This window comes from Neobacillus sp. DY30, from assembly GCF_030123065.1.
Classification (GTDB): Bacteria; Bacillota; Bacilli; order Bacillales; family Cytobacillaceae; genus Neobacillus.
On the sequence record NZ_CP126093.1, the window covers coordinates 836,372 to 951,714 of the forward strand.

111 protein-coding genes, 1 riboswitch and 1 other annotated feature (1 of these 113 cut by a window edge) are annotated in these 115,343 nt (G+C 39.0%); of the genes, 81 read left to right on the forward strand and 30 right to left on the reverse strand.

The window, feature by feature from the left end:
• From QNH29_RS03900 to QNH29_RS03950, 11 genes are all read left to right on the forward strand, one after another.
• Nucleotides 1–594 carry the 3' portion of a hydroxymethylglutaryl-CoA lyase gene (locus QNH29_RS03900; protein ID WP_283863541.1) on the forward strand. Its footprint begins 375 nt before the window's first position, so 594 of the gene's 969 nt are visible here — the last part of the coding sequence; its start codon lies off the left edge, out of view; it ends in the stop codon at nucleotides 592–594.
• A gap of 42 nt (nucleotides 595–636) precedes the next feature.
• Entirely contained in the window at nucleotides 637–1,797 is a 1,161-nt protein-coding gene (locus QNH29_RS03905; RefSeq protein ID WP_283863542.1) for an acyl-CoA dehydrogenase family protein, read from the forward strand.
• Nucleotides 1,798–1,826: 29 nt separating this feature from the next.
• A complete protein-coding gene (locus QNH29_RS03910) occupies nucleotides 1,827–2,633 on the forward strand; it encodes an enoyl-CoA hydratase/isomerase family protein (RefSeq protein WP_283863543.1) in 807 nt (268 codons plus the stop codon).
• Between the two features lie 4 nt (nucleotides 2,634–2,637).
• Entirely contained in the window at nucleotides 2,638–4,062 is a 1,425-nt protein-coding gene (locus tag QNH29_RS03915) for an MmgE/PrpD family protein (RefSeq protein ID WP_283863544.1), read from the forward strand.
• Between the two features lie 34 nt (nucleotides 4,063–4,096).
• Nucleotides 4,097–4,930: a fumarylacetoacetate hydrolase family protein gene (locus QNH29_RS03920; RefSeq protein ID WP_283863545.1), complete on the forward strand. Its 834-nt coding sequence runs from the start codon at nucleotides 4,097–4,099 to the stop codon at nucleotides 4,928–4,930.
• Between the two features lie 93 nt (nucleotides 4,931–5,023).
• Nucleotides 5,024–6,163 (forward strand): cupin domain-containing protein, encoded by a 1,140-nt coding sequence (locus QNH29_RS03925; RefSeq protein ID WP_283863546.1) that lies wholly within the window; start codon nucleotides 5,024–5,026, stop codon nucleotides 6,161–6,163.
• Between the two features lie 36 nt (nucleotides 6,164–6,199).
• Nucleotides 6,200–7,384, forward strand: a complete 1,185-nt coding sequence (locus QNH29_RS03930) for an FAD-dependent monooxygenase (RefSeq protein ID WP_283863547.1) — start codon at nucleotides 6,200–6,202, stop codon at nucleotides 7,382–7,384.
• Between the two features lie 126 nt (nucleotides 7,385–7,510).
• Nucleotides 7,511–8,722 carry a CaiB/BaiF CoA transferase family protein gene (locus tag QNH29_RS03935; RefSeq protein WP_283863548.1) on the forward strand — a complete coding sequence of 404 codons (1,212 nt, stop codon included), beginning with the start codon at nucleotides 7,511–7,513 and terminating at the stop codon, nucleotides 8,720–8,722.
• Between the two features lie 14 nt (nucleotides 8,723–8,736).
• A complete protein-coding gene (locus QNH29_RS03940) occupies nucleotides 8,737–9,678 on the forward strand; it encodes a hydroxymethylglutaryl-CoA lyase (RefSeq protein ID WP_283863549.1) in 942 nt (313 codons plus the stop codon).
• Nucleotides 9,627–12,347: an aconitate hydratase AcnA gene (gene acnA / locus QNH29_RS03945; RefSeq protein WP_481858776.1), complete on the forward strand. Its 2,721-nt coding sequence runs from the start codon at nucleotides 9,627–9,629 to the stop codon at nucleotides 12,345–12,347. The genes QNH29_RS03940 and acnA overlap by 52 nt, the downstream gene beginning before the upstream one ends.
• A 180-nt stretch (nucleotides 12,348–12,527) precedes the next feature.
• On the forward strand, nucleotides 12,528–13,160 hold the full coding sequence (locus QNH29_RS03950) for an FMN-dependent NADH-azoreductase (protein ID WP_283863551.1): 633 nt from the start codon (nucleotides 12,528–12,530) through the stop codon (nucleotides 13,158–13,160).
• Between the two features lie 242 nt (nucleotides 13,161–13,402).
• Here QNH29_RS03950 and QNH29_RS03955 read toward each other — a convergent pair whose 3' ends face one another.
• The gene (locus QNH29_RS03955) at nucleotides 13,403–13,801 is read right to left on the reverse strand and encodes a VOC family protein (RefSeq protein WP_283863552.1); all 399 of its coding nucleotides are present in this window, start codon (nucleotides 13,799–13,801) and stop codon (nucleotides 13,403–13,405) included.
• A 250-nt stretch (nucleotides 13,802–14,051) separates the two neighbouring features.
• Here QNH29_RS03955 and QNH29_RS03960 point away from each other — a divergent pair, with 250 nt between their 5' ends.
• The 4 genes from QNH29_RS03960 to QNH29_RS03975 all read left to right on the forward strand — a co-directional run bounded on the left by QNH29_RS03960 (nucleotide 14,052) and on the right by QNH29_RS03975 (nucleotide 16,976).
• Nucleotides 14,052–14,567, forward strand: coding sequence for a YcxB family protein (locus QNH29_RS03960; protein WP_283863553.1), 516 nt, complete (start codon nucleotides 14,052–14,054; stop codon nucleotides 14,565–14,567).
• 195 nt (nucleotides 14,568–14,762) lie between these two features.
• On the forward strand, nucleotides 14,763–15,287 hold the full coding sequence (locus QNH29_RS03965; protein ID WP_283865527.1) for a sigma-70 family RNA polymerase sigma factor: 525 nt from the start codon (nucleotides 14,763–14,765) through the stop codon (nucleotides 15,285–15,287).
• 2 nt (nucleotides 15,288–15,289) lie between these two features.
• Complete coding sequence (locus QNH29_RS03970) at nucleotides 15,290–15,697, forward strand: PadR family transcriptional regulator (RefSeq protein WP_283863554.1); 408 nt, start codon at nucleotides 15,290–15,292, stop codon at nucleotides 15,695–15,697.
• Nucleotides 15,698–15,704: 7 nt separating this feature from the next.
• The gene (locus QNH29_RS03975; RefSeq protein ID WP_283863555.1) at nucleotides 15,705–16,976 is read left to right on the forward strand and encodes an FtsW/RodA/SpoVE family cell cycle protein; all 1,272 of its coding nucleotides are present in this window, start codon (nucleotides 15,705–15,707) and stop codon (nucleotides 16,974–16,976) included.
• 451 nt (nucleotides 16,977–17,427) lie between these two features.
• Here the strand turns inward: QNH29_RS03975 and QNH29_RS03980 are convergent, their stop codons facing one another.
• On the reverse strand, nucleotides 17,428–18,288 hold the full coding sequence (locus QNH29_RS03980; protein WP_283863556.1) for an AraC family transcriptional regulator: 861 nt from the start codon (nucleotides 18,286–18,288) through the stop codon (nucleotides 17,428–17,430).
• A 390-nt stretch (nucleotides 18,289–18,678) separates the two neighbouring features.
• On the opposite strand from QNH29_RS03980, the gene QNH29_RS03985 reads away from it, so the two are divergent.
• The 7 genes from QNH29_RS03985 (at nucleotide 18,679) to QNH29_RS04015 (ending at nucleotide 26,381) form a co-directional block, all read left to right on the forward strand.
• The gene (locus QNH29_RS03985; RefSeq protein ID WP_283865528.1) at nucleotides 18,679–19,383 is read left to right on the forward strand and encodes a CAP domain-containing protein; all 705 of its coding nucleotides are present in this window, start codon (nucleotides 18,679–18,681) and stop codon (nucleotides 19,381–19,383) included.
• A 375-nt stretch (nucleotides 19,384–19,758) separates the two neighbouring features.
• Nucleotides 19,759–20,685 carry an LCP family glycopolymer transferase gene (locus tag QNH29_RS03990; protein WP_283863557.1) on the forward strand — a complete coding sequence of 309 codons (927 nt, stop codon included), beginning with the start codon at nucleotides 19,759–19,761 and terminating at the stop codon, nucleotides 20,683–20,685.
• A gap of 237 nt (nucleotides 20,686–20,922) precedes the next feature.
• A complete protein-coding gene (locus QNH29_RS03995) occupies nucleotides 20,923–21,594 on the forward strand; it encodes a hypothetical protein (protein ID WP_283863558.1) in 672 nt (223 codons plus the stop codon).
• Nucleotides 21,594–23,297: a GMC family oxidoreductase N-terminal domain-containing protein gene (locus tag QNH29_RS04000; protein ID WP_283863559.1), complete on the forward strand. Its 1,704-nt coding sequence runs from the start codon at nucleotides 21,594–21,596 to the stop codon at nucleotides 23,295–23,297. The genes QNH29_RS03995 and QNH29_RS04000 overlap by 1 nt, the downstream gene beginning before the upstream one ends.
• A 66-nt stretch (nucleotides 23,298–23,363) precedes the next feature.
• Complete coding sequence (locus tag QNH29_RS04005; protein ID WP_283863560.1) at nucleotides 23,364–23,891, forward strand: DUF3231 family protein; 528 nt, start codon at nucleotides 23,364–23,366, stop codon at nucleotides 23,889–23,891.
• A 173-nt stretch (nucleotides 23,892–24,064) separates the two neighbouring features.
• Entirely contained in the window at nucleotides 24,065–25,675 is a 1,611-nt protein-coding gene (gene dcuS / locus QNH29_RS04010) for a DcuS/MalK family sensor histidine kinase (RefSeq protein WP_283863561.1), read from the forward strand.
• Nucleotides 25,668–26,381 carry a response regulator gene (locus QNH29_RS04015; protein WP_283863562.1) on the forward strand — a complete coding sequence of 238 codons (714 nt, stop codon included), beginning with the start codon at nucleotides 25,668–25,670 and terminating at the stop codon, nucleotides 26,379–26,381. Before dcuS ends, QNH29_RS04015 begins: the two co-directional genes overlap by 8 nt.
• A 29-nt stretch (nucleotides 26,382–26,410) precedes the next feature.
• On the opposite strand, the gene QNH29_RS04020 is transcribed toward QNH29_RS04015, so the two are convergent.
• The 4 genes from QNH29_RS04020 to QNH29_RS04035 form a co-directional block, all read right to left on the reverse strand.
• On the reverse strand, nucleotides 26,411–26,953 hold the full coding sequence (locus QNH29_RS04020; protein ID WP_283863563.1) for a chromate transporter: 543 nt from the start codon (nucleotides 26,951–26,953) through the stop codon (nucleotides 26,411–26,413).
• An 18-nt stretch (nucleotides 26,954–26,971) separates the two neighbouring features.
• On the reverse strand, nucleotides 26,972–27,595 hold the full coding sequence (locus tag QNH29_RS04025; protein WP_283863564.1) for a chromate transporter: 624 nt from the start codon (nucleotides 27,593–27,595) through the stop codon (nucleotides 26,972–26,974).
• 251 nt (nucleotides 27,596–27,846) lie between these two features.
• A complete protein-coding gene (locus QNH29_RS04030) occupies nucleotides 27,847–29,100 on the reverse strand; it encodes a dicarboxylate/amino acid:cation symporter (protein WP_283863565.1) in 1,254 nt (417 codons plus the stop codon).
• A 216-nt stretch (nucleotides 29,101–29,316) separates the two neighbouring features.
• Nucleotides 29,317–29,466, reverse strand: a complete 150-nt coding sequence (locus QNH29_RS04035; RefSeq protein WP_283863566.1) for a hypothetical protein — start codon at nucleotides 29,464–29,466, stop codon at nucleotides 29,317–29,319.
• A 96-nt stretch (nucleotides 29,467–29,562) separates the two neighbouring features.
• Here QNH29_RS04035 and QNH29_RS04040 point away from each other — a divergent pair, with 96 nt between their 5' ends.
• Complete coding sequence (locus tag QNH29_RS04040; RefSeq protein WP_283863567.1) at nucleotides 29,563–29,970, forward strand: NUDIX hydrolase; 408 nt, start codon at nucleotides 29,563–29,565, stop codon at nucleotides 29,968–29,970.
• A 60-nt stretch (nucleotides 29,971–30,030) separates the two neighbouring features.
• On the opposite strand, the gene QNH29_RS04045 is transcribed toward QNH29_RS04040, so the two are convergent.
• Nucleotides 30,031–30,300 (reverse strand): DUF3949 domain-containing protein, encoded by a 270-nt coding sequence (locus QNH29_RS04045; protein WP_283863568.1) that lies wholly within the window; start codon nucleotides 30,298–30,300, stop codon nucleotides 30,031–30,033.
• A 22-nt stretch (nucleotides 30,301–30,322) separates the two neighbouring features.
• Complete coding sequence (locus QNH29_RS04050; RefSeq protein WP_283863569.1) at nucleotides 30,323–30,529, reverse strand: zinc ribbon domain-containing protein; 207 nt, start codon at nucleotides 30,527–30,529, stop codon at nucleotides 30,323–30,325.
• 137 nt (nucleotides 30,530–30,666) lie between these two features.
• Here QNH29_RS04050 and QNH29_RS04055 point away from each other — a divergent pair, with 137 nt between their 5' ends.
• Entirely contained in the window at nucleotides 30,667–30,855 is a 189-nt protein-coding gene (locus QNH29_RS04055; protein ID WP_283863570.1) for a hypothetical protein, read from the forward strand.
• A gap of 61 nt (nucleotides 30,856–30,916) precedes the next feature.
• Here QNH29_RS04055 and QNH29_RS04060 read toward each other — a convergent pair whose 3' ends face one another.
• Complete coding sequence (locus QNH29_RS04060; RefSeq protein WP_283863571.1) at nucleotides 30,917–32,752, reverse strand: dihydroorotate dehydrogenase; 1,836 nt, start codon at nucleotides 32,750–32,752, stop codon at nucleotides 30,917–30,919.
• A 179-nt stretch (nucleotides 32,753–32,931) separates the two neighbouring features.
• Here QNH29_RS04060 and QNH29_RS04065 point away from each other — a divergent pair, with 179 nt between their 5' ends.
• Together QNH29_RS04065 and QNH29_RS04070 are read left to right on the forward strand one after the other, a co-directional pair.
• On the forward strand, nucleotides 32,932–33,330 hold the full coding sequence (locus QNH29_RS04065; protein WP_283863572.1) for a hypothetical protein: 399 nt from the start codon (nucleotides 32,932–32,934) through the stop codon (nucleotides 33,328–33,330).
• Between the two features lie 101 nt (nucleotides 33,331–33,431).
• Nucleotides 33,432–34,223 carry an HAD family hydrolase gene (locus QNH29_RS04070; RefSeq protein WP_283863573.1) on the forward strand — a complete coding sequence of 264 codons (792 nt, stop codon included), beginning with the start codon at nucleotides 33,432–33,434 and terminating at the stop codon, nucleotides 34,221–34,223.
• On the opposite strand, the gene QNH29_RS04075 is transcribed toward QNH29_RS04070, so the two are convergent.
• The 4 genes from QNH29_RS04075 to QNH29_RS04090 form a co-directional block, all read right to left on the reverse strand.
• On the reverse strand, nucleotides 34,220–34,363 hold the full coding sequence (locus QNH29_RS04075) for a hypothetical protein (RefSeq protein WP_283863574.1): 144 nt from the start codon (nucleotides 34,361–34,363) through the stop codon (nucleotides 34,220–34,222). The genes QNH29_RS04070 and QNH29_RS04075 overlap by 4 nt on opposite strands.
• 61 nt (nucleotides 34,364–34,424) lie before the next feature.
• Nucleotides 34,425–36,299 carry a PTS fructose transporter subunit IIABC gene (locus tag QNH29_RS04080; RefSeq protein WP_283865529.1) on the reverse strand — a complete coding sequence of 625 codons (1,875 nt, stop codon included), beginning with the start codon at nucleotides 36,297–36,299 and terminating at the stop codon, nucleotides 34,425–34,427.
• Between the two features lie 2 nt (nucleotides 36,300–36,301).
• Nucleotides 36,302–37,228, reverse strand: coding sequence for a 1-phosphofructokinase (gene pfkB, locus QNH29_RS04085; RefSeq protein WP_283863575.1), 927 nt, complete (start codon nucleotides 37,226–37,228; stop codon nucleotides 36,302–36,304).
• The gene (locus QNH29_RS04090) at nucleotides 37,225–37,974 is read right to left on the reverse strand and encodes a DeoR/GlpR family DNA-binding transcription regulator (protein WP_283863576.1); all 750 of its coding nucleotides are present in this window, start codon (nucleotides 37,972–37,974) and stop codon (nucleotides 37,225–37,227) included. Before QNH29_RS04090 ends, pfkB begins: the two co-directional genes overlap by 4 nt.
• Before the next feature lie 311 nt (nucleotides 37,975–38,285).
• Between QNH29_RS04090 and QNH29_RS04095 the strand changes: the two genes are divergently transcribed.
• The 10 genes from QNH29_RS04095 to QNH29_RS04140 all read left to right on the forward strand — a co-directional run bounded on the left by QNH29_RS04095 (nucleotide 38,286) and on the right by QNH29_RS04140 (nucleotide 45,401).
• Nucleotides 38,286–38,570 carry a YggT family protein gene (locus tag QNH29_RS04095; RefSeq protein WP_283863577.1) on the forward strand — a complete coding sequence of 95 codons (285 nt, stop codon included), beginning with the start codon at nucleotides 38,286–38,288 and terminating at the stop codon, nucleotides 38,568–38,570.
• A gap of 163 nt (nucleotides 38,571–38,733) precedes the next feature.
• Nucleotides 38,734–39,603, forward strand: a complete 870-nt coding sequence (locus tag QNH29_RS04100; protein ID WP_283863578.1) for an NAD-dependent epimerase/dehydratase family protein — start codon at nucleotides 38,734–38,736, stop codon at nucleotides 39,601–39,603.
• Nucleotides 39,604–39,618: 15 nt separating this feature from the next.
• Nucleotides 39,619–40,056: a GNAT family N-acetyltransferase gene (locus QNH29_RS04105; RefSeq protein WP_283863579.1), complete on the forward strand. Its 438-nt coding sequence runs from the start codon at nucleotides 39,619–39,621 to the stop codon at nucleotides 40,054–40,056.
• Between the two features lie 80 nt (nucleotides 40,057–40,136).
• Nucleotides 40,137–40,283 (forward strand): hypothetical protein, encoded by a 147-nt coding sequence (locus QNH29_RS04110; RefSeq protein WP_283863580.1) that lies wholly within the window; start codon nucleotides 40,137–40,139, stop codon nucleotides 40,281–40,283.
• A 52-nt stretch (nucleotides 40,284–40,335) separates the two neighbouring features.
• Nucleotides 40,336–40,612, forward strand: a binding site (T-box leader).
• A 59-nt stretch (nucleotides 40,613–40,671) separates the two neighbouring features.
• A complete protein-coding gene (metG, locus tag QNH29_RS04115; RefSeq protein ID WP_283863581.1) occupies nucleotides 40,672–42,306 on the forward strand; it encodes a methionine--tRNA ligase in 1,635 nt (544 codons plus the stop codon).
• 83 nt (nucleotides 42,307–42,389) lie between these two features.
• Nucleotides 42,390–42,896 carry a GNAT family N-acetyltransferase gene (locus tag QNH29_RS04120; protein WP_283863582.1) on the forward strand — a complete coding sequence of 169 codons (507 nt, stop codon included), beginning with the start codon at nucleotides 42,390–42,392 and terminating at the stop codon, nucleotides 42,894–42,896.
• Nucleotides 42,893–43,342 (forward strand): GNAT family N-acetyltransferase, encoded by a 450-nt coding sequence (locus tag QNH29_RS04125; RefSeq protein ID WP_283863583.1) that lies wholly within the window; start codon nucleotides 42,893–42,895, stop codon nucleotides 43,340–43,342. The genes QNH29_RS04120 and QNH29_RS04125 overlap by 4 nt, the downstream gene beginning before the upstream one ends.
• 16 nt (nucleotides 43,343–43,358) lie before the next feature.
• Nucleotides 43,359–44,360: a glutathione S-transferase family protein gene (locus QNH29_RS04130; RefSeq protein WP_283863584.1), complete on the forward strand. Its 1,002-nt coding sequence runs from the start codon at nucleotides 43,359–43,361 to the stop codon at nucleotides 44,358–44,360.
• Nucleotides 44,361–44,370: 10 nt separating this feature from the next.
• Entirely contained in the window at nucleotides 44,371–44,880 is a 510-nt protein-coding gene (locus tag QNH29_RS04135) for a GNAT family N-acetyltransferase (protein ID WP_283863585.1), read from the forward strand.
• Between the two features lie 11 nt (nucleotides 44,881–44,891).
• Nucleotides 44,892–45,401 carry a GNAT family N-acetyltransferase gene (locus QNH29_RS04140; RefSeq protein ID WP_283863586.1) on the forward strand — a complete coding sequence of 170 codons (510 nt, stop codon included), beginning with the start codon at nucleotides 44,892–44,894 and terminating at the stop codon, nucleotides 45,399–45,401.
• A gap of 26 nt (nucleotides 45,402–45,427) precedes the next feature.
• On the opposite strand, the gene QNH29_RS04145 is transcribed toward QNH29_RS04140, so the two are convergent.
• On the reverse strand, nucleotides 45,428–45,811 hold the full coding sequence (locus QNH29_RS04145) for a DUF454 family protein (RefSeq protein ID WP_283863587.1): 384 nt from the start codon (nucleotides 45,809–45,811) through the stop codon (nucleotides 45,428–45,430).
• 139 nt (nucleotides 45,812–45,950) lie between these two features.
• Between QNH29_RS04145 and QNH29_RS04150 the strand changes: the two genes are divergently transcribed.
• Complete coding sequence (locus QNH29_RS04150) at nucleotides 45,951–46,403, forward strand: DUF2269 family protein (RefSeq protein ID WP_283863588.1); 453 nt, start codon at nucleotides 45,951–45,953, stop codon at nucleotides 46,401–46,403.
• A gap of 386 nt (nucleotides 46,404–46,789) precedes the next feature.
• Here QNH29_RS04150 and QNH29_RS04155 read toward each other — a convergent pair whose 3' ends face one another.
• Nucleotides 46,790–47,008, reverse strand: coding sequence for a hypothetical protein (locus QNH29_RS04155; protein ID WP_283863589.1), 219 nt, complete (start codon nucleotides 47,006–47,008; stop codon nucleotides 46,790–46,792).
• Between the two features lie 162 nt (nucleotides 47,009–47,170).
• On the opposite strand from QNH29_RS04155, the gene QNH29_RS04160 reads away from it, so the two are divergent.
• Nucleotides 47,171–47,707 carry an HD domain-containing protein gene (locus QNH29_RS04160; protein ID WP_283863590.1) on the forward strand — a complete coding sequence of 179 codons (537 nt, stop codon included), beginning with the start codon at nucleotides 47,171–47,173 and terminating at the stop codon, nucleotides 47,705–47,707.
• Nucleotides 47,708–47,848: 141 nt separating this feature from the next.
• The gene (locus QNH29_RS04165; RefSeq protein ID WP_283863591.1) at nucleotides 47,849–48,145 is read left to right on the forward strand and encodes a phospholipase; all 297 of its coding nucleotides are present in this window, start codon (nucleotides 47,849–47,851) and stop codon (nucleotides 48,143–48,145) included.
• 5 nt (nucleotides 48,146–48,150) lie between these two features.
• Here the strand turns inward: QNH29_RS04165 and QNH29_RS04170 are convergent, their stop codons facing one another.
• Nucleotides 48,151–48,624, reverse strand: a complete 474-nt coding sequence (locus tag QNH29_RS04170) for a hypothetical protein (RefSeq protein WP_283863592.1) — start codon at nucleotides 48,622–48,624, stop codon at nucleotides 48,151–48,153.
• Nucleotides 48,625–49,019: 395 nt separating this feature from the next.
• Here QNH29_RS04170 and QNH29_RS04175 point away from each other — a divergent pair, with 395 nt between their 5' ends.
• On the forward strand, nucleotides 49,020–49,835 hold the full coding sequence (locus QNH29_RS04175; protein ID WP_283863593.1) for a GGDEF domain-containing protein: 816 nt from the start codon (nucleotides 49,020–49,022) through the stop codon (nucleotides 49,833–49,835).
• A gap of 35 nt (nucleotides 49,836–49,870) precedes the next feature.
• Here the strand turns inward: QNH29_RS04175 and QNH29_RS04180 are convergent, their stop codons facing one another.
• On the reverse strand, nucleotides 49,871–51,382 hold the full coding sequence (locus tag QNH29_RS04180) for an ATP-binding protein (protein WP_283863594.1): 1,512 nt from the start codon (nucleotides 51,380–51,382) through the stop codon (nucleotides 49,871–49,873).
• An 85-nt stretch (nucleotides 51,383–51,467) separates the two neighbouring features.
• Nucleotides 51,468–51,851, reverse strand: a complete 384-nt coding sequence (locus QNH29_RS04185; RefSeq protein WP_283863595.1) for a hypothetical protein — start codon at nucleotides 51,849–51,851, stop codon at nucleotides 51,468–51,470.
• A 545-nt stretch (nucleotides 51,852–52,396) separates the two neighbouring features.
• Between QNH29_RS04185 and QNH29_RS04190 the strand changes: the two genes are divergently transcribed.
• A complete protein-coding gene (locus QNH29_RS04190; protein ID WP_283863596.1) occupies nucleotides 52,397–53,044 on the forward strand; it encodes a glycosyltransferase in 648 nt (215 codons plus the stop codon).
• A gap of 38 nt (nucleotides 53,045–53,082) precedes the next feature.
• On the opposite strand, the gene QNH29_RS04195 is transcribed toward QNH29_RS04190, so the two are convergent.
• Nucleotides 53,083–54,384, reverse strand: coding sequence for an NCS2 family permease (locus QNH29_RS04195; RefSeq protein ID WP_283863597.1), 1,302 nt, complete (start codon nucleotides 54,382–54,384; stop codon nucleotides 53,083–53,085).
• Between the two features lie 126 nt (nucleotides 54,385–54,510).
• Nucleotides 54,511–55,305, reverse strand: a complete 795-nt coding sequence (locus QNH29_RS04200; RefSeq protein WP_283863598.1) for a nucleotidyltransferase domain-containing protein — start codon at nucleotides 55,303–55,305, stop codon at nucleotides 54,511–54,513.
• 213 nt (nucleotides 55,306–55,518) lie between these two features.
• Between QNH29_RS04200 and QNH29_RS04205 the strand changes: the two genes are divergently transcribed.
• Both QNH29_RS04205 and QNH29_RS04210 read left to right on the forward strand, forming a co-directional pair.
• Nucleotides 55,519–55,959, forward strand: coding sequence for a hypothetical protein (locus tag QNH29_RS04205; protein WP_283863599.1), 441 nt, complete (start codon nucleotides 55,519–55,521; stop codon nucleotides 55,957–55,959).
• A gap of 192 nt (nucleotides 55,960–56,151) precedes the next feature.
• Nucleotides 56,152–56,382: a hypothetical protein gene (locus tag QNH29_RS04210; protein ID WP_283863600.1), complete on the forward strand. Its 231-nt coding sequence runs from the start codon at nucleotides 56,152–56,154 to the stop codon at nucleotides 56,380–56,382.
• A gap of 164 nt (nucleotides 56,383–56,546) precedes the next feature.
• Here QNH29_RS04210 and QNH29_RS04215 read toward each other — a convergent pair whose 3' ends face one another.
• A complete protein-coding gene (locus QNH29_RS04215; protein WP_283863601.1) occupies nucleotides 56,547–57,056 on the reverse strand; it encodes a DoxX family membrane protein in 510 nt (169 codons plus the stop codon).
• Nucleotides 57,057–57,929: 873 nt separating this feature from the next.
• Here QNH29_RS04215 and QNH29_RS04220 point away from each other — a divergent pair.
• The 3 genes from QNH29_RS04220 (at nucleotide 57,930) to QNH29_RS04230 (ending at nucleotide 60,061) form a co-directional block, all read left to right on the forward strand.
• Nucleotides 57,930–58,637, forward strand: coding sequence for an MBL fold metallo-hydrolase (locus QNH29_RS04220; RefSeq protein WP_283863602.1), 708 nt, complete (start codon nucleotides 57,930–57,932; stop codon nucleotides 58,635–58,637).
• A gap of 14 nt (nucleotides 58,638–58,651) precedes the next feature.
• On the forward strand, nucleotides 58,652–59,221 hold the full coding sequence (locus tag QNH29_RS04225) for a TetR/AcrR family transcriptional regulator (protein WP_283863603.1): 570 nt from the start codon (nucleotides 58,652–58,654) through the stop codon (nucleotides 59,219–59,221).
• A gap of 231 nt (nucleotides 59,222–59,452) precedes the next feature.
• Nucleotides 59,453–60,061 carry an exonuclease domain-containing protein gene (locus tag QNH29_RS04230; protein ID WP_283863604.1) on the forward strand — a complete coding sequence of 203 codons (609 nt, stop codon included), beginning with the start codon at nucleotides 59,453–59,455 and terminating at the stop codon, nucleotides 60,059–60,061.
• A gap of 165 nt (nucleotides 60,062–60,226) precedes the next feature.
• Here the strand turns inward: QNH29_RS04230 and QNH29_RS04235 are convergent, their stop codons facing one another.
• Nucleotides 60,227–60,739, reverse strand: a complete 513-nt coding sequence (locus tag QNH29_RS04235; RefSeq protein ID WP_283863605.1) for a DinB family protein — start codon at nucleotides 60,737–60,739, stop codon at nucleotides 60,227–60,229.
• 363 nt (nucleotides 60,740–61,102) lie between these two features.
• Between QNH29_RS04235 and QNH29_RS04240 the strand changes: the two genes are divergently transcribed.
• Entirely contained in the window at nucleotides 61,103–62,515 is a 1,413-nt protein-coding gene (locus QNH29_RS04240) for an MFS transporter (RefSeq protein ID WP_283863606.1), read from the forward strand.
• Between the two features lie 209 nt (nucleotides 62,516–62,724).
• Nucleotides 62,725–64,128 (forward strand): MFS transporter, encoded by a 1,404-nt coding sequence (locus QNH29_RS04245; protein ID WP_283863607.1) that lies wholly within the window; start codon nucleotides 62,725–62,727, stop codon nucleotides 64,126–64,128.
• Between the two features lie 190 nt (nucleotides 64,129–64,318).
• Here the strand turns inward: QNH29_RS04245 and QNH29_RS04250 are convergent, their stop codons facing one another.
• Nucleotides 64,319–65,515 (reverse strand): ROK family transcriptional regulator, encoded by a 1,197-nt coding sequence (locus QNH29_RS04250; protein ID WP_283863608.1) that lies wholly within the window; start codon nucleotides 65,513–65,515, stop codon nucleotides 64,319–64,321.
• Nucleotides 65,516–65,753: 238 nt separating this feature from the next.
• On the opposite strand from QNH29_RS04250, the gene uxaC reads away from it, so the two are divergent.
• The 8 genes from uxaC to QNH29_RS04290 all read left to right on the forward strand — a co-directional run bounded on the left by uxaC (nucleotide 65,754) and on the right by QNH29_RS04290 (nucleotide 75,957).
• The gene (gene uxaC, locus QNH29_RS04255) at nucleotides 65,754–67,157 is read left to right on the forward strand and encodes a glucuronate isomerase (protein ID WP_283863609.1); all 1,404 of its coding nucleotides are present in this window, start codon (nucleotides 65,754–65,756) and stop codon (nucleotides 67,155–67,157) included.
• 266 nt (nucleotides 67,158–67,423) lie between these two features.
• The gene (gene gndA, locus QNH29_RS04260; RefSeq protein WP_283863610.1) at nucleotides 67,424–68,836 is read left to right on the forward strand and encodes an NADP-dependent phosphogluconate dehydrogenase; all 1,413 of its coding nucleotides are present in this window, start codon (nucleotides 67,424–67,426) and stop codon (nucleotides 68,834–68,836) included.
• 230 nt (nucleotides 68,837–69,066) lie between these two features.
• Nucleotides 69,067–69,969 carry an AraC family transcriptional regulator gene (locus QNH29_RS04265; RefSeq protein ID WP_283863611.1) on the forward strand — a complete coding sequence of 301 codons (903 nt, stop codon included), beginning with the start codon at nucleotides 69,067–69,069 and terminating at the stop codon, nucleotides 69,967–69,969.
• A gap of 32 nt (nucleotides 69,970–70,001) precedes the next feature.
• Nucleotides 70,002–70,889, forward strand: coding sequence for a sugar phosphate isomerase/epimerase family protein (locus QNH29_RS04270; protein WP_283863612.1), 888 nt, complete (start codon nucleotides 70,002–70,004; stop codon nucleotides 70,887–70,889).
• 2 nt (nucleotides 70,890–70,891) lie between these two features.
• Nucleotides 70,892–72,052, forward strand: a complete 1,161-nt coding sequence (locus tag QNH29_RS04275; RefSeq protein ID WP_283863613.1) for a Gfo/Idh/MocA family protein — start codon at nucleotides 70,892–70,894, stop codon at nucleotides 72,050–72,052.
• Nucleotides 72,053–72,121: 69 nt separating this feature from the next.
• Nucleotides 72,122–73,126 carry a Gfo/Idh/MocA family protein gene (locus tag QNH29_RS04280; protein ID WP_283863614.1) on the forward strand — a complete coding sequence of 335 codons (1,005 nt, stop codon included), beginning with the start codon at nucleotides 72,122–72,124 and terminating at the stop codon, nucleotides 73,124–73,126.
• 2 nt (nucleotides 73,127–73,128) lie between these two features.
• Nucleotides 73,129–73,992, forward strand: coding sequence for a sugar phosphate isomerase/epimerase family protein (locus QNH29_RS04285; RefSeq protein ID WP_283863615.1), 864 nt, complete (start codon nucleotides 73,129–73,131; stop codon nucleotides 73,990–73,992).
• Nucleotides 73,993–74,499: 507 nt separating this feature from the next.
• Nucleotides 74,500–75,957 (forward strand): MFS transporter, encoded by a 1,458-nt coding sequence (locus tag QNH29_RS04290; protein WP_283863616.1) that lies wholly within the window; start codon nucleotides 74,500–74,502, stop codon nucleotides 75,955–75,957.
• A 223-nt stretch (nucleotides 75,958–76,180) separates the two neighbouring features.
• On the opposite strand, the gene QNH29_RS04295 is transcribed toward QNH29_RS04290, so the two are convergent.
• A complete protein-coding gene (locus QNH29_RS04295; RefSeq protein ID WP_349654886.1) occupies nucleotides 76,181–77,338 on the reverse strand; it encodes an ROK family transcriptional regulator in 1,158 nt (385 codons plus the stop codon).
• A 291-nt stretch (nucleotides 77,339–77,629) separates the two neighbouring features.
• Here QNH29_RS04295 and QNH29_RS04300 point away from each other — a divergent pair, with 291 nt between their 5' ends.
• From QNH29_RS04300 to QNH29_RS04360, 13 genes are all read left to right on the forward strand, one after another.
• On the forward strand, nucleotides 77,630–78,898 hold the full coding sequence (locus QNH29_RS04300) for a nickel pincer cofactor-dependent isomerase, group 22 (protein WP_283863617.1): 1,269 nt from the start codon (nucleotides 77,630–77,632) through the stop codon (nucleotides 78,896–78,898).
• A gap of 19 nt (nucleotides 78,899–78,917) precedes the next feature.
• Nucleotides 78,918–79,688, forward strand: coding sequence for an SDR family oxidoreductase (locus QNH29_RS04305; protein ID WP_283863618.1), 771 nt, complete (start codon nucleotides 78,918–78,920; stop codon nucleotides 79,686–79,688).
• 78 nt (nucleotides 79,689–79,766) lie between these two features.
• Entirely contained in the window at nucleotides 79,767–80,567 is an 801-nt protein-coding gene (gene larE / locus QNH29_RS04310; protein ID WP_283863619.1) for an ATP-dependent sacrificial sulfur transferase LarE, read from the forward strand.
• An 83-nt stretch (nucleotides 80,568–80,650) separates the two neighbouring features.
• Entirely contained in the window at nucleotides 80,651–82,123 is a 1,473-nt protein-coding gene (locus QNH29_RS04315; RefSeq protein ID WP_283863620.1) for a gluconokinase, read from the forward strand.
• Between the two features lie 533 nt (nucleotides 82,124–82,656).
• A complete protein-coding gene (gene larB, locus QNH29_RS04320; protein ID WP_283863621.1) occupies nucleotides 82,657–83,427 on the forward strand; it encodes a nickel pincer cofactor biosynthesis protein LarB in 771 nt (256 codons plus the stop codon).
• The gene (larC, locus tag QNH29_RS04325) at nucleotides 83,408–84,424 is read left to right on the forward strand and encodes a nickel pincer cofactor biosynthesis protein LarC (protein WP_283863622.1); all 1,017 of its coding nucleotides are present in this window, start codon (nucleotides 83,408–83,410) and stop codon (nucleotides 84,422–84,424) included. The genes larB and larC overlap by 20 nt, the downstream gene beginning before the upstream one ends.
• A 59-nt stretch (nucleotides 84,425–84,483) precedes the next feature.
• Nucleotides 84,484–84,951, forward strand: coding sequence for a nickel pincer cofactor biosynthesis protein LarC2 (larC2, locus tag QNH29_RS04330; RefSeq protein ID WP_283863623.1), 468 nt, complete (start codon nucleotides 84,484–84,486; stop codon nucleotides 84,949–84,951).
• A 294-nt stretch (nucleotides 84,952–85,245) separates the two neighbouring features.
• Nucleotides 85,246–85,743 carry a TRAP transporter small permease gene (locus QNH29_RS04335; RefSeq protein ID WP_283863624.1) on the forward strand — a complete coding sequence of 166 codons (498 nt, stop codon included), beginning with the start codon at nucleotides 85,246–85,248 and terminating at the stop codon, nucleotides 85,741–85,743.
• On the forward strand, nucleotides 85,744–87,039 hold the full coding sequence (locus QNH29_RS04340; RefSeq protein WP_283863625.1) for a TRAP transporter large permease: 1,296 nt from the start codon (nucleotides 85,744–85,746) through the stop codon (nucleotides 87,037–87,039). It abuts the gene before it with no gap.
• A 48-nt stretch (nucleotides 87,040–87,087) separates the two neighbouring features.
• The gene (locus QNH29_RS04345; RefSeq protein ID WP_283863626.1) at nucleotides 87,088–88,113 is read left to right on the forward strand and encodes a TRAP transporter substrate-binding protein; all 1,026 of its coding nucleotides are present in this window, start codon (nucleotides 87,088–87,090) and stop codon (nucleotides 88,111–88,113) included.
• A gap of 106 nt (nucleotides 88,114–88,219) precedes the next feature.
• Entirely contained in the window at nucleotides 88,220–90,049 is a 1,830-nt protein-coding gene (locus QNH29_RS04350) for a sensor histidine kinase (protein ID WP_283863627.1), read from the forward strand.
• Nucleotides 90,046–90,795: a response regulator transcription factor gene (locus QNH29_RS04355; protein ID WP_283863628.1), complete on the forward strand. Its 750-nt coding sequence runs from the start codon at nucleotides 90,046–90,048 to the stop codon at nucleotides 90,793–90,795. Before QNH29_RS04350 ends, QNH29_RS04355 begins: the two co-directional genes overlap by 4 nt.
• 324 nt (nucleotides 90,796–91,119) lie before the next feature.
• Nucleotides 91,120–93,414 (forward strand): glycoside hydrolase family 3 protein, encoded by a 2,295-nt coding sequence (locus QNH29_RS04360; protein ID WP_283863629.1) that lies wholly within the window; start codon nucleotides 91,120–91,122, stop codon nucleotides 93,412–93,414.
• Nucleotides 93,415–93,470: 56 nt separating this feature from the next.
• Here the strand turns inward: QNH29_RS04360 and QNH29_RS04365 are convergent, their stop codons facing one another.
• A complete protein-coding gene (locus QNH29_RS04365; protein WP_283863630.1) occupies nucleotides 93,471–93,956 on the reverse strand; it encodes a QueT transporter family protein in 486 nt (161 codons plus the stop codon).
• A gap of 10 nt (nucleotides 93,957–93,966) precedes the next feature.
• A riboswitch (PreQ1 riboswitch) is annotated at nucleotides 93,967–94,012 on the reverse strand.
• A gap of 263 nt (nucleotides 94,013–94,275) precedes the next feature.
• Between QNH29_RS04365 and QNH29_RS04370 the strand changes: the two genes are divergently transcribed.
• The 6 genes from QNH29_RS04370 (at nucleotide 94,276) to QNH29_RS04395 (ending at nucleotide 98,365) form a co-directional block, all read left to right on the forward strand.
• Nucleotides 94,276–95,136 (forward strand): energy-coupling factor transporter ATPase, encoded by an 861-nt coding sequence (locus QNH29_RS04370; RefSeq protein WP_283863631.1) that lies wholly within the window; start codon nucleotides 94,276–94,278, stop codon nucleotides 95,134–95,136.
• Complete coding sequence (locus tag QNH29_RS04375; protein WP_283863632.1) at nucleotides 95,136–96,023, forward strand: energy-coupling factor transporter ATPase; 888 nt, start codon at nucleotides 95,136–95,138, stop codon at nucleotides 96,021–96,023. The genes QNH29_RS04370 and QNH29_RS04375 overlap by 1 nt, the downstream gene beginning before the upstream one ends.
• Nucleotides 96,013–96,855, forward strand: a complete 843-nt coding sequence (locus QNH29_RS04380; protein ID WP_283863633.1) for an energy-coupling factor transporter transmembrane component T family protein — start codon at nucleotides 96,013–96,015, stop codon at nucleotides 96,853–96,855. The genes QNH29_RS04375 and QNH29_RS04380 overlap by 11 nt, the downstream gene beginning before the upstream one ends.
• Before the next feature lie 18 nt (nucleotides 96,856–96,873).
• On the forward strand, nucleotides 96,874–97,425 hold the full coding sequence (locus QNH29_RS04385) for an ECF transporter S component (RefSeq protein ID WP_283863634.1): 552 nt from the start codon (nucleotides 96,874–96,876) through the stop codon (nucleotides 97,423–97,425).
• A gap of 71 nt (nucleotides 97,426–97,496) precedes the next feature.
• Nucleotides 97,497–97,889 carry a VOC family protein gene (locus QNH29_RS04390; protein WP_283863635.1) on the forward strand — a complete coding sequence of 131 codons (393 nt, stop codon included), beginning with the start codon at nucleotides 97,497–97,499 and terminating at the stop codon, nucleotides 97,887–97,889.
• Between the two features lie 83 nt (nucleotides 97,890–97,972).
• Nucleotides 97,973–98,365, forward strand: a complete 393-nt coding sequence (locus QNH29_RS04395) for a globin domain-containing protein (protein ID WP_283863636.1) — start codon at nucleotides 97,973–97,975, stop codon at nucleotides 98,363–98,365.
• 733 nt (nucleotides 98,366–99,098) lie between these two features.
• Here the strand turns inward: QNH29_RS04395 and QNH29_RS04400 are convergent.
• The 4 genes from QNH29_RS04400 to QNH29_RS04415 all read right to left on the reverse strand — a co-directional run bounded on the left by QNH29_RS04400 (nucleotide 99,099) and on the right by QNH29_RS04415 (nucleotide 103,038).
• A complete protein-coding gene (locus tag QNH29_RS04400; protein WP_283863637.1) occupies nucleotides 99,099–99,893 on the reverse strand; it encodes an SDR family oxidoreductase in 795 nt (264 codons plus the stop codon).
• Between the two features lie 38 nt (nucleotides 99,894–99,931).
• Nucleotides 99,932–101,224 (reverse strand): ABC transporter substrate-binding protein, encoded by a 1,293-nt coding sequence (locus tag QNH29_RS04405; protein WP_283863638.1) that lies wholly within the window; start codon nucleotides 101,222–101,224, stop codon nucleotides 99,932–99,934.
• Nucleotides 101,225–101,302: 78 nt separating this feature from the next.
• Nucleotides 101,303–102,130: a carbohydrate ABC transporter permease gene (locus tag QNH29_RS04410; protein ID WP_283863639.1), complete on the reverse strand. Its 828-nt coding sequence runs from the start codon at nucleotides 102,128–102,130 to the stop codon at nucleotides 101,303–101,305.
• The gene (locus QNH29_RS04415; protein ID WP_481858816.1) at nucleotides 102,130–103,038 is read right to left on the reverse strand and encodes a carbohydrate ABC transporter permease; all 909 of its coding nucleotides are present in this window, start codon (nucleotides 103,036–103,038) and stop codon (nucleotides 102,130–102,132) included. Before QNH29_RS04415 ends, QNH29_RS04410 begins: the two co-directional genes overlap by 1 nt.
• 251 nt (nucleotides 103,039–103,289) lie before the next feature.
• On the opposite strand from QNH29_RS04415, the gene QNH29_RS04420 reads away from it, so the two are divergent.
• The 3 genes from QNH29_RS04420 to QNH29_RS04430 all read left to right on the forward strand — a co-directional run bounded on the left by QNH29_RS04420 (nucleotide 103,290) and on the right by QNH29_RS04430 (nucleotide 107,726).
• Nucleotides 103,290–105,110, forward strand: coding sequence for a sensor histidine kinase (locus QNH29_RS04420; RefSeq protein WP_283863641.1), 1,821 nt, complete (start codon nucleotides 103,290–103,292; stop codon nucleotides 105,108–105,110).
• Nucleotides 105,107–106,693 carry a response regulator gene (locus QNH29_RS04425; RefSeq protein ID WP_283863642.1) on the forward strand — a complete coding sequence of 529 codons (1,587 nt, stop codon included), beginning with the start codon at nucleotides 105,107–105,109 and terminating at the stop codon, nucleotides 106,691–106,693. Before QNH29_RS04420 ends, QNH29_RS04425 begins: the two co-directional genes overlap by 4 nt.
• A 205-nt stretch (nucleotides 106,694–106,898) precedes the next feature.
• Nucleotides 106,899–107,726, forward strand: a complete 828-nt coding sequence (locus tag QNH29_RS04430) for a glycerophosphodiester phosphodiesterase (RefSeq protein WP_283863643.1) — start codon at nucleotides 106,899–106,901, stop codon at nucleotides 107,724–107,726.
• 558 nt (nucleotides 107,727–108,284) lie between these two features.
• On the opposite strand, the gene QNH29_RS04435 is transcribed toward QNH29_RS04430, so the two are convergent.
• Nucleotides 108,285–109,391 carry a GerAB/ArcD/ProY family transporter gene (locus QNH29_RS04435; RefSeq protein WP_283863644.1) on the reverse strand — a complete coding sequence of 369 codons (1,107 nt, stop codon included), beginning with the start codon at nucleotides 109,389–109,391 and terminating at the stop codon, nucleotides 108,285–108,287.
• 120 nt (nucleotides 109,392–109,511) lie between these two features.
• Between QNH29_RS04435 and QNH29_RS04440 the strand changes: the two genes are divergently transcribed.
• The 3 genes from QNH29_RS04440 (at nucleotide 109,512) to QNH29_RS04450 (ending at nucleotide 115,046) form a co-directional block, all read left to right on the forward strand.
• Nucleotides 109,512–111,113 carry a spore germination protein gene (locus QNH29_RS04440; protein ID WP_283863645.1) on the forward strand — a complete coding sequence of 534 codons (1,602 nt, stop codon included), beginning with the start codon at nucleotides 109,512–109,514 and terminating at the stop codon, nucleotides 111,111–111,113.
• A gap of 27 nt (nucleotides 111,114–111,140) precedes the next feature.
• Nucleotides 111,141–112,313, forward strand: coding sequence for a Ger(x)C family spore germination protein (locus QNH29_RS04445; protein ID WP_283863646.1), 1,173 nt, complete (start codon nucleotides 111,141–111,143; stop codon nucleotides 112,311–112,313).
• Nucleotides 112,314–112,646: 333 nt separating this feature from the next.
• Nucleotides 112,647–115,046, forward strand: coding sequence for a glycoside hydrolase family 32 protein (locus QNH29_RS04450; protein WP_283863647.1), 2,400 nt, complete (start codon nucleotides 112,647–112,649; stop codon nucleotides 115,044–115,046).
• Nucleotides 115,047–115,343: the final 297 nt, after the last annotated feature.

A 115,343-nucleotide genomic window follows, 5' to 3' on the forward strand; every position in this document is an offset into this window, starting at 1 on the left:
CCAGAATGGATTGAGGCCTATAAGAATGCAGGCATTCGGGTGAAACAGATGGGATTCATGGCTTCCTTTGGCTGCAACTTTGAAGGCTACATTTACTTAGATCATTTACTGGACATCATGGGAAAGGTTATTTCCTTAGCAGATAGCTATGGAGAAAAGATTCAGAAGGTTAAACTAGCCGATACAATGGGCTGGGCTAACCCGGAACAGATTAAGCGAACCGTTCGTGCCATTCAAGATAAATGGCCGGAACTTAATATACATTTGCATCTGCATGATACACGCGGACTGGGTCTTGCAAACGTTTACGCGGCGCTTTATGAGGGTCTGTGGGAATTCGATACGGCGGTTGCAGGCCTCGGAGGATGTCCATTTGCTGCAGTGAAAGGGGCACCAGGCAATATTTCTACAGAGGATGTCGCGTTTCTATGCGAACAAATGGGTATCGATACAGGACTTAACTTGGAATCTTTGGTCGAATGCGCCAAGATGGCGGAAGAGATTGTTGGGCGAGAGCTCCCTGGGCATCTGTCTAAAGGCGGGGTCCTCTTAGGAATCAGGCCGCATTCGTGGATGCAGGTACAAGGATCATAAATTAATAGATATAAATAATTGTAGAAGATGGAGGTATATAAGATGGATTTTGAATTTACTGACTTTCAGAATGATATTCGTGCTGGCGTGAGAGAGGTTTGTTCACGGTTCGATTTGGATTATTGGAGACAATCCCATGAGGAAGGCACCTATCCGACAGAATTTGTAAAAGCGATGAGTGACGCGGGCTGGTTAGGGGCACTTATTCCGGAAGAGTACGGCGGTTCAGGGTTAGGTTTTACAGAGGGAGCCATTATCTTAGAAGAAGTCAACCGATCTGGCGGAAACTCCAACCAAGTTCATGCCCAAATGTATACGATGGGTGCTCTTCTGAGACACGGCAGTGAGGAGCAAAAGCGAAAATACTTGCCGCAAATTGCAAACGGTTCCTTGAGGCTGCAAACCTTCGCTGTAACGGAACCAGATGCTGGTACGGACACGACAAAAATTAAAACAACTGCTGTGAAAAAGGGCGACCGTTACATTATTAACGGACAAAAAATCTTCATCTCCCGCTTCAACAACACAGATTTGATGCTGCTTCTTGCTCGTACAACACCGCTTGACAAAGTAGAAAAGAGAACACATGGCATCAGCTTATTCCTAATTGACACCCGTGACGTTGGAAAAGGCATTGAATCAACTAAAATCTCGACGATGCTAGGCGGAGATACGAATCAATTGTTCTTTAACGACCTTGAAGTTTCAGAAGATTGTTTGATCGGTGAAGAAGGAAGAGGACTTTACTGCGTGATGGACGGAATGGTTGCTGAAAGGATTCTTGTATCCGGTTCCGCGCTTGGTAATGGTAAGTGGTTTGTTGATCAGGCAGTCAAGTATGCGAACGAGCGGGTTGTATTTAACCGTCCAATCGGTCAAAACCAAGGCATCCAGTTCCCGATTGCGCAGGCGTATATGGAACTTCAAGCTGCAGAGGCGCTTATGTATAAAGCATCAACTAAATTCGATAACAATCTGCCAGCTGGTGCAGAAGCAAATATGGCGAAGTACCTGTGCTCTGAGGCTGCTTATCATGCGGCTGAAGCGTGTATGCAAACGCATGGCGGCTATGCTGCAGCAAATGAGTATCACATTAACCGCAAGTGGATGCAAGCAAGAATGATGAAGATCGCTCCTATCTCTTCAAATCTGATTTTAAGTTATGTAGGCCAGCACGTGTTGAAAATGCCAAGATCCTATTAAAAGAGATTCAAGAAAGGAGGGCGATTTGTGTGACTATAGTGAAAGAATCCTACGAAATGTTGAAGGTTGAATATAAAGGAGAAAACAACGAAATTCTGGTTGTTACGCTCAATCGGCCTGAAGTAATGAATGCGATGAATACTCAAATGCTCGAGGAAAGGCTAAGGCTGTTCCGTGAAGAGGCCTATAACGAAGACTTAAGATGCGTTGTCATCACCGGTGCAGGGGATAGAGCGTTTAGTACCGGAGGCGATTTAAAGGAACGCAACGGAATGAGCGACGGCACTTGGAAACGACAGCATCATATCATTGAGGATTTAGTTCTGTTAACACGGGATTTTCCGGTGCCTGTTATCGCTGCCGTAGAAGGCTACGCCCTTGCCGGCGGCTGTGAATTGGCGCTGTCAACTGATTTTATTATTGCTTCAGAAACCGCTGTTTTCGGCTTGTCAGAAGCATTAAGAGGGATTCTGCCTGGCGGCGGAGGATTGCAAAATTTAGCCAGAGCGATTGGCGTACGACGAGCTAAGGAGCTTATCTATACAGGCCGTAAAATTGATGCAGCATTAGCATACGAATGGGGTTTGGTTAACCTCGTCGTTTCGAAAGGAAAAGCTCTGGAAACGGCACTGGAAATAGCGGAAAAAATAGCAGAAACCGCCCCGATGGCAGTTAGAGCGGCAAAGGTCTCGATTAATAAAGGATCTGACACAGATTACCAAACTGCTTACGCTTTGGATATTGCCGCATACAACCAGTTGGTAACATCACAAGACCGGTTAGAGGGAGTGGCAGCTTTCAATGAAAAGCGTAAACCAAGATGGAAAAATCAATAACTTGATGTCAAGGCTCACCGCCTTTATTACAGATATATCCTATGAAAAGCTTCCAGAGGAAATGGTGGAATTGGCCAAGCAGGCAATCATTGATACCCTTGGGGTGGCAATAGCCGGGTGGAATGAACCTGCCGTAGAAAAGGCTAAAAAGGTATATGTCTCTCAGGAAAGCGGGCTGGGTGGTGTCGCCTCTCTTTGGGGAGAGCCAGTGAAGGCGGATTTTGATAAAGCAGCCATCATTAATGGAACCGCTTCCCATGTGTTGGATTATGACGATGCTTCTGTTGGTGTCGTCATCCATCCAAGCGCTCCGATTCTGTCTGCGATAGCGCCTCTGGCCGAAAAGCTGAAAAGCTCGGGTAAGGAAGTCATTACAGCCTATAGTATCGGAACGGAGGTCATGATCCGAATTGGGCAAGTGATGGGAATACGGCATTATAATCTCGGCTGGCATGCAACCGATACGTTGGGCACGATTGGAGCGGCGGCCGCTGCCTCCTATCTGCTTCATCTCACTGAAGATCAATGCTCCCATGCCATTGCCATTGCTGTATCGATGACCGGAGGGCTGCAGAAGAATTTCGGCTCTATGACCAAATCGCTGCATGTTGGATTGGCAGCATCACACGGCATTCAGGCAGCCATCTTAGCTGATGAAGGCTTCACAGGGAATAAGGATATCTTTGGAAAACGCGGTTTTTTCATGGCATTTAGCGGCGGGGCCGACGAAGGTGAGCTGCAGAAGGGGATGGATTCCATCACCTTCGGGGAGCCATTCGATATGCTAGAAGGATTATCCGTCAAAAAGTTCCCTTGCTGCTTTGGTACACACCGCTTTATCCAAGGAGCATTAGAGCTTAAAGACGAGCATCAGCTGAGCTTAGATGATATAGATGAAATTGTGCTGCAAGCGCAGCCGAGAAGTCTCTTGCCATTAGTTCATTCTCGACCTGTAACTGGATTACAAGGAAAGTTCAGTGCGGAATATACCGTACTGGCGGCCATAGCCGACGGACATGTGAGGCTGAGCAGCTTTGAAGACAATCAAGTGCTCCGTAGAGACATTCAGAAGCTATTTCCTGCGGTCAAGGTGTTGGAATTGCAGGAATCTGAGGAAGACAAGCGGCTTAACCGAAGATTAGCGGTAGAAATAAGAATAAAAACAACGAATGGACAAGTGTATGAAAAAAAGGTACAACACGCACCAGGCTCCAAAGAAAAACCACTGAGTGAAGCAGAGCATCGAGAGAAGTGGATCAGCTGCCTGAGCCACTATGCCCAGTCTTCACTTCAACATAGCAGTGTAAAGAACATCGCTCAAGAGCTGTATGATCAAGGTTTGCGAATTGATACATTCACATACTTTAGTGATTGGATAAACGAGATACACAACCAATTGAATGATTTTAATCAAAAACAGATGGTTTGATTCCACTAAAGAATCAAATGGAAGGAGTATCATAATGAAAATTGCATTGTTCAATGAAAATCGCTTAGGTGTTGTTGATGGCAGCAGCGTGACCGATATTACTGAATTAACATATTGGAACAACGAGGAGCCGCAAGCTTCCCTAGTCAAGCTGATGGAAGAATTTGAGGCTTTGAAACCAAAAATTGAAGATGGCCTAGGGTCTTGTCCTGTTTATCAAATATCGAATGTGTCGCTTCGTGCCCCTGTGCCAAATCCGAGTAAAATCGTAGCAGCTCCTATTAATTATATCCTGCACAAACAAGAGATGAACACCGCTTTAACGGTGGACGGTCTCGGCTTTTTCCTCAAATCGCCTTCTTCCATTATTGGACCTGATCAAACGGTCCTGCTTCCGTTCAGAGACCGGAGAGTAGATCATGAAGCGGAAATTGCCTTCGTAGTGGGTAAGGAGGCCAAGGATGTAAAGGCGGAGGATGCGTCTAAGTACATTTTCGGATATCTTGCCTTAATGGACATTACGGTACGTGGTAAGGAAGATCGACCATGGCGTAAATCCTTCGATACCTTTACTCCAATCGGTCCATGGATTGTCACTGGTGACGAAGTGGGAAACCCAAATCAACTGCAGATGAATTTGTGGGTAAACGATGAAATCCGACAATCAGCCAACACAAGTGATCTCATTTACGATTGCTATAAATTTTTTGAGGCGGCATCCAGTGTAATGACGCTGCTTCCGGGGGATATTGTCACGACTGGAACACCAGAAGGAGTGGCTCCAATAACAAAAGGTGATACCGTACGAATTCACATTGAAAGAATCGGTGAATTTTCTGTAGCGGTTGACTATAAACCGGGAATTTGACCAGTTTATTTTGAGAACGATATTCTACGAGTTTGATACTGCCTAAATAACTTTATTGTTACTGTACGTTAATTACGAAAGTGGGGATGTAATATGTCGGAACATAAATCAAATCAACAATGGACACCAGAATTGCTGGATTTCTATCAGGAGCTGAAGGATCAGAATATGGGTCCCTTATGGGCATCCGTATTCAGCTCCCCACAGCCAAAGCCCCGAGCAGTTCCCTATATGTGGAAAAAGAATCAGATTCTCAAAGCGCTGGACAAAGCAAAGGAGCTGCTCCAGGTAGGTACGGGATCCATTGATCGGCGAGCGGTATATTTAATCAATCCTGGTATGAAGAATTTGGAGCCACACGGTTGGGGCGGGGCAACGCAAACACTGTATGCTGCCGTTCAAGCTCTTAATCCAGGGGAAATTGCCCCATCTCACAGGCATATGACTTCAGCGCTGCGGTTTATTATGGAAGGTCAGGGCGCATCGGGAATTGTGAACGGTGTGAAATATCATTTCGAACCGGGGGACTACGTCATTACGCCGGAGTGGTGCTGGCACGATCATGTAAATGAAGGAAATGAAACGGTGTTGTGGATGGACTGTTTAGATATCCCTTTCACTTCGGCATTGACAAGTTCCTTCTTCGAACTGTATCCAGAGGAGCAGCAGCCGGTTGAGTTTCCTGATGATTACGGCACAAAGCGTTATGCAGGCGGGATGGTACGGCCGATTTCGGATCGCAAGCCAACACCTGCACCGCTCGGACGATACACATGGGATTTGACGAAACAAGCACTGGATGGACAAAGTGAATTTGTTCCTGATAAATTCGACGGGTTCGCAGTGGAATATTTCAATCCTTCCACCGGCAAAGACGCAAATGGAAGGATTGGCGCCAGAATGCAGAAACTGCCGCTTCAATATAAGGGAAAAGCGCATCGTCATATGCACAGCTCGGTATATCATGTACACAAGGGACGCGGGTACACGGTGATGAACGGTATTCGTTTTGACTGGGAAGCGGGCGACTTCTTCGCACTCCCGGCCTGGACATGGCATGAGCACGTGAATACATCGGAAACAGAAGAGGCATTTTTGTTCTCTACGAATGATCTGCCGATTTTGGAGCCTTTTGGCTTTGAAAGAGAAGAAGCATATACAGAAAATGGCGGTTATCAGGAGATCCTATCCGTTTTTGAGACTGAACACTCAGATGTTATAGCAATAGATTAATAGAATAATGAACCAATATACTAAAGGGGTGATCACGTGGGAGAAGTTAAAGAAGTGATCGTTGTAGGCGGGGGAATTGGCGGTTTAGCTGCTGCTTACGGTATAGCTAAATTAGGAAAAAAGGTAACACTGCTTGAGCAGGCGCCACAGTTTGGTGAGGTGGGCGCAGGATTACAGGTAGGTCCCAATGGCTTGCGGGCGTTGGATGCTTTGGGAGTCCTGGAAGAAGTCTATAAGTTGGCGGTGTTTCCTCGCCGTCATGTGTTCATGGACGCGTTAAGCGGCAAGGAGCTGTCGGCTGTTCAATTTGGAGAATCATTCCGCGGGCGCTTCGGGTATCCATACATTGTTATTCATCGTTCTGATTTGCATAGTGTCTTACTGAAGGCTTGTCAATCTCTAGATAATGTTTCATTCTTAACCAATCATAAATTGGAATCCGTTAAAGAATTCGCTGATTATGTAGAATTACGTTGTGAAAACGGAGCGGTACTACTGGCGGAAACAGTAATCGGTGCTGACGGTATCCGTTCAATGACTCGTAAAATAGTAAGTCAAGCAGAACCAATTATCTCTCAGTATGTGGCATATCGCTTTACCGTTCCAATGACAGAAATGACGATTGATATCGACTGGGACGAGAAATTAACGTGGATCGGACCTGGTATTCATCTAGTACAATATCCGGTACGTCATAAGAGTGTAATTAATCAGGTAGCTGTGTTCAAAAGCTATAAATATAATAAGGACTCCGATGATTGGGGAACAGCGGAAGAACTGCATCAAATGTTTGCCGATAGCTGTTCGACCATTAAAGAATCCCTGAAGTTTGCAAATCGCGGTTTAATCACAAAGCTGTTTGATATCGAACCGTTGGAAAAGTGGTCAACCAATCGCGTTACACTGCTGGGAGATAGTGCTCATGCGATGCTGCAATATCTTGCACAAGGGGCTTGTCAGGCACTTGAAGATGCAGTTTGTTTAACGGAAAAAATACGTGCCAACGGCTCAAATACAGCAAAAGCGTTGGACGAATATCAACAAGAACGTATTCCTAGAACGGCAGAGGTACAGCGTGGGGCAAGGACTTGGGGAGAAATCAAGCATGCAGAAGATTCGGTTACAAGACTCCTTCGTAATACAATCATGCTGAATCGTTCAGCAGACGATTACAAATATTTAGATTGGTTATACAAAGAGAGAGTTCTTACCACTGTTTAAAATTAAGCAGGCAGGTTCTACACAAGTAGTTCAAAGGCTATATTCCTTTATACATTTTAGGATATAGCCTTTAAGTATCCTTCTTAATAGAATGATTTAATTATATAAATTCAAGGGCGTGATTACATGAAATCTATTAAATCGAGAGGTCCTTTAGAGGGTATCCGCATTCTTGATTTGTCAACGGTTATTGCTGCCCCCTATGGTGCCGCACTTCTTGGTGATTTTGGGGCAGAAGTTATAAAAATTGAGATGCCAAAGGTCGGCGATCCATTGCGGAATCTTGGTCCCTATTATAAAGGGGAAGGATTAAGATGGCCGGGGATGTCTAGGAACAAGAAATCCATTACGTTGGATTTGCGTCAGGAAGAGGGGAAGGAAATTCTCCGGAAGCTGGTTAGCAAATCGGATATGGTCATTGAAAACTTCCGAACCGGTACACTGGAAAAATGGGGGATTGGCTATGAAGAGCTAAAGAAATACAAGGCTGATTTAGTGATGATCAGGGTAACTGGCTATGGACAGACCGGTCCTTATTCACACAAAGCAGGGTTCGGTACACCCGCCACAGCCTTCAGCGGTTTTACATATCTGCATGGATACCCTGATCGTCCGCCGATTAGCCCTTCTTTTTCCTTAGCCGATTATGTAACAGGAATTTATGTCGCTTTTGCAGCGGTTACAGCCTTGTATCACAGGGACTGTCAAGATGAAGGAACAGGTCAGTACGTGGATGTCAGTTTATATGAATCAATGTTCAGAATGATGGAATTTTTGGTTACAGATTATGACCAGACTGGCAACATTAAGGAAAGGTCACCAGGTTTGAGCGGTCACTCAGCACCTGCAGGAAATTTCCTGACTAAGGACGGACAGTGGATTATTTTGGTTACGAGCTCCGACAAGACCTTTGAACGTTTGGCAAAAGCCATGAATCGAGAAGATATGCTGACGGATGAACGCTATCATACCAATTCAGTCCGATTGACCCGATTTGATGAAGTCAATGGGATCGTCTCTGATTGGGTGAAAACGAAAACAAAGGATGAACTGCAGCATCTCCTAGACGAATGCGGTGTACCGATGAGTCAAATCTACAGCATCAAGGATATTTATGAAGATCCTCAGTATCAGGCGAGAGAAAATATTGTTGAAGTTGAACATCCACGTCTAGGTAAAGTGAAAATCCCTGGGATTGTTCCTAAATTTTCTGAAACACCAGGTTCCATCAGGCAAATTGCTCCGGATTTAGGCGAGCATAATGATGAAATCCTAAAAGATCTGTTGGAGCTGGACGGTGAAACCATTGATAGTTTAAAAGAGAAAAAAGTGATATAAAGGAGTGTTCGAACTTGGCGAGTAATAGAAAGGTTATCATTACTGAGGTTTGTCCAAGGGACGGATTTCAAAGCGTTAGTGAATGGATTCCAACGGAAGAAAAAGTCAGAATTATTAATCAACTGATAGATTGTGGCTATAAACAGATTGAGGTTACTTCTTTTGTACATCCTAAAGCAATTCCGCAATTGAAGGATGCAGATGAAGTGTTGAAAAGAATTAAACGCTCGGAACATGTGAAGCTGCGGGCATTAGTTCCAAATACCCGCGGTTTAGAAAGAGCCATAGCATCTGGCGTAGACAAGGTAAAGCTGATGTTGTCTGCTTCCGATTCTCATAGCATAAGCAATGCAAACTGCAAGACGGAAGAGGCTTTTCAGAAGTTTGTACCGTTAGTCGAACTCGGAGAAAAAAGTGGCATGAAGGTGTCGGGATCAATATCTGTTGCGTTTGGATGTCCTTATGAAGGTGAAATACCGGTTGAACGTCTCTTGATGATCTGTGAACGATATCGTTCCTTAGGAATTAAGGAAGTTTCACTGGCAGATACAACAGGTATGGCAAATCCACTGCGAATTAAAAACAATGTTCGGAAATTAATGAGGAATTTTCCAGACTTTACTTTTTCCCTTCATCTTCATAATACAAGAGGTATGGCATTTGCCAATGCCGTGGCCGGCTGGGAGGAAGGCATTGTACATTTTGACAGTTCTGCTGGCGGATTGGGAGGCTGTCCTTATGCACCCGGAGCGAGCGGCAATATAGCGTCTGAGGATTTGATTCATGGATTTGAGGAAATGGGGATTCATACGGGAGTTTCATTAAAAAGCGTATTGGAGGCTGCAAAGGATATTCAGCAAAGTCTTCCACACTATGTAGACAGTTTTTTACTGAAAGCAGGCAAATGTTCGGACTTATCCGTAAGTCCAATGACGCAGCAAAAAGTGGAGTTATAGTTAGGAGAAACGGAGGATTACGAGTGTATCAGCAAAAGTTAAGTACTGCCAACGGATCGGTTGCCATATACAGTCTGCAGTTGTTGGGACAAAGTGGCTTTGTGAATGTGGATAACTTGCCATACACAACGAAGATTCTGCTTGAATCGCTCATGCGAAATCAAAGCAGAATCGGGTTTACAGAACAGGATTTGATCCGGATGGCTTCCAGAAGCTCTAATGAATCAGTTGAAATCCCGCTTATGCCCACACGAGTCATTATGCAGGATGCATCGGGTGTGCCGGCTTTAGTTGACTTGGTGTCGCTTCGTCAACGATTGATGGAGGAAGGAATCGATCCAAATCAGGTAAATCCCGTTATTCCCGTTGATTTGGTTATCGACCATTCGGTTAAAGTTGATTACTTTGGAACGGCATCTGCGTTCTCAAAAAATCTTCAACTAGAATATGAACGAAATCAGGAAAGATACAAGTTTTTAAAATGGGCGCAGCAATCCTTTAATGACATTCGCGTCGTACCGCCAGCGAACGGAATTATTCATCAAGTAAACATGGAATGTTTGACTAAAATTGTACAATTATCAAATCAGAATCATGAGAGAATAGCCCATCTCGAAATGGTTATTGGGACGGATTCTCATACCACAATGGTGAATGCATTAGGTGTGCTGGGCTGGGGGGTGGGAGGAATCGAAGCGGAATCAGCCATGCTTGGTATCCCTGTCAGTATACCAATACCTGAAGTGGTGGGAGTCGAAATTACTGGGCAATTAAATGAGGGAGTTACAGCGACGGATGTTGCCTTAACGATCACTCAGCTTCTAAGAAAGCACAATGTCGTGGGTAAATTTGTTGAATTCTTTGGTCCCAGCTTAAAGTATCTTTCCCTTCCCGATCGGGCGACCATATCAAATATGGCACCAGAATATGGGGCAACCTGCGGCTTCTTTCCGGTTGATGATGAGACGTTGAAATTTTTGCGTATGACGGGCAAACAGGATGAGGAAGTCGATCTTGTAGAGCGATATTGTAAAGAACAAGGACTGTTCCATATATCCGATTCCAGCAGAAAAAGAAAAGCTTATTCCGACTTTTTGGTGTTTGATTTACAGTCGGTGGAAGCGAGTGTTTCTGGCCCAAGGCGTCCGCAAGACAGAATGCCGCTTCGCGCGGTGAGACAATCGTTTCCCAAATCCCTGTCTCCCATTGAGGAAAACAATATAAATATCAAGAGCACACCATTAAATGATGGATCCATCGTGATTGCAGCCATCACAAGCTGTACGAATACATCAAACCCCTTCAATATGATAGGTGCAGGTCTTTTGGCCAAGAAGGCGGTGGAGAAAGGCTTAACCGTACCCAAAACCATTCAGACTTCTTTGGCACCTGGTTCGAAGGCTGTTACAGCATATTTGCAAAAAGCAGGATTGCTGCCATATTTAGAAAAGCTGGGATTTTATCATGCTGGTTACGGATGTGCAGTATGTGTGGGCAACAGCGGCAAATTGGATGAAAAAGTAGAACATGCGATTCAGGAGCATGATTTGACGGTAGCGGCCGTATTAAGCGGAAACCGTAATTTTGAAGGACGCATTCACGCCTTAGTAAAAGCTAACTATTTGGCCTCCCCTCCTTTGGTCATCGCCTTTGCTATCGCAGGCACCATAAATATTGATTTGGAATCCGAACCGCTGGGTCGATCTGCATCGGGCAAAGAGGTCTATTTGAAGGATATTTGGCCAAGTTCCGAGGAAATTGCTAGCTTGATAGATTCCACGATTTCATCCGATGTATTCCGCGAATCCTATGAAAATGTGTTTGAAGGCGACGATAGATGGCAGGCTCTAGAATATGATGAACATCCGATTTTTAGGTGGGATGATCGGTCCACGTACTTTAAAGCCTCTCCTTTCTTCAAGGCAGAGATTACAGAATACCAGCCAGGAGATATTCACCAAGCAAGAGTTTTGTTAATGCTTGGTGATTCCGTTACAACAGACCATATTTCGCCGGTCGGCCATATTCCTTATGATAGTACTGCCGGACAATACCTTCTTCAGCATGACGTCAAATCCGTCGACTTTAATTCTTACGGATCGCGCCGAGGAAATCACGAGGTACTTGTCAGGGGGACTTTTGCCCATCCGAGGCTAAAGAATAAACTAGTAGAGAAAACAGGCGGTTTAACCCGTTATGTACCGAGCGGGGAAGAAATGGATGTCTATTCTGCCTCCATGATTTACCAACAGGAAAATACGCCGCTGATCATCTTAGCCGGTAAAGACTATGGGATGGGGAGTGCAAGAGATTGGGCTGCTAAAGGCACTTATCTCCTCGGCGTTAGGGCAGTCATAGCGGAAAGTTTTGAACGCATCCACCGCAGTAACCTGGCCATGATGGGGATTGTGCCCCTTCAATTTATGCCTGGCGAAAACTATGAATCGATGAATCTGAACGGCATAGAGACCTATTCTATCATAGGGTTGAATGAGCCGCTCAGCCCGTTTCAAAAGATGAGGGTTGAAGCTATTAAACCGGATGGCTCAAGGACCGCGTTCCAGACGGTGTTGCGTTTGGATACCCGCATGGAGATTCATCTATATTTGAAAAAAGGTGTTTTTCAGAATATCCTAGACCAATGGGTAGAGAGAATAGAAGTATTATGATAAATGACTACAAAAAAGTCTGATGGACGGATAATTCCATCAGACTTTTTTATTACAATTATATAAAAATAAATCCTAACCTTATTTCGTTGACAAAAATATTAGGTTAATATATTATCAATTCGAGATATATGATTTAAAAATAACAAAATACAGGATAAAAAAAGGAGAATTATATAAATGAATGTTTTAGTAGTTAAAGCAAACAATCGCCCAGCTTCAGAAGCTGTATCAAGCAAAATGTATGAAACTTTTATGGAGAACCTAGAAGGTGTGAATGTCACAACTTTCGACGTTTTCGCTGAGGATATGCCTTACTTCGGTCAAGATTTATTTAACGCATTCGGCAAACTTGAATCAGGCGAAGAAATGACAGACCTAGAAAAACGTCTTCTTGCTGCAAAACAAAAAGCAATGGACGCTCTTACAGCAGCTGACTTAGTTGTATTTGCCTTCCCATTATGGAACTTAACAATCCCAGCACCATTACAAACGTTCATTGATTATGTATACCAAGCTGGTTTCACTTTCAAGTACAATGAAAATGGTCAAGCTGTCCAATTAATGACACACAAAAAAGCGATTATCCTAAGTGCACGCGGCGGAGTTTACTCAACACCGGAAGCAGCACCAATGGAAATGTCTGCAAATTATATTAAAAACGTAGTTGGCGGCGTATTCGGCATGGAAATCGTAGATGAAGTTATTATCGAAGGTCACGCTGCAATGCCAGCTCAAGCAGAAACGATTATTGCTGAAGGTTTAGACAAGGTAAAAGCAGCTGCAAAGAAATTATCAGCAGTAGCTGTATAATATAGAAAGTTTTCATTAAAAAATGAAATTGTTCCCTTGGACAGCAAAAAGGAGTGTCCAAGGGAACAATATTTGAAGAATCGTTCCTTGCAATGAAGAAAATATAGGTTACAGGGAGCGATACTTGGATAATCATCCCCTTGAAAGACAAAAGCTTGGGTACAAGGGAACAATACTTGAAGAACTTCGTTAATACAAACAATCTATCTTAATGGCAACGAGACCACCCTATCTCGTGTCCTTTAATTGTTTTTATTCGTTCCCCCGAACGCGATTGAATAGTTATCAGGATCAGCAATGATAAATTCCTTCCAAGGACCAGCATTTTCGTCAATCCAAGGTTCGATGACAAACCTAGCCCCCTTTTCTTTAAATTCCGTATATAGTTCATCTAGTGCTGCACAGTTTTCTACATAACAATATACATCTGGAGCAGGATGGGTATATCCTTGTGCAGGTCTGTTTGGCTGAACATCAATAGGAGAATTAGCCTGAAGTAATTTGATACCTAAACCAGTGAAACCATCCCGAATAACCCACCAATCCGTAACTTCACATCCTAAGATGTCCCGATAATAGGCTTTTGATTTCTCCAGGTTTGAAACAAGTAAAACTGTTAATGAACTATGTATTTGCCTCATAATCTTCTACCTTCTCTCTTTTAAAAACTTCTAATATTTATTCAAGAATAGAGGCAAAATTACCTTCTATTCTAATCGTTGTTAATGAAATCATATGATATATTAAGAAAGCTATAATGAATAGAATTCTGGAATATATCAATAATAATTAAAACTATTTATTTAGAATGGACGGCGTCTCTTAAAAGGTATAATATGGGAGCGGTAACCCAATTTGCATTTTTTATTCAATGTCGAATGGAGATTAGAAATGGAGATTAAGTATAACTTAACTGAAAAGGATTATTTAAACTTTAATCTTTTTCATGTGAAAAATTCTGCATCCGCAACAAGATCCTTAAATTTGCAAAGATATGTTACACCACTGGTTTATTTAATTTTTGCCTACATATTTTCTTCAATTGCAGACATCCCATTCTTGTATGCGGCCATCCCATTTTTGATTGTAGGTATATTATGGGCTGTTTTTTATTCGAAGTATTTTTATTATACGATTTCCCGGCAAACCAAAAAGATGATTAGGGAAGGCAAGAATGAGGGAATAATTGGTGAACATACGATGAATATGACAGAGGAAGGTATCGTTGATACGAATCCGAACGGTGAAACGAAGGTAAATTGGTCAGGGTTCATAAAGCTTGTGGAAGATGAATCTAGTCTCTATCTATACAATAGTGCGGTTAGTGCTTACATCATCCCAAAAAGAGACTTAGCGAATGTGGAGGAAATTAGACAATTTATAAAAAGTAAATTGCCTAATGAATAGAACAAACTGGATCTAATCCACTCAAACATCGGTAATCAAAAATATTAGAAGTCAAAGAAGCTTTAGGGTAAGGTTAACTTATCCTAGGCTTTTTTTATTGTATATACTTTTTAAAAATAATTGTTCAAACTTTAAAAACTTCCTATTAAGGCAAATCGTCTAAGTATAGGAAGGGGGAAAGAAGTTGTGGAAGAAATGATTATTGAGGGACTTGCAACAGAGAATAAGGACCTCCTGATTGATGAAATCATGAATCAATATGGACAGGAGATCCTACAACTTACATATTCCTATGTAAATAATAAAGCTGTTGCGGAGGATTTGACGCAGGACATATTTGTTAAGTGTTACAATGCTCTCCATACATATAGTGGTAAATCAAAACTTCGAACTTGGTTATGGCGGATTACGATGAACCATTGTAAGGATTTTTTAAGGAGTTGGTATACCAGGAATGTGGTTGCAACTGGTGAAGAACTGACTCACAATGGTACAAAAAAAGAACTGGTTGAGCAGGCCGTCATCCAAAGGGAAGAGGATGATGAGTTAATTTCTGCGATTATGACGCTGCCGATTAAATATCGTGAAGTGATCTACCTCTTTTATTATCAGGAATTGCCAATCAAAGAAATTGCAGAGCTCACGGACACTGGTATTAATACGGTTAAAACAAGACTAAGGCGTGCCAAAGAACTTCTGAAACAACGATTGGAGGAATAACTGTGGAGGATCGCTTAAAGAATTTGAAGAAAGTAATGAATAAAAGGACATTTGCAGACTTGAACTTTTCGGATCAGCACCAAAAGGCAATTCGCCAAAAAATAAACCAGCAGGAAGAAAGCGATGAGGAAATTCTACTAGCAGTCATGCAGCTTCTTGTTCATGAAAAAACAGGTCATGAATTAACCGGGCTACTCCGGGGGCGGGGAATTCAGAAATTCGAAAATAACGAAGGTCTTTTGTATACCCTGCTGCATCGCTTAGAACAGTCTGGCTGCCTCCAAACCAACTGGAATGATTCGGGGGCCAAATATTATTGGTTAAAGGATAAAGGCAGGAAATTGTTAAAAAAGGCAGAGCAAAAGCAAACAAAAAGACGATTAGTATTTAAGGAATTGTTAGAGGGGTGACTAGTTAATGGCGAATAATAAAAAACAAATCTTCTTAACTGAGGTCACTGACCAAATCCGATCAAAGGAAGCTAAGGCGTATGTAGCAAATGAATTAAACTTTCATCTAAAGGAAGCGAAAAGGATCTGGATGGAGAAAGGATTATCAGAAAGTGAAGCAGAAGAAAAAGCTGTTGAGCAGATGGGAAGTCCGACTAAATTAGGAATCCAGATGAATAAGCTGCACCGTCCTAAGGTGGATTGGTGGCTAATTCTTCTTTTAGTCGTGTCCATGGGTTTAAGCTTCCTGCCGATGTTCTCTCTCGGGTATATGAAAGACACATACTACTTTATCATTTCTAAGTTTCTCATTGCCTTTATTGGATTAGCTGCAACGATAGGCGTCATGCTGGTGGATTACCGAAAGTGGAAAAAGCACGGCTGGCTTTTTTACACAATCGGAATGATGCTTCTATTCATCCTGGCCTTTTTCTCGAACACTATGATAAATGGGCTGAAGCTAATAAAGTTTGGACCTGTTACGATTGAGAGTTTGATGGCTTTGCCTTTTTTCTATCTTGCTTGGGCTTCATTTTTCAATAATGGAAAATTGAGAGTTTTGCAGTTTATATTTTTGTTCATCAGCCCGATTTTACTATTTCTTGCCTTACCGAGTATTTCAACCATCTACCTCTATTCCGTGATGGTATTCGTTATGCTTTGGTGGAGTAAATTCAGTAGAAAGATTAAATGGATGATTTTTAGTGGTACACTTGGAACCATTTTGTTGACGTCCTTAGTGGTTTGGCCATTTATTAAGCCTTACCAGATTGTAAGACTGCTGGCATTTATTAATCCAGAGAAGTATGCCGATACGGAAGGGTTCATTATCCTTCGGATTCAGGAGATTATGTCAAAAGCTGGATGGTTTGGGCAACCAGGTGCAAGAGAGTTCGTACCAGAAGCACATACGAATTTTGTTTTTGTGAGTTTTACATATTACTACGGCTGGATTTTTAGCGTTTTATTAGTCATGATTCTCCTGTTGTTTGCTGCTAGGATGATAGTGATCCAACCAAAGATTAAAGATTCTTATGGACAACAGCTTCTTATTGGCGGGGTTGCCCTGTATGGTATCCAACTCGTTAGTAATATCGGTATGGCCTTGGGGTTCTTCCCTATGACTTCGATGTCATTGCCGTTTATCAGTTATGGATTAATGCCAACATTGCTTAATGCAATCTTAATTGGAGCGGTGTTAAGTGTATACCGCCGTAAGGATTTGGTATGGAGTAGTTAATCAAAGAAGAACTCTGAGTATCCAGGGTTCTTCTTTGCCATTTGAGGACAAATCGTGCACCATCATCAAGAAGATTAGTCCTTAATCCGGGGTCTTGAGGACAAATCACCATGGACAGCCAAAGAGAATAGTCCTTAATCCAGGGTCTTGAGGACAAATCGCCATGCGCAGCCAAAAGATTAGTCCTTAATCCGGGGTCTTGAGGACAAATCGCCATGGGTAGCCGAAGAGATTAGTCCTTAATCCTGGGTCTTGAGGACAAATCGCCATGCACCGCCAAAGAGATTAGTCCTTAATCCGGGGTCTTGAGGACAAATCGCCATGCGCAGCCAAAGAGATTAGTCCTTAATCTAGGGTCTTGAGGACAGATCACCATGCACAGCCAAAAAGATTAGTCCTTAATCCAGGGCCTTGAGGACAAATCACCAGCTACCCGAGACCCAGAGTGCCCTTATTTTAGCGGAATCCAAATCTCTGAATAATAATCAGGGCTGGAGGGATTTCCATTTGAATAAACTTCTAGGTCTGGCGTACCTGCATGCTTATAATGACTGGATGGGAACCATTCCGAGATGATTTGTTTCCATGTATTCTGCATAGCTTCTGGCATAGCACCGTGTACTTCAAATACCCCCCACTTTGAAGCAGGAATCTCAAGTTTCAATAGACCTTCAGGGGCGTCGCCCTTATGGTCTGTACCAATCCAGTAATCCATTAATAGAGAGCCAGAACTTCTTTTATCCACACATACCCCAAGGACACCTTTAATTTGCCCGTTATTTAACTCAAACAATAAATCATTTGTTCCATCAACATGGACATCATCCCACATCTTCGGAATTTCAGCTAAATTCTCTCCATTTTCGCAGGAAAATTCCCGCTTCACGCCGACAACTTTAAAACTCTCTTTTTCTACAATTTTGTAATTCATAGGTTCTGCTCCTTTCAAGTTCACCTGTATCGTCAGGCGGTTATAAGATTTTAGCTTTCCTGTATAAGTGCGTGCTTGACTAGGGGTTATTCCATGCTGCTTGCGGAAAGCTTTTGAAAAAGATTCGGGAGTGTCGTAGCCATATTTTAGAGCGACATCAATAATTTTGCTATCTGTTGAAGAAAGTTCCTGAGCTGCGAGTGTCAGTCGTCTGCGTCGCAGATATTCACCAACCGTTATGTCTGTTAATACTGAAAAAATACGTTGAAAGTGAAATACCGATACATTCGCTTGTTTTGCTATACTTTCGATCGTAATATTATCGAGTAAATGCTCTTCCATATAGTCTATCGCTTTTTGTAATGATTCTACCCATCCCATATGTGCTCACTCCTTATGTACATAGTAACAACTGCTGCAATCTTAATCCTGTCATTTTCTGCTCTATTTTAACAGATTACATTTTTTACTGATTAATATTTCTGATAGTAATGATATTTTTCTGAAATATTTGTTAAAAACTTTCTTGTTCTAAAAACTTGTCAACCCTATTTATTTATATAAATAATGGAAATCGCTACTAAAAATAGTATCTAAGAGCTCTAAATAGTAATTACCTCCAAAGGTTAGTATTTGTTAGACAAATAGGAACTTGAGACTGTAATTTAATTTAGCAGTTTTAGTAACTGTAAAATCCTTCCTTAAATATGACAAAAATCGTATGTTACGATGAACTTGTTAAAAACAGCAAATGTAGGAGGTTTTATAATGATTAAGAAAAAGGCTCTTTTAACCATAGCGGCTGCGGCGGCAATCGTAATGGCCAATCCAGCATTAAATAAAGCAGAGGCTGCCACTCCTGTAGTACAGGAAAAGATCTATGTATATCAAGGCTCAAATATAAATGAGATTAATAGCATAATTGAAAAATACCTTGCTAGTTTTGGTTTCACAATACCTGTAAAGCAGCCAGTCCAGACACCAACAAATCAACCAGCACCAACAAAGCAGCCTGCTCAAACAACGACTGCACAACCTGAGCAGCAACAGCCTGTGACAGAAACACAACCAACTGCAACAACACAATCAACAAGTGCCTTAAGTGTTTATGAGCAAAAGGTGGTGGATCTGACCAATCAGGAGCGTGCAAAAAATGGTCTGCCTGCACTTAAAGTTGATTTAACACTTAGCAAAATGGCACGTGAAAAATCCCGAGATATGTCTGCCAATGGATATTTTAGCCATACAAGCCCGACATACGGTTCTCCATTTGATATGATGAAAAAATACGGAATTTCGTATCGTTATGCCGGTGAGAATATTGCCATGGGGCAGCGAACACCTGAAGAAGTCGTTAAAGCATGGATGAATAGTGAAGGTCACCGCAAGAACATCCTTAGCCCGAACTTCAACTATATTGGTGTTGGATACGTCTCAGAAGGTAATTATTGGACACAGGAATTTATCGGAAGATAAGTCGATTGATTGTAAATCTATATAATTTTAATGGCTTGGGGATAATCTTCCCGCAAGCCATTTTCTTTTATTGACAGACAGACAGTGAAGAACATCTTTCGATCTCTGGCTATTTCCTAGGGAATATTTTGTCGATTAGGAGTTTCATAATCAACTATTAATCTACAATCATGGCCATAAAATGTGATTTTTCCAATATTCGACCATAGATTATTATGGAATAATCCTATTAGAAGACATATCCTTTCTTACAAAAAAATAATTGTCGAGATACGTAAAGTAAATAACAATAAATCGACATGTGCTTGTAATTTCTTTGAAACAACCCTTTGGTAACCTATTTTTAAATGCTGATTTTAGTTAGGGGACCAGGAAATGAGAAGGAAAAAAAGGCGAAGGCTTAACTGGCGAAATATAATTCGTTTATTTTTGTTTATTATACTTATCGCTGGCGGCTTTTATGGATTTACAGTCTATAATTCTTTTAATAAGGCAGTTGCCACTATGCATGAACCGCTTGATGACAAGCAGAGTAAGGAAAAGCAGCCGGAAGCTTTAAAAAAGAAGGAACCTTTTTCTGTTTTAATGCTTGGTGTGGATGAGCGAGAAGGAGACAGCGGCCGCTCTGACACGATGATTGTGTTAACAGTAAATCCTAACAATCAGTCTGTAAAAATGCTGAGTATTCCAAGGGATACCATGACAGAGATTATCGGTAAGGGGAAAGAAGATAAAATCAACCATGCTTACGCATTTGGCGGTGTGCAGATGGCGGTAGATACGGTGGAGAATTTCCTTGATATCCCCATTGATTATTATGTGAAAATGAATATGGAAGGCTTTAAGGATATTATTGATACAGTGGGTGGGATTAATGTCGAGAATAATCTTGCTTTTAAAGCAGAAGAATATAATTTTCCTGCAGGTCAGATTCATCTGAATGGCGAGGAGGCATTAATTTTTATCAGAATGAGATATGATGATCCAAATGGAGACTTCGGCCGTCAAGAACGTCAAAGGCAAGTAATCCAGGCAGTGATCAAAAAGGGGGCAAGCATCTCAAGCTTATCAAAAGCCCCAGATATCTTTGAAGCGATTGGGAGCAATATTAAAACGAATCTTACCTTTCAGGAAATGGTTAGCATTCAAAAGAATTATAAAGATGCCGGAAAAAACATCGAGCAGCTGACTATTCAATCGGAAGGAAAAATGATTGATAATATCTATTATGGAATCGTCACTATAGCAGAACAACAGCGTATTCAGGATGAATTGAAATCTCAATTGGAATTGAATAAATGAAAGTTAAAAGATTGAAGGCTGGAGATAAACTTCTCCAGCCTTGTTTTATTCCACACTATTTAAGAAAGTTATACCACACAGTAAATAAAACATAGGGCGAACAGCAGCATTCACTGTTCGCCGTATTTATTATGTGGTAATGATGAGGCCTCCTTTTTACTAATTAATTTCCATACATATAAGGATAAAAACATAAATATTTATAGGAAGGGACTAGAAGCATTTTTTACTAAGGAGGTGGGTGAAATTTCGGAAGCAAGTGAAAGTAAACGAAACTTAAATCGTTATGTCAGGTCCACTTTTAAGTCACTAGTTCATGCCATCATTCCACCTCACCTAAAACATAAAAATTATATAGGAACTGTTCAAGTGGCCGGAGCACAAGATTTACATGTTTATGAGTATGTAATTTGGATATTAGATCATTCGATTGCTCTTTCTGTAAAAGAACAGCTTCATTTAGTTAATAGTTCCATATCGAAATCCACTGCTGAATTGCTGGACATAGGTGCTGTCCAATTAATCCAGAAAGGGCAGATATATTACCCATTAAATGTAACAGCATATCCTGGTGGAGGTCCTTTCTCTTCACTATCTCCAATCGATAGGTTAAGGGCGATTACCTTAATAGAACAACTAGACATTAATCTTGAAAGCTTAAGCACTCCATACAAAAATAACCCGGGACTTGTTCGAAATATGATGGATGTATTAAATGAACTTTCTATGTTTGGCCACTATTCGGAATGGGCAGCGTACGGAACAACACGACTATTTTCTCCTGAATATAGAAGAGTCGAATTTTTTCCGCCTGGGTGGGAACAGACCCAGTATCCAGGTCCATCGTTTGGATACCGGGATTTCCGCGGGTTCTTAGCAATCATTCAGCACAAGAAGGTGAAGGACTAATGGCCAATAATGATGTGATCATAATCGGTGCTGGCGGCGGTGGAGCTGTAATTGCAAAAGAACTGGGAGAATTGGGATTAAAGGTTTTGGTTTTAGAGGCTGGCCCTTGGTATGGGAATAAAAAGTGGTCAAATCCTAATTTACAGCCGGGGGGAGTATCAAGCTCCACAACAGATGATTTGGATGTCATGCTCTATAAACAATTGTTGAACAAGTTTGAAATGAATATGAATGATTTAGTCTCAGGAAGGTTTCGCTGGGGCCCGGCAGATCGTAGTCGTTCCCAATGGTTTCGAAACGCTAATCAAAAAGGCGTAATTTGGCAATGCTCCGGTGTGGGAGGAACCACTCAAACTTATACCGCTAATTGTCCCCGGGCATATCCAGCAGCAATAGATAATGTCTGGCCGCTTTCTTATCGAGAACTTGTACCATATTATGAAAAGGTAGAAGCAACATTACCGGTGAACTTCGCTGCCACGACGGCAAAGGAAGAATTATTTTATTATGGTGCAAAGAAGGCAGGCTGGAATTTGATTCCTACACTAGATGTAACAGGCCCGGGGTATAGGCCACAGCCGAATGCCATTTTGCCTCCCAATGTAAATATCACAAATCCAAACATCACTGACGAACAATTGTCCTGGATGGAAGGCTGTACACTTGCGGGGCATTGCATCAACGGTTGTCCTCATGGCCCATCGATCGATAAAATGGCGAAGCGTTCCACAAATGTCAGCTATGTGCCACTTGCCTTAAAGACAGGAAATGTCTGTATAAGACCAAATGCCTTTGTTATAAAAATAGTAACAGAAAACACCCCGTACAAAGGGCTGCATGCCATTGGAGTGAATATTAAGGATACTTGGACGGGGAAGGTGGAAGAGCTAAGGGCAAAAATTATCGTGATGGCCGCGGGAAGCATCGAAAGTCCACGGCTTTGGTTAAATTCAGGGCTGCCTGATAATACATGGGTAGGAAGAGGATTGGTTAATCATTATATGGATTGGGTATCCGGGATATTTGATGAAAAGGATTTAATCCCACTATTGGGAACATCAGATATAAATCCGTTTGTGGGGAATACATGCGGGGCAAGGATGGATTATCCTGGACTTGGAGCGCTGCAGTCTGTAGGAATGAGTCCGGGCTTAACAGCTTCTTTTTATGCGGTGAGTGAGGCTGGATACTTTTACCTAAACACCCCTGGCAGGAATGATCTATGGGATATCAAGGGGCGTCTATACGGTAATGAACTAAAAGAAACAATGGATTCTTACCGTAGAACTTTAAATGTTTTAGTCAGTACTGATGATGATGTGAATCAGCGGAACGGGATTACTCTCGATCCGTTAATTCGTGATGAAAATGGATTTGTCCCTGTTGTGAGCTATCAGCCAACCCAAGAATCAAGGAGGAAACGAGGTCAACTTGTAAAAATAGCGGCAGACCTGTTAAAAAAGGCAGGGGCCAAAAAAATAATATGGACAAATTGGCCAGCCGGAATGATGATTCATATAGAAAGTACTATGCGTATGGGCTTTGTCGTTGATCAGGATTGCGAATCCTATCAAGTAAAACGGTTATATATCGCTGACAACAGTGTTCATTATAATAGTTTGGGCGGAGTCAATCCTACCCTCACGACACAGGCATTGGCTACCCGTACAGCGGAAAAAATATGTCAAAAGTATTTTAATTAGCATCATTCAGCTAATATATAGAAAAACTACCATCATAATAAATAAAGTTTGGTGGGATTTACTAATATGAAAGTATTTAACCTAATCCAAGATATATTTGAACCATTTATGGATGGAGAGAAAAGACCGTTAAATGTGATGGAGGTTTCAAATCTATGGTTTTTTCTACTAGGTACTGAAACAACCATGCGTAATGAAGAAATCGGCTACAATATGGCTCAAGATCCGGAATTAAAACAAATTTTAAAGGATATAAGGGAAACCGTTCATATTCCTATTAGAGACGAACTTAAGGAGTTTCTCATGAAGGAAGGGGTCCCCTTTCCCAAAACGACGCCGGAAAAACCTTCTGGCGATTTTAAAGATATTCCAGAGGGTGCTAAGCTAAATGATGAAGAACTGGCTAATTTAATGTCCTTTAATCTTGCAATGGGAGTTAATTATGCTTCTAGAGGAATTACTGAATCTATTCGAGCTGATGTTGGATTAATGTTCTCGAAGATTATGTTAAGGAAAATAACGGCTGGCTTAATAATGAAAAAGTATTTGGATCGGCATAAATGGCTTCGAATTCCTCCTTATTACAAACCATAGTTTTTTTAACATCGGTTTAAGCCGCAGAAGATATCTGTGGCTTTTTTTATTGTGATAAAAATAATTTGCCTTTATGACAAAGATTGTCAGGTAATAGCATAATAATTTAACTTTTCCCTCCTAGTGCAAATATTGCTAAAATAATAGATAGAGTTGAAAGTGGGGGGATCTATGTGCAAACTCAACGATATAAGTTTAAATTAAGCACGGTCATCATTTTCTTCGTTTGTTTAGTGGTACTTGTATCTTTAATGATTACAGATTTATTGATAAGTAATACGGTTAGTGAGAATATCCGAAAACATTCAGAGGAAAAAGCAAGGCTTGTTTCGCGTTCAGTTGCAACCTCCCATATTATTATCGAGGCATTAGAGGATAACCAAAAATCTTTAGAAATTCAAGAGTATACGCAAAGTATCCAAGCAGCCACAGACATGATGTTTATAGTAGTAATGGATATGAACGGAATACGGAAATCGCACCCGAATCCAGAACAGATCGGGAAACACTTTGTGGGCGGAGATGAAAAAGAGGCACTTAAAGGGAAAGAGTATGTATCAAGCTCCAACGGGACATTAGGCGAATCCTTACGTGCCTTTACACCCATTTACAATGTGAGCGGTACTCAAATTGGTGTGGCTGCAGTCGGCATATCATTAGAAAGTGTAGAAGCAGCACTAGGTAAAAGCCATCGAAGTATTCTTACGGTTACCGTATTAGGTTTACTAGTGGGGATTATTGGTGCAGTTTTACTAGCGAGGTATATCAAGAGAATCCTATTTGGACTTGAACCGTTCGCAATCGCCAAGATTTTTGTGGAACGAAGTACTATGCTTCAGTCTGTACATGAGGGAATCATTGCGGTTGATAAAGAACAAACCATTACGCTGGTGAATCGATCAGCAAGACAAATTTTAAAAAAGGCGGGACTTTCAAAGGACCCGGTTGGAATGAAAATTCATGAGTATCTGCCGTCAACTAGACTAAATCAGGTTTTGGAGATGGGAAAACCTGAACTGGATGATGAACAAATGATTAATGGGGTGTCCATCCTGGTCAATCGAGTTCCGCTTATTGTAAATGGTGAGGTGGTGGGGGCGATTTCAACCTTCAGGGACAAGACAGATGTTAAACAATTAGCAGAGCAATTAACTGGTGTCAAAACATATGCGGAAGCGCTCCGTGCACAGTCACATGAATTTATGAATCGCCTGCATGTAATCCTTGGAATGGTCCAAATGAAGTGTTTCGATGAATTATCTGATTATATCCGAGCATTGGTCGGCCACCACAACCAAGAGCTGGGAAACATAGCACAACAGATTAAAGATCCTGCACTAGCTGGTTTTCTTATGGGAAAATTAAGTTATGCAAGGGAAGAACAAGTTGAGTTTAATATTAACGTTCATACGGTCATTCCTGAGCCGGCGAATCCTAAAATTACCCATGAGTTAATCACTATTCTTGGGAATTTAATCGATAATGCCATTGAGGCAATGGAGGTTTCTATCGATAAAACACTAGATGTTACTCTTCATTATTCAGAAAAACGATTAACGATAGAGGTGTTGGATTCAGGACACGGGATTCCTAATGAGATTCAAAAAAACGTGCTTGAAAGGGGTTATTCAACAAAAGGAGAAAACCGTGGTTATGGTCTTTATCTCGTTACAAAAAGTATTGAAAACTTAGGCGGTAAAATGTCTATTGATTCAAAATCACTGCTTGGAACAGAGATCTATATAACAGTTCCATATGAGGTTGAGGGGGGAAACCATGATTAAAGTTCTGATAGTCGAAGATGACCCGATGGTAGCCGAATTCAACAAACGTTATCTTAATGAAGTAAAAGGATATAGTTTAGCTGGGATTGTTCATAACGTGGGGGATGCCAAAGAGTACCTTGAAAAGGAACAGGTTGACCTCCTTTTGCTTGATGTCTATATGCCAGGCATGAATGGACTTGAACTGCTTCATTTTATTCGAGAACGAAAGCTGGCAGTCGATGTCATTCTCATAACGGCTGCAGCTGACACAGAAAAAATTCAAACAGCCATTAGACTTGGGGTGGCAGATTATTTAATCAAACCTTTTGAGTTTGAGAGATTTAGTCAGGCATTGGAGAAATATAAAGATAAATCTGTCTTATTTGAAAAAAAGCAAGTACTTAATCAGAAAGATTTAGATGATGGAATTCTTTATGGTGACCAGAGGCTCTCTAAGGAAAAAACACAGACTTTGCCTAAAGGGTTAACCAATAGTACACTTCAGATTATTATTAATGAAATTAAATCAAAGGAAGGAAGCCTCTTTTCAACCGATGATATTGCAGAAAGTACTTATATTTCTAGAGTGTCTGTGCGAAAATATTTGAAGTATCTGACCCAAGTCGGAGTCCTTGAAGAGTCACTAACTTACGGAATTGGAAGACCGGTTTACTTTTACACATTGAAGAGGGACAAGCTTAATCAACTTTCTATGTATCTATGAAAAAGTGGCGATTGCCACTTTTTTGATTTCTAAGAATAAAGGGCCACACCTACCAAGCCGGAAAGTAGAATAACATATACTGGATTCCAACGAAGTTTTAATAATGCAAAGAGGGATAGTCCAAAAATGATGACTAAGCTTATCGAACGGAAGGATAGATCCATGGCAACTAGGTTATTGGCTAATGCAAATTTGATGGCCGCAAAGAGAATTAAGCTAGTAACTAAAGGTTTTAAGCCATAAAACATTTTCTCAACCACAGGATTATGGTGCAATTTTATAAAAAAGGCTGCAACACCGATCACTAAGATTAATGAAGGAAGTAAAATTGCAATGACAGATACAATAGCACCGCTAATCCCAGCTGCTGTATATCCAATTAAAATCGCACTGTTAGTAGCAACGGGTCCGGGTGACATACCAGCAATTGCAATCATATTCGTCAATTGTTCTGAAGACATCCAACCGTATTCTGTTACTGCTGATTCAATAATAGGGATCATTGCATAACCACCGCCAAATGAGACAAACCCCATGATGAAAAAGGTTTGAAAAAGCTCAATCAACACCATTCCGTTCACCTCTTTGTTCTAAATACCAGCACCCATGTAATATTCTGGGTCATTAGCTGGGTTTTCCTCTTTACTATTCTGCAATTCGATAATATAGCCTAATTTCGTCTTAATGGAAACGACGATTAATCCGGTTATTGCCCCAAGAATGATGGCTACAATTGGATGGATAAAAAATAGTGCCGGTACCCCTGCGGCCATAATGAAAAATGTTGTCTTATCAAATATGGCTGTTTTAGCTATTTTAATTGCGGCATATACAATGATAGCAACTATCGTAACGCGTATAGATACAAAGGCTGCTTCTAGTTTGGGATTATCATCTATATAAAAATAGGAAACTCCTAAGGATAAAACGATTAAAAAGGTTGGTATGGAAACACCGATCATAGCGGCTAAAGCTCCTCTAATACCGCCAATTTTATGCCCGATAAAGGTGGCTGAATTCACCGCCACCGCCCCTGGCACTGTTTGAGATAAGGCGATGACATCAGTAATTTCTTCACTTGTTAACCATTTTCTCTTTTCTACTATCTCTTTTATGATTAAAGGGATCATCGCAAATCCCCCGCCAAACGTCACAGGGCTAATCTTAAAAAATGTCCAAAAAATTTCAAATGCCAACTTCCACTTAACAGTCATAAAAATCCTTCTCTCCAAAAAAACTAAAGAAAATGTGCATTCTAGGAAACTTGCACCATATATAAAGGTACCAAAAGAAACAAAAAGGGTAAATGGCAACAAATGTAATTTAGAGCTCGTGTTAACATCATTTGGTGCAATTTTTGGTGACAGGCACCGCTCGTGGACAGTGTCCACCTCAGGCGGACAGTCTGTGAATCGATGAGGGCAATAAATAAAGGTGAGCCGGAGGGGCTCACCTTTTTGAAGGTTTAGGCGATTATTTGTTTTTTGTTTGAAACCTCTTGGAGTGGCTTGAATTCGCCTTCTGTTTTGGAGATGACGACGGTGGCTACTCCGTTTCCGATAAGGTTTGTGATGGCGCGTGCTTCTGACATGAACCGGTCGACCCCAAGGATCAGCGCCATCCCTTCTACAGGTATGGATGGGAATACAGCTAGAGTGGCTGCAAGTGTAACGAAACCTGATCCTGTGACGCCTGCTGCTCCTTTTGACGTTAACATCAATACCCCAAGCAGGGTGATTTGCTGCCAAATACTGAGGTCAACACCGTATGCTTGAGCGATGAACAAAGCGGCCATCGAAAGATAAATGGAAGTTCCATCAAGATTAAAGGAATATCCTGTTGGAAGTACTAGTCCGACAACGGGCTTTGAACAGCCGTATTTTTCGAGTTTTTCCATCATTTTTGGAAGTGCAGCCTCAGAGGAGGAAGTTCCAATTACCAAAAGGATTTCTTCTTTAATAAACGCAATGAACTTGAAAATACTGAATCCATATAATTTAGCAATTCCGCCAAGAACGATGACAATGAATAAAGCCATTGTAATATAAACAGATCCCATTAGTTTTCCAAGATAGACTAATGATCCAATTCCAAATTCCCCAATTGTGTAAGCCATTGCTCCAAATGCTGCAAAAGGAGAAACCTTCATTATGATATTAACGATTCCGAAGAACACCTCGGTTGTTTTTTCAAAAAACTCGATAATTGGTTTTCCTTTATTACCTAAGTGAGCCAAGGAAATTCCGAATAGTATAGCTAAGAGAAGTACGGGTAATAATTCACCATTTGAAAAAGCGCCTATAAAGCTATCAGGAATGATTGATAAGACAAAATCCATAAATCCGTGACTAGTTTCAGCGGCTTTTTCAGTATATTGGGAGATGTCGCCTTTTCCTGCCTCTGCGTCAATCCCTTTTCCGGCCTTAATAACATTGGCGACAATAATCCCGATAGTGAGAGCGATGGTAGATACAATTTCAAAATAAAGCAATGCCTTCCCGCCGATTTTACCAACTTTCTTTAAATCCCCCATACCAGCGATTCCAATTACGATAGTCAGGAAAATAATTGGAGCAATCACCATTTTTACTAGTTTAATAAAAATATCTGCAATAACCTTTAGTTGTGAGCCAATCTCAGGAAAAATAAAACCGACTGCAATACCAAGAAGAATTCCCAGAATTACCTGGGTAGTGAGACTCTTAAAATTAATTTTCATACGTTAATGCCTCCTATTCTTTTTTTGAAAACGATAACAATTTCTTGAATTATCAATATATTACGATTTTGTGAACAACTAAAATAGTTTATATTATTTAATAAATCGTTTTGTAATTAAAATAAGTAACAAGGGTATTGTGTTTGCAGAGGGAATGGAGAGATAGGGAGGATTTGCCATAGAGAAAAGCTGCCTTGTCGGCAGCTCGTCTGGATATTATTGGTCCTTTTTACTTTCCGAGTCTTGGATAGAAACATTCTTAGGTCGTTCCGGATAGCCTCGCTTGCCCGAATCATCTGGACCAGTGAGCTGGTTCCTTTGATTAAGAACCTTTCCTGTAAATTCAATTGGATTATTTTTTGGCATTATTTACACCTCCATGTAATAGTATGGTTGAAAGTTAAATGACAAATTCAACGATATTGAGTAGATTATATTTAAGAGGTCAAAGGGGGAGAACAGATGTCAGCACCAAAACATATCGTTTCTGCAGCAGCCATTGTTTTAAATGAAAAGAATCAGTTATTGCTAGTGAAAGGTCCGCGAAGAGGCTGGGAAATGCCTGGCGGTCAGGTGGAAGAGGGCGAATCTTTAACGGACGCTGTGATTAGGGAAACAAAAGAAGAGTCTGGGATTGACATTGAGGTCATTAAGTTTTGTGGAATCTTTCAAAATATAGAGGGATCCATTTGTAACACATTATTTTTAGGGAAACCTATCGGCGGGCAATTAACAACCAGCCCAGAGAGTCTAGAAGTAGGTTTTTTTCCATTAGGAGAGGCATTGGAAATGGTCACCTGGAATAATTTTAGGCAAAGAATTGAGTATTGTTTAGATGATAGCATACACCCTTTTTATATTGGTTTTTAAAAATACATTTGAAAAATTAAAGCGGCACCTTCTGCAGGTACCGCTTATTTTATAAGGTTGTTATCTTGCTGATTTTTGGCGATTCCTTATTTTATAGATAATTGTTGCTAAAATATTTGGAAGGATGAAAATTATACTCCCCTGCACATTTGCATGTAATACTTGGTCTTCAAATTTCATACCTTCCATCATTTCGCCTTGACTAATACCCTTCTCCTCATTCTCTTTCCGCAGCTTCTCCATTTGCTCAACATATCGAGATTGAAAAGGTATTAAAATCAAAGATAGAAGAATATATCCACCAACAACTATGATTAAAACTTCACTCATCTAAATTTCCCCCTTTTTATTTTTATCCCCCGAAGAATAAATCTAGAATATTGGAAGAAGTAGATGATTTCTTATTATAGAATTCGGAGTACCCGCATTTTTTACAGAAGACAACGATAAACGTATTGTGTTGAACATCGAAGATTTTTGATAATCCCGTACCAGTCATAGCAACTTCCTTTTGACCCGTATCTCTGGAACCACACTTTATACATCCTTTTTCGCTCATTGCCATTCCTCCTGTTAAAACATTTCCATATATTTACGTAAATTGCATTCGAAAGGTTTCATAATAGTCTAAACTTAAGCTTGTGCCCTCCGTTGAAAAAAGGTAAAATGCAATAAAACTAGAAAAGAGGGATGAACGTGGCATTTGATGTTTCAATGTTAGGTATGGGGTATTTTAGCCTCGACGCAGCAGCAGTCGATAAAAGCCCAAGTGAAATGGTAATCACAAACGATAAAGAGGAAACATTTTATATTGTATCTCGAGAAGTTTTCGAAGATGGACCCAAGCAAGAAGGATATAAAATCGTTGTTAATGAAGGAGAATAATAGCACTTTTGTTAAAATACTTCAACGATTTCAAAGCCGTATCATAGTTGATACGGCTACTTTATTTCTTTTTTAAAAAAGGATAAGAAAACACTAAGCCGAACAGATATAAAATCATTAAAAAGTAAACGGGAAGCAAATGGATAAAGGTTGTATAACCAATATAAATATGCGTTCCTATCCCCGAAATGAACGCTGGCAAAGCGCCTATTGCAAGAGTATTCCAAATCCAACTTTCTCCTTTTCTGAACCCCCACAATGCTAGCATTAGAACCATTAAACCGACACTTACGAGAGCACTGCCAAAACCTGCTCGGTCATGAGCGATTACTGGAATCAAATTGGTACTAATACGGTCTAACATTTGAGGTGACATACACAAGAAGCTTAAATCCGTTGATACAAAAACTTTGGATATACCTATTGTGGAAATAACAATACCGCCTGCTGTAATCAGAAATCCTACTATAACAAACATTAGCTGTCCATAAAGCCCAAAAAGCCAAGCTTTATCATTCTTTCCGTGTCTGGAATAGGGAGCACCTAGGATTGTTTTTCCTTCCCTAAAGCTTAAAAAGTATATGGGTAATAAAATAAGCCAAAATAAACCGTGCAGCCAATCAAAGTACCCATAACCGATAGATAGAAGAATACCAATAAATCCAACGATGGCTGCACTGTGAAAAGCAACCCTCGCCCAATGCATGTCATTTTTAATTCCATGGCGGGCAAGTTGGATATACAAAATTCCTCCTGATATCATGGTTCCAGCCAGCGCCATCCTATCATGGGACATAAAAGATAAAATGAGTGGATTTACTAGCAAAATATCATCTCTTGTCAAACCGATAAAGGATTCATCATAAGGAAGGATAATACTCGTAAAGGCAAAATATAAGGCAATCATTCCTCCAATTAGAATCGATAGACCGAACAGAAATGACCAGTACCAGTTTTGCTTTTTAATAGGCAGGAATTCTTCATATAACAAACGTTCATAAATCCGTTTTGGTAGCCCTGGCCCAGATTTTACATAGCCTTCTGTTAATATCAAAAAATCTGCACCAGCACGAACTAATGCACACGCATCATCTGGAGTCTCCACCCCGCCAGAGGTTATGACGGTTAGCTCAGGATGCAGGCTTTTAACCTGTTTAACGGTCTCAGTCAGATATTCATTTGCATTTGAAACTTCATTCCAATAGCCGCCCACATTTTGATGAGGAGCATTTACAACTATACCGCCAATACATGGATGCTGTAATAATTCTCCCATTTCGATTTCATCAGATGAACATGATATATATATAGGTCGCTCCAAAGAAACCTTATGTTCTAAAAAGGAGTTAAATTGTTGACTAGATCCGATAAAAGCATCCACAAAAGGAGTTAAATGCTGCACAATGATGTCCCATTCCGTTTCCTTTACTTGTGCATCTATCCTTGCAAATACCGGAATTTGAATGTCTAGGCTTGTTAATTTTTTTATCACTCGTTTGAGAGGGGCCTTCTCCTGCTGGTCAGAAAACAGAATATGACTGTTTTCCCTTCTAGGTTCTCTTTGTACTTTAGGTTCTTTCAGTACAATTGGTCCAATTTCTATAAATCCGAAGCCTAACTCTTGGAAGGCGTTAATGCCTGATAAATGAGGATCTATATGGCCGCTTAAACCAATGGGAGACGGAAATGTAGTTTGATTCATTTCCTTTTTAAATTCCTGCGGAGGTTTCATATGTCCTAAGAAACCAATAAGTCCCCGGCCGCCAGGAATGGACGCAATGGTGCTCATGGATTTATGTATAAACTCGCGGCTCGTTTTCGGACTTAGTTTATCTAGCATCAGTTTTTTTAACGGATGATAAGACCAATCCGGCATAAACAACACCTTCACTTTCATTAAGAAAATGGTTCAAAATAAGCATAACAACAAACCCATTAAATTGTAAATTCTGAAAATATATAGTACCATTAAGAACTTTAATAAAAGAACAGTCCACTAGGAAACCCTAGGAATAGGGAGGGGATGCACTGGTGTTGTTTTCTACAAAAGGAGATGCCCACAAAGTCTTTCTGCGATTGAAAAAAACCATCGATAATGGCGGTATCATCAAGGAAACAAAGGAATTTAAAGAAATTAAGGAGATTCAAACTCTTTATCAGTCTCTCGATAGTAGTACATTGCAATTAATCCATTACCGTATGATAAAAGAACAGAATGGTTCAGGCATGATTCCCATCCTGGTATCCTCTGCTCCCTGGTTATTACTACTGTTTTCAAAACAACTAGCATCCTACCTATTCCATGATGGATCCTGGCTTTGGGCTGGTTTTTGTATCGTTTATCTGCTTATATTAGGTTTAAGTGTATTGATTCATTTTCGTGAAAAGGCATGGGCAGCTTTTCATATGGAAATTATCCAAGATATATTAAAAGAAAGAGAAAATGAAAATGCCCAGGGACATTCCAAAAACTAATGTTCCTAGTCTTTTTGTGCCTTCTGAAATTAAACTGTTTTAACAGCTCTAATATCTGATATAGTATTCTTTGAAGAAGATAGGGAGAGGAAGAATATACGATGAAGTGTTTCTCAATCGATTTAGACGGTACTTTGTTAAATTCTGAACATAATATATCCGCAGCCAACATGCAAACCATTGATGAATTACTGCAAGAGGGTCATGCTGTTATATTAAATACAGGCCGTGCTTATGGAGATGTCATCAAATTAAAAGCATTAGAACATTTACAGATTCCTATATTTTGTGTTAATGGAGCTGTATTATTTTCGCAGGCAGGAGAGCTGCTTTATGAGGCAACGATATCAATAGAAATGTATAAAGAAATCTTTCCAATTTTAAAGAGCTTAGGTGTCGGCATTTTAGTCTATACCAATTACGGCGGATTTCCTTCCACTTTACCCTCGCTGCATAAAAAAAGTAAACAAGAGCTAAACGTTCTATTTGAAGAATTCAATTACGATGAAATTCTTGAAAAAGATCAGTTGAAAATCTATAAATTAATTGCGTTGACGCACCATGATGAACTTGAAAAAGTGGAAGCAGTTAAAATGGCTCTCGGTGATAAGTTCCCTATTTCAATGGCATCTTCATATCCCAATAATGTTGAAATTACTTCAAACGAAGCACATAAAGGAAAGGCATTATTGCGCTATCAGAAAATGATGAATCTAGAGTTTGATGAAATTATTGCCTTTGGAGACGGTGGTAATGATCTTGCAATGTTCGAGGTAGCAACCACTTCTGTTGCAATGGCGAATGCCCCGCTTCATGTACAGCAAAAAGCGGACATTGTAACAAAATCAAACGACGAAGATGGCTTTGCCTACGCAGTTCGCCATTTACTTTAAAGGCAGGCGGCGTTATAGCCGAGATAGTGCCGATAAATCAAGGCTTCCCCAATTATCGTAACAATCAGACCGGGATAGTGCCGATAAACCAAGGGTCCTCCAATTATCGTAACAATCAGACGGAGGAAATCAACAGACATATATAAACACAGCCTAAAAAAGCCCAATTCCCCTTAAAAAGGAAATTGGGCTTTAATTTTTTTAGCTAGAAACTGGCTTCTTCAAGAATCCCATCAATAATGCAGCTACCAAAGAGCCAATTACAACAGCAAGTAAATACATAATCCAGCTGCCATCAACAAGCGGGATAACGAACAATCCGCCATGCGGAGCACGAAGTCCAATACTAAACATCATTGATAAAGCTCCGGCTACTGCTGAACCCGCCATAACAGAAGGGATAACTCGAAGGGGATCAGCTGCAGCAAATGGAATCGCGCCTTCCGTAATAAAAGATAATCCCATAATATAATTTACCTTACCCGCTTCTTGATCCTGTTTGTTAAACTTCTTTTTAAATAAAGTTGTAGCAATGGCAATGGCTAATGGAGGAACCATACCTGCCGCCATAATCGCCGCCATTGGTTCGTAGACACCATTTGCTAGTAACCCAGTACCAAATACATAAGCTGCTTTGTTAACCGGTCCACCCATATCAAACGCCATCATTAATCCTAAAATAATTCCAAGTAAAACAGCATTTCCTGTACCTAGACCAGATAACCACTCAGAAATCGCAGTATTTAAGGCTCCAACAGGCTTATTGACCACAAATAACATAATAAATCCGGTTAAAGCGATACCTAATAATGGATATAAAAGAATCGTTTTAATTCCTTCTAAGGAAGAAGGCATACCAGCTAATAGCTTTTTCAAACCAACCACTAAATAACCTGCTAAGAAACCTGCAACCAGTCCGCCTAAGAAACCAGCGCCGCCGCTTGTAGCCAGCATACCGCCAACCATACCAGCAGCAAAACCTGGGCGGTCTGCAATGCTCATGGCAATAAATCCTGCTAAAATAGGAACCATTAAGGCGAAGGCATTTCCGCCGCCAATCGTCATCAATGCTTCAGCGATTGGATGATAGGTTGGATCATCAGGATTGAATGCATTAATCCCGAACATAAAACTAATTGCGATTAAAATACCGCCGCCGACAACGAATGGAAGCATATTAGAAACACCGTTCATTAAGTGCTTATAAATGGTTGATCCGAATCCTCTTCCACCAGTTTGTTCGCTTTCCTGACCGGATTTTCCACTGCCGCTATAAATAGGTGCGTCTTGCTTTAGAGCTCTTTCGATTAGTTCCTTTGGTTTACGAATACCATCGGCAACCGCCGTTTCAATGACATGCTTGCCATTAAATCGATTCATTTCTACTTTTGTATCAGCCGCTACAATAACCGCAACCGCATTTTCAATTTCTTCAGGTGTTAAAACGTTTTTAGCCCCGCCAGAACCATTTGTTTCAACTTTAATATCCACACCCATTTCAGCTGCTTTTGCTTTTAGTGAATCCGCAGACATATACGTGTGGGCAATACCAGTAGGACATGCTGTTACAGCAACGATAAATTGTTTCTTGCCAGCCATAGATTGTTCTTCTTCTTTGTCCTCTTTGTCATGAGAGTTAATAATCGTTAAGACCTCATCAGCACTATTAGCCTTTAAAAGCTGGTGGCGCACTTCTTCTTTTAATAGAATTGTGGAAAGTCGAGAAAGTGCTTCTAAATGTGTATTGTTTGCTCCTTCTGTCGCTGCAATCATAAAGAACAGGTGAGCAGGCTGACCATCAAGAGATTCATAGTTTACACCAGCTTTTGATCTTCCGAATGCAATCGCAGCATGCTTAACAGCGTTTGTTTTTGCATGGGGGATGGCAATACCTTCACCAATTCCTGTTGTACTTTGTTCTTCTCTTTTAATAATGGCCTTTTTATATTCCGTACGGTCACTTAACTTGCCTGCATTGTCTAAAACACTTACTAACTCTTCAATGGCACCGGATTTTGTTGAACTTGTTAATGAAAGGTTAATCGTTTCTTTTGTTAATAGTTCTGTAATTCTCATCATCATTCTCCTCTTAGATTTGACTTTTCTACGATTACTTGAGGGAGCAAGCCTTCCATTTTATCACGTGTGCATAATCCGATTGAAAACGCAGTCGCACTGCCTGCAGCAACGCTAAAACGAAAAGCCTCTTCTATCGATTTTGTTTTTTCATAGGTTGCAATAAATCCAGCTACCATGGAATCTCCTGCACCGACCGAGCTTTTTACATCACCTATCGGGCTGGTGGCAATTAAGGCGATGTCCTTATTAATCAAGACAGCTCCTTTATCGGCAAGTGATACAATTACGTTTTGAGCACCTTGTTTGACAAGTTCTCTTCCATATGGAATGACTTCTTCACACGAGTTGATTACCGTATTAAATAAGTCGCCTAGTTCATGGTGATTCGGCTTAATTAGGAAGGGGTTTAGTGGGAGTACCTTCTTAAGCAATTCACCTTCTGCGTCGACAACAAACTTTGTGCCATTTTCATTACATAGTTTCACAAGCTCTTCATACGTACTCGCAGGCATGGTAGATGGAATGCTGCCAGCTAGTACAAGGAAGTCTTCGTTTGTCAGTTCACGTATTTTTGCCTTTAATGCTTCAAAGTTTTCTGCTGTAATGTTTGGACCTTTAGCATTGATTTCTGTTTCTGTGTCAGACTTAAGTTTTACATTTATTCTTGTATCTTCATCGACTTTCACAAAGTCAGTGTTTATTCCTTTAGAAGTTAGGAATTTTTCAATATATTCTCCGGTAAAACCGCCTAAAAATCCAAGAGCATGACTGTCAACATCTAATCTTTTTAATACTTGAGAAACATTAATTCCTTTTCCGCCTGGAAACTTGGATTCATTTATTGTTCGGTTTAACCCACCGAGCGTGACCTTTTCTACTTCTACGATATAATCAAGCGATGGGTTTAACGTAACGGTATATATCATGATGTAACCACCTTAATTTTTGTTTTACTGTGATATTGTTCCTGCGTATCAGGGTCTAACTCATTTGTGATAATGGTAGCCAAATGTAAGTCCGCAATTTTCGCAAAAGCAATCTCTGAGAACTTTGATTCATCCGAAACCACAAATGCTTCACGTGATAGAGATATGGCTAATTTTTTGACCATTGCCTCTTCAGGGTCAGGGGTGGTATAGCCAAATTGTGAGTGAATTCCATTGACTCCCATAAAGCACTTGTCGAATCGATAATGTTCTAGACTATCTAATGCCCCGCGTCCAATTAAGGCTTTTGTTGATGGCTTCGCATATCCGCCTATTAAAAAAGTTTTGATATTTTTTTCTAGAAGTTCATTTACGTGTGTCAATCCGTTTGTTACGACCACGATGTTTTCTGGAAGGAAAGGAATCATTTCGAAAATGGTGGAACCTGCGTCTAGATAAATGCAGTCTCCGTCTTCTACTAAGCTTCCAGCATATTGTGCAATTTGACGTTTTGGTTGAAGGTTTTTGGAGGATTTCTCAATCATGCTTGGTTCCTGGAGCTTTCCTTGGAGCCTGGCAGCTCCCCCATGAACCCTTTTGAGATATTTACCTTGCTCCAACTGTATAAGATCTCTCCGAATTGTCGACTCAGAGGAATTGGTTAATTCCACAAGTTCTTGAAGTTTTACAGTATTTTTCACTTTTAATGCTTCTAATATAATTTGATGGCGTTCTGTTTCTAACATCTTCGCCGCCTCCTAAAACGCTTTCATGTGTTTCTACCCTCATTGTACAATTGAAAACAACAAAAATCAATCATAAAAATTCAAAAACATTTATTTCCGTTCAAAAGTAATCAAATAAAAAAGGATGCGTCTTTCGCATCCTTGTAATAGATAGTATTTCCAAAATGTTTTTGATAATTTAATAAAATTGCACTTTTGAGAACTAATACATATTTAGTTAAAAAATATAGATATAATTGAAACCTTATTGAGTATAATACGTATATGTACAGTAGCGGTATCGAAAAAATTTATAGATAGGAAGAATAAATTTGGGCACAAATATTTTGGTAGTAGCAGATTATATCTATGATATTTATTATTGGTTAATTTTGATTAATATTTTTGGTTCCTGGTTTCCGCAATTCCAAACTTCCAAAATTGGGTCGATGGTTGGCAGACTGGTTAACCCTTACTTATCTATCTTTAGGAAGTTTATCCCGCCGCTAGGTATGATTGATTTTTCACCAATTGTTGCGATTTTTGCTTATAGCTTCATAGGAAGATTTGCTTTAGAGGGTCTTCGCCAGCTATTGATCATGCTTGGTGCATTTTAATTCAGAACGTTTTACATATAGGGCTTTACTTACACTCTTGTAAGTAAAGCCCTATTGCTGTTTTTAAAAAATTTTTTCTTTTATATAAGACATGTTGAGAGTATCAATTAAATGGTAAATTGAGGTATTCTAGGGTTAGGCTGGAACAAAAGGGGGAGAGTAGATGAATTCAGCGTTAATACTTGGGGGAACGCAATTTGTTGGGAAAAGGCTTGTTCAATTATTAATGGATGAGGGGGTCGAGGTTACGATTGCAACAAGAGGTCTGACGGCCGATGTCTTTGGTAATCAGATTTCTCGATTGATAATAAACCGTGAGGATGCCGGGTCTCTAGAAAAGGCTTTTGTGGATAAGCAATGGGATGTTGTATTTGATCAAACCTGCTATTCCTCACAAGAAGCAATTGATACATTGAAAGCATTAAAAGGAAAGGTTCAAAAGTATATTTTTACATCGAGTCAGGCCGTCTATGATTTTGGAACCAATCATCTGGAAGAAAGTTTTAACCCACTTGATTACCGACCACTAGTAAAATCAAGAAAAGATTACATAGGGTATGTTGGATATCAGGAAGCAAAACGAGCCGCCGAAGCCATCCTTTTTCAGAATGCTGACTTCCCAGTTGTTGCCGTAAGGTTCCCAATTATTATTGGAAAAGATGATTATACGAATCGTTTACAATTCCATGTTGAGCATATAAAAGAAGGAAAATCGATGTTCATTGAACATCCTGCCTTTAGATATAGTTTTATTGACTCAGGTGAAGCGGCATCCTTTTTATTAAACATAGCGAAGTCTGACTACAATGGTCCTGTTAATCCAGGCTCTAAGGAAGATATCAGTTTGGGTGAATTAATACAACTTATTGAGAATCTAATTGGCACGAAGTCCATTTTAAGTAAGGATGGCAGTCCTTCACCGTATAATTTTCCAGGATCATGGTCAGTCAATACCAATCTTGTTGAATCAATGGGATACCGTTTTACATCATTAGATAGTCTTTTAAAATCTTTAATAGGTCACTATTCATAGTTAAGGGGGAATACCATGAATGTTCAGAAGGCTACAATAAATGAACTTAATGTTTTAACAGAGTTATTTGATTCTTATCGGGTGTTTTATAAGCAGGATTCTGATCTTGAAGGTGCCAGAACTTTCTTAAAAGAGAGATTACGAAACGAGGATTCAGTCGTTTTTATTGCCTATGATGAGCGTAATCCAGTTGGCTTTGTCCAGTTATATCCGACCTTTTCTTCGGTTAGTATGAAACGTTCATGGGTCCTAAACGATTTATATGTCAATTCGTCTGCCCGCAAGAAAGGTTTTGGGGAGAAGTTAATTAAAAAGGCCATTGAATTTGCTAAGGAAACAGATGCAAAAGGCGTGTCGTTAGAGACAGGTCATGATAATGTAACCGCACAGAGTTTGTATGAAAAAATCGGTTTTAAAAAGGAATCAAATTATTTTTATTATTTATCAATATAAAGGATAGGTAGTAAATTTTAGGAAGTAACGCAAACTACTCCTAGAGGGAAATAAATCCATCAAAATAGGAGGCAGTTTCAATGAATAGTAATGAAGAGAATACAACGATTATTTCTAATGATGCATTGCGCGGCAAACCTTACCTGGATATTGACCGTGTGATTACAGAAGGGAACCCGCATAGTTCCACTCATCATAAAAATGATCAGGGAAGTGCGGAAGAATAATTTAATTGACTTTTAGGAATTATTGGAATAATATATTGTTAAATTATAACAAATAAAGGCAAAGAAGAGAAAAAGTAGAATGACATGGTTTTTCCACAGAGAGCTTCGGCAGCTGAAAAGAAGCAAAAACACTCATTTGAACAATGGTCTCTGAGCTTCGTACTGAACATACTTTATTGTATTAGTAGGCTGCGACGAGTTTTGGCACTCGTTATCCATGTCACAGTATAAGAGTAGGTTTTGGCTGCTCCGTACTTGCTAAGGCAAATAGTGTGAGCTATTTGCGAAATAAGGTGGTATCACGTGGATTTTCAAACCTCGTCCTTAACTTTTACAGTTATGGGCGGGGTTTTTTTGTTTTTCAATAGAAAATAGGAGGTTTTGTCGGATGGGTATTTTTATTGGAGGCGCTTGGGCTTATGCGAATGGTTCTTTGCATCTTGGTCATATTTCAAGTTTGCTGCCAGGGGATATATTGGCAAGATATTATCGGTTGAAAGGGGATAAAGTACTTTATGTTTCGGGAAGTGATTGTAATGGAACACCTATAACAATTCGTGCCAGACAGGAAGGAGTAGCACCTCAAGTTATCACAGACCGATATCACGAAGAATTCCTGGATTGTTTCTTAAAATTAGGATTTTCATACGATTGCTATACCCGAACGGATACCGAACATCACCACAAAGTGGTTCAGGAGATTTTTTTAGAGCTGCTTGATAAAGGTCATATTTATAAAAAGGAAATTGAACAAACCTATTGTGAGGAATGCGCACAATTTTTGCCGGAACGATATGTAGAAGGAATTTGTCCAGTATGCAAAGAACCGTCTCGAGGGGATCAATGCGATCATTGTTCGACGATTTTAGAACCTCTAGAATTGTTGAATAGCAGGTGTAAACTATGCGGCAATCCGCCGACTGCTAGATTCACGGAGCACTTCTATTTTGCCTTAAGCTCATTCCAAGGTCAGTTGGAGAACTATGTCCAATCAGCGGAAACGAACAAGCTTTGGCGGGAGAATGCTGTTTCGCTGACGAAGAGGTATTTAAAGGAAGGTTTGCAGGATCGAGCGGTTTCACGGGATTTGCCTATTGGAGTGAGCGTGCCTGTCGCTGGCTATCAAGAAAAGAAAATCTATGTTTGGATTGAAGCTGTTTCGGGATATTATACTGCCAGCAAGCTTTGGGCGAAAGAAACTGGCAAGGATGACTCAGCGTTTTGGAATGGTTCCGCAGTATCTTACTACGTTCACGGGAAGGATAATATTCCATTCCACTCTCTTATTTGGCCGGGGATATTAGCTGGACTTGAAAAGAATCCATTGCCTACACACATCGTTTCCAATGAGTATCTGACCTTGGAAAAAAATAAATTATCTACCAGTAAGAACTGGGCAGTATGGGTTCCAGATATTTTAGAAAGGTATGACCCTGATTCCATTCGGTACTTTCTAACGATTAACGCACCAGAGAGCCGGGATGCTGATTTTTCCTGGAAGGAATTCATTTACAGCCATAACAGTGAGTTATTAGGGGCATATGGTAACTTTGTCAATCGAACGTTGAAATTTATTGAAAAGTCGTTTGATGGGTTTTTACCAGAAAAGACGATATCTTCTGCAATTCAGGATAAAGTAAAGGCTCTGTATGAGGAGACTGGACGCCTAATTGAAGAAGCATCCTTCAAACAGGGACTGGAAAAAGTATTTGAACAGGTTCGATTTTCTAATAAATACTTTGATGAAAAACAGCCATGGAAGCAAATCCGCGATAATGAAGATATTTGCAAGCAAACCCTAGCTGATTGCGTATATTTAATTGCTAATTTATCGCAAATTCTAACACCGTTTCTGCCATTTTCAAGCGAGAAAGTTAAGCAGATGCTCCATATTTCAGAGACAAACTGGACACCATTTTTCGTTAAACCAATCGTTCTTACAAACGTTGAAACGTTATTTGAAAAAATCGACCCATCTCGAATTGAAGAAGAGCTCGAAAGGTTAAACCAACAAACTCATTAAAATAGCTTAAATATTACCTATTTTAAAAAATTTAAGTAATATAGTAGGTATAGACTTATTGTAAAAGGAGGAGGGCGCACCCTATGAAAATTAGACAGCTAAACTCATCGGATGCAGAAAAGTACTGGGATCTTAGATTAGAAGCGTTACAGAAAGCTCCGGAAGCTTTCCTCACTAGTTATGAGGATGCGATAAAGAGAGAAAACCCGATGGCTCAGGTTAGAAGTAACTTTGCAACGGACGGAAATTACACTTTTGGGGCATTTGAAGGTGATGAGCTTATTGGGGTCGTAACACTCCTCCAAGAAAAAGCCGAGAAAATTCAGCACAGAGCAAACATCTTTGCGATGTACGTGACACCAACGAAACAAGGAGCAGGAGTTGGTAAAGCTTTGCTGACGGAGGCGATCAATAAAGCTAAAACAATAGAAATTATTGAAAAAATTAATTTGTCAGTCGTTGCAAGTAATGAACCGGCAAAGAAATTGTATACAAAACTCGGCTTTAAAGTATATGGACTTGAAGAAAAAGCCATGAAAGTGAATGGAGTGTATTTGGACGATGAACATATGGTGCTGCATTTAAAATGAGCGAAATTACAATAAGCCAAGCAGCCATACAGGATTTATCAAAACTAGTGCCTATTTTTGACGACTACCGTGAGTATTTTAAACAGCAAAAAGACCCGGCACAGGTGGAACAGTTTCTATTTGAAAAATTTGAGCACTTAGAATCGGTGATTTTTATTGCGCAGGTTCAGGAGGAAGTGGTTGGATTTGCGCAGCTCTATCCTGTGTTTTCTTCCTTAACCCTTCAGCGTGTTTGGCTCTTAAACGATTTTTTCATTACAGAGAGAAATAGGGGCAGCGGCGTTGGAACACAGCTTTTTGAGAAGGTGAAGGAATTTACTCAGTTAACAAAGTCGAAAGGTATAGAACTTTCGGTCGAACATACCAATAAGAAGGCATGGGCTTTTTGGGAGAAACAAGGATTTAAAATGGATGAAGATTTTCGTTACTATTTTTATAAGTTATAAAAGAGGTGCATTTTAAATGGTACAAAAAGAGCAGGGCAGTCTAGCCGCTGAAATAAGTGGGGACGGGTCGTTTAAACGGCAAAAAAATAGATTTAATACACCATTTGGATTCGGTGAAGGCGAGCTTCCTGTAGAGGCAGGACGATATCGTCTATTGTGGTCAGCAGTCTGCCCGTGGGCACATCGCTCTGTGATTGTAAGAAGAATTCTTGGCTTAGAAGAAGTGATTAGTTTAGGTACGGCAAGCCCGATGCGTCCGAAACTTCCGCATGTAGACTGGGAATTTTCTTTAGATGAAGACGGGGTAGACCCCGTTTTAGGTATTCGCTATATGAGTGAAATTTATCAGAATACTGACCCTGATTACACTGGCAGGCCAACGGTACCTGTGATGGTGGATGTGAAAGAACAAAAGGTTGTGAACAATGATTATTTTAAACTAACAAACTATCTAGAAACTGTATGGTCGGCCTTTCATAAGGAAAATGCCCCCGATTTATATCCGGAATCTTTACGGAGTGAGATGGATGCCTTAAACGAAGTTATTTTTCATGAAGTGAACAATGGGGTATATAAGTGTGGCTTTGCGCAGTCTCAGGAAGCTTATGAACAAGCATATGAAACGTTATTTGCAAGATTAGATGAATTAGAGGAACGTTTATCGAATCAGCGATTCTTATTTGGAGATTATATTACTGACTCAGATGTACGGCTTTATGCTACATTAATTCGCTTCGATGCAGCTTATTATTCAGCATTTAAAACCAATCGTAACCGGATCGTTGATTTCCCAAATCTTTGGGGCTATGTAAGAGATTTGTATCAAACACCTGGTTTTGGTGATACGACTGACTTTGACGCTATTAAGAGACACTATCATCTCTCGAATCACATAGCAAGCAATGATCAAAAAGGTCATAATGGTATTTTGCCTAAAGGACCGGATTTATCAGGTCTTTATTCGGAACACAATCGTCAACATTTAAGCAAAAAGATAGAAAAATTCTTAATTGATTAGGAGCGCAGCTATGATTATTCGAGAAGCTTTGGAAAATGAATTATCTTTTATACGAGAGCAAAGAGTCAACGCTTATGTAGAACATTCAGCAAAAATTCCTGAAGGTCATTGGATGGCTCTTAAACAGGCAATTTTATCGGAGGGTGATACACTTCCAGGTGTTGAGAGAATAATAGCTGAGATTGATGGCAAGATTGCAGGAAGTGTGGTTCTGTTTCCGGCTAGAATCGATGCCTATGAAGGAAATGTGGAAATCCTCGATTATCCGGAGATTAGAATGCTGGCGGTATCACCAGATATGAGAGGTAGAGGTGTTGCATCTGCTTTAGTTACTGAATGTATTCAGCGGGCTAAAGCAAAGGGCTATCAGGCGATTGGACTGCATACCGGGGATTTCATGGAAACGGCAATGAAATTATATGAAACAATGGGATTTGAACGATTACCGCAATATGACTTTGAACCTGCTAACGATGGAATCATTGTAAAAGCCTATCGACTTTCTCTTACTAAAGATTAAGGAGTTATACCATGATTAACATTTGCCAGGCCAGCCCAATTCATGTTCAAGGTATAGCAAAAGTGTGTTCGGATGGATACCGTGCTACCTATGGTGAAATACATTCCAAAGAATATATTGAGAGAATCATAAGCGAGTTCTACAACATCGACAGAATAGTAGATGAAGTAACCAAAACCAGCTCGTATTGGGGAGGCTACTTTGTAGCTGTCGAAAACGGTGAAGTAGTTGGTGCGGGAGGGGGAGGAATGATTAATGATACAGCTGGCGAAGTCTTTGTGTTGTATCTGGACCCTCACCGGCGCAACGAAGGTATTGGAACCAAGCTGCTTGATGCGATTACGAAACAGCAGAAAGAGGAATTTAATGCCAGTGAGCAGTGGGTTTCCGTACAAAAAGGGAATGAAAAAGGGATCCCTTTTTATGAAGCAAGAGGATTTATTTTTCAGCATGAGCAAAAGGGTTATGGAAATGCTGAGGGGGAAGAGTATATATCACTGAGGTATTGCCGTAAAATATAAATAACCGAGAGCTGCCTGGCTCTCGGTTATTTCTTTGGTGCTGGAACCGTTTTTATTTTATAGATAAAGTAATAATATTTATAAAAAACAATTAATACCAGCAAGAGCCGGACGAAAAAGATTTCGAGGAAATAGAAGGGAATGGCAATCATCACATCAGCAAATAGCAAAATCGTAAGTTTTTGTTTTAATGTCATGGCCCGCTCTTTTACAAAAGTCTCTAAATGGCGTTTATAAAGAGTTGTTCCTTTAAACCAGCGTTCGAATCGTTCAGATCCCTTCACAAAGCAGTAGGAGGCTAAAAGAAGCAAAGGAGTTGTCGGTAACACAGGTAAAACAAGACCCAATACGCCTAAGCCAAGGGCAATCAAACCGATGAAGATGTATAGAAATTTAATCATTTTTCTCATGATAGCTGCCCCTTCTGCCTTGTTTACCTATATTATAACATTTAATAATAGAAAGTTTTTTGACAGAATACGTACATAAAAACCGTTTTAACCACCATTATGTTAAAATAGTAACGTCTAGATAATGGAGGTTGGTTCAATGACTTTCTATCAAATAATAGTTGTTTTACATATTTTTTCGGCAATTATAGGAATGGGTCCTGGTTTTATTTTAACGACTGTCGTAAAGTCGGGAAACACCATGACAGAGTTAAGGCATTCTTATGCCATTCGACATAAACTGCATATTTTTGTCATGGTGGGCGGTACGCTTTTACTCATCACAGGTTTAATCATGGGCTTCATGAATCCCAGCTTGTTTCGCATGGGCTGGTATGTAACTAGTCTTGTTCTCTTTTTAGCAGCACTGGCAATTGGCCCGCTGGTACTATCACCTAGGTCTAAACCAGTTAAGGCTTTGTTAGCTTCACATAAGGGCGACGAAATCCCGGAAGAGTATTATCGTTTATCAAGAATACTGTTCCGCTATGAACATTTAGAAAATGCTATTTTTATAGTCATTATTGGTTTAATGATACTCAAACCATTTTAGTTTGCGTAAAGGTGTCCATCTCGCAGATTGCCGGGATAACACATGCGGGATAGTGCCGATAAATGCGAAGGGAAGGATTTATCGTAACTATCAAAGGCTGTTAGTGCCGATAAATGCGAAGAGCAGGATTTATCGTAACTATCAAAGGTTCATAGTGCCGATAAGTGCGAAGAGCAGAATTTATCGTAACTATCAGAGGCCCATAGTGCTGATTAATAAACAGTGCAAGTTTTTGGTAATATCAGAGGATTTATAGCCAAGCTATTCTATATTTTCTATTTCATTAACTTACCATAATCATCCACGTTAGGGCGCAATAAAAACAGGCTGGTGAGATTTATTTGTCTCACCAGCCTGAGGAATCAATTATTCCCTATACAAACTGATTAAAACCAGAATGGGCGTCTTCTGTCGTCTCTTCTTCTATCGTCTCTTCTTCTGTTATCCTCGTCAACAATGATAACTCTATCAGCGCGGATAATTACTTCGTCAGCATTAATGACAACTCTTCTGTCTCGTCTGTCGTCTCGTCTGTCGTCTCTTCTGTCATCTCTGCGATCTCTAGCCCCAGCTACATCATCACGACGGTTTCTTCTATTACACATACCATATCCCCCCTTTCACACTCGTACTATAAAATATGCTTGTACAAAAATATGTGATTGGACAAATTACATATATAACGGCAGAAAAAAAGAAATATGTATTATTATGTTGAAATAAGGTGAAAATAGAGGATTGTCAGGATGGAAGAGAGGAGGGCAAAAATGGATATAGTAGAAAGGGCACTACAAATTGCCAGTAAAAGTCATGAAGGACAATATCGGAAAAAAACAGATATTCCCTATATTACACACCCAGTTGCCGTTGGAATGATGTTGTTAAAGAGCGGGTACAGCGAGGAAATTGTTGCAGCTGGAATCTTGCATGACACCGTCGAGGATACGCCGCTAACACTTGATGAAATCAAAAGGGAATTTGGATCAAACATTGCGGAGATAGTTGAAGGAAGTTCAGAACCTGATAAGTCACTGCCATGGAAGGATAGGAAGCAACATACCATTGAATTTTTAATAACTGCTTCTGAGGATATTCGGGTTGTGGTTTGTGCAGATAAACTTCATAATATCCGTTCCATTATAAGAGATTATGAACAAGTTGGAGATGAGGTTTGGAGCAGATTTAACGCTGGTAAAGAGCAGCAAAAGTGGTATTACACCAATGTCGTTGATAGTTTGGGAGCCCAATCTTCTTTTGAATTACTAATTCAATTACGAGCAGAAGTAGATAAACTTTTTCAATAAGTCGGCATCTAATAATATTCGGGTTTTTAAAGGAAATCACACTGATTTCCTTTTTTTTCGTATCCATAAGAGCAGCCGTGATACTAGCATGTCCATGACAGCCGCTAACTTCATATTATAGTAAAAAGGAGTTGAATAAATATGAGTTGTAGAAGAAACCCGTTTCCGTTTTGCATTTTTCCAGGCTATCGGTGGTGTGGACCCGGCTGCAGCGGCCCAGGAGCACCTATTAATGATATAGATTCCTGCTGTTATAAACATGACCTTTGTCTGAAACGTGGATACGCCTCTTGTGTCTGCGATAAAAGGTTTATGGATTGCCTTCATTCCAAAAGAAATCCCTATACAAAAAAGGGAAGACAAGCAAATATTATGTATAATTTCATGAAATTAAAAACCAGTTTCTCATGTGGTCTTCAACATCAAAACAGATTTTAGACCAATCAATATTTGGAACACGCTTTTTTTTCTAATATACAAATCCACTTATAGAAACCTAATAAAATCAGTAACAGAATAGGGTCAAGGATAGCCGCATGCCATAGTTTCCACCAGCCATAATGAAAGAATCCCCAAGGGGCAGGCAGCAGGGTAATGATTTCGTAGATTAAAATTGCAATGACAAAACCAGTTAAATAAATGACTTGTTTCATCCATCCCTTTCTATGAGGAAACCAATTTAGAAAAAACATATTTACTGGAGGGATGAGAAACATATGAGGGAGAATTCCCCGCCAGTCTAATTCTTTGTCAAAGTACCAGTAAGCATGATATTTGAATTCAATAAAAAGATCGAATAGTACTTGAAAGGCAATCGTAAATAACCAAATCTGAAGAATTTGGTTCCCGCTAAGTAATTTATTTGTCTTAAAACCCAATAGATTAAAGGCGGCAAGTGCAATTAAAAGTCCTATCATGAAGTTTCCCTTTTTATTTTTTAATATGCCCACTGATGTATATGGTATGCAAGGATTTTCATGACTCTTATAGGTAAGCTAAAAGCTTTTAACAATTTTTAGAATATAGTTTTCCTAATAAAATGTTTGATATAATAGTTGATAGGAGTGTAGTTGGGAGATGATACAATCGAATGTTACAGAGATTTGAATCACTTAATGAACTTAAGATACGCATATATTTATGGGTTGTACCTTGTATTGTTATATCTCTCATCTCTAATACACTTTTACAAAATATGAATGATGTATACCAATTCAATTTTACGATTAATAATACTCTCTCAATTTGGTTTATTATTAGTTGGGTTTTCTTATTCAAAAGAATTTTTGTTCAGTTTACGGAGTATTCCAACTTGGCGTTAGTCAGTTTTTATCATGTTACGACCTTTTTTGATGCGGTCCGTAACTATATGGTTGTAGATGGAGGGGCTCTTGGAGATTTTATCATCTGGATGCCGATTATCACGTTGTTCTTTTTCTTAACTCTGGGTACAAAACGAGGGTTATACTACTCCATTGTCATATTTCTTGCCACCTTTGTTATGGGAATTATGTATTTACCTGTTCTTTCCTCAGAATCGATTGATTCGCTGGGTCAGTATTACTTTGCGAACCTAGTTTACATTATTGTTCTCTATTATGCACAGCATGTATTTAAGACGTATGCAGATCTTGAAATGTTTAAAAAGCACGCATATTACGATTCACTAACGAGGATCGCCAATCGTTTACGGATTGATGAATGGCTGCAAAAGAAACTCAAAGCTTTCGAAGACAAGAGAGAAGTCTTTTCAATCATTTTCTTTGATATCGATCATTTTAAGTCAGTGAATGATAACTACGGGCATAAAATTGGTGATGAAGTCCTCGTAGAGTTAGCGCAGCTCATCCAATTGCGCCTTACTAATCGAGAGCTTTTTGGACGATGGGGTGGTGAAGAGTTCATTATCATCACGAGTAAAGAAGGGGATGAAACGGTTAAGCTCGCAGAGAAACTTAGGAAAATAGTAGCTGACCATCATTTTAAAGGGGCAGGAAACCTTACAGCAAGTTTTGGGGTTACCTATTCAAAACCAGGAGATAGCATTGATTCTTTATTAAATCGGGCAGATAAAGGCTTATATCAATGTAAAAATGTCGGAAGAAACCAAGTTAGCTATATTAAGTAAAGGGTAGTGCCAGGCACTAACCCTTTTTTGTCAGTTTATTCATCTTTTAGTGGAAGTGTAATTTCCACTTGTGTACCAATATGTGGTTTGCTATCAATAACTATTTGTCCACCAAAAGATTCGATAATTCGTTTGCATACGGTTAATCCAAGTCCGGAACCTTCTTTTTTCATCGTGAAAAATGGACTAAATGCCTTCAATAGCTGCTCCTTTGGCATGCCAATACCCGTATCCTCCACTCTAATCACACAAGTTTGAGCGTGTTTCTCTAGTAAAATCGTCAAAATCCCACCACCATTCGGCATAGCCTGCAGGGAGTTTTTTGAAAGATTAAGAATAACTTGTTTCAAATGATCCTTTACACAGGAGATGGGCAGCTCAACGTTTGCGTATCGAATGATTAGCTCAACATTCATTAAATTGGCTTCTGATTGGATAATGGGCTCAATTTCCTTCATTATTGTTTTTGCATCATATGTACTTAACGTATAAGAGGTAGGTTTACCCAGTACAAGTAATTCACTGACAATCCCATTAATACGGTCAATTTCTTGTCCAATGACCCCAAAATAATACTGAGACTTTTTATCCTGATGTTCCTCGCTTAAGAGGGTGACTAGCCCTTTAATGCCGGTTAAGGGATTTCTAATTTCATGTGCAGTACTGGCAGCAAGATTACCGATTAACTCAAGCTTTTGTATTTCGGTTTGTTTTTGATCATGTTCTACCTTTTTTCTTAAAAGTATATATTTGAAAAGCAAATATGTAATATTGGTAATAGTAAGCAAGAGCATAAGATACTCTAAAAATACATTTCCAAAAGTAAAATCACGTTCAGGAATGACAAAGGCTGAGATTGTCCAAGGAACTTGGGAAATCGGTATACTAGATTTTACAGAATGATTAATATCTGCTAATTGCCCAGCCTTTATTACGATTTGTTCGTTAGGGTCAGAAACAATGATTAATTCATTGTGAATAAACCCTTTTATTGACTTTTCAATTTCATCTAATCGCAAGCTCGCAAGCAAAACACTTTGAGTGACTCCATGTTCGACAATTGGAGTAGCGATTGTTATGATATAACGCCCTGTTACCCTGCCAATATGGGCCTCGGAAATACTAGTTTGTCCCGTATTAATAGCATGCTGGAAATAGGGGCGATCACCGACATTGATAACTGATGTTGTCGGATTTGTACTTATTAATAAATCACCTGACGGACCAGCCAAATAAAACCCGGAAAAACGAGAGTCCTTAGCTTGTGTTTCCTTAAGAATGGTTTCAATAGAAGTAAGATTACTGTTCTGAATTTTGACAGAGGAAGCGAGCATTTCTAATCTGCCTACTGTTTCTCCTAAAAAATTCTCAATGTTGATTGCATGTTGATTGGCATATTTCTGTGCTTTGCTTTTATTTGCGATCACATTATCTTTAACCTGGTGATCAGCAAAGTAGTAACTGATTAATAACGATGGAACGATAGTAAGGAGTATGTATAAGATTAACTTTTTGGAAATCGACTTGATTTTATGATTGATAGCCACAAAGACTCTGCCCCTTTATATCTATATACCACCATTCTACTCTTATTTTTGAAATTTAAAAGAAAATTCAAATAACGATTTTTCATTAATCCCAATTATTAAAAATAACTTCTCCCACTGTACTCGGTTTCCAATATGAAATTTGCTCTATTTCAGCTTGTGATAATGCCGACAGATGTTCTGAGGCTAATGGTGTCTCCAAAAACTCCTTTGTTAAAACTTTATAGTATGATTGGTATTTTGCAGTCATGACAGGAACATCGATAAAAGTGATATCTTCCATTGTGGAGGAGAAGGCCAAAAATGGATAATGGTGATTGAGAAGAACGAAGTATGATTCCCCGCGGAGCGTGTATTCTACGGAGTAGTAGTTTCGTTGTGAGTAACCTTCACGGAAAACTACAAACTCTCCGTCCAACTCTCTTACAAATGTGTGACTCAATTGTTTAAATTGAATGGTATCCATCATAGGCAGTATGTTATCGTTTGATGAGTGAAAACCCGTTATTCCTTTAGGGAGATTCAAATTGCTGCACCTCTTATTCTCGTTATAAATTTCTTTTGTTATATATTCTCTCCAATTCTAATTTATTTTTAAATGGGCAAAAAAAGAGCTTGGTACATAGGTACCAAGCAAAATTATGGGAAGTTTTAAGAATCAGGTTCCTTAAACCTTAAGACTCAATTAAGTTACCTTTATAATAGATAAAACATTTGTAGAAGTTATAGAGAAGTTGTGTGGAATTTGTGGAGATTCAAAATAATAGACAAAAAAAAGGATTGGTACCCGGGTACCAATCAAATTATGGGAAGTTTTTAAGAATAAGGTTCCTAAAACCTAAGTCTCAAATAAGTTATCTTTATAATAAGATAAACATTTGTAGAAGTTATAGAGAAGTTGTGTGGAAATTATGAAGATGCTAATACCCAAAATTTTTTTCCGTATGAGTGAAAATGGATAAATTATCTAATAATAAATTGATCGGTTAAATTTATGATTAGGAGATGAATTGAATGAAACATTTATCAAAAATCTTGGTTTTGTTTCTCTCATTGGTATTATTCTTCCCAACATTCACAAATGCGGAAGAGAACAAACAGGACGAGCGGCAAACACAGCAGCTAAGTCAGAAAACGGTCCAACTTAGGGTTGCCATGAGGGAGCTTTGGAACGAACACGCTTTTTGGACAGAAAAATTTGTAACAAGTTACATTGCAGGTTTAGAGGACCAAGAGCCAGTGCTAACAAGATTATTAAAAAACCAGGACGATCTTGGGAATGCTATTAAACCTTATTATGGAGAGGAAGCAGGTAACAAGCTTGCACAGCTGTTAAGAGAACATATTCAAATTGCCGGTAAGGTAGTGGCAGCAGCGAAAAGTGGAAATCAGCCTGATTTCAAAAAATACAGCGATAAATGGTTTAAAAACGCAGATGATATTACCAACTTTTTAAGTGCTGCAAATCCCAATTATAATAAAAAAGAATTAAGTGAGATGATGTATTTGCATTTAAGATTCATTACAGAAGGTGTAGCGGCCAAACTTAATAAAGCTTGGAATCAGAACATTACTGCATTAGACAAAAATCAAAGTCATCTAATGCATATGGCCGATTTCCTTACAAACGGAATTATCAAGCAATTTCCAAATAAGTTTTAAAAAAATGGAGCCCAACTGAGTAGTTGGGACTCCATTTTTTAGTGCGGTAAAAATGCCAGTTGATAAAAGAATAGGACAGAGAAAACATAGAGAAGCGGATGGACTTCGCGCCATTTTCCTTTCGCTATTTTCAGAAGTGGGTAGCTGATGAATCCAAGCGCAATTCCAGTAGCAATACTAGATGTAAGCGGCATGCTCAGAATAACAAGGAATGCCGGAAAAGCTTCATCTAATTCGTTCCATTTAATTTTTGCAATGCTTCCCATCATCATACTTCCAACAATGATAAGGGCAGGAGCTGTAATCGCTGAGATTCCTGATACTGCACTGACGAGAGGGCCAAAGAATGCCGAAAGAATAAACAAAATTGCAACCGTGAGGGAAGTTAATCCTGTACGTCCGCCAGCTGCAACCCCTGAAGTGGACTCTATATATGCCGTTGTTGGACTCGTGCCAAACATGGCACCGATTGATGTTGCAACGGAGTCGGAAAGAAGGGCTTGACGGGCACGTGGTAATTTTCCATTTTTCATTAAACCTGCTTGGTTTGCTACACCAATCATGGTCCCGGTGGTGTCAAAGATTGTTACTAGAATGAATGAAAAGACCACTGCATAAAGGCTGTGCTGAATGACATCCGTTAAGGCTGTCAGCGGATTGCCTACTATCAAACCTTCGGGAAGAGATGGTAACGAAACGAAGCCTTGATCAAATGAAAGCTGGTTCGTCAAAAAGGCGATAATTCCGGTAATAATCATTCCAAAAAATAAAGCACCATTAATTCGCAGCGCCATTAAAATTAATGTAACCGCTAATCCTACTATTGCCAGCAGGGCTGACGGAGCTCTCAGGTCGCCCAATCCAACTAGATTAGTAGGATGCGCAGTAATAATATGTGTAAGTCTTAACCCAATAAAGGCAATGAATAAGCCAATACCTGCAGTAATTCCATGTTTAAGGTTATCTGGAATCGCATCAATTAATTTTTCTCTAAAAGGTGTTAATGATAAAATGACAAAAATAATACCTGCAATAAAAACAGCAGCAAAGGCTGTTTCGTAGTTAATATTTTGCCCGCCGCCAACGACAGAATAGGCGAAGTATGCGTTGAGCCCCATACCAGGCGCTATGGCGATTGGATAATTTGCAAACAGTGCCATCCAAAGTGTCCCGACAACGGCTGAAATAATCGTTGCGGTAAAGACTTGTTCAAACGGAACACCTGCATCAGCGAGAATCACGGGGTTTACAACCACAATGTAGACCATTGTAAAGAAGGTTGTAATTCCAGCGAGTAGTTCTGTTTTTGTACTGGTTTGGTTTTCTTTTAGTTTAAACATAAGATTCCTCCAAAACACGAACATTTAATAACAACCTTTATATAATATTCGTTTTTAGGGAAATTTTCAAGCCTTCATTTAAAAAATAAAAACCGCCACAATCTTTATAGTGGCAGTTTTATATGGTTAACCCCAAACTTCATTAAGTGTTTCTCGAAACAATTGATTCAACTGTTCGGTGGGATCGGATTTATTGACTGATACGTCTCTAACGTATGTCTCTAATTGTGCTAGTTCAGTTTCAATGAAGAAATCGATGACTTCGGTTCTAGGCTTAGGGTCAATAGCTACCCCAGCCATTTTTAGCTTGATAATTTCCTCTAGTACGATTTTAATTTCGCTGGCCGGAAGGATATCGTCAACGAGTTTAGCAAATTCGTTGGGTGGAAATGCTTCGTGTTGTTCAATCCATTTGGCAGCTAGCAGCGGTCGGAATATGTTAAAATATCTTTTTATTTTAACCTCCTCTCGATTTAAATACTGCCTGTAATTCCGTTTTGCCATTTTTAAATAATGGTGAACACCAGACTTAGGAGAAAAAACTTCCCTTTCTAATTCTTTCATTTTATTGATTGCAGAGTACCTCTGGCGGTATACGATTGTTGAATGGAGCCATTCGAGCAGCGGCGGATTCGATCTTCGAAATAACCGTAATGCTTTGGTCAGTTCCCAGCCATTTAAGTCCAGCAATTTGTCTACTTGGATTGAAAGTTTATCATGCTTTGGGACTTCTAGGACATCGCGCCTTTGATCGATGGAGAGATACCATTCTTTCTTATGAACATAAATAAATCGAACATCATAATCGCTATCATCAGAGGGGAAGCCCCATGCTCTGCTGCCTGATTCACAAGCATAAAGGATTTTTACATCATACTCTTTTTCAATTTGTTTGAGTACCTTTAAGATATGTTCGAACAATTATAAAACCTCATTTACCGTTTGTTAGGTGGTTGCTTTCCATAGCATCTCCATTGTTAAAATAAAACCAATCCCAAAAATAATAATTATCATGGCACGTAGGAACCTTTCCACTGACCTCTATTGATGCCATGGGAATAACGACCTTTTTATTGAATATATAAACAATGAGGCATTATTCCTTTTTACGTTATTTTAATAGGAGGAGATGTGATGTTATCAAGGCAATTAATGATCTATTTCCTGCTTTGTATCATGGCAATTGTTATGGTAAGGGAATTTTCTGTTAGTCCTCAGTCCTTTTCTGGTAATCCTGTGATTCTAATTTTTCCATTCGTTGTGTTGACTTTTGGACTATTTGGATATGAACTTTTTTTAAAACTTAAGGAAGCTTCATTTGAAATTTCTACTTGGCGGAATATTGTGGTTTGTTCATGTATCGTCCTAGTGGCCGCCAGTGTTTCAGAAATTGTCTATTATTCTGAGTTAATTAGAGAATTAGGCGGCTCGCCATCAACAAAAGGATCGCGAATTTTCAGCTTACCATGGTTAAATCAATACACAAATACAATTTTTGTTAACTTTTACACATTCCTCATTTATACCTCTTTCTTAATGTTCTGCACCTCATTATATCGATGGATTAAAAAGTAATCGACTCTTACCTGACTTTTTTCAATTTTTCAGTCAAAAAAATATTTCTCAATATCACAAATATTTTTAGTTGTTGTACTTATGAAATTTGCCATATAATAGGGATATAAAAGTTCATATAATTGTCAAATTTACTTTATTAATATAATCGAAATGTGTAAAACCTAATCGGTAGAGATGGAGGGAACGGGAATGATAAGAATGGCTGTTGCTGGTGTCCTGGGTTTTGTTTTAATTTTTATAGAATCGCTGATTGTGATGAAAATTAAAGGGTATCATGGAATTGAATTTGGCGGCTTAGCACCATTTATTAATGTATGGGCGATGAATTTCTTTTTAGTATTTGCTATTCTGACTCAAATCACGAATTGGTATCAAGATCGTGCAGGTTTTGAAAATGCAGAAGAAGATAATAGTTATTAATAAATAAAGTGCCTCAATCAACGTAGATTGAGGCACTTTTTGTTATGCGTGTTGTTTTGCCGTATCTTTACCTTTTAAAACAGTTTTTCGGATAAATGGAACCACCCAGCGGTCAAGACCAATACGGCCTGCATCATGACCAACTTGTTTGAAGATCATAGCTGTTAGGCTGCTGCTTTGTTTTTGCCTTCTGTTTTCATTGTTTTACGAATGAAAGGAATTACCCAGCGATCTAAACCGATGCGACCAGCGTTATAACCTGCTGTTAATATAATGAAACCTAAGAAAATATCAGTTGGATTATGTGAAACCGTTCCTGCTAAGAAGAAAGAGAAGTTCATTACAAGTCCAAAGAACATTGCTGCAGTAGTTAAACAACCTAATAAAAGTCCTAAACCAATTAATGTTTCGCCCCAAGGAACAATGAAGTTAAATACATCGATGTTTGGTAGTGCAAAGCTTTCTAAAAAGTTTACATACCAGCTGTAAACCATATTGCCATCTGGACCTTTAACTGGATTAGCCACAGCATTTTGAAGGAAACCTGAAGCGTCAAATGCACCGCTCTGTAATTTTCCAAGTCCTGCAGTGAACCAAGAATATCCTAGATATAAGCGTAAGACCGTTAAGATTCCAGCCGCTATTTTATTTTCTCTTAAGAAATTCATAAACATTTTAATGCCATCTCCTTGATAAAAAGTTTTAAATATTTATTACACTGCTAATATAACAAATTAATCTTGAATTGAGAGTAAATTGTTCACTATTTCACATATCTGTAAAAAAGATTTGAACAAATTGTAAACGAGGCTTTATTTGTAGTTGGGGGAGCCTTGATTTATCGGCACTATCCCTGACGGATAGTTCCCGTAATTGGGTGAACCTTGATTTATCGGCACTATCCCGGACGGATAGTTCCCGTAATTGGGTGAGCCTTGATTTATCGGAACTATCCCTGACGGATAGTTACGGTAATTGGGTGAACCTTGATTTATCGGCACTATCCCGGACGGTTAGTTCCCGTAATTGGGTGAGCCTTGATTTATCGGAACTATCCCTGACGGATAGTTACGGTAGTTGTGGCAGCCTTGATTTATCGTAACTATCCCTGACGGATAGTTACGGTAGTTGTGGCAGCCTTGATTTATCGGAACTATCCCGGACGGATAGTTCCCGTAATTGGGTGAGCCTTGATTTATGGGCACTATTTCAGACGGATAGTTCCCGTAATTGGGTGAGCCTTGATTTATCGGAACTATCCCTGACGGATAGTTCCCGTAATTTGATTAGCAAAGTTTTATCGGCACTATGCCGAACGGATTGTTACGGTAATTGTGGCAGCCTTGTTATATCGGTACAATCCTAAGTCTGATTGATTACCGTATGTGTGGCCTTGAGAAATCTCCATGCCTTTTTTGCTCAACGCACAGAGTATAAAAACAACAAATTCCTTAAATACAGCCAAATTTTCAAATAAAAATTCTTGATAAAAATAATGTTATTAGTTAAAATAAAACTAACGATATTAGTTAAAAGGAGTTGGTTTTATGAGATTGCTCAATAACGGATTTTTATATCAGGTAACGTTTATGGCAAGTGTTTTTCCGGTTAATTGTTATTTGGTTGCGGAAGAAGATGGATTGACCTTAATTGACGCAGCTCTTCCATATAGTATGAAGGGAATAGTCAAGGCGGCAGAAACGATTGGAAAACCAATTACAAAGATAATCTTGACACATGCACATGAGGACCATGTTGGGGCCCTTGATAGAATAAAGAAAGAACTTCCGGATGTACCTGTTTATATTTCTGTAAGGGATAACAGAATAATGAATGGTGACACTTCGCTTGATGGGCATGAACACCAAACTCCGATTAAGGGCGGGGTTCCAAAAAAGTTGAAGACCAGAGCGAATATACTATTGAAAGAAGGAGACGTTATCGGATCATTGGCAGCTATTGAAACCCCTGGACATACGCCGGGGTCGATGTCATTTATTGATACGCGTACAAGAGCCATGATTGCAGGGGATGCCTATCAAACAAGAGGCGGGACGGCAGTAGCAGGTGATATGAAGCCATGGTTTCCTTTTCCGGCCTTTGGTACTTGGAGCAGGGAAACCTCATTAGCTAGTGCAAAGAAATTAGTGAGTTATCAGCCAAAGCTGCTTGCAGTCGGACATGGTGAAATGCTGGAAAATCCGATTGGCGAAATGGAAAGGGCCATTAAACGTTTTGAACAGAAATTAAACTAAGGAGTTAGAGATGGATGTCACCAAGACCAAAGGTTGGACTAGAAGTAATAGAGATTTTGGAAGCAGCAGCGGAGTTAGCGGACCAATTGGGAATACAAGAAGTTACCCTCGCAAATCTAGCCAAGAAATTAGGAATTCGTCCTCCTTCTTTATATAACCATTTTGATGGGCTGGGCGGATTAAGAAAAAAAATGGCGATTTATGGGATAAACCGGCTATATGAAGTATTAGCCCATGCAGCTATTGGAGTCGCTGGAGACGAAGCAGTGATGACAATAAGTAAAGCCTATATCAACTTTGTACGGACGCATCCTGGGATTTATGAGGCAACATTGATGGCTCCGGATATGGAAGATGAGGATGTACAGCTTGCAGGTTCTAAGATCGTTGAACTAACGGTTCGCGTTTTACAGGCTTATAGATTAGAAGGGGACACAGCCTTACATGCAGTAAGAGGTCTCCGAAGCATTTTACACGGTTTTTCTTCATTAGAAAAGAATGGCGGCTTTAAGATGGCATTAGATTTGGATGAGAGTTTGGAAATTATCATAAAAGCATTTATACAGGGGATTCAAGAGAACTAGTTTTTTGGGGAAAATCAGTGTCGCGGATATATTGTGGTTAACGCAGATATATTTAAATCATCGCAGATAACCTCGATCGATAAAACTACTCTAAAATTTACCAAACACCGACAAAACAATAGAGGATATTAAGATTTCAGCTAAACTTAGAAGACTTACTAATTGGCAAGTCTTCTTCTTATTATTAGATGTTATAATATTAGTAATATCATGATTAAAGGACTGAAATCTATGAGTAAATTTGAAAAGTTAGGTTTAGTATTGGACGTCGAGACCACAGGATTAGGACCGACTACCGACGAAGTAATAGAACTGGCATTGAAATTGTTTTCTTATAGAACAGATACTGGGGAGATCCAAGAAATTATTGAGGAAGATTCCTTCTTGCGCGAACCGCTTACTAGTTCTGCTAGAAGGAACTATGACCGGGCGTATCAAATTCATGGTATTCCCTATGAAATGGTGGCAGGGAAGAGTTTCACAGATGGTAAGATAAAAACTTATTTCCATCGTGCAGATTCCGTTTTTGCGCACAATGCCTCCTTTGACCGGAGCTTTCTCTATCATATGTACCCGGAAGTGAATGATTTAAAATGGTACTGTACTATGCGGGGGGTAAAATGGAAAAACTATGGCTTTCCAAACGGTAAACTCCTAACCCTGCTTCAGGCACACCGAATATCCAACCACCAAACACATAGAGCACTTGATGATATTACATATCTCATGGACCTACTCAGAAAAACAAGTCCTAATGGAAATCTCTATCTCCGGGAAGTACTCGAAAATGGACCAATGAGAAAATATCAGCCAGCTGCCGCCCGTACCAAAATGGGATAACGGCACACAGCACAAAAAAGCAACAGACCAAACCCTCAGCGATTTGGTCTGTTTTTATTTTTCAACTGTCCGCCTGGGGTGGACAGTGTCCACGAGCGGTGACAGGCACCACTCTATTGGCACAATATTAACGGCACCACACTATTGCACCACACTATTTCTCTATTATAAGTATCTGTCCTCAACGATTTTGCAATGGTGCATTTGGTGGCCGGCGATGATAAAGGCGATGGCTCTGGTTGTGATTTCCATTCTGTTTGCGTTGCCTTTGTTTTCCCATGCTTCATGTGGAAGGTTTTGGATTAGGCTGATGGTTGCGTTTCTGACTGCTTTGAAGTCTTCTAGGATGGTTTTCAGTGATAGGTTGTTTGTTTGTGCAGCCTGAACGTAGTCGTTTTCGTTAAATCCTGCTAAAGGTGTTTGATCGCCGCGTCCTACGCGCAACAGGCGGTAGCTCATGATTCTTTCAGTGTCGGTTATGTGACCAAGTACTTCTTTGATACTCCATTTTTCTGGTGCATAGCGATGTAAGCTGACTTCTTCAGAAATTCCCTCGAAAAGAGAAACTGTCTTTTGAAGATTTTCATTCAACACTTGTACGATGTCACCTTCAGGAACCAGGTCCACATACGGTACATAATAATCTGGGTACTCATCTTTTGCTGGACGTTGAAACATTTGATTCTCTCCTCCCTCGTTATAATCTACAAAGCAAGCCTACCATAATATTTACAATAGTTAAATAATTAATGAGCAAAGTCAATTTCGAAAGTTCTCCTGATAGAAAAAATTTTTAAAATGCGCTTACAAAATATTATTGACGAAAAATGTCGAAGGTGATATTCTATGTATACAATTAATTGTTAGTTCACTAAACAAATTAATTAAAACTATTTAAACACTCTCGAGAAGTTAAATAAAGAATAATGAGTACTTTTGAAAAGGGATTCATTCATAAAAAATAAGTTTCAAAGTCTTTTAGCAATTATTTAAGGGCTTACATTTACTTTATTTTATAATGATTTATTAGGAGGGTTAATCATGGCAAGAGCAGTACAACAGAAAGTTGAGACCCCGCACATTCAGGGAAAATCAGTACGCCCATTTGGGATGAAAGATAAATTAGGTTATTTATTTGGTGATTTTGGAAACGATTTCTTCTTTATTCTAGTAGCAGCGTTTCTAATGGTATTCTATACGGATATTTTCGGTATCAATCCAGCTCAAGTAGGTCTATTATTTATGATTGCCCGCCTTTGGGATGCTTTTGCTGACATAACATGGGGCCGTTTTATTGATACTAGAAAGGCTACACCTCAAGGGAAGTTTAGACCATGGATTTTTAGAATGTCATTCCCGCTTGTCATCACAGGTATCTTGATGTTCGTAACAATTCCTGGCATGTCCGATGGATTTTACCTTGCTTATGCATATGTAACATATATTATCTGGGGAACATTATATTCAACTGTTAATATCCCTTATGGATCAATGGCTTCTGTTATGACAGCTGATCCTGTTGAACGTACAGCTTTATCAAGCTGGAGAACACTAGGTGCGAACTTAGCAGGTTTAATCATAAACGTAGCTGGACCAATGATTCTATTTGTAAACAATAGACCAGATGCGAATCGTTTCCTTTTTGCAGCATTACTTTTCGGCGGTTTGGCAATTGCTTGTTACATGGCTTGCTATAAATTAACGGTTGAACGTATTACATTGGAAGAAAATAAACAAAAGGTTAACTTAGGCAAAACGATGAAGGGTCTTGTTAAAAACAAACCATTAATGGTATTCCTTGTAGCCGCATTAACATTCATGATTGTCTTTATGTTAATTGGTACTGTAAACGTATATCTATTTAAAGATTACTTCGAAAATGCTAAAGCGTTAAGCATGGTTGGCTTACTTCAATCAGTTGCAGTATTTGTGGCAATGCCATTCATACAGCCATTAGTTAAGAAATTTGGTAAAAAAGAAGTAGCTTCAGGAGGTTTATTGGTAGCAGTTCTTGTATATACGGTTCTATATCTCCTTCCAAATTTATCAGCAATGCAATTTATCACTGTTTTAACCGTTGGTATGTTTGGATACGGAATTTTCAACCTTGTTGTTTGGGCATTTGTTACAGATGTTATTGATTATCATGAGTATTTAACTGGTTTACGTGAAGATGGAACTGTTTACTCTATCTATTCAATGGCTCGTAAAATCGGACAAGCCGTTGCTGGTGGTGTCGGGGGTGCTGTTATTGCAGCAGTAGGTTACCAAGCAGGAGCTGAATCACAAACTGCTGAAACTCTACAAGGAATTCATACCCTCGGGACTTTAGTGCCAGCAGTTGTACTTGGTATCGTATTCCTAATGTTCGTATTCTTATATCCATTAAACAAAAAGCGTACAGAACAACTTGCTATTGATTTAGCAGAAAAGAGAAAATCATATAAAAACTAATTATTACTGAAGAAAAAGGTAGCATAATGCTGCCTTTTTATGTTCGAAAAAAACCACTTTTTTTAAAAGGGTAAATAGGCGAAAAACGCAAAAAGAAAAGGCAGCCATTTTAGTGAAAGAAGGTCTTTGTTGTGAGTAATTTCTTATGAGGTAACACAAAATAGCTTCAAAGCAAAATCGCGTTCATAGGAATATTTGGGAGGGAAAATATGGCTCAAGCATTGCAAAAGATAGAAACCCCGCAGTCAGCTGGGAAAACAGTACGTCCATTTGGGGTGAAAGATAAATTAGGTTACTTGTTTGGAGACTTTGGAAACGATTTCTTCTTTATCTTAGCCGCCTCATTCCTGATGGTATTTTATACGGATATTTTTCATATTAATCCTGCTCATGTCGGACTATTATTCACGGTCGCCCGTCTTTGGGATGCTTTTGCCGACGTAACTTGGGGGCGTTTCATTGATACGAGAAAGGCAACTGCTCAAGGAAAATTCAGACCATGGATTTTAAGAATGTCATTTCCACTTGTCATCATGGGTATCTTGATGTTCGTAAAAATCCCTGGTATGTCTCAAGGGTTTTACCTTGCTTATGCATATGTCACATATATTGTGTGGGGTACTTTATATTCTACTGTTAATATTCCGTATGGCTCAATGGCTTCAGTCATTACAGCTGATCCAATAGAACGTACTGCGCTATCAAGCTGGAGAACGTTAGGTGGTCAAATGGCAGGTTTAATTATCAACGTAGTTGGACCCATTATTTTATTCGTCAATAATAAACCAGACGCAAATCGCTTCATTCTCGCAGCATTAATTTTCGGTGGACTTGCACTGGCTTGTTATCTTGCTTGTTATAAATTATCTGTAGAACGTATCGTCGTGGATGAATCAAATAAAGAAAAAGTCAATTTTGCCCAAACCATGAAGGGGCTAACGAAAAATAAACCATTAATGGTGTTCCTTGTGGCTGCATTGACATTCATGATTGTCTTTATGTTAATTGGTACGGTTAACGTTTATCTATTTAAGGATTATTTCACTAATGCAAAAGCATTAAGTATAGTAGGTCTTCTTCAAGCAGTTGCTGTTTTTATCGCCATGCCTTTTATTCAACCATTGGTTAAGAAATATGGTAAAAAGGAAGTGGCTTCCGGTGGATTATTAGTCGCGGCGCTTGTATACGGAGCTCTATATTTCCTTCCAAATTTAACAGCAACACAATTTATCAGTATATTAACAGTGGCTATGTTTGGTTATGGGGTGTTTAACCTTGTAGTGTGGGCGTTTGTTACAGACGTAATTGATTATCATGAGTATTTAACAGGTCTCAGAGAAGACGGTACCGTTTATTCCATCTACTCAATGGCACGTAAAATCGGACAAGCAGTTGCTGGTGGTGTTGGCGGTGCAGCGATTGCAGCAGTTGGTTACCATGCGGGTGCCGAAACACAATCTGCTGATACATTGCAAGGAATTCATACACTTGCAACTTTAGTACCTGCGCTTACACTCGGTGTTGTGTTCCTAATAATTGTATTCTTATATCCATTAAACAAAAAGCGTACTACACAACTTGCAATGGACTTAGCCGTAAGAAGAAAGGCTTAATATTTCATTAGAGGTAAGGTTGTTACGACTGTTCATTAACAATCTTATCTTTTTATTTGCACATTATTGTTTTAATGCTATTTGCAGGCAGCGAAGAGTTCCGTTCGGATAAATAATAGATAAGTAATAATAAAAAAATCCTCTTTCATAAAACTGAAAGGGGATTTTTTCATACGTAATGAGCTAAATGCTATATGTTAACGCTTGCATTTTTATTATTTGGCTGAAAATCATATTTTAAATTCAACATAGGCACCTCTAAGAAATTTTTTATAGCAAGTGCACATGCCCCAAGAACAGCAGAGTTCCTGCCAATGGAAGAAATATATAATGCACGATAATGGCTAATGGATGATACTAAGTTCTCTCTAATTTTACTTAGTGAATCCGGGTACATTCTCAGGAGCTCACTATCAAGCACAAGCACATCAGGATTATACATGTTAATCATATTATTTAAACCAATAGAGAGGTAGTAAATAAATTGTTCCATCATTTGATGTACCTCTTCATCACCTTGATCAAGCCATTTTTGGAAATCTTCGTACGTGATAGACTTCATTTGCCGAGATTCCGATAAGTGCTTGAATATTGCATTTTCGGAGGCGTATCTTTCCCAGCAGCCTTTATTTCCGCAATTACATTGAATACCATTTGGAACCACAATCATATGACCGGCCTCTCCAGCGAAACCATCATGACCCCGAAAGAAATCGTTGTTCATCATCATGCCTAAACCAATACCAGAATAAAGAGTTGCTGCTAATAAGTTATCTGTTTCATGGTGAACATAAACCCGTTCTGCAAAAGCACTTAGATTCGCATTATTCTCTAGATACACGTTGATGTCAATTTGTTTTTCAAGATCACTCTTAAGGGAAATGTTCTTCCAACGTAAGCGTGGTACATAATGAATGGTTTCATCTTTACCAACTAGACCATGGATAGCGATAACAATTCCGATAATCCCATATTGACTGTAAGCGTATTCAGATTTATAGACTTTTATATGCTCAACTAAAAGATTCAGTAACTCATTGTAGTCTGTCGTATTCGTATCAATCCTTTTAGAGTTTATCGGAGTTCCCGTAAGATCAGAAACTGTAAACGAAATATGGTCATAATCAAGGTCAATGCCAAGAGCGTAGCCAGCCTCACTGTTTATAGAAAGCATAATAGGTTTTCTTCCAACAGCATAATGTTCGAGTTGGGTTTCTACAATAAGACCTTCATCTATTAAATCTGCAACCTGTGCAGAAATGGTCGCACGTGTAAGTGCTGTAACTTTTGATAAATCTGCCCTCGAAATTAATCCTTCTTTGACAATCTCTCTTAAAATAATTGAGCGATTGATTTTCTTTATATATGACGCATCACCGGTAATCATTTATATCCTCCATTTCGGCAGCTTTTCTACTATAACAATAGTATAACAGGTTATCTTATATAGGTCTCATTCTTATAAAAAAAAATAACAAACTGTCAATTGACTTAACAAATTAAACGTGATAAGTTAGTAGTGTAATTAATTTGTTTACTAAACAAATTAAGGAAATCTTTTTCTTGAAATTATCTAATAAATTTGTAAGGGTTTACAGAAAATAGTAGTAATTGGAGGGTATCGAATGAAAAACTTTTTAGACAAAGACTTCTTGCTAGATACAGAAACATCCCTTAAATTATATGAAAATGCAGCACAAGATTTGCCGATCTTTGACTTCCACTGCCACCTGGATCCGCAAGAGGTATGGGAAGATAAGTCATATGAAAATATCACTCAATTATGGCTGGGCGGAGACCATTATAAATGGCGTACGATGCGTATCCACGGTATTGGCGAGAAATATATTACTGGTGATGCCTCAGATTGGGAGAAATTTGCTGCATGGGCAGAAACCGTACCGCATTTGATTGGTAACCCGCTTTATCATTGGACGCATATGGAGTTAAAAATGTTCTTTGGTATTGAAAAATTGCTAAGCCCGTCAACTGCACGTGAAATTTACGATGAATGTAATGAGAAACTAAAAACTTCTGGCTACACAGCTAGAGCTTTTATTGCGAAATCAAATGTAAAGTTTATTGGGACAACGGATGATCCTAATTCAACCTTAGAATACCATCGTTTATTAAAGAATGACGAAACCTTTACTCCTATAATCGCACCAACATTCCGTCCAGATGGAGCACTTTTCATCGAACGTCCTACATTTGGCAGCTGGATCAAAAAATTAGAAGAGGTTTCTGGAGTTAATTCAGATACTCTAGATGGTTTCTTACATGCACTTCAGCAGCGTGTTGATTTCTTCCATGAAAATGGCGGCCGTGCTTCTGACCATGATATTCAAAAAATGGAATACGTAGAAAAAACAAAAGAAGAAATTGAAGTTATTTTCAAAAAAGGTTTGAACGGTGAACAGCTCTCAAATGAAGAACTGATTGCTTACCGCTGGTTCTTATTAACAGAGCTTGGAAAAATGTATGCTGGAAAACAGTGGGTCATGCAGCTTCATATGGGGGCTTTAAGAAATAACAATACCAAAATGAAAGAGCTTATTGGTCCTGACACAGGCTTTGATTCTGTAGGTGAATCAAATTTTGCTGAAGGTGTATCTCGATTCCTCGATACGCTTGAGCAGCAAAACGCCTTGCCAAGAACGGTATTATTTAACCTCAACTCTAAAGACAATCCTGTTCTTGCTGGTATGATGGGGAATTTCTATGAAGAAGGCGTTCCTGGAAAAATTCAGTTTGGTTCAGGCTGGTGGTTTAATGACCATATCGATGGAATGGAAAGACAAATGAAAGATCTTGCAAACGTAGGACTCTTGAGCCATTTTATTGGTATGCTGACAGATTCGCGCAGCTTTCTATCTTATGCACGTCATGAATACTTCCGTCGTATTCTTTGCAACCTGCTTGGTGAATGGGTTGAAAGAGGGCTGGCACCAAATGATATGGAATTCCTTGAGCAAATGGTTAAAAATATCGGTTACAATAACGCAGAAAAATACTTTTTACAACGCTAGAATGTAGAGGAAATGGATTGAGGGTGCCTTCAAACGGGCCTCCCCCTTAATACATAAATAAAGTGTTAAATCTATTTATTTGAGCAAGCTAACGTTGGAAATAAATGATGGTTCTCATTAGGGACCTGAGACAAAATAGCCGAAATGATTGATGTTCTAATCGTTAATCGTTATTATGAATGGTATGAGTGAAGGAAGGGCTCTGGCGGCAATTCCAAACTTCAATAAAAATTATCTAACAAGATAAAGGAGAAAGAGGGATAAGAATGTCTAAACAACAAATTGGTGTCGTAGGTTTAGCAGTTATGGGTAAGAACCTTGCTTTAAATATTGAAAGCCGTGGTTATTCTGTAGCTGTTTTCAACCGTTCTTATGACAAAACAGAAGAATTTTTAAAGAACGAAGGGGAAGGCAAGAACTTTGTTGGTGCTAAAACTGTTGAAGAATTCGTTAATTCTTTAGAAAAACCTCGCAAAATTTTGCTAATGGTTAAAGCAGGTACTGCAACTGACGCGACGATCGACTCTTTAAAGCCATTTCTTGAAGAAGGCGATATCCTAATTGATGGAGGAAATACATTCTTCCAAGATACAATCAGACGTAACAAAGAACTAGAAACAGCAGGATTCCATTTCATCGGTACGGGAGTTTCAGGTGGTGAGGAAGGCGCACTAAAAGGTCCTTCTATCATGCCTGGAGGTAAGGAAGAAGCTTATAATCTTGTAAGACCAATTTTAGAAGCAATTTCAGCAAAAGTTGAAGGCGACCCATGCTGTACATATATTGGTCCAAACGGTGCAGGTCACTATGTGAAAATGGTTCATAACGGAATTGAGTATGGAGATATGCAGTTAATCTGTGAAGCCTACTTTATTTTGAAAAATGTCCTTGGTTTAGACGCGAAGGAGCTTCATGAGGTTTTTGCTGAATGGAACAAAGGCGAATTAGACAGTTATTTAATTGAAATTACTGCAGATATCTTTACAAAAGTAGACGAAGAAACAGGTAAGCCAATGGTTGACTTAATCCTCGATACTGCTGGTCAAAAAGGTACTGGAAAATGGACAAGCCAAAATGCACTTGATTTAGGTGTTCCACTTCCAATTATCACTGAGTCCGTATTTGCCCGCTTTATTTCTGCTATGAAGGATGAGCGTATTAAGGCAAGCCAGGTTCTAAATGGACCTGAAGTTAAAGCTTTTGAAGGAAATAAAGAAGAATTAATCGAGGCAGTTCGTAAAGCCTTATATATGAGTAAAATTGTTTCTTATGCACAAGGTTTTGCACAAATGCGTGCAGCGTCAGAAGAGTACGATTGGAATCTTCGTTACGGCGATATCGCGATGATTTTCCGCGGCGGATGTATCATTCGTGCACAATTCTTACAAAAAATTAAGGACGCATATGATCGCGATCCTGAATTAAGAAACTTATTATTAGATCCATACTTCAAGGAAATCGTTGAGAACTATCAGCAGCCATTACGTCAAGTTCTTGCTGTAGCCATTGAACGTGGAATTCCGGTACCATCATTTGCAAGCGCCATTGCTTACTATGACAGCTACCGTACTGAAACACTTCCAGCGAACCTTCTGCAAGCACAACGTGACTATTTTGGAGCACATACGTACCAACGTATTGATAAAGAAGGAGTATTCCACACAAATTGGATGGAATAATGCTTCCATAAAAACACCTGCAAAAGGAGACAATCTCCAGTGGATATCGCTGGATTTGTCTCCTTTTTTGTTTTCCTTAAAATCGGTGATTAGAAAGCAATATTAGTCAAATAATAACGGTTATTGAGCAGTTTTAGAGAATGTTTTTTACAATTAGCTGCAATATAATATAAATATAGTCAGTTAACAAACTACTTTGTTAACGCTTACTTCTAAGGGTGTGTGAATCAATGGGAAAGTTAACAGGCTCTTCATTCAAAAAAAGAATAATGGATGAGTGGATATCTGGTTTTTACCGAATACAAGGTGTTGACTTTTACAACTTTAATTATCACTCACATCAAGAATATGAAATTTACTTTTTTCACTCAGGCGATTGTAAGTATTTAATAAACAATCGGATATACGAGCTGCAGCCTGGTGATATCATCCTTTTGGACGGTATGACTCTGCATAAAGCGAATCCAGGAACAGACAGTACGTATACGAGAAGTATGCTTCATTTTTCACCTTTATGGCTGCAGGATTCATTGATTGGACTTGGAATTCCTAATTTGTTGGATCCATTCAAAAAACTTCATAATTGCTTCCTTCGTACAGGCTACGATGAATTTGGACAATTTGTTGACAGCAGGATTAAGGAAATCGCCAGTTCGCTAACTCATATTGATGAAGAAATGCAGCGGACAAGTAAGAAAAATGATTTTCTTGAGGCTGAAATTAAACTTGAGTTGATTCAATTATTGATGGGGATATATAAAAGAAGTCAAAAGGAATTGTCTCTGGTGACTAGTAAAAGGTCAGAAAAGGAGCTCCATGCCGAGTCCATTGCCTCATGGATTAACGACCATTATGCAGAAAAGGTCAGTTTGGACAGAATTGCAGCAGAACTAAGTTTGAGTAAGTATTATGCTTCACATGTTTTCAAAGAAGTTACTGGCTTTACAGTAATGGAATATGTAATGGCTTGCCGGCTTAACCAGGTAAAGTATTTGCTTGAGATGGAGCCTGATCAATCGCTAACAGATGTGGCTCGTTCTACAGGATTCGAGAGTGTTGCCCATTTCAGCCGCTTTTTTAAAGAGAAGGTCGGCACCACTCCTTCACAATATCGAAAAACGAAACGCAGGTAGCCACATTCCTGGGATAAGGAGGATAAGAATAGATGAATCAAGATTTAATGATTTCAGGATTTTCAGATGAAATCTCATCGGATTTTGATACACAGCTGGAGGTCGTGTCAAATCTGGGAATGAAATATATATCACTTCGTGGTATTGATGGAAAAAATATTGGTGACTTTACTGTTGATGAAATGAAAGAAAAGGTACAGCCAAGGCTGCAAAAAGCTGGTATTGGTGTTTCTTCCATCGGCTCACCTATCGGTAAAGTATTCATCAACGATGAAGAAGGCTTTGATAAGCAGAAGCTGATGTTGGACACGCTTTGCCAAATCAGCAACTTGCTCGATTGCAAATATATGCGAATCTTCAGCTTCTATATTCCTAAGGGTGAGGATGCAGATCAATATCGCAGTCAAGTTGTCAGCAAGTTAAAGGAATTTGCTGCGATTGCAGAAAAATACAATGTGATTTTGCTGCATGAAAATGAAAAGGATATTTTTGGTGATATAGGAAGACGCTGTCATGAAATTTTAACAGAAGTAGGTTCTCCGTACTTTAAAGGAATTTTCGACTTCGCGAATTTCGTTCAGTGCGGTGAGGATACACAGGAGTGTTACAATCTCTTAAAAGATGAGATTGTTTATATACACATAAAGGATGCTGTAACATCTGATAGTCAAAACGTTGTCTGTGGAACAGGCGAAGGGAAAATTCCTGAATTGTTAGCTCAATTTATTAAGAGCGGCTATAAAGGCTTTTTAACTCTTGAGCCGCATCTCGTTCTTTTTGATTCTTTAAAGGACTTAGAACTTGAGGATGCAACAGAAATCATTAAGGACAACAAAGGGTTGGATGGTGCCGGCGGCTACAAGCTTCAATATGAAGCACTTTTAGACATTCTTAAAAAAATTGAAAGCGAGGGAATTTAATTATGGCAGATGTAAGATTAGGGATTATTGGATTAGGTGCAGAAGGTGGTATGTACGCTAACTTTATCGCTGAAGGAAAAGTTAAAAATATGGTGATTGGTGCAATCTGTGATAATGATCCTTCGAAAAAACAAGTAGCAGAAGAGAAGTATCCGGGTGTTCCCTTCTACGATAATTATATCGATATGCTTGAAAGCGGGGATGTTGATGCAGTCGTTACAACTGTTCCTCATTACCTGCATCCTGAAATGGGAATCGAATCACTAAAAAGAAACATTCATGCATTAGTGGAAAAACCAGCTGGTGTTTATACAAAACAAGTGAAAGAGTTAAACGACTTTGCAGCATCTAAGCATGAAGTTAAGTTTGCAATCTTCTTTAACCAGCGTACAAATCCACTTTATAAAAAAGTAAAAGAAATTATTGATAATGGTGAGATTGGCAGCATCCGCAGTACCAACTGGATTATAACTACTTGGTGGAGACCACAAGGGTACTACAATCAAAGTGAATGGAGAGCAACTTGGGGCGGAGAAGGCGGCGGTGTCCTTGTAAACCAAGCACCGCACCAAATTGACTTGCTTCAATGGATTTGCGGCATGCCGAAAAAGGTTTATGCAAAAGTAAACTATGGCTATCAAAGAGATATTGTTGTTGAAGACGATGTAACAGCCGTATTTGACTATGGAAATGGTGCTACTGGTGTATTTGTAACGAAGACACATGATGTAATGGGGACAGACCGTTTAGAAATCCATGGTGATAAAGGTAAAATCGTTGTTGACGATAGTAAGAAAGTTACCATCAAGCGCCTGAAACAATCTGAGAGGGAAATGAGCGATTCAATGGATATGTCAGATGTTATGAAGCTGTTTATGGGCGGCGGCGCAGGTGATATTTTCACTGAGGAAGTACTTGATTTTGGCAATGTTTGGGGCGAACAGCACATTGCAGTATTGGAAGACTTTGCTTCAGCGATCGTTGAAGGTACACCTTTATTAGCTCCTGGCAGTGACGGTATTAATGGTGTTAGACTTGCAAATGCTATGCACTTATCAAGCTGGTTAGGCAAGGAAATCGAAGTACCATTTGATGAGGATTTATTCTTAGAAGAATTAAATAAACGAATTGCTGAAGAAGGTAAATATCCTGTTAGAAAATAATCAACCACATGAAACGAACTCGGGGTGCTGTTGTGCTCCCGAGTTCGTTTTAAAAAAGGGGAGTAGCAAATGCTAAAAGTAGCAGTAATAGGGCTGGGTACGATTTCACATATTCATATTCCAGCAATAAAAGCGAACCCAAATGCTGAGTTGGCAGCTGTCTGTGATAATGACGAAACATTATCGAATTCAGTACCAGGAGCAAACTTTTACAGTAATTATGAAGAAATGCTTGAGAAAGAAGATTTGGATTGTGTTCATATCTGTCTTCCTCATTATCTTCACTACCCTGTTACGAAGGCTTGTGTCGAAAAAGGTGTTCATGTATTCCTAGAAAAACCATTGGGCTTGAATGCGGAAGAAGGACGTGCTCTGGTTAATGTAGAGGAAGAAAACAAGGACATTAAAATCGGTGTCTGTCTGCAAAATCGCAACAATGAATCCTTTGAAAAGCTGCAAGAAATTGTACTCTCTGGTGAATTTGGTCCTATTAAAGGGGTCAAGGGCTTAGTGGCTTGGTTTAGACCAAAGGAGTACTATGACATTCAGCCATGGCGCGGGAAATGGAAATATGCCGGCGGTGGAGTGATGATTAATCAAGCGCTGCATACGTTAGACCTCATGCAGCTGGTTGGCGGTGAGATTGAATCCATCCGGGGTACAGTTGATCAACTGCTGGATTATAACATTGAAGTGGAAGATACAGTTTCCGCGCGCATCCAGTTTAAAAATGGTGCTACGGGGCTATTCTTTGCTACAAATGCAAATGCAGATAATTCTAGTGTTGAACTTGAAGTTCTTTTTGAAAAAGAAAGGTTCATCATCAAAGACAGCATCCTTACAAGAGTGAATGAAGCTGGGGAAAAAGAAGAATTGATGGAGGATGCGAAGCTGCCAGGTTCGAAGCATTATTACGGAGCCAGCCATGCAAAAACGATCAATCAATTCTATTCCGCTATTAGCGAAAACACAGATGACTATATTCATGCAAAAGATGCACTTGCATCCATTGCGATTATTGATGCTATTCACCTGTCATCTGAGAAAAAACAATCAATACAAATGGAGGGGTAATAATGAATAAAGGTAAAATCGGCGTTCAAATGATGATGTTAAAGAACAAGGTTGAAGAGCTGGGCGCCTATGAAACAATGAGAAAAATTAGTGAGCTTGGCTATCACGCTGTTGAAGTTTCTCAAATCCCTATGACAGCTGAGAACGTAGCGGAAATAAAAAGAGCGAGTGAAGATTTTGATATTAAGATTGCGGCACTTTCTGCTGCAGTAGAGCCAATGCTTCCTGGTATGCCTGGTGAGACATTAACAAGTGACTTTGAAAAAATCGTAAACGATTGCAAAACACTTGATTGTAACTATTTACGAATTGGCATGATGCCCCTAATGGCTATGGGGAATAAAGATACTATTATAGAGTTTATTTCTAAAGCCGAAGAGATGGCTCACAGATTAGCTGAGCATGGAATTGAATTGTATTACCATACACACCACTTAGAATTCCAAAAATTTGATGGTGAATACTTATTGGATATTATTAAAAACAACACGACAAAGCTTGGATTTGAATTAGATGTTCACTGGATTCACAGAGCAGGTGTCAATCCTGCAGAATTTGTTAAAGGCTATGCCGGCCGTATTTCACTTTTACACTTAAAGGATTATCGAATTGGACAAATGGATTTAACCGATATTGACTTCCAGAAGGATATGGCTAAATTCTTTGACAGATTTACGAATACGATTCAATTTGCAGAGCTTGGTGAAGGAAACCTTGATCTTAAAGCAATCATTGAAGCAGGACTTGAGAGTGGAGCACAGTACTTCTTGGTAGAACAAGACGATACCTATGGACGCGATCCATTCGAATGTCTGGAAGTTTCCGCTAATCACTTGAGAAAACTAGGGTATGCTGACTGGTTTTAATATATTGGAATAAATAAATTCCAAAAAGGCAGTAGTTTTTTGCTGCCTTTTTGTGTTGGAAATATATAGCCGCGGGATTTTTGTTTTCCAGAGAAGTGTGGATTTTGACCACAAAATCTTTAGAATATTAAAAACCTATTGACGATAAATGTGAGAGATGATATTCTACTATTAATTAATTAGTTTAATAAACTAATTAAAAAACAGGATAATATTTTTATAGCCATTATTTTTTGAAAGAAAATGAAAGGGATTTCAAGGCAGGGAGTGGTGAAGTAACAGGAGTATTCATAATTAGAAATTTAGTATTGGCCGAAACGGTGAGTTTCTAAATTCACCAAAAAAATTCATTAAAAAAGTATTGCAAATGAAAACGGATTCATTTATGATTAGCTTGTGAATGTTAGTTAGTTTAATAAACAAATTAAAGGGTATAATTTCCACAAAGGAAAACATTAAATATTAACTTTAATGAAAGCGGTTAACCGCATAAGGGAGGAACTGCAGATGACATCTACAGCAGTTAATAATCAGCAATACAATAAAGCAAAACTTTGGGAAATTGGGTTCTTTGCTTTAAATAACACTGCAACTAATCTTTACATGTTTATTTTGGCTTTTGTGTCTTACTACGCAGCGGGAGTTGCAGGTATTGCAGTAGTTGTGGTAAGTACCATCTTAATGAGTATGAGAATTTGGGATGGAGTTACAGATCCAATCATTGGTTTCTTGGTAGATAAAACAGAGGGTAAGTTCGGAAAGTTCCGTCCTTTTATGGTCATTGGAAATATCATCTTAGCCGCTACTATTCTCGTATTATATAATGTTACACACTTATTACCGGAATCATCCAGACTGATATTCTTTATCGCAATCTATGCCATTCATATTATCGGATATACATGTCAGACTTCTGTTACAAAGGCAGCGCAAACGGTTTTAACAAATGACCCAAAACAACGTCCTTTATTCGCAGTATTTGATGGAATTTACAACACATTGCTATTCACTGGCGGACAGGTTTATGTAGCTTCCTATTTAGTTAAAAAACATGGCGATTTTAATATGGACTTATTCACTGAACTAAACACTCTTGCTCTCATTCTTTCAGGTGTATTTACCGTATTAGCTGTAATTGGTATCTCAAGCAAAGATAAAAAAGAATTTTATGGCTTGGCGGAGGAAACCGTTAAAACGAAATTCCGCGACTTCTGGCCGCTGCTAAAAGGTAATAAAGCGTTACTAAAACTAATTTTTGCTGTAACAGTTGACAAATTAGCATTCTCACTTTTACGCCATTCAGTAGTAATGGTTATGTTGTTCGCGATCTTAATCGGTGATTATGCGTTGAGCGGTACAGTATCAATGATTACCATTGTACCAACCTTATTAATTACATTCTGGGCAGTGGCAAAAGCAAGAAAAACAGGTATGAAAAAAGCTTTCCTTTTCTCCACTTGGATTGCATTAGGTTCTTTCGTTTCATTAATTGCAATGTTTACTTTAATTGATGGTACAAGCATTTCAATGTCTAACATTGGAATCACAACAATCTTGTTCCTTGTTTTATACACAATGGCAATGGGCTTTGGCGGCGTTCCATCAACACTAGTTAACCCAATGATTGCGGATGTATCCGATTATGAAACAGATAAATCAGGTAGATATGTACCAGGTATGATCGGAACATTGTTCTCTTTCATTGATAAATTAATTACATCTTTAGCACCAGCCATTGTTGGTTTTGCAGTAGCATTAATCGGGTTTAAAGATGCATTCCCAACAGTAACGGATACGTTAACACCAGAATTAAAACTAGTAACAATTATTTTAGCATTTGCTATCCCAGCTGTTGCATTACTTATTTCCGGTTTAACTATGTCTCGCTATGAGCTTGATGAAAAGAAAATGGCAGAAATACAAGAAAGTATTGCTGCAAAAAAATCAAAGAGTAAAGTTGCATAATATGAAAGCGATGTCAATGAAGTTATGTAAATAGTAAGTAATTTGTTTAAGGAAAATCCCCTTTGTTAGAAGTAGCAATACGACTTCAAAGGGGATTTTTTTGCATAAAAAAACCAATTCACATTTTATTTTCGTGAATTGGTTATGATTGGTTCGTGTGTATCGAATGGTAAGTAATCTGGTTCCATGTTTAGAGAGTAATTACAGGAGAATTTGCCATCAGTTACTGAGGAACACTCTTTTTCGTTTTGAATTCAATAGAAAAACATAACTCTTTCACTTCTAGAAAATTCTTAATCGCAAGGGCACAGGCGCCCATACTACAAGCATTTTTACCAAATTCTGAAATCTGTAGTTTGTGATATTGACCGACAGTAGAAGTTAGATGTGCTTTAATTTCTTCTAGTGCATTTGGATACAACCGCAGCAATTCACTATTAATCACTAAGATCTCTGGATTGTAGAGGTTGATAATGTTGTTAAGTCCATATGAAAGAAACTTAATAAAATCTTTCATTAACTTACATGTAACGGGATCTTGCTCTACGAACCATTGATTAATTTCATTATAGGTGACATATTCTATATTATGGATTTTTGACAATTGCTTCATAAAGCTAGATTCCGATGCGTATTGTTCCCAACAGCCGTGATTTCCACATCTGCAAGGAAGACCATCAGGGACAATAATCATATGACCGATTTCACCTGCATAACCATCGCAGCCTTTTAGTAATTTACTATTTACCATAATTCCCAGCCCGATACCTGAATACAAACTGACAGATAATAAGTTTTCACTTTGATAATGCTTGTAGACGATTTCCGCAAATGAACATAAATTCGCATTATTTTCTATATAGACATTGATACCGGTTTCATTTTGCAAATCTGCCTTTAAATTTTTGTTATGCCATTGATGGCGCGGGACAAAATAAATCGTTTCATCATTATTAACGATTCCATGAATTCCAATGACCACTCCAATGAGTCCATAGGGGGATTGAGAACATCTCTGTTTATAATGGGTAATCTGTTCGGCTAACAATTTTACCATTAGATTGTAATCAAACGCTTTAATTTCGATAATATGTGTGTCCAATGGCGAGCCGCTTAAATCTGATAAGGTGAAGGTGATGACACTTTTATCTAGATCTATTCCTAAAGAGTATCCAGCTTGATGGTTGAGCGATAGCATAATAGGTCGTCTTCCGAGATTTTTATGTTCTTGCTTGGTTTCTATAATTAATTCTTCTGCTAATAATTCCGCTGCCTGCACAGAAATAGTAGCTTTGTTTAGTCCGGTAATCTTCGCTAAATCCGCCCTGGATATCATGCCATGTTCAATTATTTTACTAATAATCAATGATCGATTTATCATTTTAATATACGATGCGTCTCCCGTGACCAAATCATCACTTCCTTTTATATTTCTAAAAAAAAAAAGATAAATATAGTTTTGCATATTCATTGACGTAAACAATCCAATAATGATATTATACAGGTAATTAGTTTGTTTGGTAAACAAATTAAATTGATTTGCATAATATTTTTTTACATATGTGAGTTTGAAAGGGATTACAAGTGGTGTTCAAACTTGATTTGGTTTATTTCCATACATGGAATATAATTCCTTGTGAAATACTTAGTATATAAAAGGAGTGAGAATTAAATGGGCATTCTTCAAGACTTATTGAAAGACATTCCAGTACCAAAGATGGCGAAAGTTAAAGTAAAGTTTGATGATAAAAAGATTGATGATTTAGAACCAGTTTTGATGGATAGATTACAGCAAGAACATATAAAATCAAAAATCAAGCCTGGGATGGAAATTGCGGTGGCAGTTGGCAGCCGCGGCCTTGACCGCCTTGTCGAATTAACAGCAGTTACCGTGAAATTTTTAAAAGATTTAGGGGCAAGGCCATTTATTGTACCAAGCATGGGCAGCCATGGGGGCGCAACTGCCGAAGGTCAGCGAGAGGTCCTAGCACATCTTGGCGTAACTGAAGAGAGTGCTGGCTGTGAAATTCGCTCTTCCATGGAAGTAGTGAAGATTGGCGAACTGCCAAACGGCCTGCCTGTTTATGTGGATAAGTATGCTTATGAAGCAGACGGCATCGTTGTCATCAATCGTGTAAAGCCTCATACAGCTTTTAGAGGTCCGGTTGAAAGCGGCATTATGAAAATGATCAGCATTGGGTTAGGAAAGCAGAGAGGTGCTGAAGCTTGTCACCAACTAGGCTTTAAGTACATGGCTGAGAACGTACCAGCAATGGCAAAAATGATTATGGAGAAAAAACCATTCCTTTTTGGTGTGGCAACGATTGAAAATGCCTTTGATAAAATTGCTGTGGTCGATGTTCTTTCACCTGAAGAAATTATTGAGAGAGAAGCAGACTTGCAGGCTAAGGCGAAAGAATTATTACCAAAGCTGTTCTTTGAACAATTAGAAGTTCTTGTCATTGATCAAATTGGTAAAAATATCTCTGGTGATGGGATGGATCCAAATATTACGGGCCGATATCCAACTCCATATGCCCACGGAGGACCGGACGTTAACAAAATGGTTGTCCTCGGTTTAACACCGCAAACAGAGGGAAATGCCAATGGTGTCGGAACAGCTGATTTTACAACACAGCGTTTAGTGGATCGAATGGACCTCGAAGTTACCTATGCAAACGGGTTAACTTCAACTGTTGTGGCACCAACAAAGATTGCTACGACATTGCCAAATGACCGTGAAGCAATACAAGCGGCTGTAAAAACAAGTAATATCTTAGATTTTACAAAGGTAAAAATGGTTCGCATTAAAAATACGTTAGAGTTAAGTGAAATTGAAGTTTCAGAAGCTTTAATTGAGCATGTAAAGCAGCATCCAAATATGGAGCTGATTTCAGAGCTTTATGAACTTCCATTTGATGAAAAAGGAAACTTATTTTAAAACTAGGGAGAGTTGAAACATGACTAATTTATTTGACTTAACAGGAAAAACCGCGGTTGCAATTGGAGGAAATGGTGTATTAGGTTCAGCAATGGCAAAAGGCTTGGCTGAACATGGGGCTAAAGTTGCCATCGTTGGCCGTAACTTAGAAACGGCTGAACAGGTTGTTAAGGAAATCGTGGAAAATGGCGGAGAAGCAAAAGCATTCTCAGCAGATGTAAGCTCAAAGGATTCATTAGTACAAGTTGCAAATGAAATTGAACAATGGTCTGGCGGCTGGGATATTCTATTGAATGCACCAGGCACAAACAGCCCAACTCCGTTTTTTGAATTAGATATGGATGAGTACGATAAAATCATGGACATTAACTTAAAAGGTATTGTTATGACTTGTCAAATCTTTGCGAAACGCATGATTGAACAAGAAAGACAAGGAAGTATTATTAATATTTCATCTGTTTCCTCTACAACACCTTTATCTAGAGTATTTACGTATTCTGTTTCAAAAGCGGGTCTTAATAGTGTAACTCAATTCTTAGCTCGTGAATTCGCTACTAGTGGAATTCGTGTCAATGCGATTATTCCAGGATTTTTCCCAGCGGAACAAAATCGTAAAATTTTAGACAAAGAAAGAATTGAATCTATCATGGGCCATACACCTATGAAACGTTTTGGAGAAGCAGAAGAACTTCAAGGTGCTACGGTTTTCCTTGCGTCAGATAAAGCTTCAAGTTTTGTAACAGGGGCATTAATTCGTGTAGACGGCGGATTTGGAGCGATGACAATTTAATTCTTGGACATAAGGTTCACGTCTATATAATATGTTAAATAGTGGATAGATATAGAAAGTACGTGGGGAGATGAGACCTTGCTAAACGAGAAATATACTAAATTACAGTCTATTCTCCGTGACATGGAATCAGTCGTTGTAGCATTCTCAGGTGGTGTAGATAGTACCTTTTTATTAAAAGCAGCTGTTGACACATTAGGGGAAGATCATGTCTTAGCGGTCACAGCGGATTCGGAAACCTACCCTTCGAGCGAGCTTGAAGAGGCTAGGGAACTGGCAAAAAAAATTGGTGTTAAACACCAAGTCATAGAAACATCGGAATTAGCCATTCCTGGTTATGCAGAAAATAACAAAAATCGTTGTTACTTTTGTAAAAGTAGTTTATTCGATCATCTCATTCCAGTAATGGAAGAAAAGGGATTCCAAAATGTGATTTATGGGGTCATTGCTGATGATATGAATGAACATCGACCAGGAATGCAAGCAGCCAAGGAAAAGGGGATACGCGGCCCGCTTCTTGAGGCAAATTTGTTTAAACAGGAAATCAGAGAGCTTTCACAGCAGTTTGATTTACCTACATGGGATAAACCGTCCTTTGCCTGTTTATCTTCTAGGATTGCTTACGGTGAATATATAACAAAAGAAAAGCTGACAAAAGTTGAGCGGGCAGAAGGCTTTTTAAAAAGTCTTCGAATTCGCCAGGTACGAGTTCGGACTCATGATGAGATCGCTAGAATTGAAGTAGAGCCAAATGATATGAAAATCGTTCTAGAAAATCATGATTCCATTGTTCGGGAGCTCCAAGAGTATGGATATAAATATATTACTTTGGATTTGCTAGGATATCAGAGCGGAAGTATGAACAAGGTATTATCGTAATAATAGAAGAAGGCTTTGGAAATTTCCAAAGCCTTTTCTAACATAAATGACAACATTGATCGTTGAAAAGGAAGATGAAACATATGTCAAGAGAGTTCGTAATGGGACTAGATATTGGGACTACCAGTGTAAAAGCGTGTATATTTGATATAACCGGAAAACTTATAGCGGAAACGGAGAAAATGAACAGCTTTCATTATCCAGAGCCAGGCTGGTCTGAACAAGACCCAGTTGAAATCGAACGGTCTGCAGTGGCAGCAATTAAGGAAGTCATTGAAAAAGCTGCCATTGGTAAAGATGAGTTAATAGCACTTGGGTTTTCCGCTGCCATGCATTCACTTCTTTGTGTGGATGAAAAGGGCAGCCCGATTTCTCCAGCGCTAATTTGGGCAGACGGGAGAAGCTTTCCTCAGGCTGAAGCTATTAAAGGGACGATTGGAAGCAGCGTTTACGCAAAAACAGGAACACCTATACACCCTATGACTCCATTTAATAAGCTTTTATGGATGAAAGAAACTAACTATCAGCCTTATAAGGAAGCAGCGTACTTTATGTCCATTAAGGAATATTTACTGCAATGCTGGTTTGGTCAAAGAGTGATTGATTATTCAATGGCTTCTGCTACAGGCTTATTTAATCCTGCTTCGTTGGATTGGGAGCCTGAATTACTAGAATTGACTGGGATTACTAGGGATCAGCTTTCTGAAATAGTGCCGCCTACTTGCGTGTTGTCCGGTATTAATAGAGAAATTGCCGATGAAATGGGAATTAGTCCGGAAATGCCATTTGTTATGGGTGCGGCGGACGGCCAATTGGCAAACTTAGGAATTGGCGCGATTTTGCCCGGTGAAGTGGCCGTTTCCGTTGGGACAAGCGGCGCAATCAGGCAAATCAATAAAGGGGTAAAAATTGATGAAAATCAAGAAACTTTTTGTTACTCCTTTACAGCAGATTCAACGATTGTAGGCGGCCCGACGAATAATGGCGGTATCGTCTTACAATGGTTAAAAGATCTACTAAACGACCAAAGGGACTTTTCTGATTTCTTAGGGGATGCAGAAAAGGTTGCTCCTGGTGCAGAAGGAATTCTATTCCTGCCTTATTTAAATGGGGAAAGAGCACCGGTATGGAACCAGAAGGCTAGAGGTAATTTTTATGGGGTTTCGATTACCCATAAAAAAGAACATTTTATCCGGGCTGTCCTTGAAGGGATTACCTTTAATCTCTATCAAATCGGCAAAGCGCTGGAAAGGTTAGCGGGCGAGCCGGAAAAAATCTATGTAAACGGCGGGTTGGCGAGATCTCCACTTTGGCTGCAAATGATGGCTGACATCTTTGAAGCAGAGATTTACGTATCGGAAAGCCATCACAGTGCTGCATGGGGAGCAGCTTGGACCGCTTTAGTAGGCGTTGGTAAAGTAGATTCTTTTGAAGATATTAAAAAGAATATCCCGATGGGTGAACCAGTTCTGCCAAATAAAGAAAACAGTATCGTGTATAAGGCGCTTTATGAAAACTATGAGAAGCTGGCTAGGGATATGGTGAAGTATTTCTAAATGAACGTTACTGTTAAAAACTTTTAAGGACAAATCTCTTATCTCGTGGTAGAGATTAGTCCTTAATAAGGGGTCTTGAGGACAAAACGTGTTGTGCGGTCCTGGAGATTAGTCCTTAATAAGGGGTCTTGAGGACAAAACGTGTTACGAGAGACTAGAGATTAGTCCTTAATGAGGCGTCTTGAGGACAGATCGTGTTTTGAGGGACTAGGGATTAGTCCTTAATAAGGGGTCTTGAGGACTAATCTCGCTGCCGCCCCAAAAGATTTGTCCTTCATTCAAGCGATGAAAGACAAATTTCATCAGGGGACCAAAAGATTTGTCCTTCATCAAGGCGATGAAAGACAAAACGCATCAAGGCCCCAAAAGATTTGTCCTTCACCCAGGCGATGAAAGACAAAACGCAGCAAAGAAGCAAAAGATTTGTCCTTCGTCTAGGCAATGAAAGACAAAACTCATCAAGACCCCAAAAGATTTGTCCTTCATCAAGGCTAATGTATAGAATCACACTAGAGTTAAAAGGGGGGAATCATGTGCTTGAGGATATTCTAAAACAAGTTCAAAAAGGAACCCTCAGTATTGCGGAAGCGAAAGATCAATTGGCTACGTTTGAGAATTTGGGATTTGCAAAGGTTGACCACCATCGAAAGAAACGACAGGGCTTTCCAGAAGTCGTCTATGGCGAAGGGAAAACTGCTGAACAAATTATCTCCATTATCACAGCATTAAGAGCAAGAAACAATCAGGTTATGGTAACAAGAATTTCAGAAGAGAAAGCTGCAATCGTACAACAGGCTTGTCCTGAGTTCACTTATCATGAAATCGCTCGGATTCTTTATTGGAAAGACCAAAATAATCCACTAGAGAACAAACAGGGATATATTGCCGTTGTTGCTGCAGGTACCTCTGATTTACGGATTGCTGAAGAAGCGGCGGTTACTGCAGAAGTTATGGGAAGTAAGGTCCATCGTATTTATGATGTTGGCGTAGCTGGAATCCATCGTCTATTAAATCATGCAGAAGAAATTCAAAAGGCGACAGTGTCTGTAGTGGTAGCTGGGATGGAAGGAGCACTGCCGAGTGTGGTTGGCGGACTTGTTTCTCATCCTGTCATAGCGGTCCCAACAAGTGTCGGCTATGGGGCTAACTTTAATGGGTTATCAGCTTTACTGACGATGCTGAATTCATGCGCGTCTGGAATTAGTGTTGTTAATATTGATAATGGTTTTGGCGGAGGATATAACGCCGTATTAATTCATCAACTTGCACAAAAAGGGGAAAGAAATGAAGACACTTTACTTTGATTGTTTTTCAGGAGTAAGCGGGGATATGGTGATTGGAGCGCTTATAGACGCAGGTGCTGACCCAGTCAAACTGGTAGAAGAATTAAAAAAGCTAAATATTGAAGATGAATATGAATTGACATGGAAAAAGGTCGTAAAGAATGGGATTACGAGTACAAAGTTTGATGTGGTGCTAAAAAACCAACACCATCATCATCATGACCATGACCATGGACACGCGCATACGCACGATCATGACCACGACCATGACCATGGACACGCACATACGCACGATCACACTCACGGCCATGATCACGGACACGCACATACACACGATCACACTCATGATGATGACCATGGACAAGTGCATACACACGATCACACTCATGATCATGATAACGGACACACGCATACGCATGATCACACCCACACCCATGATCACCATCATGAGCATGAACACGTACATACACATCATCATCATGATCATGACCATGATCACCACCATCATGACCATCGATCATATAAAGATATTGTACTTTTAATTGAAGAAGCTGATTTTTCTCAACAAGTAAAAGATATTGCTTTAAGGATTTTTAAAAAAATTGCTGAAGCAGAAGGGCTTATTCATGGAGTTCCTTTGGAGAAGGTTCATTTTCACGAGGTGGGTGCGGTAGATTCAATCATTGATATTATTGGGACTGCCATTCTAATTGATCAATTAGGAGTATCGATGATTAAATCATCGCCAATTCCTGTGGGTACTGGGAAAATTCGTATCGATCACGGAATCTATCCAGTCCCAGCACCGGCAACACTCGAGATTTTAAAAGGAGTCCCGATTGAACATTCAGAGGTGAGATTTGAGCTTACCACGCCAACTGGTGCAGCTATCGTGGCTGTATTGGCAGAGGAATTTACCTCTATTCCATCCATGAAAGTAATTTCGATTGGATATGGAGCAGGGACGAAAACGTTCAAAGATCATCCAAATGTTGTTCGTGTCATTATTGGTGAATAACTGCTTTATGAAAAAATAACTAGAGATCTAATCTCTGCCATATTGAGAGGAGTATACCAATGAGTCCTCATCCTCCTAATTTTGAACACATAGATGATCAGATGATTAAAATGGAAGTTAACCTGGACAATATTCCTGGAGAATGGCTGGGGTATGTAATGGATTTGCTCTTTGAAGCGGGGGCAAATGATGTTTTTTATACCCCGATATATATGAAGAAAAACAGACCAGGTATCTTACTTCAGCTGCTATGCTCTGTTGAAAAAGTTAATATAATGAAGGAAATACTTTTTAAAGAAACAACCACACTGGGTGTGCGTTATTATCCTTTAACTGTTCACCGGTTAGAAAGAGTATTCAAGAAAGTTGAAACTGAGTGGGGACCTGTGACTGTAAAAGAAGGAATCCTGAATGGGGAAGTCGTGCAGCGGGCACCAGAGTATGAAGAGTGTAAAAGCCTTGCGCAACTCCACGATATCCCTCTAAAAAAGGTCTATGAGCAAGTTTGGAAAAAAACCGACACTTAACAATGAACAAAAGGCTGTCCCAATATATCGGGACAGCCTTTTAGCGTCAGTTTTGCTTATCAATTCTAAAGGATATCCTCCTATCAGCTCATATTGACGCTACTAAAGGTGGATGTTAAACTTTAATTAATAATTAATTAGTTTATTGAACTAACAAAAAATGAAAAGGCTTTCTGAAATATTCTAAACCTAAAAAAATCACAAATTTTTCTAAAAAAACAATATTTAAAAACATTCTCCCGATTCGTAAAATGATAGGTAAGTAAACGGTTTCAATAAAAAGGGGGGATTTACTTGGAGTATATAAAAAAGGTGTTCAAAGCTATAGACTCTATTTTCGAAAAATTCACTTTACTATTTTTAACAGCGTTAATATTTGTTGTGACAACACAGGTAATGACGCGGAAATTATTTAACTTTGTATTCTTTTGGTCCGAAGAAATTACACTGTTACTGCTGGCTTGGTTTGCATTTATGGCCATTGCGATAGGGTTTAGGGAGTATATTCATTTAGGTATCGATTCTTTTACCAACCTGTTTCCAAAATCTTCTAATAAAGTCCTGGATAAAATCATTAGTGCTTCTATTTTTGCTTTTGGATTATACCTTGTAGTTCAGGGATGGGAGTTTACATTGTTGACGGCGGAATCGACACTTCCAGCAACAAAACTTCCCAGCAGTATCACATATTTGGCTATGCCAGTCACCGGTGTTATGATTTGCGGTTACTCACTCCTGCAATTCTTTAATATTAACACAACTAGACATAAGGATTTGGAGGAGGGTATGTAAATGGATACAAATACAATCGGAATTATTATCTTACTTTCAAGCTTTGTTATTCTCGTCCTGCTTCGTTTTCCGATTGCTCTTACGCTTGTGGCCTCGTCCTTGCTAACAGTAATCTATATGAAAATTCCGCTGCCGGTGATAGGTCAGCAAATGGTTCAAGGAATGAACTCCTTTTCCTTGCTTGCTATCCCATTCTTCATCCTAACGGGACAAATAATGAGCGAGGGTGGATTAGCTCTGAGAATTGTAAATTTTGCGAGTTTACTAGTAGGTAGAATACGAGGCGGACTTGCAATGGTAAATAGTGTGGCTGCCTTGTTTTTTGGAAACATCTCAGGTTCTGCAGTCGCAGACGTTTCGTCTGTCGGATCTGTTATGATTCCAATGATGAAAAAGAAGGGTTACGAAGCAGATTATGCTGTTGGTGTAACCATTGCTTCTGCTATCCAAGGTGTAGTAGTACCTCCGAGTCATAATCTTGTTCTCTACTCTTTAGCAGCCGGGGGCGTATCAATCGCAAGTCTTTTTATGGCAGGTATCGTACCTGGGATCATTATGTTAATTTCGCTTATGATTACAGGCTATATTATTGCTAGAAAACGAGGATATCAGAAAGCAGATCCAGTGCCAAAATCACAGATCGGCGGTATTCTCTTACACGGTCTTTTATCATTAAGTCCTGCTGTTATTATCTTAGGTGGTATCATGAGCGGCTGGTTTACGGCCACCGAGTCAGGTGCGTTAGCGTGCTTATATTCTTTTATTCTAGCATTCATCGTTTATAGAGAAGCACCTGTATCAAGTATTTGGAAAATACTCACAAGAACAATGAGAACGGTTTCGATGGTATTTTTCTTAATTGCAGCATCGGCATCCTTTGGATGGATACTTGCTTATTTGCAGATTCCTGCTATGGTAACCGACTTGTTCTTAAGTATTTCAGATAATCCGCTTATCATTTTATTAATTATCAATATCTTACTGCTGCTTCTTGGTGCACCAATGGACATGGCACCAATGATATTAATTATGACACCGATTCTTCTGCCAGTAGTAACGAGTTTTGGTATGGATCCTGTCCATTTCGGGATTGTCTTAATCCTAAATGCAGGAATTGGTTTATTAACGCCGCCTGTTGGAACCGTTTTATTTGTCGGATGTGCGATAGGAAAGGTCTCGATTCAGCAGGGTACAAAAGCCATGATGCCATTTTTCTATGCATTATTAATTGTTCTGTTAATTATCACCTATATACCAGAGGTAGTTATGTGGCTGCCGAATATGTTAGCTAAGTAATCTGGTTTAAGGTGAAGATTATATAAAAAAATTTAAGGGGTGTTGATTTTGTTAAAGAATAAATTCACAGGCATTTTAGCTGCATCGTTATTAATGGGTACAATCCTTGCAGCGTGTGGGAAAGAGGAAGCAAAGCCGAGCAACGGCAATACCAAGGAAGAAGAGAAACCATCATACACTTTCCGTTTAGCAGACAATCAGCCGCCTGATTATCCGACTGTCCTTGGTGACAAGAAGTTTGCTGAATTAGTAGAGGAAAGAACAGAAGGACGAATTAAAATAGAAGTCTATCCATCAGCGCAATTAGGTGATGAAAAATCGGTTCTTGAACAGGTTCAGCTGGGAGCGATTGAATTTACACGAATCAACTCCAGCCCGCTTGCCGAGTTCAATAATCAATTTACTCCAATCGGACTTCCTTATGTTTTTGAAAGTGAAGATCACCTTTGGAATTTCTTAAATGGGGATATGGGAACAAAATTACTAGATGGTCTTGAGCAATCAAAGATGAAGGGATTAGCTTTTTACGACTCTGGGTCCCGTAGTTTTTATGCTACCAAACCACTTAAAGATGTAAAGGATCTAAAAGGACTAAAGATTCGTGTTCAGCAAAGTAAAATCAATATTGATTTCATGGATGCCTTAGGAGCTAGTGCTACTCCAATGCCATATGGAGAAGTATTTAGTGCCCTTCAAACAGGTATCATTGATGGAGCAGAAAATAACCTGCCAAGTTTAGATTCATCTAACCATTATCAGGAAGCTAAGAACTTGATCCTAGATCATCACCAACGCATCCCTGAAGTTCTTCTCATTAGTAAAGTTGCTTGGGATAAGCTTGATGCTGAAGATCAAAAAATCATTAAACAAGCAGCGCTTGATTCTGTAGAAACACAAAGAGCAGAATGGGATAAATATGAAGAGAAATCTGAAAAAAAATTAAAAGACGCTGGTGTTACATTTACTGAAGTTAAGGATCTTAAACCTTGGAAAGATGCTGTAAAACCTATGATTGATGAATACTCAAAAGAGTATAAAGAGGTAATGGATGCGATTGAAGCAGCACGTCCGTAATCTGTAACAAAAAAATACCTAGCTGGTATGTTCCACCATCTACCAGCTGGGTCTTTTCTGTTTTGTTTATAGGTAAGACTTAGACCATTTATTAGGAAGTGGAAGAATGCAGCAGCATGGGAGAAAAATAGCACAATTTATTAAAGAGTACATTCTCTTAAGAAATCAAACATTAATGTTGAAGCTATGCATTTTTTCTAGCTTCCTCGTTATATTGCCTGTTCTATCAGTAGGGATTATCTCCTATCATCGATCTTCAGCTGAATTGGAGAATGAGCTCCGGCAGTATAGCAGTCAAATAATAGGTCAGGTAGAATCACATATTGAATATTATTTTCAAGAATTTGAGATTACAAGTTTAAAAATTATCAACTCTCCGGAATTATCCAGCCTGCTGAAACATGAGAAAAGTGATCAATTAGTGGTGTCAGCCAAGAACACACTTAAATATGCGGCGTATTCTCGAGCAGATATATCTAATATCACGGTTCTAGTGGATAACGATATTGTGATCGATACGCTTGGAGTAAATAATTTCTATCCCTCTACCAAAATGAAGGAAGAATATTGGTACTCATCTGTTCCTATGAACGGAATGACGATGTTAGTAACAAGAACCCTTAAACTAAAAAATAAAGAGCAGCCAGTTATTTCTCTAGTTAGGAGATTATATAACCCTGATACGCTTCTACCGGTCGGAATGCTCGTTATTGATATCAATTTTAGAAGAATTGAGGAAATCTCAAACAAAGTAACAATTAGTAAAAACGGATATTTTTTTATTTTGGATTCAAAAGGGCATTATGTCTACCATCCTGATTATTTAAAACTTGGAAAAAAAATAGAGTTTCCCCAGCTCACACAACTCAAAAATAACGAAAGCCGCACACAGATTCTACAGAACGAGAGGGAGGATTTTGTCACTTATACGTATTCCTCCAATATAGGCTGGAGTTTTTTTACGGCTGTACCGTATAAAGATCTAACGGGAGGAATTATTCAAATCGGAAGAACCATTGTTTTGACCATTATTATCTCGTTAATAATTGCCTACACGATAGGGTTTGGGTTTGCAGCAAGTTTAGTCCGCCCAATTCGGCGCCTGAAACGGTTTATGAAAGAAGTTGAAACCGGCAATCTTAGTGGACGAGTACCGGTGGAATCAAATGATGAAATTGGACAGTTATCTGCTGGATTTAATCATACGGTTGAAAAACTATCAGATTTACTTGAAGAAGTTTATGTCTCCAAATTAAGAGAAACAGAAATGTCACTCAAGAAAAAAGAAATAGAAATCAAAATGCTTCAGTCTCAAATGAACCCTCATTTTTTATACAACTCCCTTGAAACGATTAGAGGGATGGCATTAGAAGAAGGTCAGGAAAATATTGCAATCATGTCGTTTTCTCTTGCAAAGCTGCTTCGATATAATCTTAAAAACGATTCTTCCACTGTTAGTCTCGGGGAGGAAATCAGGTTTTGCAAGACGTATCTTCAAATTCAAAAGTTTCGTTTTGAAGACCGCTTTGATTATGAGTTGGATATTCCTGAATGGGCAATGGGGCTTCAAGTAGTAAAATTTTCACTGCAGCCATTAGTTGAAAATTGCTTTGTTCATGCTTACGGCAGAAGACTTCAAAAGCTTAGAATAACCATATCAGTTGTTCCAAAGTCAGAATCTTCTTTTATCATTCGAATTGAAGATTCAGGCGCAGGAATTCCAAATCAGACTTTAAACGAACTTACAAGTAAGCTTGAACAGAAAACATCAAACGCAGACGGGAAACATATTGGATTATTAAATGTCCAGCAACGGATTCATTATGTGTTTGGCGCTGATTACGGACTGGGTGTTAGCAGTCAGCTGGGAGTTGGTACTGTGGTAGAAATGAAGCTTCCAATGAAGGAAATTACAGAGGGAAGGGAAACTGGATGAAGAAAATCTTGTTAGTGGACGATGAGAGATGGGTCAGAACCGCTCTTAAGTGGACGATAAAAAATCTGGATCTTCCCTTGCAGGTTGTGCATGAAGCACAAAATGGATTAGAAGCACTTGACTGGATTAGGCAAAATGAAGTTGACCTCGTTTTAACGGATATCCGAATGCCTATTATGGATGGTTTAACGTTTGTGAAAGAACTCACTGGATTAAACAAAGAGCAGGATGTAATGGTCATTAGTGTGCATGATGAGTTTCAATTTGTTCAGCAAGCTCTTCGCAGCGGGGTGACAGATTACCTTCTCAAGCCCATTGAAGAGGATGATTTACGTAAGTGTTTAGAAAAATGGCTAAAGACTAAGGAAGAGGTCAAGGGAAAGGTAGTTCAGGATGCAGATGATAAATTTCCTTCCTCCACGATTGATCAGGTGTTGAATTATATTAAGAAGACACCTTTAAGCGAAGTAACTCTTCACGCTGCGGCAGAAAATGTCCACGTGAATTCTAGTTACCTAAGTCAATTATTCAAACAACAGCTTAATAAAAAGTTTGTTGATTATTTAACAGAACTAAGAATTGAAGAGGGTAAACGCTTATTATTAAACACGACATTAAGGATGTCAGAGATTGCTGAAAGAGTTGGCTACTCCGATTTAGCCTATTTTAGTAATAACTTTAAGAAAATCACCGGGAGCACGCCATCAGAATTTCGTAAATCATTAGTAGAAAAAGATAATGGTTAAAAGCTGTAGGAGGACATCACATTGATGTCCTCCTACTTTATTTTTAAAATTACCTGAATAACTAAAATAATTACAAATTTCCCTAAAAAAACTCCCTAATTGATGAATTATTCTGAATTGTATAATTGTAAATAGAAATGCTTTCCGAGAAAGAAGGGAAACTGGCTGGTGTGACACCTTTTAAAAAATCTTTAGGAGGTTGATAAAATAATCGTTTTGAAATGTATTTAGCTTTCGGTATTAACCATTTTTTTATTATAAAGTGAAAACGCATTCAAAAATCTTATTGATGACCTAACATTATTTAAAAAAGGGGAGAGAGAAATGGCTTCATTATCAAAACAGATTAAAAAATCTTCAAAACTAAGAAAAAAGCTTCTCGCAACCGCACTAACTCTATCATTAGTTGCTCCGGTAATTGGACCACAGGCAATTTTTGCAGATGACCAAGGGTATACAGGTGAAGAAGGGGCAGCGACGCCATATTCTGGACGTGGTGCAATTACAACTTATAAGATTGCAAAAACTGAAGGACAGCCAGAAATTGAAGTAGCAACTCAAGATCGAATTCTTGAAATTAACGGCAAATATTTTAGAGACGCCAATGGAAGTAAAAGCTTAGATGTTTACGAAGACTGGACAAAGCCAGTTTCAATACGTGTAGCGGATTTGATTAGTAAGATGAGTCTTAAACAAAAAGCTGGATTGATGTACATAACTACACACACACCAGTGGCAGATCCAGCGGATGGGAAATTTGTAACCGATGCAAATGCTACTAATGTTATAAACAAGCAAATGCGGTACGTTATTTACCGTCTAACCCAAAACTTAGGCGATATTGCCAATTATAATAACCAAATGCAGCAATTAGCTGAGGGTCTAGAGTTAGGTATTCCGGTTGTCATTACTTCAAATCCAAGAAATTCTGCCTCAACGGATTATACCAATATTACCAATGTTCAAGATCAACATACCTTCTGGCCAGGAACATTAGGTTTAGCAGCTGCACGAGATGTAGAAGCTGTTGCTGAATTTGCCGATATTGCCCGCCAAGAATGGAGAGCGGCTGGTATTCGAAAAGTTTATGGATATATGGCTGACGTTGCAACAGATCCACTTTGGGCAAGAATCGAGGAGACATTCGGCGAAGATCCAAAATTAGTTGGAGACATGAATTATGAAATCGTTAAAGGGTTCCAAACTGAAACTCTTGGCAAGGACAGTGTAGCCATTACAGTTAAACATTTCCCTGGCGGCGGGGCTCGTGATGATGGACAAGATCCTCACTTTGCAAATGGTAGTTTTAACATTTACCCTACGGAAGGAAGTATGGAAAAATATCATATTCCTCCTTTCCAAAGAGCAATTGAAGCTGGCGTAGCATCCGTAATGCCATATTACGCATATCCAAGTAATAATAGTGCTAATCAAGGATTAGAACCGTATAGTGAAACTCAGCAATTTGAAGAGGTTGGTATGACTTTAAATAAAGGAATCATAGATTACTTGCGAGAAGGTCTTGGTTTCAAAGGATATATTAACTCTGACTCAGGTGCAGTTGCGGGCAGCGCATGGGGTTATCTAGTGGATGAAGATGGAAATCCAATTCCAAATGCACAAAAAGTGGCCAAAGCCATCAATGCAGGAACAAATATTATTTCAGGTGGAGCAAATCCAGAGTATGTAATTGAGGCCGTTCATAGTGACTTATTAGAAGAATCGAAGCTGGATGAATCTATTACTTATACCCTATCAGAAATGATGACATTAGGTCTATTTGAAGACCCATATGTAAATCCTGCAGAGGCTATTGCTGCGGCAAACAATGAAGAACACAGAGCATTAGCTTATGAAGCACATCAAAAGTCAGTCGTTTTAATGCGTAATGATAAAACCAAAGGTGAAAAACTATTACCGTTAACAGAAGAAAAGTTAGAAAATGTTAAGCTTTATGTTGAAGGATTTATTGGGGTTGCTCCAGGAAGAAATAATCCAAATCCTCAAAAAACTATTAATGAAGAATCAGCAAAACAAACCGCTGCATTTAATGCAGACTTAAAGAAAATGCTCAAAGAAAAATTCCCTAACATTACGTTAGTAGATAGTGTTGATCAAGCAACTCATGCATATTTATATGTTAAACCAACTCAATCTAACTGGGATAATAACCCACGTATTGCTGTTAATGAAACAACAGGTATTCTTGAATTAGATCGAATCATTGAAATTCAAAAAGCTGTGCCAACCATTACTGCGGTAAACTTTACGAATCAATGGCTAATAAACAAGCTTGAACCAAATGCTGCAGCATTAATCGGTACTTTCGGTACGCTTCAAGAGGCAGTATTCGATGTAATCACTGGAGAATTCAATCCCGTTGGTAAGCTTCCATTCGCTATTCCAGCCAGTGCGGAAGCTGTAGAAAGAGAAATCGGGGATGTTCCAAGCTTTGCACCTGAAGAATATAAACATTTCACTTATAAAAATAAAAATGGTGACAAGTACGGATACGGATTTGGTCTGTCTTACAAAGATAACAATGGAAAAGCGGTTGGAAAACCTGACCATGCAAATGAAACAGGTAAACCTGATCATGCAGGTAAAACTGGAAAATAATCAGCTATAATAGATAAAAAATGCTGCTTCATTCTCTGAAGCAGCATTTTTTTGATCTATATCATTTTTTCAAAGTTAATGCGTTTGTTAATTAAATAAATGATCGGCATACCTACTGCCATCACAACAAATTCTCCAATGGCCACTGTTAACCAAGTAAATAAAAATGGCAATTCGAATGCTAGGTTTAATTCCCAAGCAATCAAGAACATCGTGAAGGTGAAGACAACGGTATTCACAATCATACGAGCCCAGATTCCCTTAATGAAACGTGCTGACAAAATTGTAATCGATAGAGCTAATAGTGATTGACCGACACCGAATACGAGGTCATAAGCAACAATCGGTGAAAAGAAAAGGTTGGCGAAGAATACCCCTGTGATGATTCCAAAAATGTATTTCTTATTAAAAACAATAAGATGATTAAACATTTCTGAAACACGGAATTGAATATTTGTAAACCCGAATGGAGCGATTAACCCTGAAACAGCAATGTATAATGCGGCTAATATCGCATTTACGACAAGTGTTTTTATTTTCATATATAAAGTTGTCTCCTTAGTTTTTTTTACGTGGGAGGTTCTCGAACCACGTTTTTCTGACAAGCTAATATATTAGTATAAATGTATTTACTCGTCAATATAAAGTTTGAGTTAAACTATCGGTAAGAGTTAAGATATATTTAGATACTGGATAATATTACCCATTTTGTACATTCTATTTATTAAAAATGGTTGTTAAAGAAATGGTCCTTGAGGATATCCCCTTTTCTGACTTCGTGCTATTATATTTCTTGTAAATCATTTACTATGATTGAATAGTATTCAGAATATTAATAAAATAGAAGAAAGGGGGATTTAGTTGGAACCGATTATTGCTTTAGAAAATGTGTCATTTTCATATAAAATCAATGAGACCACTTCTGTGTCTGTTCTAAAGGATGTCTCTTTTTCCATTTTTCCTGGTGAATATGTTGCCATTATCGGACATAACGGTTCAGGGAAATCCACATTATCCAAGCATTTAAATGGGCTTTTAACTCCAGGTTCAGGGGATGTTTGGGTCCGTGGTCACAATACGAAGAACGTCAGCAGGAAGCTTGACATCCGCAAAAGTGTCGGCATGGTTTTTCAGCATCCTGATAATCAAATTGTGGCGACGATTGTCGAGGAAGACGTTGCATTTGGATTAGAAAATATTGGCGTCCCAAGGGAAGAAATGAAGCAAAGAATCGATGAGGCTTTAGAAGTCGTGAAAATGACTGATTTCCGAAAAAGACCGCCACACCATTTATCTGGAGGACAAAAGCAAAGAGTGGCGATTGCCGGGGTGCTGGCCATGCAGCCAGAATGTATCGTATTCGATGAGTCTACCAGCATGCTTGATACCTTTGGCAGAAACGAAGTTCTTCAAGTTATGAGGAAAATGAATAGGATGGGAATGACCATCATTACTGTAACGCATCGCATGTCGGAAGCAGCTGAAGCGGACCGGATTATTGTCATTGAAGACGGGAAAATTGTTATGGATGGAAAACCCCGTGATATTTTTAAACATAAAGAGGTTTTAATGAACCTCCAATTAGATATTCCGGCTGTTAGTCAGATAGCTCAAATGGTTCATAACAAAATTCCAACGTTTTCTAAGGAGATTATCCAAGAAGAAGAACTAATAAATGAAGTAAAGAGAGTTTCAAAAGCCAGGAGCGGGGAAGTAGTCTAATGAGTGGAAAACCAATCATCGAAATAGAAAACTTATTTCATACATATATGAAAGGTACCCCTATGGAACATAAAGCTTTAAAGGGGACAAGCATGGTGGTCAATGAGGGGGAGTGCATTGCCATTATTGGGCATACAGGCTCAGGTAAGTCTACCCTCATCCAGCATTTTAATGGGCTTATCCGGCCTGATTCAGGGAAAGTGATCATCGATGGAGTAGATTTATCCAAAAAACGAATTGATATGAAAGCATTGAGGAGAAATGTAGGACTCGTTTTTCAAAACCCAGAGGATCAGATCTTCGAAAAATTAATTGGCGATGATATCGCTTATGGACCCTTTAAACTTGGTCTGCCCCTAAAGGAAGTCAGGGATCGGGTTAAATGGGCAATGGATATGGTAGGCCTGAACTTTGAAGAAATGAAGGATCGCCAGACGTTTGCATTGAGCGGCGGGCAGAAGCGTAAAGTGGCGCTTGCTGGTATTCTAGCGTTAAAGCCTAAGATATTGGTGCTTGACGAACCTACAGCCGGACTTGATCCTAAGTCTCGAAATGAGTTGCTGGATAAGATAAAATCCTTAAATAAAATTGAAAATTTAACGGTCATCTTTGTATCGCACAATATGGAAGAGGTCGCTTATTTAGCAGATCGAGTTTATGTCATGGCAAATGGCGCTGACGTGTTATCAGGTACTCCAGAAGATATATTTACTGATAAGGAAAAATTGCAGCGTTACCAAATTGGAACACCTGAAACGGTACAAGCTCTGTATCGGCTGAAGGACCTTGGGTACAATGTAAATACTTCCGCTTTTACGATTTCGGAGGCAGCTGACGAAATCATAAAGGTTCTTACCGATGGGGAGGTGGAGAATCATGGCAAGTGAATTTGAACTGTCTAGGAATATAACCATTGGCCAGTACGTACCGACAGGTTCTTTTATACATCGGCTGGACCCGAGAATAAAATTGTTAGTGTTCACTATTCTAGTTTTAGCTATTGCTCTCAATACTAGTTATGTAGGAAATGCACTTGGTCTGCTATTATCTATTTATTTATTCTGGGCTTCAAAAATACCGGTAAGTTATGGGTTATCGGGTATAAAACCAGCTATTCCCTTTATTATCATATTGGCTGTTTTGCAGCTCATCTTCCAAGGCAATGTCTTTTCTGGAGGTACAGTATTCTTTGAATATGGGTTTATCTTGATTACCAGTGAGAGTATCCGACTCGTCATCGTTTCGGCCGTACGTTTTGTGGAAATCATTTTATTAAGCAGTGTATTAACTCTATCCACATCAACGACAGAATTAACTCATGCGATTCAAAGTCTATTAAGTCCTTTGAAAAAAATAAAATTTCCTGTCCATGAAATTTCCTTGATTATTACCATTGCCATTCGCTTCGTGCCAACCTTTGCAATTGAAATGGAGAAAATGATGAAGGCTCAGGCATCAAGAGGGGCGGATTTTGGATCAGGGGAATGGTGGAGAATCATTCAGAGGACGAAGGATATGCTTCCGATTATTATTCCTTTATTTAATATTGCGTTATCTAGAGCAGAGGATCTTATATTAGCGATGGAATCCCGTTGTTATACACCTGGAAACGATAGAAGTGCTTTCTCAGTGTACAAAGCACTCAGCCGTGATTATTTAGTATTAATTATTGGTCTTTTAATTTCATTATTATTGCTTTTTTATCCGTTTCCATATTAGAAAAAGGGGAGAAGAGAAATGAAAGGTACATTAACCGTTCGGAATATTGTTATCGCAGGAGTTCTTGGTGCGGTTGCAATTCTTTTAGGTGTAACGAGGTTAGGGTATATTCCGGTGCCTACAGCAGCGGGTAATGCCACGATCATGCATATACCAGCCATTATTGGGGGGATTATGCAAGGTCCCATTGTAGGAGCTATCGTCGGAATTATCTTTGGTGTGTCCTCTTTTTTAAATGCTACTGTTCCTCTATTTAAAGATCCATTAGTAGCGATTTTGCCTAGACTTTTTATCGGCGTGGCCGCATGGCTTGTGTATGTCGGGATCCGCAGAAAGAGTGAATACGTTGCGATTGGAACGGCAGCTTTCTTAGGTACCTTGACTAATACCGTCCTGGTATTGTCAATGGCAGTTATTAGAGGTTATATGGGCGCTGAAGTAGCATGGACAGTTGCTCTAACAAACGGTATTCCGGAAGCAATTGTTGGTACGATTGTGACATTAGCAGTCGTTTTAGCCTGGAAGCAAATTGGTAAAGGGAAAAAATCTAGGATTTCAGAGGATTTATAGTCTTAATAGAGAATTAACCCATTGGGGCTTAGGCTCCAATGGGTTTTTTGAAAAATTGGGGAGGTTAAGACATGCTGCATCATGTAGAGATATATGTTTCGAACCTAGATAAAAGTGTTGAATTCTGGGGTTGGCTTCTAACTGAATTAGGATACGAACAGTTTCAAAAATGGGAATTAGGGATTAGCTGGAAGTATCAAGAAACCTATCTAGTGTTTGTACAAGCTGAAGAAAGGTTTTTAGATGTTCCTTACCATCGTTGCCGAGTCGGATTAAATCATCTTGCCTTTCATGCAAGATCTAGGGAACATGTCAATCTAATAACCGAGACACTAGCAAAGAAAAAAATCCCTATCTTATACAGGGAGAAGCACCCATATGCAGGAGGTCAAGAATATTATGCAGTTTTTTTTGAGGACCCAGACCGAATTAAAGTAGAGCTAGTCGCACCAAATTTGTCCTAAGGAATTATGAAAATGTGATTTAAATCACGAAAAGACATCGCTTTTATCTTTATAATCGAAGGTAAATAAAAGGGGTGTATGACATGGAATATAAATTTAAATCTCTTTATAGTGAAATTGGCGGGCAGGAAACAATTGATAAACTTGTTGCAGCTTTTTATCCGCGTGTATATGCAGATCCTGAATTAAGACCTTTGTTTGAAGGTGACATGGAGGAAATTATGAGGAAGCAGCGAATGTTTCTTCCGCAATTCTTAGGTGGTCCTGCGCTTTACAGTCAGGAGTTTGGACCGCCGGCGATGAGAGAACGTCATCTTCCTTTTGAAGTAACACCAAGGAGAGCACAATGCTGGCTTCGCTGTATGAAGGAAGCCTTTCAAGAAATTGGACTATATGATAAACCAGCGGGGCTTGCTTTTTATGATCGGTTAACGCAAGTTGCTGGGATTATGGTAAATAGTCCAGATAGAGAATAAAGGATCAATAGGGTGTCCACAAAACGAGACATCCTTTTTTGTTTTAGTGTTGAGTTTATGTGCGTTGAATTTGTTAGGCAGATAAACAAGGCAAAAATGCAGGTAAAAGGAGAATTATGCAGATAAGCGAATGAAATCCGCAGGTAAAGAAATCATTTTGGCAGGTTAGATAAAACAGGGAATAAAAATCCTCACTTGAATCCAGAAATTGAGTCAAAATTCGTATGTATTTTCCATATATAGGTAATAAAAATACCTAAGCCAGGCAGCACCTGGCTTTTTCGATGTTGAGGTTGATGCGCTGATTTTGTTAGGCAGATAAACAAAGCAAAAATGCAGGTAAAAGGAGAATTATGCAGATAAGCAAATGAAATCCGCAGGAAAAGGAATCATTTTGGCAGGTAAGATAAAACAGGGAATAAAAATCCTCTCTTGAATCAGGAAATTGAGTCATAATTCGCATATGTTTTCCATATATAGGTAATAAAAATACCTAAGCCAGGCAGCACCTGGCTTTTTCAATGTTGAGGTTGATGCGCTGATTTTGTTAGGCAGATAAACAAAGCAAAAATGCAGGTAAAAGGAGAAATATGCAGATAAGCAAATGAAATCCGCAGGAAAAGGCATCATTTTGGCAGGTAAGATAAAACAGGAATTAAAAATCCATACTTAAATCCAGACTCAGAGCCTATAAACCAAAACTTGGGCACCCCTGTTTAGCAAATAAACCCCACTAACCTCTAATAAAGCCACCTTCTGAATTCAATACCTGCCCTGTAATCCACTCTGCCTCTTCACTGGCAAGGAAGGCAACGAGCCTTGCTGCATCTTCAGGAATGCCAATGCGTCCTAACGGAAACTTTGGCAGAATCCAATCCCGTATCTCTTCGTTCATCCATCCTGTATCAGTAGGACCTGGGTTTACTGCATTAACGGTAATACCAAGAGGAGCAAGTTCTGCGGACAAGGAAAGAGTAAAGGCAGAGATAGCCCCCTTCGTTGCTGCATAAGCCAATTCACCAGGCATCGGACCAAGTGCTTGACCGGATGTAAGGTTAATAATTCTGCCTCCCCGTATTGGGGATTGACTAAATCGACGAGCAAATTCAACCGATAATAGAAAAGTGGCTCGCATATTTACTGCATAATGGTCATCTAGTGTTTTTGCATCCAAATTCATATATCCATCACTTGAAGAATGGGCTGCATTATTAACTAGAATGGTTGGTAAACCTAATTCCTCAGTCACGACGTCAAGCAATTTAAATGGTGAGCTAGGAACAGCTAAATCAACTTCTAAGCTTCCACACTTAACACCATATTCTCGAATGATGCATTCGAAATTTTTTGCCCAATCTGTATCTGAACCCCAATGTGAAAAGAAAATATCCGCTCCTTTAGCTGCTAATTTATTGCATATCGCAGCTCCAATACCATTTTCATGACTTACACCCGTAACTAATGCAACGTTACAATCTAGTTTATAAATAAGATCACCCCCATAAATAGCATTATAATAAAAACACATTAGAACTCACAGTGAGTTCTAATGTGCTAATAGTTGTATTATTTTTTTAATTTAGCCCATGTTTCATCGAGAGCCTTCATTGCTTCATCCTCAGATTTTTGTCCGCCTACATATGCTTGAAGTGCTGCTCCAAATTCCTGTCCTGCACCATCTGGATATTTCATGAACTGCCAAGAATATGTTTTTCCTTCTTGAGAGTATTTTTGAATTTCTGCTCCAAGTGGCCCGATATCTTCAGCTTTAGCTTCGATTGTCTTAAAGGCTGGGATATATTTGAACTCCTTCACTAATGCTTCTTTACCTTCTTCAGATGTTACCATCCAATTTAAGAAATCCAATGCAGCTTTTTTGTCTGCTTCTGGAGCACCATTGTGAACAACCCAGTTGGTTGGTACGTCGACCATTAATTTATCTGCTTTTGAAGCATCATCGTTTAGTGCCATTGGGATAAAACCAACTTCCATGTTAGGAGAAATTTTATCCAGCATTGGCTGAATCCAGTTACCCTGCTGGATCATTGCAGCTTCTCCGCTTGCAAATAGTGTAACCTGTGTATTATAGTCAGTTGTTAATGGGTTTTTGTTGCCATATTTCATGGTTAGGTCTACTAGCTTAAAGTAATTTTTGAAGTGTTCATTGCCTTCAATTTTAGTGGTACCCTCGTTTAATCCCTTAATAAATGTATCTGCGTCATTCTGGTAGGCAAATGGAACATTTAGTCCATGGTTTGCTAATACCCACCACTCGCCGTAACCAATTGAAAACGGAGTAATGCCAGCATCTTGTAATTTTTTCGCTGCTGCTTCTAATTCGGAGAAAGTAGTTGGAAGTTCTGTGATACCAGCTTGCTTAAATAACTTTTTATTATATGCAAAACCGTAGCCTTCCATATTTACAGGCTGACCATAAATTTTTCCATCTATCGTCATTGGTGATAATGCAGATTCATAGGCATCCTTTACCCATGGCTGATCAGATAAATCTTCAAACTTATCCTGCCATGTTAGAGCCTCTTGATAACCGCCGTTGCCAAAGATATCAGGTGCTTTGTTCGAAGCAAACTTTGCTTTTAGGGCAGCAGAACCATCTGCGCCTCCGCCAACTGATTCAATATTAAAGGTTACGTTTGGATGTTCTTTTGTATATTGGTCTGTTAACGCTTTTAATTGATCTGCAATCTCAACCTTCCCATTAAAGAGATCAACTACCACTTTATCGCCCTTGCCTTCGGTATTCTTTTTATCGCCAGATGCACTGTCACTGTTGCATGCTGATAAAAGAAGTGATGCGGATAATAAACCTGCTGTAATTGTATACTTTTTAGAAGCCATTTTTTTTCCCCCTAGTACTATATATTTATTTTATAGATCTCTGCTGACTTATGCAGCCTACAGAGGGTGTGCCCTGTGTTACTTAATCGATCCACTGGTAATTCCTTGAATAATGTGTTTCTGCATGGTAAAGAAAAAGATTAATAATGGGATAATCCCGATTACTAATGCTGCCAGTGCTAAATCCCATTGCTTTGTGTACTGTCCAAAGAAGAAGAAGGTTGCTAATGGAATGGTCCTAAGTTCTGGATCCTGAAGAACAAGTGATGGTAATAAGAAATCATTCCAAATCCATAGGCTGTTTAAGATGACGATTGTCACCGTAATCGGTTTTAATAATGGAAAAACAATTCTCCAGAACACTCCAAAACGTGAACAGCCGTCAATAATGGCTGCTTCTTCAAGCTCTAACGGAATCCCTTTAATAAAACCGTGATACAAGAAAATGGTCATGCCTGATCCAAATCCTAAATACATAAAGACAAGACCCCAGATACTGTTCAAAATACCCAAGTTACCCGCTGTTTTAATCAGTGGAATCATGATTGACTGAAACGGAATGATCATCGCGGCAACGAATGTCATGAAAATGATATTACTAATCTTCTTTTTGGTTCTAACGAGCATGTACGCTGCCATTGAACAAAAGATGACGAGAACGATATTACTAGCAATAGTAATGATTAACGAGTTTTTAAATACAAGTAAGAAGTCTAGTTTTTCGAATGCATTAACATAGTTATCGAATATTAGCACTTTCGGCAGGGCCGATGTATTGGTTAAAATCTCAGCAAATGATTTTAAGGAGTTTGAAAACACATAATAGAAGGGGACTAAAAAGACAAGACCGACCAGGATCGCAAGGATTTCAACAATGGATGTTTTCCATGTATACCTGTTGCCCATTAGGATTCAACCTCCTTTTTCTTTGAAATCGTGACTTGAAGGACGGTGATCGCTGCTACGACAAGGAAGAAAATTAATGCTTTTGCCTCGCCAATACCGTAACGGTTATTAACAAAAGCTTCTGTATAAATGTTAAGCGCCAGCATTTCTGTAGATTTAAATGGACCGCCGTTTGTCAAAGACAGGTTGGCATCAAAGACTTTAAAAGATGAAGCGGTTGTTAAAAATAAACATATCGTGACAGCTGGTGCAACAAGCGGCATGGTGATATGACGAAGAATCTGAAATCTATTGGCCCCGTCAATTCTTGCTGCTTCAATTAATTCCTGTGGGACGTTTTGCAATGCTGCAATATAGATGATCATAATGTAGCCTGCTCCCTGCCACAGACTAACAATAACAATTCCCCAGAATGCAGTATTTGCATCTCCTAACCATGCTAACTCAAAAAGAGGAATCCCTGTTAACTCTCCTATTGATGCAAATCCTTTTACAAAAATAAACTGCCAGATAAATCCTAAGATCAAACCGCCAATTAAGTTTGGCATGAAGAAGACGGTGCGTAAAAGGTTTCTCGTTTTTAGCCTCTGTGCCACAAGTAATGCTAATCCAAAACCAATTATATTGGTTAGGATAATGGAAACGAATGTATATTTAGTTGTTAACATAAATGATTGTTGAAATTGCTTGTCCTCTGTAAAAAGGTATTTAAAATTATCAAGTCCCACCCATTTGACGGTTCCTGTTATCCCGTTCCAATCTGTAAAAGCATAGTAAATACCTGTAAAGAAGGGGATTAACACGATTAGTGTAAATGCTAACAAAACTGGACCGACGAATAGGGCAAATAATCCTGCATCTTTCCATTTCTTCTTATTCAGAAAAGAAACTGACGCAGAAACGTGCATGCTTTCCTGCTTAGTGATGGGTGACCCCTTTACAGTTTCCAGTTTACTTTCGTTATTCATTCCCTGCACCTCCATAACCTTATTCTAATTGTTACAGAGAATTATGAAACGGCTTACATTGACCAGTTGGGTGGAAAATATTGAACTGTCAAAATATTGAACTATTACAAATAAAACTGTGCTACAATGTTCTAAAAATCATGGCAAGGGGGAAGGTTAGTTTATTACTATAGTTAACTAGCCATAACGATATGGGATGGAGTATACGGAAAAAACTGATTATCTTCTTACTTTTAGCTGCCGTTGTCCCTTTTGGAAGTTCCATTGCAATTACGTACTTTCACACGACAAAGTCACTTGATGAACGGTTTGTTTCTACCAATCACGAGTTGATTGAAAAAGGTGAAGAAGAACTGACTACTTATTTAAACGATGTAGCGCAAATGTCATCCGTCCTTTATAGGTATACACCATTTATGAATGTGATGAGAGAAGGAATCTCACAGAACTTTAGCAGTAATCAGGAAGAAATACGGAGAGCACTTGCTTATTTATTCAATTCTCGTCCTGAAATTGAACAGATGCATCTCTATATTGATCGAGAAAAAGAGTCCTACACGAATTATCATTCAAGAATTAGCGGGAGGGGGAAGTATGAGGATGTTTTTACTCATCCCTACTATTCCCAATTAAGGCAGTATCCCGGTTTCTCAATCATTGAACCACCCCATGAAATCTATAGTTATAACGAAATATCGGTAATTCCAAATTCGGAGAAACAGGCGGTATTAAGTTTCCATAATATTATTAGGGATGTCCCGTTAGAAAGATTTTTAGGCTTTTTATCAATTGATATTAATCTCTCAAAAATTAGTGACATCTCTGAACGTTTGTATGTGAAAGATTCAGAGGATCTTTATATCATGAATGAAAATGACATCATTATTTATTCTTCCGATGAAAAAGAGCTTGGAAAAGTTAATAACGAAAAGTGGTTTAAGCAAGTGAAGAAGGAGCCGGAAGGCGGGAAAAGTCTTGAATGGAAGGATGCACAGTTTGCAGGTTTCATCGTCCATGAAAGGTTTTCGGAATCGTTTAAAAACTGGTATATTGTGAAACGAATTCCATACGATGTTCTTTATAAAGATGCTAGAGAAACAGCCTTCATCAACATTTTGATAGGTCTGGCTACACTTGTATTTGCTTTACTTGGAACTCTCTTTGTTTCATTTAAGCTCACTGCCCCTATAAAAGTGTTGATTCGAAATATGAAAAAAGTAGAAACTGGTGAATTTAAGGCTGATTTTGATACACTCGGGACGGATGAAATTGGTATGCTGGGAAGACATTTTAAATTAATGATTGCCAAAATTGATGAATTAATTGAGAGAGAATATAAATTGGAGATTGAAAATAAAGCATCACAGCTGCGGGTACTGCAATCGCAAATTAATCCGCATTTCCTCTATAACGCTTTTCAGTCTATTGGAACATTGGCCCTCAAGTCTAACGCGGTTCCGGTTTATACCCTGCTCACTTCCTTAGCGAATATTATGAGATACAGCATGAATATGAAGGATGATATTGTTCCATTTACTGCAGAACTGAATCATGTTAACTCCTACCTATTACTGCAAAAACAGCGATTTGATGAACAGTTTGATTTTGAACTAGTGATCGAGGAAGAAATCAAAGATATTCTCGTTCCAAAAATGATATTACAGCCCATTGTGGAGAATTGTTTTAAACATGGCTTTGATCAAGAGGTAGAAAAAGTAAGGATTCAAATAGAGGCCTCCACCCTGAACGACAATCAGGTATGTATTCAAGTGCAGGATAATGGAACTGGCCCAAGCGATGAGCAGCTTGAAAAGATTCGACTTGAGCTGTTTTATGGCATTTCAAATGAAGACAAGCAACGAGAAGCGATTGGGTTGAAAAATATTCTTGATCGATTGCAGATTTATTATTCTAATCAGGCAAACATGTCTGTTAACCGAAATGAAGAAGGCGGTTTTACGGTTACAATCGTGATTCCAAAGGGAATGCCGAAAGAGGTGGACCATTCATGAAGGCGTTAATTGTTGATGATGAAAAACATGTGCGAGAAGGTATTAAGATACTGGCTGATTGGGAACAAAATGGAATTCTAGAAATATATGAGGCGGGAAACGGTGAAGAAGCGATTCAGCTTATCAAAGCTGTTCGACCAGAGATTATCTTCTCAGATATGAAGATGCCAAAAGTGGACGGAACTCAGCTTTTAGAATGGATAAAGGAAAATCAGCCAGACAGTAAGACCATTGTGGTGACTGGCTATGATGACTATCATTATATGAGAAAAGCGATTCATTTCGGCAGTTCAGATTATCTATTAAAGCCTATTGAGCCTGAAATTTTGAATCAAACATTGGAAAAAGCTGTTAATGAGTGGAAGAAGGAAGAAGAGGATAGGAAGAGAAAAGAAACGAGCTCCCTGCTCATTAATGAAATGAAACCTGTTTATCTAGATCGTAAGTTGACACAGTTAATGAACAGCGACAGTATTCAGGATGAATTATATAAAGAATTTGAATGGTTACAACCATCTCGGTCATACATTCTTGCTCTTGTCCGAGTAGAAGGAAAGACGATAGAGGCATTTAAAGGAGATCGAGATTTAACCTATTTCTCAATCTTAAATGTTATTAATGAAATTTTGATGGAGTATAAGTGTGGAATTGGGTTTCGGTACTTATCAAAAAAAGGTCAAATTATCATCATTTTTTGGGACAAGTTCGAGCAAATCGAAAGTCTATTAATTCGAATGTATCGAACACTAAAGAATGTAATGGATATTTCTTGTCCCATTGCACTTGGGAAACCAATAGATAGCAGCACCAAGTTGATTGATTCCTATCATCATGCCAGAAAGGTTTTATCAAGAAGAAATATCTTGATAGAGAGTGAGAGTAGAGTTTTTCTATCCGGAATACAATCAACACCAATGGTTAAGGATTTGATGTCCTATGCAGCAAGTATTGAATTAGCAGTCAAAAGTGGTGAAATGGGTGCTTTTGAAGAAGTAATACATCAAATTGAACAGGATATTACAGAGAAAAACTATTTATCAACCAGGCAGTTGTTACATTTAGAAAATGAGTATATGGTCATAAGCAATAAGTGGTTTAAGTATTATAAGATTCCGTTAAAGGTATCCGAAGAAATGGAAGAAAGAATAGATTTATTTTTTGATTCAAGCGGCACATTTAAATTAGAAGCATATAAAACAAGAATAAAACGTGAAATCGCTATCTTTTTGAAAAAAGTGAAGAAAAGTACGCTGCACAAAAACAAAAGTATCATTAAAGATATTGAAAAGTACGTTCAGGAGAATTTTGACCGGGATGTAAAACTGCAGGAGATTTCAGAACATTTCTATATCAGTAGAGAATATATCTCAAGGAAATTTAAACAGGAATTTAATGAGAACATCTCCGACTATATCGTAAGAATTAGAATGGACAAAGCAAAATCTCTATTGAAGAATAGTCAGTTAAAAATCTATGAGATTGCGAACATGATTGGCTATCAAGATGATAAATATTTTCGGAAGGTATTTAAAAAGGTTGAGGGAATTACTCCAAATGAGTACCGAGCAGAATATGAGAACTAGCGATAAGCTGTGAATGCTCTTCATTCACTGCTTATTTTTTGCAATAGGAAAAAGAATGAATTTTTTGTAAATTAATTTATGAATAATTCACTATGTTTATTTACATGACTTTAACCAAGTCTAAATGGTAACTACATATGTGCTAAACAATTCCCCCGTAGAATTTTATTTGTAATAGCAGACAAATAAAAGGGAGATGGAGAAAATGAAAAAAGCATTTGTGATTGGAGCAGGCCTGACTTTTAGTTTATTATTTAGTCCTTTGCAACAGGCTTTTGCAGCAGAAACAACAGGGGAACTACGAAAAGTGGATAATGTTGCTCACCGTGGTGCAACAGGGTATGCACCAGAAAATACAATTGCCGCTTTTGATAAAGGCGTCGAAATGAAAGCAGATTATATTGAAATTGATGTCCAAAGAAGCAAGGATGGGGAATTGGTCATCATTCATGATACAACGGTTGACAGAACAACGGATGGGACGGGCAGTGTGAAGGATTTAACCTTTAAACAAATTAGAAGCCTTGATGCTGGCAGCTGGAAGGGGGAAGAATTCAAAGGTGAAAAAATCCCTGCTTTTGATGAAATTCTTGACCGTTATCACGGAAAAGTAGGTATTTTAATCGAATTAAAGGCACCTGAGCTTTATCCTGGAATTGAAGCACAGGTTGCACAGGAATTAAAGGAGCGCAATCTCGATAAACCACAGAATGAAAAAATTATTATTCAATCGTTTAATTTTGAATCTATGAAAATAACTAACAGCCTGCTGCCAAAGGTTCCGATTGGTGTCCTTACATCCAATAGAGCCCACACAACAGAACAAGCTTTGAAAGAATTTGCAACGTATGCGGATTACTTTAACCCAAGCTACGGAATTGTATCTAAAGAATTGGTTGATCAAGTACACTCACTTGGAATGAAAATTCAATCCTGGACGGTTCGCAGCCAAGAAGCAGCTGATTTCCTTTTAGAAATGAACGTAGATGGAATCATTACGGATTATCCTGATTATGTAGACCCAAGGAAATAGGACAAACTATCAGGTACTGTTTCCTTAATGGGCCGTTCTAAAGTAAGCAGAGAGCACGCAGCAAATAGCTTGTGAGCTCTTTGTTTTGGCTTGTGGCTAGACGGCGTTTTTCAATCATGATATAGCGCCATAGACCCAGTAGCTTATCTTCCAAATCGTTTCTGGAGACAGCCGGCATTTCGGAAGTGTTCCACCATTCCTCCACCCATCACCTTCGATACTAAATGATAGTTGCCGCTGTTTTGGTCTGCCATTTACCAGTAGTTCATCAATCTCATTTTTTGAACTTACCACTCAAAACTTTAGCCTTTTGGTGCTCTTTTATTACTAAAAATTTCACGAAGTGCTGAAAAACGGGGAAAACTCCACACACTTAATTCTTGCTTTTATATATATTGCTTGGGTTTATCTACTTTTCTTTCTTACCCATGTTATGAAGGAGAAAATAATAGACAGAGAAAAAAGGAATACGTAAAATGTCCAAGGATAATCAATGATTACTTCCGACTGCCACGGCCAAAGAAATTTTTCCATTTTCAATTTCAACTCCTATTCACACTAGTAGCCGCTTTTTTCCATTTTAGCGTTCGATATTTTCTTACGAATAAGTACCAGAATCAATAGCAGACCAGGAAGGTACAGATACATTATTAGTCCAGGCTGCCCAAGATACGTTGTTGAAAACCAATGTTCTGATGTGCTCTTGGACATTGTCAATCCTAAAAATAAGACAACAGCTCCAATAGGAAAAACGAGTGACCTGCTGTCACGAAGGGACAACAATAGCTGTATTCCCCGAATGGCTCCATACATTTGGATTGTCACTTTAAAAAAGGCGGTTCCCATAAAGTACAAAATTCCCAATGCATCTAGGTTTTCGAGAAAGTCCGCAACAGAGATGACTTTGACTAATCGGTATAAGGGGTACCTGCTCGTTGAAAAAGTGCCTTCGCCAAAGACAAGAATCGCCAGTGCATCGAAGCTGGAAAGGAGAATTCCATATACAATGGAGGCTAAAAGAGTCGCTTTAATTATCCTTTTTGAAGGTGCACATAATGTCCAGATCATTGCAAACTCTAGGGTCTCCCCAAATGATTGTTGGATACCTGCCGGCCATACAGCTTTCCAAATACGCCCCCATCCTTCCCCCAAAACCGGCTGCAATCGCCCGATATCGGTTATATCAGAGGAATATATTAAGATGATCTCAATCAAAAACAACACTAAAATGACAGGTAATATTATTTCTGCTAGCCGGGCTAGAACCTCAATTCCACTAAACAATGCATAGGTGATGGCAATCATAAATATGCCAAGTATGACCCAATTAGGTGTACCCGGTAAAATGGTCGTTGGGATGAGATCCTTTATATCCCCCAGTGTACGACCCGCGTTATATAAAAAATGAAGGCAATAAAACCAAGAAATTGGGGTTCCCAGCCAAAATCCAAATTGGGTAGGAAACCATTCAACTAGGGTTAATCCCGGCTGCAGACGCATTAAGATCAGATACATTAAGATAAGACATGTCCCGATTCCGGTAGATAGCAAGGTAGACAGCCAAGCATCTCTTCCGGCTGCAGAGGCAAATCCAAATATCACCGAAGTGCCAATCTGAAACAATAGGGTAAGCATAAATAATTGACCGGAGGATATTCTCTCCATGGTTTCGCCACCTCCTATCCCAACTTTTGTTATTCAACAGTTATTAACGTAAACAAAATTTAGTAATTTATTTAATAAATGGTTAAAATAAGAAAAATTTTTAGGGAAAGGGGGATAGAGATGCGGCTATTGCGATGGTTAGAAAAGAAAATCTTAAAATCGAATCAAAATGGTGATCATCGTTTATTCAACAAGGCGGGGAATTTACATTCTAACCAACTTAAAGGTCAATTTCACGATGAAATAAAGCAGTTGAAAATGATTTTTGAACGATCTTCCGATATTGTGTTCCGTGAATTTCAGCTAGGCGGGATACAAAAAGGAGGGCTTATTTTTTTAGATGGCATGGTGGATAGCCAGATTATTGATTCTGACGTGGTGAAACCCTTATTGGATTTTGGGAAGAGGGCGTCTCTTTCTGCAACAATACCTCTAAAAGAAATGGAAGCTTTTCTTCGGGATCAAGTTATCTATGTATCACAGGTGAGTATAGGACAGACAATGAAGGAAGTCGTGGATCATATTTTGAATGGGGGAACGGTTTTATTATTGGAGGGAGTAAAACAATCCCTATTTATTAGCGCCCCAGCATGGCAGATGAGATCTGTTGAAGAACCTTCGACGGAAGCGGTGATCCGTGGTTCTAGAGAAGGATTTACAGAGAACCTTAGAACCAATACCAGTTTGATTCGCAGGAGATTAAAAACCCCTCAGCTTAAAATGGAAGAGATGACGGTCGGACGGTTATCTAATACGAAAATCGCTATAACATATCTCGAGGGAATTGCAGAGCAAGCTCTTGTTGCAGAGGTAAAGGAAAGGATAGGGCAAATTGACATTGATGCAATTTTAGAAAGTAATTATATTGAAGAACTCATTCAGGACAACCCCTATTCAGTTTTCCCCCAAGTGAACAATACCGAACGACCGGATAAAGTAGCTGCTTATTTATTGGAAGGGAAAATTGGGATTCTGGTTGATAATACGCCCTTTGCTCTCCTTGTACCTGTTTCGTTTTATGAAATGCTCCAATCGAGTGAGGATTACTATCAGCATTTTATGGTTTCGACCGTCATCCGATGGCTTCGCTTTTTTATGTTGGCAGGCGCCTTGTTATTGCCCTCTCTTTATATTGCAATAACTGCCTATCATCAAGAAATGCTTCCAACTACTCTTTTACTAAGTGTCTCTTCCGGGAGGGAAACCGTTCCCTTCCCAGCCTTTGTCGAAGCCTTAATTATGGAAATATCCTTTGAGGGCTTGCGGGAAGCTGGTGTTCGTCTGCCGCGGCCCGTTGGACAGGCCGTGAGTATTGTTGGAGCTCTTGTGATTGGGCAGGCGGCCGTGCAAGCCGGAATTGTATCTGCATCGATGGTCATTATTGTTTCGATTACCGGTATATCTTCCTTTATTTTTCCTGCCTTCAGTCAAGGGATTGCCATTCGTTTACTTCGATTTCCCATGATGATCTGTGCAGCGACATTGGGTTTGTATGGCATCTTAGTGGCAACGTTGATTCTTTTGACCCATATGGCACGGCTTCGCTCTTTCGGTGTCCCTTATTTGTCACCAGTGGCACCTTTGAATTTAACTAGTCTGAAAGATATTTATGTTCGTACACCATGGTGGGGAATGATTAATCGTTCCGATCAAACTGGGAAAAAGAATCAAGAACGGATGAATCATTTCATGCGTCCACGGCCGCCCCGTCGAAGGAACTAGAAGAGTCTTGGTTTGGAGGAGAACGCAATGAGAAAACGAGGAGTCCTGATCATCAACTGCATCTTAATAGTCTTACTGACTGGCTGTTGGAGCAGAATAGAGGTCAATGATCTTTCAATCGTAATGGCTACAGCCATCGATAAGATGAATAATGGAAAATTCCGTGTCTCGGTTCAGGTAGCGATTCCAAAGCAGCTTGGACCTGTTGGTGCCGGAGGTACTGGATCCGGAGATGGAACTACCGTTCTTATTTCAGAGACAGGAGAATCAGTGATGGACGCTATTCAGAGACTTCAAGTAAAATTACCTCGTCGTATTTTCTTTTCCCATTCCCGGAATCTAATCATTGGGGAAAGGGCAGCCAGGGATGGTATTTTTCAGACTCTAGATTTCATTTCGAGAGTAAGGGAAGCACGGTTGCGTAGTTTTATATTGTTTACAAAGGGAGAAGCAGCACCTCTTTTGAAACTGACTCCTTCCATGGAGAGATACACTTCAGAAACTATTAGGGAAGAGCAGAAAATGGGAGCGGGAGTTCGGATCAGAATTAAGGATTTTATCGATATGCTTACAACTGAAGGGATTTCCCCTCTTGGTGCTCAAGTTGCCATTATGCCTGAAGAAAAGGGCGGGGAAAATTCCAAGCAGACTCCCGCTATCGTTGGAACGGCAGTTTTTAATGAGGATAAATTGGCAGGATGGATGAATGATCAGGATACATTGGGGGTGCTATGGATTCGTAATGAAATAGAAAAAGCTAACATCACGGTGACGGTACCAAAGGAAAAGGGAGGGGGAAAAATCGGTGTTCAGCTTATGAAAGGACAGTCAAAGGTGAAACCGATTCTTGAGAAGCGTAAGGTAAAGATGAACGTGAGTATTAATGCGGAAGTTGAACTCTTTGAAAATGGCTCGAAATTAGATTTAGGCAACCCGAAAGAGTTGCACTATGTTCAAACACTGCTGGAAAAGGATGTAAAGGAAAAATGCCGATTAGCTCTCGATAAGGGGCAAAACCAGCTACATTCCGATATATTTGGGTTTGGTAATGCTCTTTACCGCACCTATCCGAAAGCATGGAAAGAACAGTATAAAAAACAGTGGATGGAGGAATTCCCCGAGCTCGAGGTGAGTATACATCCCCATGTTTCCATCGTCCGTACAGGGCTTACCATTAAGTCTCCAGAAATGAAAGATTAAAATGAAGAAGCAGCAAGACTCCGTTATTGAGACGGAGTCTATATTTATGATTTACGTGCAATGTAAATGTACCGGTGGCCATTAAGAAGTAAACTAATCCTGCAATCAAAAATTAACCAATTCTAATTCTACCCTTGATAGATATAATCAAATGAACTAGAATGATAGGTAAAATTCAAAATCGCAGGATTGTGACTGGTTAGCAGGCAAGACCTAAAATGAGTTAAGGACAGAATGTACCTTTGTGTATAAGTCCTTACCATTTTAGGTCTTTTTTATTTGCTATTTAACACAGCCTAACGTTTAAATCATATTAAATAAGGAGTTTTTCAGATGAAAAAGAATAAGAGTATATTGATGGGGTTACTTGTTTTAACATTATGCTTCATTACGATTATAGAAGTTTTAATAGAAAAGCAAGAGAAATCTAGATTAGAAATAACTAATAAAAATCAAAAGAATGACCAATCCCTAGACCTGGTGCTTAGCGGCAATGATTCTCTCCATCAATGGGGATTTGACGAAGGGGCTGGAAAAGTCACACGTGATTGTGGTCAATCCAAGTTGTCTGCTATTCATTATGGATTAAAATCAGATCCTGAATGGAAAAACGGCATTAGCGGGAAAGCATTATTATTTGATGGGTATTCAAATTGGCTAGAAATAGCTCCAGAAGAGGTAAATAAACCAGCTGAATCTTTTTCGATTGAAGCATGGGTTGCACCGAGAGCCTATGAATGGGGAGACAATGGACAAACCTCGGTTATTATCAATCAACACGATAAAGGAAATAAACAAGGATTTATTGTGGGGATGGGGCGGCATGGATATATAACGTTTCAGCTTGCCCTAAACGGTGAATGGCATGAAATTTGGTCGCCGGAAGGGAAAATTTTACCGAAAGATAAATGGTCTTATGTTGTTGCCCAATTTGAAAAAGAAACAAATAAAATCTCACTATATTTAAACGGTGAACTAATAATGGAAAAAGAAGTGCCGAATCATAGTGAGTTTACACCAGCGGCTCATCTGCCGTTACTAGTTGGCAAACACAATCAGGCAGCCGCTGTGTCTGATGTATTCCAAGTTAATATGTTTAATGGGTTAATGGACAATGTTTCATTGTACAGTAAAGCATTTAGCAATGAATCTATTAAACAGCACTATGAGGAGGTCATTAACAAATGGAACAATAAACTGCCGATACCAGATACTTCATTTGATCGAACCGTTTATAAAGGAGACCGCTATCGCCCTAATTATCATTTTACTGCTCCACAGCATTGGATGAATGAACCACATGCACCTATTTACTATAACGGAAAATACCATTTATTTTATCAATTTAATCCAGCTGGTCCTTTTTGGCATCAGATTCACTGGGGACATGCTGTAAGTAACGACATGATTCATTGGGAAGATAGTCCCGTTGCACTAAGTCCAACAGAGGGAACAGCCGCCAGGGATGGCGTGTGGTCTGGAAGTGCAACATATGACGAAAATGGGGTACCAGTGTTATTTTACACAGCAGGACACGATGAAATGAAGCCGAATCAAATGACGGGTATGGCGCACGCAGCAGATTCAAAGGATGTCAACTTAAATCACTGGAACATGAATCCAAACCCTGTAACCATTCAAGCGGAAAATATCGATACACCAAAAGGAAAGGTGATGTTTGGACAATTTCGCGATCCTTATGTATGGAAAGATGGAGACAACTGGTATCAGCTTGTTGGATCAGGAGTGGAAAAGGCTGGTGGAACAGCTTTACTCTATAGTTCCAAAGATCTAGAAAACTGGAAGTATGAAAAGCCGCTTATGATTGGTGATAAAGTAAAATACCCGCGTACAGGAGATGTATGGGAACTTCCATTTTTAGTACCGATTAAAAACAAGGAGACAGGTGAACAAAAATATGTATTTATGATCAGTCCTTATTTTAAGTCCCCCAGTCCAGATGCTGCCCGCTTTACGTTTTATTGGATTGGGACATGGGACCCAGAACGGCTGGAGTTTATCCCTGATCATGAGGATCCTAAAATGTTTGATTATGGTGAACATTTTACAGGAGCACAAGGTTTTATAGACAAGAATGGCCGTACCATTGTAACAAGTATTTTACAAGACAGGCGTTCGGAAAAAGAAAAATATCACTCAGGGTGGGCACATGGAGCTGGCCTGCCGCTTGAAATCTATTTAAATAATAATCAAGATCTTGGTATTCGTCCGATTGATGAGGTCCAATTACTTCGAAGAGAAGAACTAATATCCATTGAAAATGTTTCAATGGATGAAGCAAATAAACAGCTTGAAAAAATCCAAAGTGACCAAATAGAAATCGAGCTAGAATTAGATGTTTCACATTTGAAAGAGGCGGGTTTGAAACTATTAAAAGATCCAAATAATCAGGAAGAAACGATTATTTTTTATAATCATGATAGTAAAACCATTCAGATTGACCGCAGTCGATCTAGTAAAAATCCCGATATTGAAAAGGGAATCCAAGGCGGAGAGCTGAACGTTGAAAACAATACATTAAGGATAAAACTATTTATTGATAAATCCATTGTTGAAGCATATGTCAATAATGAAAAAAGCATTTCTTCCCGCGTATTTCCAACGCTCGATCAATCAAAAGGACTCGAAGTTTATGGGATTGATGGGGATCCGTTTGTACGCTTGATGAGAGTATGGAATTTAGGTACAGCCATTAAAGGAGAGGAAGATTAACCTATTGGTTTAAACTCTCTTAAATTTGTTTTTTATGAAAATTTAACTATAAATTCCTTTTGGAATTAAGGGTATATTATCCTATTGCTATAAACTGTCCAACAGCATATACTCTTCCGTATAAACAAAATTATGTGGGATTGTGACTGGACAGCAGGCAAGACCTAAAGTGTAGTAAGGGCGAAGTGTACCTTTTGGTAGACACACCCTTATACATTTTAGGTCTTTTTTTGTTGCCTAGGAAAGGAATTTGACTAGTTTGAAAAGAAGGAAAATTCTAAACAGACATCATGACCA

Excerpts from the sequence above, each read along its gene's own strand:
- QNH29_RS03905 (WP_283863542.1), top strand. The coding sequence starts at position 637 with ATGGATTTTGAATTTACTGACTTTCAGAATGATATTCGTGCTGGCGTG.
- QNH29_RS03915 (WP_283863544.1), top strand. The coding sequence starts at position 2,638 with ATGTCAAGGCTCACCGCCTTTATTACAGATATATCCTATGAAAAGCTT.
- QNH29_RS03920 (WP_283863545.1), top strand. The coding sequence starts at position 4,097 with ATGAAAATTGCATTGTTCAATGAAAATCGCTTAGGTGTTGTTGATGGC.
- QNH29_RS03925 (WP_283863546.1), top strand. The coding sequence starts at position 5,024 with ATGTCGGAACATAAATCAAATCAACAATGGACACCAGAATTGCTGGAT.
- QNH29_RS03935 (WP_283863548.1), top strand. The coding sequence starts at position 7,511 with ATGAAATCTATTAAATCGAGAGGTCCTTTAGAGGGTATCCGCATTCTT.
- acnA (WP_481858776.1), top strand. The coding sequence starts at position 9,627 with ATGTTCGGACTTATCCGTAAGTCCAATGACGCAGCAAAAAGTGGAGTT.
- QNH29_RS03950 (WP_283863551.1), top strand. The coding sequence starts at position 12,528 with ATGAATGTTTTAGTAGTTAAAGCAAACAATCGCCCAGCTTCAGAAGCT.
- QNH29_RS03955 (WP_283863552.1), bottom strand. The coding sequence starts at position 13,801 with ATGAGGCAAATACATAGTTCATTAACAGTTTTACTTGTTTCAAACCTG.
- QNH29_RS03960 (WP_283863553.1), top strand. The coding sequence starts at position 14,052 with ATGGAGATTAAGTATAACTTAACTGAAAAGGATTATTTAAACTTTAAT.
- QNH29_RS03965 (WP_283865527.1), top strand. The coding sequence starts at position 14,763 with ATGATTATTGAGGGACTTGCAACAGAGAATAAGGACCTCCTGATTGAT.
- QNH29_RS03975 (WP_283863555.1), top strand. The coding sequence starts at position 15,705 with ATGGCGAATAATAAAAAACAAATCTTCTTAACTGAGGTCACTGACCAA.
- QNH29_RS03980 (WP_283863556.1), bottom strand. The coding sequence starts at position 18,288 with ATGGGATGGGTAGAATCATTACAAAAAGCGATAGACTATATGGAAGAG.
- QNH29_RS03990 (WP_283863557.1), top strand. The coding sequence starts at position 19,759 with ATGAGAAGGAAAAAAAGGCGAAGGCTTAACTGGCGAAATATAATTCGT.
- QNH29_RS04000 (WP_283863559.1), top strand. The coding sequence starts at position 21,594 with ATGGCCAATAATGATGTGATCATAATCGGTGCTGGCGGCGGTGGAGCT.
- QNH29_RS04005 (WP_283863560.1), top strand. The coding sequence starts at position 23,364 with ATGAAAGTATTTAACCTAATCCAAGATATATTTGAACCATTTATGGAT.
- QNH29_RS04015 (WP_283863562.1), top strand. The coding sequence starts at position 25,668 with ATGATTAAAGTTCTGATAGTCGAAGATGACCCGATGGTAGCCGAATTC.
- QNH29_RS04020 (WP_283863563.1), bottom strand. The coding sequence starts at position 26,953 with ATGGTGTTGATTGAGCTTTTTCAAACCTTTTTCATCATGGGGTTTGTC.
- QNH29_RS04025 (WP_283863564.1), bottom strand. The coding sequence starts at position 27,595 with ATGACTGTTAAGTGGAAGTTGGCATTTGAAATTTTTTGGACATTTTTT.
- QNH29_RS04030 (WP_283863565.1), bottom strand. The coding sequence starts at position 29,100 with ATGAAAATTAATTTTAAGAGTCTCACTACCCAGGTAATTCTGGGAATT.
- QNH29_RS04035 (WP_283863566.1), bottom strand. The coding sequence starts at position 29,466 with ATGCCAAAAAATAATCCAATTGAATTTACAGGAAAGGTTCTTAATCAA.
- QNH29_RS04040 (WP_283863567.1), top strand. The coding sequence starts at position 29,563 with ATGTCAGCACCAAAACATATCGTTTCTGCAGCAGCCATTGTTTTAAAT.
- QNH29_RS04045 (WP_283863568.1), bottom strand. The coding sequence starts at position 30,300 with ATGAGTGAAGTTTTAATCATAGTTGTTGGTGGATATATTCTTCTATCT.
- QNH29_RS04050 (WP_283863569.1), bottom strand. The coding sequence starts at position 30,529 with ATGAGCGAAAAAGGATGTATAAAGTGTGGTTCCAGAGATACGGGTCAA.
- QNH29_RS04060 (WP_283863571.1), bottom strand. The coding sequence starts at position 32,752 with ATGAAAGTGAAGGTGTTGTTTATGCCGGATTGGTCTTATCATCCGTTA.
- QNH29_RS04070 (WP_283863573.1), top strand. The coding sequence starts at position 33,432 with ATGAAGTGTTTCTCAATCGATTTAGACGGTACTTTGTTAAATTCTGAA.
- QNH29_RS04075 (WP_283863574.1), bottom strand. The coding sequence starts at position 34,363 with ATGTCTGTTGATTTCCTCCGTCTGATTGTTACGATAATTGGAGGACCC.
- QNH29_RS04080 (WP_283865529.1), bottom strand. The coding sequence starts at position 36,299 with ATGAGAATTACAGAACTATTAACAAAAGAAACGATTAACCTTTCATTA.
- pfkB (WP_283863575.1), bottom strand. The coding sequence starts at position 37,228 with ATGATATATACCGTTACGTTAAACCCATCGCTTGATTATATCGTAGAA.
- QNH29_RS04090 (WP_283863576.1), bottom strand. The coding sequence starts at position 37,974 with ATGTTAGAAACAGAACGCCATCAAATTATATTAGAAGCATTAAAAGTG.
- QNH29_RS04100 (WP_283863578.1), top strand. The coding sequence starts at position 38,734 with ATGAATTCAGCGTTAATACTTGGGGGAACGCAATTTGTTGGGAAAAGG.
- QNH29_RS04105 (WP_283863579.1), top strand. The coding sequence starts at position 39,619 with ATGAATGTTCAGAAGGCTACAATAAATGAACTTAATGTTTTAACAGAG.
- QNH29_RS04110 (WP_283863580.1), top strand. The coding sequence starts at position 40,137 with ATGAATAGTAATGAAGAGAATACAACGATTATTTCTAATGATGCATTG.
- metG (WP_283863581.1), top strand. The coding sequence starts at position 40,672 with ATGGGTATTTTTATTGGAGGCGCTTGGGCTTATGCGAATGGTTCTTTG.
- QNH29_RS04120 (WP_283863582.1), top strand. The coding sequence starts at position 42,390 with ATGAAAATTAGACAGCTAAACTCATCGGATGCAGAAAAGTACTGGGAT.
- QNH29_RS04125 (WP_283863583.1), top strand. The coding sequence starts at position 42,893 with ATGAGCGAAATTACAATAAGCCAAGCAGCCATACAGGATTTATCAAAA.
- QNH29_RS04130 (WP_283863584.1), top strand. The coding sequence starts at position 43,359 with ATGGTACAAAAAGAGCAGGGCAGTCTAGCCGCTGAAATAAGTGGGGAC.
- QNH29_RS04135 (WP_283863585.1), top strand. The coding sequence starts at position 44,371 with ATGATTATTCGAGAAGCTTTGGAAAATGAATTATCTTTTATACGAGAG.
- QNH29_RS04140 (WP_283863586.1), top strand. The coding sequence starts at position 44,892 with ATGATTAACATTTGCCAGGCCAGCCCAATTCATGTTCAAGGTATAGCA.
- QNH29_RS04145 (WP_283863587.1), bottom strand. The coding sequence starts at position 45,811 with ATGAGAAAAATGATTAAATTTCTATACATCTTCATCGGTTTGATTGCC.
- QNH29_RS04150 (WP_283863588.1), top strand. The coding sequence starts at position 45,951 with ATGACTTTCTATCAAATAATAGTTGTTTTACATATTTTTTCGGCAATT.
- QNH29_RS04155 (WP_283863589.1), bottom strand. The coding sequence starts at position 47,008 with ATGTGTAATAGAAGAAACCGTCGTGATGATGTAGCTGGGGCTAGAGAT.
- QNH29_RS04160 (WP_283863590.1), top strand. The coding sequence starts at position 47,171 with ATGGATATAGTAGAAAGGGCACTACAAATTGCCAGTAAAAGTCATGAA.
- QNH29_RS04165 (WP_283863591.1), top strand. The coding sequence starts at position 47,849 with ATGAGTTGTAGAAGAAACCCGTTTCCGTTTTGCATTTTTCCAGGCTAT.
- QNH29_RS04170 (WP_283863592.1), bottom strand. The coding sequence starts at position 48,624 with ATGATAGGACTTTTAATTGCACTTGCCGCCTTTAATCTATTGGGTTTT.
- QNH29_RS04185 (WP_283863595.1), bottom strand. The coding sequence starts at position 51,851 with ATGATGGATACCATTCAATTTAAACAATTGAGTCACACATTTGTAAGA.
- QNH29_RS04190 (WP_283863596.1), top strand. The coding sequence starts at position 52,397 with ATGAAACATTTATCAAAAATCTTGGTTTTGTTTCTCTCATTGGTATTA.
- QNH29_RS04195 (WP_283863597.1), bottom strand. The coding sequence starts at position 54,384 with ATGTTTAAACTAAAAGAAAACCAAACCAGTACAAAAACAGAACTACTC.
- QNH29_RS04205 (WP_283863599.1), top strand. The coding sequence starts at position 55,519 with ATGTTATCAAGGCAATTAATGATCTATTTCCTGCTTTGTATCATGGCA.
- QNH29_RS04210 (WP_283863600.1), top strand. The coding sequence starts at position 56,152 with ATGATAAGAATGGCTGTTGCTGGTGTCCTGGGTTTTGTTTTAATTTTT.
- QNH29_RS04215 (WP_283863601.1), bottom strand. The coding sequence starts at position 57,056 with ATGTTTATGAATTTCTTAAGAGAAAATAAAATAGCGGCTGGAATCTTA.
- QNH29_RS04220 (WP_283863602.1), top strand. The coding sequence starts at position 57,930 with ATGAGATTGCTCAATAACGGATTTTTATATCAGGTAACGTTTATGGCA.
- QNH29_RS04225 (WP_283863603.1), top strand. The coding sequence starts at position 58,652 with ATGTCACCAAGACCAAAGGTTGGACTAGAAGTAATAGAGATTTTGGAA.
- QNH29_RS04230 (WP_283863604.1), top strand. The coding sequence starts at position 59,453 with ATGAGTAAATTTGAAAAGTTAGGTTTAGTATTGGACGTCGAGACCACA.
- QNH29_RS04235 (WP_283863605.1), bottom strand. The coding sequence starts at position 60,739 with ATGTTTCAACGTCCAGCAAAAGATGAGTACCCAGATTATTATGTACCG.
- QNH29_RS04240 (WP_283863606.1), top strand. The coding sequence starts at position 61,103 with ATGGCAAGAGCAGTACAACAGAAAGTTGAGACCCCGCACATTCAGGGA.
- QNH29_RS04245 (WP_283863607.1), top strand. The coding sequence starts at position 62,725 with ATGGCTCAAGCATTGCAAAAGATAGAAACCCCGCAGTCAGCTGGGAAA.
- QNH29_RS04250 (WP_283863608.1), bottom strand. The coding sequence starts at position 65,515 with ATGATTACCGGTGATGCGTCATATATAAAGAAAATCAATCGCTCAATT.
- uxaC (WP_283863609.1), top strand. The coding sequence starts at position 65,754 with ATGAAAAACTTTTTAGACAAAGACTTCTTGCTAGATACAGAAACATCC.
- gndA (WP_283863610.1), top strand. The coding sequence starts at position 67,424 with ATGTCTAAACAACAAATTGGTGTCGTAGGTTTAGCAGTTATGGGTAAG.
- QNH29_RS04265 (WP_283863611.1), top strand. The coding sequence starts at position 69,067 with ATGGGAAAGTTAACAGGCTCTTCATTCAAAAAAAGAATAATGGATGAG.
- QNH29_RS04270 (WP_283863612.1), top strand. The coding sequence starts at position 70,002 with ATGAATCAAGATTTAATGATTTCAGGATTTTCAGATGAAATCTCATCG.
- QNH29_RS04275 (WP_283863613.1), top strand. The coding sequence starts at position 70,892 with ATGGCAGATGTAAGATTAGGGATTATTGGATTAGGTGCAGAAGGTGGT.
- QNH29_RS04280 (WP_283863614.1), top strand. The coding sequence starts at position 72,122 with ATGCTAAAAGTAGCAGTAATAGGGCTGGGTACGATTTCACATATTCAT.
- QNH29_RS04285 (WP_283863615.1), top strand. The coding sequence starts at position 73,129 with ATGAATAAAGGTAAAATCGGCGTTCAAATGATGATGTTAAAGAACAAG.
- QNH29_RS04290 (WP_283863616.1), top strand. The coding sequence starts at position 74,500 with ATGACATCTACAGCAGTTAATAATCAGCAATACAATAAAGCAAAACTT.
- QNH29_RS04295 (WP_349654886.1), bottom strand. The coding sequence starts at position 77,338 with ATGATAAATCGATCATTGATTATTAGTAAAATAATTGAACATGGCATG.
- QNH29_RS04300 (WP_283863617.1), top strand. The coding sequence starts at position 77,630 with ATGGGCATTCTTCAAGACTTATTGAAAGACATTCCAGTACCAAAGATG.
- QNH29_RS04305 (WP_283863618.1), top strand. The coding sequence starts at position 78,918 with ATGACTAATTTATTTGACTTAACAGGAAAAACCGCGGTTGCAATTGGA.
- QNH29_RS04315 (WP_283863620.1), top strand. The coding sequence starts at position 80,651 with ATGTCAAGAGAGTTCGTAATGGGACTAGATATTGGGACTACCAGTGTA.
- larC (WP_283863622.1), top strand. The coding sequence starts at position 83,408 with ATGAAGACACTTTACTTTGATTGTTTTTCAGGAGTAAGCGGGGATATG.
- larC2 (WP_283863623.1), top strand. The coding sequence starts at position 84,484 with ATGAGTCCTCATCCTCCTAATTTTGAACACATAGATGATCAGATGATT.
- QNH29_RS04340 (WP_283863625.1), top strand. The coding sequence starts at position 85,744 with ATGGATACAAATACAATCGGAATTATTATCTTACTTTCAAGCTTTGTT.
- QNH29_RS04350 (WP_283863627.1), top strand. The coding sequence starts at position 88,220 with ATGCAGCAGCATGGGAGAAAAATAGCACAATTTATTAAAGAGTACATT.
- QNH29_RS04355 (WP_283863628.1), top strand. The coding sequence starts at position 90,046 with ATGAAGAAAATCTTGTTAGTGGACGATGAGAGATGGGTCAGAACCGCT.
- QNH29_RS04360 (WP_283863629.1), top strand. The coding sequence starts at position 91,120 with ATGGCTTCATTATCAAAACAGATTAAAAAATCTTCAAAACTAAGAAAA.
- QNH29_RS04365 (WP_283863630.1), bottom strand. The coding sequence starts at position 93,956 with ATGAAAATAAAAACACTTGTCGTAAATGCGATATTAGCCGCATTATAC.
- QNH29_RS04375 (WP_283863632.1), top strand. The coding sequence starts at position 95,136 with ATGAGTGGAAAACCAATCATCGAAATAGAAAACTTATTTCATACATAT.
- QNH29_RS04380 (WP_283863633.1), top strand. The coding sequence starts at position 96,013 with ATGGCAAGTGAATTTGAACTGTCTAGGAATATAACCATTGGCCAGTAC.
- QNH29_RS04385 (WP_283863634.1), top strand. The coding sequence starts at position 96,874 with ATGAAAGGTACATTAACCGTTCGGAATATTGTTATCGCAGGAGTTCTT.
- QNH29_RS04390 (WP_283863635.1), top strand. The coding sequence starts at position 97,497 with ATGCTGCATCATGTAGAGATATATGTTTCGAACCTAGATAAAAGTGTT.
- QNH29_RS04395 (WP_283863636.1), top strand. The coding sequence starts at position 97,973 with ATGGAATATAAATTTAAATCTCTTTATAGTGAAATTGGCGGGCAGGAA.
- QNH29_RS04400 (WP_283863637.1), bottom strand. The coding sequence starts at position 99,893 with ATGTGTTTTTATTATAATGCTATTTATGGGGGTGATCTTATTTATAAA.
- QNH29_RS04405 (WP_283863638.1), bottom strand. The coding sequence starts at position 101,224 with ATGGCTTCTAAAAAGTATACAATTACAGCAGGTTTATTATCCGCATCA.
- QNH29_RS04410 (WP_283863639.1), bottom strand. The coding sequence starts at position 102,130 with ATGGGCAACAGGTATACATGGAAAACATCCATTGTTGAAATCCTTGCG.
- QNH29_RS04415 (WP_481858816.1), bottom strand. The coding sequence starts at position 103,038 with ATGCACGTTTCTGCGTCAGTTTCTTTTCTGAATAAGAAGAAATGGAAA.
- QNH29_RS04420 (WP_283863641.1), top strand. The coding sequence starts at position 103,290 with ATGGGATGGAGTATACGGAAAAAACTGATTATCTTCTTACTTTTAGCT.
- QNH29_RS04425 (WP_283863642.1), top strand. The coding sequence starts at position 105,107 with ATGAAGGCGTTAATTGTTGATGATGAAAAACATGTGCGAGAAGGTATT.
- QNH29_RS04430 (WP_283863643.1), top strand. The coding sequence starts at position 106,899 with ATGAAAAAAGCATTTGTGATTGGAGCAGGCCTGACTTTTAGTTTATTA.
- QNH29_RS04435 (WP_283863644.1), bottom strand. The coding sequence starts at position 109,391 with ATGGAGAGAATATCCTCCGGTCAATTATTTATGCTTACCCTATTGTTT.
- QNH29_RS04440 (WP_283863645.1), top strand. The coding sequence starts at position 109,512 with ATGCGGCTATTGCGATGGTTAGAAAAGAAAATCTTAAAATCGAATCAA.
- QNH29_RS04445 (WP_283863646.1), top strand. The coding sequence starts at position 111,141 with ATGAGAAAACGAGGAGTCCTGATCATCAACTGCATCTTAATAGTCTTA.
- QNH29_RS04450 (WP_283863647.1), top strand. The coding sequence starts at position 112,647 with ATGAAAAAGAATAAGAGTATATTGATGGGGTTACTTGTTTTAACATTA.